The 82715-nt window shown below is 71.8% G+C and carries 79 protein-coding genes and 1 riboswitch (1 of these 80 only partly in view); of the genes, 41 read left to right on the top strand and 38 right to left on the bottom strand.

Annotated elements, in window-relative coordinates; all coding sequences use genetic code 11:
• The 3 genes from cobJ to cobM all read right to left on the bottom strand — a co-directional run.
• A protein-coding gene (cobJ, locus tag ACFYW8_RS34930) for a precorrin-3B C(17)-methyltransferase (protein ID WP_389087627.1) crosses the window boundary here: on the bottom strand, positions 1 to 266 show its start. The gene continues 1441 nt to the left of window position 1, outside the view; only the first 266 of its 1707 coding nucleotides appear in the window; the start codon lies at positions 264 to 266; its stop codon lies beyond the left edge, outside the window.
• Positions 263 to 1522, bottom strand: coding sequence for a precorrin-6y C5,15-methyltransferase (decarboxylating) subunit CbiE (gene cbiE, locus ACFYW8_RS34935; RefSeq protein WP_389087948.1), 1260 nt, complete (start codon positions 1520 to 1522; stop codon positions 263 to 265). Before cbiE ends, cobJ begins: the two co-directional genes overlap by 4 nt.
• 98 nt (positions 1523 to 1620) lie before the next feature.
• Positions 1621 to 2457 (bottom strand): precorrin-4 C(11)-methyltransferase, encoded by an 837-nt coding sequence (cobM, locus tag ACFYW8_RS34940; protein ID WP_389087632.1) that lies wholly within the window; start codon positions 2455 to 2457, stop codon positions 1621 to 1623.
• 109 nt (positions 2458 to 2566) lie between these two features.
• On the opposite strand from cobM, the gene ACFYW8_RS34945 reads away from it, so the two are divergent.
• Positions 2567 to 3295 (top strand): ZIP family metal transporter, encoded by a 729-nt coding sequence (locus ACFYW8_RS34945; protein WP_365877637.1) that lies wholly within the window; start codon positions 2567 to 2569, stop codon positions 3293 to 3295.
• 110 nt (positions 3296 to 3405) lie between these two features.
• Here the strand turns inward: ACFYW8_RS34945 and cobI are convergent, their stop codons facing one another.
• The 9 genes from cobI to ACFYW8_RS34990 all read right to left on the bottom strand — a co-directional run bounded on the left by cobI (position 3406) and on the right by ACFYW8_RS34990 (position 16483).
• On the bottom strand, positions 3406 to 4155 hold the full coding sequence (gene cobI, locus ACFYW8_RS34950; protein WP_365877635.1) for a precorrin-2 C(20)-methyltransferase: 750 nt from the start codon (positions 4153 to 4155) through the stop codon (positions 3406 to 3408).
• Positions 4152 to 5612, bottom strand: a complete 1461-nt coding sequence (locus ACFYW8_RS34955) for a cobyrinate a,c-diamide synthase (protein ID WP_389087643.1) — start codon at positions 5610 to 5612, stop codon at positions 4152 to 4154. The genes cobI and ACFYW8_RS34955 overlap by 4 nt, the downstream gene beginning before the upstream one ends.
• Positions 5606 to 6205, bottom strand: coding sequence for a cob(I)yrinic acid a,c-diamide adenosyltransferase (cobO, locus tag ACFYW8_RS34960; protein WP_365877631.1), 600 nt, complete (start codon positions 6203 to 6205; stop codon positions 5606 to 5608). Before cobO ends, ACFYW8_RS34955 begins: the two co-directional genes overlap by 7 nt.
• Entirely contained in the window at positions 6205 to 8235 is a 2031-nt protein-coding gene (locus ACFYW8_RS34965) for a putative cobaltochelatase (protein ID WP_389087654.1), read from the bottom strand. The genes cobO and ACFYW8_RS34965 overlap by 1 nt, the downstream gene beginning before the upstream one ends.
• 169 nt (positions 8236 to 8404) lie before the next feature.
• The gene (gene cobN / locus ACFYW8_RS34970; protein ID WP_389087659.1) at positions 8405 to 12070 is read right to left on the bottom strand and encodes a cobaltochelatase subunit CobN; all 3666 of its coding nucleotides are present in this window, start codon (positions 12068 to 12070) and stop codon (positions 8405 to 8407) included.
• Positions 12067 to 13662 carry a cobyric acid synthase gene (locus tag ACFYW8_RS34975; RefSeq protein ID WP_389087665.1) on the bottom strand — a complete coding sequence of 532 codons (1596 nt, stop codon included), beginning with the start codon at positions 13660 to 13662 and terminating at the stop codon, positions 12067 to 12069. Before ACFYW8_RS34975 ends, cobN begins: the two co-directional genes overlap by 4 nt.
• Positions 13659 to 14618, bottom strand: coding sequence for a cobalamin biosynthesis protein (locus tag ACFYW8_RS34980; RefSeq protein ID WP_389087671.1), 960 nt, complete (start codon positions 14616 to 14618; stop codon positions 13659 to 13661). Before ACFYW8_RS34980 ends, ACFYW8_RS34975 begins: the two co-directional genes overlap by 4 nt.
• A gap of 105 nt (positions 14619 to 14723) precedes the next feature.
• Positions 14724 to 14867, bottom strand: a riboswitch (cobalamin riboswitch).
• 135 nt (positions 14868 to 15002) lie between these two features.
• Positions 15003 to 15221, bottom strand: coding sequence for a hypothetical protein (locus tag ACFYW8_RS34985; protein WP_365877621.1), 219 nt, complete (start codon positions 15219 to 15221; stop codon positions 15003 to 15005).
• Between the two features lie 20 nt (positions 15222 to 15241).
• Positions 15242 to 16483 (bottom strand): inorganic phosphate transporter, encoded by a 1242-nt coding sequence (locus ACFYW8_RS34990; protein ID WP_365877619.1) that lies wholly within the window; start codon positions 16481 to 16483, stop codon positions 15242 to 15244.
• A 681-nt stretch (positions 16484 to 17164) separates the two neighbouring features.
• Between ACFYW8_RS34990 and ACFYW8_RS34995 the strand changes: the two genes are divergently transcribed.
• From ACFYW8_RS34995 to ACFYW8_RS35005, 3 genes are all read left to right on the top strand, one after another.
• Positions 17165 to 17902, top strand: coding sequence for a class II aldolase/adducin family protein (locus ACFYW8_RS34995; RefSeq protein ID WP_389087681.1), 738 nt, complete (start codon positions 17165 to 17167; stop codon positions 17900 to 17902).
• A 465-nt stretch (positions 17903 to 18367) separates the two neighbouring features.
• Entirely contained in the window at positions 18368 to 19495 is a 1128-nt protein-coding gene (locus tag ACFYW8_RS35000) for an alpha/beta hydrolase family protein (RefSeq protein WP_389087685.1), read from the top strand.
• Positions 19496 to 20029: 534 nt separating this feature from the next.
• On the top strand, positions 20030 to 21433 hold the full coding sequence (locus ACFYW8_RS35005; protein WP_389087690.1) for a hypothetical protein: 1404 nt from the start codon (positions 20030 to 20032) through the stop codon (positions 21431 to 21433).
• Positions 21434 to 21475: 42 nt separating this feature from the next.
• On the opposite strand, the gene ACFYW8_RS35010 is transcribed toward ACFYW8_RS35005, so the two are convergent.
• Positions 21476 to 21889 carry a VOC family protein gene (locus ACFYW8_RS35010; RefSeq protein ID WP_365877610.1) on the bottom strand — a complete coding sequence of 138 codons (414 nt, stop codon included), beginning with the start codon at positions 21887 to 21889 and terminating at the stop codon, positions 21476 to 21478.
• Positions 21890 to 22061: 172 nt separating this feature from the next.
• Positions 22062 to 22952, bottom strand: coding sequence for a neutral zinc metallopeptidase (locus tag ACFYW8_RS35015; RefSeq protein WP_389087697.1), 891 nt, complete (start codon positions 22950 to 22952; stop codon positions 22062 to 22064).
• Positions 22953 to 23429: 477 nt separating this feature from the next.
• Between ACFYW8_RS35015 and ACFYW8_RS35020 the strand changes: the two genes are divergently transcribed.
• The 3 genes from ACFYW8_RS35020 to ACFYW8_RS35030 all read left to right on the top strand — a co-directional run bounded on the left by ACFYW8_RS35020 (position 23430) and on the right by ACFYW8_RS35030 (position 26573).
• Entirely contained in the window at positions 23430 to 25028 is a 1599-nt protein-coding gene (locus ACFYW8_RS35020; protein ID WP_389087702.1) for an ABC-F family ATP-binding cassette domain-containing protein, read from the top strand.
• Between the two features lie 374 nt (positions 25029 to 25402).
• A complete protein-coding gene (locus ACFYW8_RS35025) occupies positions 25403 to 25624 on the top strand; it encodes a helix-turn-helix domain-containing protein (RefSeq protein ID WP_006123601.1) in 222 nt (73 codons plus the stop codon).
• A gap of 145 nt (positions 25625 to 25769) precedes the next feature.
• Positions 25770 to 26573 (top strand): enoyl-CoA hydratase/isomerase family protein, encoded by an 804-nt coding sequence (locus ACFYW8_RS35030; protein WP_389087707.1) that lies wholly within the window; start codon positions 25770 to 25772, stop codon positions 26571 to 26573.
• Positions 26574 to 26742: 169 nt separating this feature from the next.
• Here ACFYW8_RS35030 and ACFYW8_RS35035 read toward each other — a convergent pair whose 3' ends face one another.
• On the bottom strand, positions 26743 to 27660 hold the full coding sequence (locus ACFYW8_RS35035) for a nucleopolyhedrovirus P10 family protein (RefSeq protein ID WP_389087712.1): 918 nt from the start codon (positions 27658 to 27660) through the stop codon (positions 26743 to 26745).
• 87 nt (positions 27661 to 27747) lie between these two features.
• Between ACFYW8_RS35035 and ACFYW8_RS35040 the strand changes: the two genes are divergently transcribed.
• The 5 genes from ACFYW8_RS35040 (at position 27748) to amaP (ending at position 30199) form a co-directional block, all read left to right on the top strand.
• Positions 27748 to 28230 carry an Asp23/Gls24 family envelope stress response protein gene (locus tag ACFYW8_RS35040; protein ID WP_389087717.1) on the top strand — a complete coding sequence of 161 codons (483 nt, stop codon included), beginning with the start codon at positions 27748 to 27750 and terminating at the stop codon, positions 28228 to 28230.
• 84 nt (positions 28231 to 28314) lie between these two features.
• The gene (locus ACFYW8_RS35045; RefSeq protein WP_261703263.1) at positions 28315 to 28500 is read left to right on the top strand and encodes a hypothetical protein; all 186 of its coding nucleotides are present in this window, start codon (positions 28315 to 28317) and stop codon (positions 28498 to 28500) included.
• Between the two features lie 3 nt (positions 28501 to 28503).
• The gene (locus ACFYW8_RS35050) at positions 28504 to 28923 is read left to right on the top strand and encodes an Asp23/Gls24 family envelope stress response protein (protein WP_389087726.1); all 420 of its coding nucleotides are present in this window, start codon (positions 28504 to 28506) and stop codon (positions 28921 to 28923) included.
• The gene (locus tag ACFYW8_RS35055) at positions 28920 to 29615 is read left to right on the top strand and encodes a DUF6286 domain-containing protein (protein ID WP_389087731.1); all 696 of its coding nucleotides are present in this window, start codon (positions 28920 to 28922) and stop codon (positions 29613 to 29615) included. Before ACFYW8_RS35050 ends, ACFYW8_RS35055 begins: the two co-directional genes overlap by 4 nt.
• 5 nt (positions 29616 to 29620) lie before the next feature.
• Entirely contained in the window at positions 29621 to 30199 is a 579-nt protein-coding gene (gene amaP, locus ACFYW8_RS35060; RefSeq protein ID WP_365877598.1) for an alkaline shock response membrane anchor protein AmaP, read from the top strand.
• A gap of 125 nt (positions 30200 to 30324) precedes the next feature.
• On the opposite strand, the gene ACFYW8_RS35065 is transcribed toward amaP, so the two are convergent.
• The 6 genes from ACFYW8_RS35065 to ACFYW8_RS35090 all read right to left on the bottom strand — a co-directional run bounded on the left by ACFYW8_RS35065 (position 30325) and on the right by ACFYW8_RS35090 (position 36315).
• The gene (locus ACFYW8_RS35065) at positions 30325 to 31080 is read right to left on the bottom strand and encodes an SDR family oxidoreductase (protein ID WP_389087739.1); all 756 of its coding nucleotides are present in this window, start codon (positions 31078 to 31080) and stop codon (positions 30325 to 30327) included.
• A 14-nt stretch (positions 31081 to 31094) separates the two neighbouring features.
• On the bottom strand, positions 31095 to 32909 hold the full coding sequence (locus tag ACFYW8_RS35070) for a glycoside hydrolase family 15 protein (RefSeq protein ID WP_389087743.1): 1815 nt from the start codon (positions 32907 to 32909) through the stop codon (positions 31095 to 31097).
• A gap of 102 nt (positions 32910 to 33011) precedes the next feature.
• Entirely contained in the window at positions 33012 to 33803 is a 792-nt protein-coding gene (locus ACFYW8_RS35075; RefSeq protein WP_365877746.1) for an SURF1 family protein, read from the bottom strand.
• An 89-nt stretch (positions 33804 to 33892) separates the two neighbouring features.
• Positions 33893 to 34126, bottom strand: coding sequence for a hypothetical protein (locus ACFYW8_RS35080; protein ID WP_365877592.1), 234 nt, complete (start codon positions 34124 to 34126; stop codon positions 33893 to 33895).
• 78 nt (positions 34127 to 34204) lie between these two features.
• Positions 34205 to 35209 carry a DEDDh family exonuclease gene (locus ACFYW8_RS35085; RefSeq protein ID WP_389087751.1) on the bottom strand — a complete coding sequence of 335 codons (1005 nt, stop codon included), beginning with the start codon at positions 35207 to 35209 and terminating at the stop codon, positions 34205 to 34207.
• Positions 35210 to 35211: 2 nt separating this feature from the next.
• On the bottom strand, positions 35212 to 36315 hold the full coding sequence (locus ACFYW8_RS35090) for a hypothetical protein (protein ID WP_389087756.1): 1104 nt from the start codon (positions 36313 to 36315) through the stop codon (positions 35212 to 35214).
• A gap of 439 nt (positions 36316 to 36754) precedes the next feature.
• Between ACFYW8_RS35090 and ACFYW8_RS35095 the strand changes: the two genes are divergently transcribed.
• From ACFYW8_RS35095 to ACFYW8_RS35130, 8 genes are all read left to right on the top strand, one after another.
• Entirely contained in the window at positions 36755 to 37552 is a 798-nt protein-coding gene (locus ACFYW8_RS35095; protein ID WP_365877586.1) for an acetoacetate decarboxylase family protein, read from the top strand.
• Complete coding sequence (locus tag ACFYW8_RS35100) at positions 37552 to 38436, top strand: SDR family NAD(P)-dependent oxidoreductase (RefSeq protein ID WP_389087764.1); 885 nt, start codon at positions 37552 to 37554, stop codon at positions 38434 to 38436. The genes ACFYW8_RS35095 and ACFYW8_RS35100 overlap by 1 nt, the downstream gene beginning before the upstream one ends.
• Positions 38437 to 38445: 9 nt before the next feature.
• The gene (locus ACFYW8_RS35105) at positions 38446 to 39729 is read left to right on the top strand and encodes an amidohydrolase family protein (RefSeq protein WP_389087770.1); all 1284 of its coding nucleotides are present in this window, start codon (positions 38446 to 38448) and stop codon (positions 39727 to 39729) included.
• A complete protein-coding gene (locus ACFYW8_RS35110; protein WP_389087775.1) occupies positions 39726 to 41003 on the top strand; it encodes an amidohydrolase family protein in 1278 nt (425 codons plus the stop codon). Before ACFYW8_RS35105 ends, ACFYW8_RS35110 begins: the two co-directional genes overlap by 4 nt.
• 97 nt (positions 41004 to 41100) lie before the next feature.
• Positions 41101 to 41811, top strand: coding sequence for a VIT family protein (locus ACFYW8_RS35115; RefSeq protein ID WP_389087780.1), 711 nt, complete (start codon positions 41101 to 41103; stop codon positions 41809 to 41811).
• Between the two features lie 140 nt (positions 41812 to 41951).
• A complete protein-coding gene (locus tag ACFYW8_RS35120) occupies positions 41952 to 42827 on the top strand; it encodes a sterol desaturase family protein (RefSeq protein WP_389087786.1) in 876 nt (291 codons plus the stop codon).
• Entirely contained in the window at positions 42824 to 43495 is a 672-nt protein-coding gene (locus ACFYW8_RS35125) for a lysoplasmalogenase (protein ID WP_389087791.1), read from the top strand. The genes ACFYW8_RS35120 and ACFYW8_RS35125 overlap by 4 nt, the downstream gene beginning before the upstream one ends.
• Before the next feature lie 40 nt (positions 43496 to 43535).
• Positions 43536 to 44582, top strand: coding sequence for a zinc-dependent alcohol dehydrogenase family protein (locus ACFYW8_RS35130; protein ID WP_389087796.1), 1047 nt, complete (start codon positions 43536 to 43538; stop codon positions 44580 to 44582).
• A 78-nt stretch (positions 44583 to 44660) separates the two neighbouring features.
• On the opposite strand, the gene ACFYW8_RS35135 is transcribed toward ACFYW8_RS35130, so the two are convergent.
• Together ACFYW8_RS35135 and ACFYW8_RS35140 are read right to left on the bottom strand one after the other, a co-directional pair.
• Complete coding sequence (locus tag ACFYW8_RS35135; RefSeq protein ID WP_389087801.1) at positions 44661 to 46055, bottom strand: CoA transferase; 1395 nt, start codon at positions 46053 to 46055, stop codon at positions 44661 to 44663.
• 106 nt (positions 46056 to 46161) lie between these two features.
• Positions 46162 to 47688: a S8 family serine peptidase gene (locus ACFYW8_RS35140; RefSeq protein ID WP_389087806.1), complete on the bottom strand. Its 1527-nt coding sequence runs from the start codon at positions 47686 to 47688 to the stop codon at positions 46162 to 46164.
• A 375-nt stretch (positions 47689 to 48063) separates the two neighbouring features.
• On the opposite strand from ACFYW8_RS35140, the gene ACFYW8_RS35145 reads away from it, so the two are divergent.
• From ACFYW8_RS35145 to moaA, 3 genes are all read left to right on the top strand, one after another.
• A complete protein-coding gene (locus ACFYW8_RS35145) occupies positions 48064 to 48420 on the top strand; it encodes a DUF485 domain-containing protein (protein WP_389087811.1) in 357 nt (118 codons plus the stop codon).
• A complete protein-coding gene (locus tag ACFYW8_RS35150; RefSeq protein WP_389087816.1) occupies positions 48417 to 50054 on the top strand; it encodes a cation acetate symporter in 1638 nt (545 codons plus the stop codon). The genes ACFYW8_RS35145 and ACFYW8_RS35150 overlap by 4 nt, the downstream gene beginning before the upstream one ends.
• A 182-nt stretch (positions 50055 to 50236) precedes the next feature.
• Entirely contained in the window at positions 50237 to 51226 is a 990-nt protein-coding gene (gene moaA / locus ACFYW8_RS35155) for a GTP 3',8-cyclase MoaA (protein ID WP_389087822.1), read from the top strand.
• A 64-nt stretch (positions 51227 to 51290) separates the two neighbouring features.
• Here moaA and ACFYW8_RS35160 read toward each other — a convergent pair whose 3' ends face one another.
• Positions 51291 to 51545, bottom strand: coding sequence for a hypothetical protein (locus tag ACFYW8_RS35160; protein ID WP_365877563.1), 255 nt, complete (start codon positions 51543 to 51545; stop codon positions 51291 to 51293).
• 337 nt (positions 51546 to 51882) lie between these two features.
• Complete coding sequence (locus tag ACFYW8_RS35165; RefSeq protein WP_389087955.1) at positions 51883 to 52269, bottom strand: DUF3099 domain-containing protein; 387 nt, start codon at positions 52267 to 52269, stop codon at positions 51883 to 51885.
• A gap of 245 nt (positions 52270 to 52514) precedes the next feature.
• On the opposite strand from ACFYW8_RS35165, the gene ACFYW8_RS35170 reads away from it, so the two are divergent.
• Entirely contained in the window at positions 52515 to 52790 is a 276-nt protein-coding gene (locus tag ACFYW8_RS35170) for a GlsB/YeaQ/YmgE family stress response membrane protein (RefSeq protein WP_261703242.1), read from the top strand.
• 108 nt (positions 52791 to 52898) lie between these two features.
• Here the strand turns inward: ACFYW8_RS35170 and tyrS are convergent, their stop codons facing one another.
• The 3 genes from tyrS to ACFYW8_RS35185 are packed head-to-tail and all read right to left on the bottom strand — an operon-like array spanning position 52899 to position 57126.
• Entirely contained in the window at positions 52899 to 54167 is a 1269-nt protein-coding gene (gene tyrS, locus ACFYW8_RS35175) for a tyrosine--tRNA ligase (protein ID WP_365877561.1), read from the bottom strand.
• A 44-nt stretch (positions 54168 to 54211) separates the two neighbouring features.
• Positions 54212 to 55606, bottom strand: coding sequence for a metallopeptidase TldD-related protein (locus ACFYW8_RS35180; protein WP_389087832.1), 1395 nt, complete (start codon positions 55604 to 55606; stop codon positions 54212 to 54214).
• A complete protein-coding gene (locus tag ACFYW8_RS35185; RefSeq protein WP_389087837.1) occupies positions 55603 to 57126 on the bottom strand; it encodes a TldD/PmbA family protein in 1524 nt (507 codons plus the stop codon). The genes ACFYW8_RS35180 and ACFYW8_RS35185 overlap by 4 nt, the downstream gene beginning before the upstream one ends.
• A 271-nt stretch (positions 57127 to 57397) precedes the next feature.
• Between ACFYW8_RS35185 and fabG the strand changes: the two genes are divergently transcribed.
• From fabG to ACFYW8_RS35200, 3 genes are all read left to right on the top strand, one after another.
• On the top strand, positions 57398 to 58117 hold the full coding sequence (gene fabG / locus ACFYW8_RS35190; RefSeq protein ID WP_365877555.1) for a 3-oxoacyl-[acyl-carrier-protein] reductase: 720 nt from the start codon (positions 57398 to 57400) through the stop codon (positions 58115 to 58117).
• 5 nt (positions 58118 to 58122) lie between these two features.
• A complete protein-coding gene (fabI, locus tag ACFYW8_RS35195) occupies positions 58123 to 58890 on the top strand; it encodes an enoyl-ACP reductase FabI (protein ID WP_365877553.1) in 768 nt (255 codons plus the stop codon).
• 180 nt (positions 58891 to 59070) lie between these two features.
• Positions 59071 to 59430, top strand: coding sequence for a hypothetical protein (locus ACFYW8_RS35200; protein WP_389087846.1), 360 nt, complete (start codon positions 59071 to 59073; stop codon positions 59428 to 59430).
• Positions 59431 to 59584: 154 nt separating this feature from the next.
• On the opposite strand, the gene ACFYW8_RS35205 is transcribed toward ACFYW8_RS35200, so the two are convergent.
• Complete coding sequence (locus ACFYW8_RS35205; protein WP_365877549.1) at positions 59585 to 60271, bottom strand: FadR/GntR family transcriptional regulator; 687 nt, start codon at positions 60269 to 60271, stop codon at positions 59585 to 59587.
• Positions 60272 to 60382: 111 nt separating this feature from the next.
• Between ACFYW8_RS35205 and ACFYW8_RS35210 the strand changes: the two genes are divergently transcribed.
• The 4 genes from ACFYW8_RS35210 (at position 60383) to ACFYW8_RS35225 (ending at position 63392) form a co-directional block, all read left to right on the top strand.
• The gene (locus tag ACFYW8_RS35210) at positions 60383 to 61831 is read left to right on the top strand and encodes a CynX/NimT family MFS transporter (RefSeq protein WP_389087853.1); all 1449 of its coding nucleotides are present in this window, start codon (positions 60383 to 60385) and stop codon (positions 61829 to 61831) included.
• Positions 61832 to 61893: 62 nt separating this feature from the next.
• On the top strand, positions 61894 to 62010 hold the full coding sequence (locus tag ACFYW8_RS35215; protein ID WP_365877545.1) for an SGM_5486 family transporter-associated protein: 117 nt from the start codon (positions 61894 to 61896) through the stop codon (positions 62008 to 62010).
• 277 nt (positions 62011 to 62287) lie between these two features.
• Positions 62288 to 62503: a hypothetical protein gene (locus ACFYW8_RS35220; protein WP_365877543.1), complete on the top strand. Its 216-nt coding sequence runs from the start codon at positions 62288 to 62290 to the stop codon at positions 62501 to 62503.
• 370 nt (positions 62504 to 62873) lie between these two features.
• A complete protein-coding gene (locus tag ACFYW8_RS35225) occupies positions 62874 to 63392 on the top strand; it encodes a histidine phosphatase family protein (protein ID WP_365877541.1) in 519 nt (172 codons plus the stop codon).
• Between the two features lie 67 nt (positions 63393 to 63459).
• Here ACFYW8_RS35225 and serB read toward each other — a convergent pair whose 3' ends face one another.
• On the bottom strand, positions 63460 to 64677 hold the full coding sequence (gene serB / locus ACFYW8_RS35230; protein ID WP_365877539.1) for a phosphoserine phosphatase SerB: 1218 nt from the start codon (positions 64675 to 64677) through the stop codon (positions 63460 to 63462).
• Between the two features lie 404 nt (positions 64678 to 65081).
• Positions 65082 to 66899: a streptophobe family protein gene (locus tag ACFYW8_RS35235; RefSeq protein ID WP_389087866.1), complete on the bottom strand. Its 1818-nt coding sequence runs from the start codon at positions 66897 to 66899 to the stop codon at positions 65082 to 65084.
• A 239-nt stretch (positions 66900 to 67138) separates the two neighbouring features.
• Between ACFYW8_RS35235 and ACFYW8_RS35240 the strand changes: the two genes are divergently transcribed.
• Positions 67139 to 69622: an FHA domain-containing protein gene (locus ACFYW8_RS35240; protein WP_389087869.1), complete on the top strand. Its 2484-nt coding sequence runs from the start codon at positions 67139 to 67141 to the stop codon at positions 69620 to 69622.
• A gap of 82 nt (positions 69623 to 69704) precedes the next feature.
• Here the strand turns inward: ACFYW8_RS35240 and ACFYW8_RS35245 are convergent, their stop codons facing one another.
• The 3 genes from ACFYW8_RS35245 to ACFYW8_RS35255 all read right to left on the bottom strand — a co-directional run bounded on the left by ACFYW8_RS35245 (position 69705) and on the right by ACFYW8_RS35255 (position 72662).
• Positions 69705 to 70550, bottom strand: coding sequence for a transglycosylase SLT domain-containing protein (locus ACFYW8_RS35245; RefSeq protein ID WP_389087873.1), 846 nt, complete (start codon positions 70548 to 70550; stop codon positions 69705 to 69707).
• Positions 70551 to 70872: 322 nt separating this feature from the next.
• Positions 70873 to 71958, bottom strand: coding sequence for an S-adenosylmethionine:tRNA ribosyltransferase-isomerase (locus ACFYW8_RS35250; RefSeq protein WP_389087878.1), 1086 nt, complete (start codon positions 71956 to 71958; stop codon positions 70873 to 70875).
• Positions 71959 to 71966: 8 nt separating this feature from the next.
• Positions 71967 to 72662: an SDR family NAD(P)-dependent oxidoreductase gene (locus ACFYW8_RS35255; protein WP_389087881.1), complete on the bottom strand. Its 696-nt coding sequence runs from the start codon at positions 72660 to 72662 to the stop codon at positions 71967 to 71969.
• 184 nt (positions 72663 to 72846) lie between these two features.
• Here ACFYW8_RS35255 and ACFYW8_RS35260 point away from each other — a divergent pair, with 184 nt between their 5' ends.
• The 4 genes from ACFYW8_RS35260 to ACFYW8_RS35275 all read left to right on the top strand — a co-directional run bounded on the left by ACFYW8_RS35260 (position 72847) and on the right by ACFYW8_RS35275 (position 75550).
• A complete protein-coding gene (locus ACFYW8_RS35260) occupies positions 72847 to 74013 on the top strand; it encodes a GAF domain-containing sensor histidine kinase (RefSeq protein WP_389087886.1) in 1167 nt (388 codons plus the stop codon).
• Complete coding sequence (locus tag ACFYW8_RS35265; protein WP_365877524.1) at positions 74006 to 74647, top strand: response regulator transcription factor; 642 nt, start codon at positions 74006 to 74008, stop codon at positions 74645 to 74647. The genes ACFYW8_RS35260 and ACFYW8_RS35265 overlap by 8 nt, the downstream gene beginning before the upstream one ends.
• 220 nt (positions 74648 to 74867) lie before the next feature.
• Positions 74868 to 75113: a chaplin gene (locus tag ACFYW8_RS35270; protein WP_389087892.1), complete on the top strand. Its 246-nt coding sequence runs from the start codon at positions 74868 to 74870 to the stop codon at positions 75111 to 75113.
• Positions 75114 to 75310: 197 nt separating this feature from the next.
• A complete protein-coding gene (locus ACFYW8_RS35275; RefSeq protein ID WP_389087896.1) occupies positions 75311 to 75550 on the top strand; it encodes a chaplin family protein in 240 nt (79 codons plus the stop codon).
• Positions 75551 to 76011: 461 nt separating this feature from the next.
• On the opposite strand, the gene ACFYW8_RS35280 is transcribed toward ACFYW8_RS35275, so the two are convergent.
• Positions 76012 to 76800, bottom strand: a complete 789-nt coding sequence (locus tag ACFYW8_RS35280; RefSeq protein ID WP_389087900.1) for a hypothetical protein — start codon at positions 76798 to 76800, stop codon at positions 76012 to 76014.
• A 121-nt stretch (positions 76801 to 76921) separates the two neighbouring features.
• On the opposite strand from ACFYW8_RS35280, the gene ACFYW8_RS35285 reads away from it, so the two are divergent.
• The 3 genes from ACFYW8_RS35285 to ACFYW8_RS35295 all read left to right on the top strand — a co-directional run bounded on the left by ACFYW8_RS35285 (position 76922) and on the right by ACFYW8_RS35295 (position 79339).
• Complete coding sequence (locus tag ACFYW8_RS35285) at positions 76922 to 77713, top strand: ABC transporter ATP-binding protein (protein ID WP_365877517.1); 792 nt, start codon at positions 76922 to 76924, stop codon at positions 77711 to 77713.
• A gap of 95 nt (positions 77714 to 77808) precedes the next feature.
• The gene (locus tag ACFYW8_RS35290) at positions 77809 to 78243 is read left to right on the top strand and encodes an NfeD family protein (protein ID WP_365877515.1); all 435 of its coding nucleotides are present in this window, start codon (positions 77809 to 77811) and stop codon (positions 78241 to 78243) included.
• Positions 78244 to 78373: 130 nt separating this feature from the next.
• Positions 78374 to 79339, top strand: coding sequence for an SPFH domain-containing protein (locus ACFYW8_RS35295; protein WP_365877513.1), 966 nt, complete (start codon positions 78374 to 78376; stop codon positions 79337 to 79339).
• An 83-nt stretch (positions 79340 to 79422) separates the two neighbouring features.
• Here ACFYW8_RS35295 and ACFYW8_RS35300 read toward each other — a convergent pair whose 3' ends face one another.
• The 3 genes from ACFYW8_RS35300 to ACFYW8_RS35310 form a co-directional block, all read right to left on the bottom strand.
• Positions 79423 to 79929, bottom strand: coding sequence for an HNH endonuclease (locus tag ACFYW8_RS35300; RefSeq protein WP_365877511.1), 507 nt, complete (start codon positions 79927 to 79929; stop codon positions 79423 to 79425).
• A gap of 144 nt (positions 79930 to 80073) precedes the next feature.
• Positions 80074 to 80613, bottom strand: a complete 540-nt coding sequence (locus ACFYW8_RS35305; protein ID WP_389087917.1) for a YbhB/YbcL family Raf kinase inhibitor-like protein — start codon at positions 80611 to 80613, stop codon at positions 80074 to 80076.
• An 88-nt stretch (positions 80614 to 80701) separates the two neighbouring features.
• Positions 80702 to 81487: a sporulation protein gene (locus ACFYW8_RS35310; RefSeq protein ID WP_365877506.1), complete on the bottom strand. Its 786-nt coding sequence runs from the start codon at positions 81485 to 81487 to the stop codon at positions 80702 to 80704.
• Positions 81488 to 81736: 249 nt separating this feature from the next.
• Here ACFYW8_RS35310 and ACFYW8_RS35315 point away from each other — a divergent pair, with 249 nt between their 5' ends.
• Both ACFYW8_RS35315 and ACFYW8_RS35320 read left to right on the top strand, forming a co-directional pair.
• Positions 81737 to 82378, top strand: coding sequence for a DNA-3-methyladenine glycosylase (locus ACFYW8_RS35315; protein ID WP_389087925.1), 642 nt, complete (start codon positions 81737 to 81739; stop codon positions 82376 to 82378).
• 129 nt (positions 82379 to 82507) lie between these two features.
• The coding region (locus tag ACFYW8_RS35320; protein WP_389087930.1) for a hypothetical protein at positions 82508 to 82715 on the top strand (208 nt) is incomplete at its 3' end.

Consider the following 82715-nt stretch of genomic DNA (forward strand, 5'->3'; position numbering starts at 1 on the left):
CCGCCGACCAGCGACACGGCGAACCGTCCCGCCTCGTCGACGCACACCACTCCGGGGTCCGACCCCTTGTCCGAGAGGAGAGGCGCGACGAGCCGTACGACCGCGCCCGTGGCGAGGAAGCACACCAGCTGGTCGCACTCCCCGAAGGCCCGCCGCACGGCGTCCGCCACCGGCCCGTCGTACACCCGGGCACGCGTGGACCAGGCCGCGGCGAGCCGGTCGCGGGCCGCCGCGCCCGCCGACGTGGCGGAAATCAGGCCGATCACTGGGGAACTCCTTCGGTACGGGCCGGAGGCCGGACGCCCCACAGCACGAAGACGGGATTGGTCGCCGCGAGCCGGGAGACGTCACCCGGCAGCGGGGCGAGCCGCGACGACTGCAACAGGACGCCGTCGCAGGCGAATCCGGCGGTGGTGAGCGCGTCCCGGGCGGCCGGCACCCGGTCGAGCGAGGCCATCGCGATCACGACGGCCCGCCGGGCCCGGCGCGCGCACTCCGTGACGATGGCGGGCAGTTCACGTCCGCCGCCGCCGATGAAGACCGCGTCCGGGTCGTCCAGTTCGGACAGCACCGTGGGCGCGGCCCCGTGCACGACCCGCACGTCCACGCCGTGCGCCGCCGCGTTGGCGCGGATACGGTCGCAGCCGTCGCGGGTCTTCTCGACGGCCGTCACCGCGGCGCCGAACCGCGCGCACTCCACGGCGACGGAACCCGAGCCCGCGCCGACGTCCCAGACCAGCTCGCCGAGCCGCGGTCCGATCCGGGCCAGCGCCAGCGCCCGTACCTCGAACTTGCTGATCATCGAGTCGCGGTGGGTGAACTCGCTCTCGTCCAGGGCCCATCGGTCGGGTCCGGCAGCCGGCCCCGCGACCGTCCGCACGGGATTCAGGGCCCGCGACTCGTCCAGGCACAGCACGACGTTGACCGCCGTACCCCAGTCGCGGGCGGCGGCCTCGGCGGGCGTGACCCGCTCGACGCGCTCGCGCTCCGGGTCGCCGAGGGCGCTCGCCACGACGAGGACCCGCTCCGTGCCGTGCCGGGCGAGGGCGGCGCCCAGCTCGGCGGGACCGGACCCCGGACCGGTCAGCACGGCCGCCTTGGGCCCCGACCGGCAGATCTGGACGGCCGTACGAAGATCACGCCCGTGCGCGCTGACCACCACCGCGTCGTCCCAGGGCAGCCCGAGCCGGGCGAAGGCGGTCGCCACCGACGAGACACCGGGGCGCACGTCCAGCCGCTCGGCCCCGAACCGCTCGGCCAGCGCCCGTACGATCCCGAAGAACCCGGGGTCGCCCGAAGCGAGCACCACGACCGGGCCACCGCGTGCCCCGTCGTCCGCGTACCGCTCGATGCGGTCCAGCGCGGGTGCCAGCGGCCCGAGCACCACCCGCTCCGCCCGCTCGGGCAGCCCGGCCGCCGCCAGATGCCGCCCGGCACCCACGACCAGCCCGGCCCCGGCGAGCGCGCCCGTGACGTCCGGGGACCGCGGCGCCCCCGTGCCCGTACCGACGACGGTGATCACCCGGGAGCGGTCCGCCGGTGCGGCGGACCCATCCGCCGCGCCGATCGGCTCGCCCTCCGCCGCGGTCGACTTCCCCTCCGGGCCGACGACGTCCACGTTCACGACGCGGGGCCCTGGGCACCGCTCCGGCGCGCGGCGCGCAGCTCGGCGCGCGCCTGCGGGTCGGCCTTGCGGAAGCCGTGGAAGTGACCGGGGTGGTAGAGGTGCGAGCGGGTGCCGCTCGCGTCGAGCGCCGGGCCGACCAGGAAGAGGGTGTGCTTCCAGAGCTTGTGCTCCTTGACGGTCTCCTCCAGCGTGCCGATCGTGCACTTCACGATCAGCTCCTCCGGCCAGGTCGCCTGGTAGGCGACCACGACCGGTGTGTTCGTCGGATAGCCGCCCTCCAGCAGCTCCCGCACCAGCTGGCCGCTGCGCGCCGCCGACAGGAACAGCGCCATCGTCGTGCCGTGCTTCGCGAACTCCCGTACCTCCTCGCCGGGCGGCATCGGCGTCTTGCCGCCGCCGAGCCGGGTGAGGATCACGGACTGCGCGACCTCGGGAATCGTCAGCTCGCGCCGCGCGATCGCGGCCACCGCGGAGAAGGACGAGACACCGGGCACGATCTCGGTCTCGACGCCGAGCTCGGCGCACCGGTCGACCTGCTCCTGCGTGCCGCCCCACAGGGCCGGGTCGCCGGAGTGGATCCGTGCCACCCGCAGTCCCTTCGCACGAGCACGCTCGTAGACGGCGACGACGTCCTCCAATGACATCGTGGCGGAGTCGAGGATCTCGGCGCCCTCGCGCGCGTGGTCGAGGACCTCCGCCTGCACCAGGCTCGCCGCCCAGATCACGACGTCGGCCTCGGCGATCGCGCGCGCGGCGCGGAACGTCAGCAGGTCGGCGGCGCCGGGGCCGGCACCGACGAAGGTCACTTTGCCGGTGGGGGCATCGGCCATGGGAATCGGTCCTCTCCTACGAGAAATCTGGGGTGCTGCGAAAGGTTCGGTGGGCGCGGGGCCGTCGCCCCGGGTGCGCGACCGGGGGTGGATCGGATAGCAAGGGCCTATGGCGGTCCTCGTCGCGCTCGGCGCGTTCCTGATGACGCTGGCCGGCGGCTGGACGGCGCAGCGCGTGACCGACCGCCGCCATCTGGTCCTCGGCCTGGCCGGAGGGCTGATGCTCGGCGTGGTCGGCCTCGACCTGCTGCCGGAGGCGCTGGCCGCGGCGGGCACGGAGGTGTTCGGCGTACCGGCCGCGCTGCTCCTCTTCGTGGCCGGCTTCCTGCTGGCCCATCTGGTCGAACGCCTGCTCGCCCACCGCCAGGCCGCGCACGGCGGGGACGAGAACGACGGACGGGCGCCCGAGGTGGGCCTCACGGCGGCCGCCGCGATGGTCGGGCACAGCGCGATGGACGGCGTCGCGATCGGCGCCGCCTTCCAGGTCGGCGGCGGCATGGGCCTCGCGGTCTCCCTGGCGGTGATCGCCCATGACTTCGCGGACGGCTTCAACACGTACACGATCACGAGCCTGTACGGGAACGCCCGCCGCAAGGCCCTGCTCATGCTGTACGCCGACGCGGCGGCCCCCATGATCGGCGCCGCCTCCACCCTCTTCTTCACCATCCCCGAGCCGCTGCTCGGCGGCTACCTCGGCCTCTTCGGCGGCGTGCTCCTCTACCTCGCCGCCGCCGAGATCCTGCCGGAGGCGCACCACGAGCACCCCGCCCGCTCGACCCTGCTGTGCACGGTCGCCGGCGTGGCCTTCATCTGGCTGGTGGTGGGCCTCGCGTCCTGAGCCCGCAGGGCCCGCCGCCCATGGCGAGTCCAGGGGGTCCGCCGCGTGTGCCGGGCGGGCCGGACGCGCGCCGTCCCGTGAGCGTGGCGCGTCCGCCGGGTGGGCGGGGGTCACAGCTTGCCCCCGCGTTTCCCGTCACGCGGCGCGGGCGCGATGAGCGTCGAGAGGTAGGGGAGCGGCTCACCGTCGAGTTCGCCCGCCGGCCGGATCGACTCGTCCTCGAGGCCGAGCGCCGACCCCCAGACGGCGTCGTCGATCCGTCCGCTGTCGCGCAGCGCCTCGGCGACCTCCCGGGCCTGCCGCCCGAACTTGTACGCGACCACGGTGCCGGGCCCGTTCAGCGCGTCCTTGAGCACGGCGGACCCCGCCGTCACCGGGACGAGCGTGAGCGGCTCGGTCCCCTCGGTGAGGACGGCCCCCGACCGCGCGGCGAGCTCCTGCATGGCGGTGATACCGGGGACGGTCTCCACGACCGTGCCGGGAACCAGCTCCGCGATGGTGTGGGCGAGGTAGGTGAAGGTCGAGTACACGTTCGGGTCGCCGATGGTGGCGAAGGCGACCGTGCCGTGCCGGCCGAGAAGGCCCGCGACCCGCTCACCGGCGGCGTCCCAGGCGGCCTCGCGCCGCCCCCGGTCGCTCCGCTCGTTGAGCGCGAACACCACCCGGACGACCTTCTCCTCGGGCACGTAGTGCAGGACGGTCGCCTCGGCCCGCCCCCGTTCGCCGCCGTCCTTCCCGTCCGGCGCGGCCATGACGGGCACGACGACGACCTCGGCGGCGCGCAGGGCGTTGACGCCCTTGACGGTCACCAGCTCCGGGTCGCCGGGGCCCACCCCGACCCCGATCAGCTTGCTGCTCATGACGTCAGGCACCTCTCGACGAACCGACGGGCCACACCGGGCTCGGACGCCCAGTGCGTGTGCAGATAACTCGCGTGCACGCCTTGCTGCACGAATCCTTCGACGCGCCGCTCGGGCGCGCGCATGCCCCAGGCGGGAGCCGGCCCGGCGCCGGGCTCCACGACGGTCCGGTGGAACTCGTGTCCGCGCATCCGGGTACCGGCCGCGGCCAGCACGCTGTCGCCGAGGGCCACGGCGTCCCGGTAGCCGAGGGTGAGCCGCTCGTCCATCCGGGCCACGGCGTCGAGCACCCCGCACATGGGCCGCCCGTCGAGCTCCCGCGCCAGATACAGCAGTCCGGCACACTCGGCCGCGACCGGCGCCCCGCCGAACGCCAGTTCCGCGACGGCCTTGCGCAGCGGCTCGTTGGCGGACAGCTCGGGCGCGTACATCTCGGGGAACCCGCCGCCGATGACCAACCCGCCGGTCCCGTCGGGCAGTTGCTCGTCCCGGAGCGGATCGAAGGTGACGACCTCGGCCCCGGCGGCGGTGAGCAGCTCGGCGTGTTCGGCGTAGGAGAAGGTGAAGGCGGGACCGCCGGCCACGGCAACTCGCCTCACCCCGGCCGGAGTTCGGTCCCGCGACGCGTCCGGTGTCCCGGCGGCGCGGGAGGTGTCCGCTTCCGAGGCGGAGAAGGCGGGGACGGCCGCCCCGGTGGCCGCCTCGGCCGACGAGCGAACCGCCTCGGCCGCGTCCCAGGCCGGACCCGGCACCGCACCCGCGCCGCGCGCCAGCGCGAAGAGCGCGTCCAGATCGCATCCGGCGCGCACCTGCCCGGCCATCGCGGCGACCGCCTCGACCGCTTCCGAACGCCGTTCGGCGACCGGTACCAGCCCCAGATGGCGCGACGGCGTATCGACCTGCGGGGCCCTCCGCAGGACGCCGAGCACCGGTACCCCGGACGCGTCCAGCGCTTCCCGGAGCATGGCCTCGTGCCGTTCGGACCCCACCTTGTTGAGGATCACCCCCGCGACCCGCACCTCGGGGTCCCAGGAGGCGAACCCGTGCACCAGCGCGGCCACGGACCGCGACTGCGAGGACGCGTCGACGACCAGCACCACCGGTGCCCGCAGCAGTTTCGCCACGTGCGCGGTGGACGCGAGTTCCCCCTCGCCCGCGGCCCCGTCGTACAGCCCCATCACGCCCTCGACGACCGCGAGATCGCATCCGCGCGCCCCGTGCGCGAACAGCGGTCCGATCAACTCGGCGCCGCACAGGTACGCGTCGAGATTCCGTCCCACCCGCCCGGTGGCCAGGGCGTGATACCCGGGGTCGATGTAGTCGGGCCCCACCTTGTGCGGGGACACGGCGAGGCCCCGCGAGGCGAAGGCCGCCATCAGCCCCGTGGCCACGGTGGTCTTGCCGCTGCCCGAGGAGGGCGCGGCGATGACCAGCCGGGGAACGGACGACGTCACCACTCGATGCCCCTCTGCCCCTTCTGGCCGGCGTCCATCGGATGCTTGACCTTGGACATGTCGGTCACGAGATCGGCCAGTTCGACCAGCTTCTCCGGGGCGTTGCGCCCGGTGATCACGACGTGCTGGGTGCCCGGACGGTCCCGCAGCACCGCGACGACCTCATCGGTGTCGATCCATCCCCAGTGCATCGGGTACGCGAACTCGTCGAGCACGTACAGCTTGTACGTCTCGGCGGCGAGGTCGCGCTTGACCTGCTCCCAGCCCTCGCGGGCCTTCTCCTCGTTGTCCATCTGGGCGTCGCGCTGGACCCAGGACCAGCCCTCGCCCATCTTGTGCCAGTCGACGGTCCCGCCCTCGCCGGAGGCGCCGAGCACGCGCAGCGCGTTCTCCTCGCCGACCTTCCACTTCGCCGACTTGACGAACTGGAACACCCCGATGGGCCACCCCTGGTTCCAGGCGCGCAGCGCGAGCCCGAACGCGGCCGTCGACTTGCCCTTGCCGATCCCCGTGTGCACGACGACCAGCGGCCGGTTACGGCGCTGACGGGTCGTCAGACCGTCCTCCGGTACGACACTCGGCTGTCCCTGCGGCACTAGGCGGCCCTCCTCGAAGTTCCCTGCACGTCCCGGACCAGCCCGGCGATCGAATCGGCGCGCAGCTCGTCCAGGGTCACCGGCGTGCCGCCCAGTTCCCCCGCGAGCTGCCCCGCGAGCCCGAGCCGCACCGCTCCCGTCTCGCAGTCGACGACCACGGAGGCGACGCCCTCGGCGGCGAACAGTCGGGCCGCACGCCCCGCCAGGGCAACCGGCTCCGGACCACCCGTGGCCCGCCCGTCGGTCACCACCACGACGAGCGCCCGCCGCGCCGGATCCCGCAGCCGTTCGACGCGCAGCACCTCGTGCGCCCGCAGCAGCCCGGCCGCGAGCGGCGTCCGGCCGCCCGTCGGCAGCGACTCCAGCCGGGTCGCCGCCGCGTCCACGGACGAGGTCGGCGGCAGCGCGACCTCGGCCGCCGAGCCCCGGAAGGTCACCAGACCCACCTTGTCCCGCCGCTGGTAGGCGTCGAGCAGCAGCGACAGCACGGCGCCCTTGACGGCGCCCATCCGCTGCCGCGCGGCCATCGACCCGGAAGCGTCGACCACGAAGAGGACGAGGTTCCCCTCGCGCCCCTCTGTCAGTGCCTGCCGCAGATCGTCCCGGCGCACCACCAGCCCTGGCCCGGAGCGACCCCGCGCCCGCTGATGGGGTGCCGCAGCCTGGACGGTGGCCGCCAGATGCAGCTTGGACAGCTTCCCCTGCGGTCGCCGGGCCCCCGTCGTCCGCCCGTGCTCGGTCCGCGCCCGCGAACGCCGCCCGGCGGCACCCTGGCCGATCCCGGGCACGCTCAGCGTCTTCGTACGAAAGGGCTCGGCGGCCCGTACGGGCGCCTGCTCGCCGGCGCCCTGCCCGGCCGGCGCCTGCCCGTCGTCCGACGGCTCGCCCTGCGCCGGGACGTCACCGGCGGGGGAGCCGTCGTCCGGCCCGTCCTGGGGCGGCTGCCCGCCCCCGCCGGGCCCGTCCGGATCCGGGTCCGGATCGTCGTCGGAAGGACCCTCGCCGGAAGTTTCGTCCGATCCCGCGAACTCCTCCAGCGTCTCGTCGAGTTTGGCCTCGTCGATCCCCGGCGCGTCGAACGGGTTGCGCCGCCGCCGGTGCGGCAGCGCGAGCAGCGCCGCCTGCCGTACGTCCTCGGCGATCACCTCGGTGCGTCCCGCCCACGCGGCGAGCGCGGTCGCGGTCCGTGCCATCACGATGTCGGCGCGCATGCCGTCCACCTCGAAGGCCGCGCAAGTCGCCGCGATCTGCAGCAGCGGCCCGTCTCCGAGGCGCACGGAGGGCAGCAGCGCGCGGGCCGCCACGATCCGCGCCCGCACAGCGGCCTCCTCGTCGGCCCAGCGCGCGGCGAAGCCGGCCGGGTCGTCGTCGTACGCGAGGCGCCGCCGTACGACCTCCACCCGCTGATCGGGCTCGCGCGAGGCGGCGACCTCTACGGTCAGACCGAAACGGTCCAACAATTGGGGTCGCAGTTCGCCCTCTTCGGGGTTCATGGTGCCGACGAGCAGGAAGCGTGCCGCATGCCGTACGGAGACACCCTCGCGTTCCACGTACGAGGCACCCATCGCGGCGGCGTCCAACAAGAGGTCCACGAGATGGTCGTGGAGGAGATTGACCTCGTCGACGTAGAGGATCCCGCGGTGCGCATCAGCGAGTAGGCCTGGTTCGAACGACTTCACACCTTCGGCCAGGGCGCGCTCGATGTCCAGGGACCCGACGAGCCGGTCCTCGGAGGCCCCGACGGGCAGTTCGACCATGCGGGCCGGGCGTTGCGTGCCGGTCGCCGCCTCGTGCGGCCCGTCCGGGCACGCCGGATCGGGAGCGGTGGGGTCACACGAGAAGCGGCACCCGGGAACGACGGCCACTTCCGGCAACAGCGCCGAAAGGGCGCGCACCGCCGTCGACTTGGCGGTGCCCTTCTCGCCGCGGACCAGTACACCGCCCACGGCGGGCGACACGGCGTTCAGCAGCAGCGCGAGCCGCAGGTCGTCCTGACCGACGACAGCGGTGAACGGATAGGGCGTGCTCACGCGGCGATCACTCCTTCGGGTGCTTCGTGTCGCACTTGCATGTGCCGTGACGGCCCGGCTGGCACGCTCACAGGATGTTCCCCGCCGATGCGGGGGTGGTCCGGCGCCGTTGTATCCGTGACGGCGGATGGCAGCTTGCTCCCCGCTGACGCGGGGATCTCGGGGAGGCTCACGCGTCTCCCTCCAGATCTCCCTCAAGTTCGAGGTAGGTCGCCCGGAGCCGGTCCAGGGTCTCCTGGTCCGGCTCCGCCCACAGCCCCCGGTCCGCCGCCTCCAGCAGCCGCTCCGTGATGCCGCGCAGCGCCCAGGGGTTGGACTTGCGCATGAACTCCTGGTTCTCCGGCGCGAACACGTACTCGGACGCCAATTTCTCGTACATCCAGTCATCGACAACGCCCGCCGTGGCGTCGTACCCGAACAAGTAGTCCACTGTGGCTGCCATTTCGAACGCACCCTTGTACCCGTGCCTTCTCATCGCGCTCATCCAGCGAGGATTGACCACCCGTGCGCGGAAAACCCTGTGTGTCTCCTCGCCCAGCGTGCGCGTCTTCACCTGGTCCGGTACGGCCGAGTCGCCCACGTACGCCTCGGGGGAGGCCCCCGTCAGATGCCGCACCATGGCGACCATGCCGCCGTGGTACTGGAAATAGTCGTCCGCGTCGACGAGGTCGTGCTCACGGGTGTCGACATTTTTGGCAGCGACCGCGATCCGCTTGAACGCCGTCTCCATGTCCCCCCGTGCCGCCCGCCCGTCCAGCCCGCGCCCGTAGGCGTACCCGCCCCACACCGCGTACACCTCGGCGAGGTCGGCGTCGCTCCTCCAGTTCCGCGCGTCGATCAGAGGCAGCAGACCCGCGCCGTACGCGCCCGGCTTGGAGCCGAAGATACGGGCGGTCGCGCGCCGTCGGTCACCGTGCTCGGCGGTGTCCTCGTCGGCGTGCTTGCGCACGTAGTTCCGGTCGGCGGGCTCGTCCAGTTCGGCGACCGCGCGCACCGCGTCGTCGAGCAGACCGACGACGTGCGGGAACGCGTCCCGGAAGAAGCCCGAGATGCGGACCGTGACGTCGATGCGCGGGCGTCCTAGCTCGTCGAGCGGGACGACCTCGAAACCGGTGACGCGCCGCGACGCGTCGTCCCACACCGGTCGGCAGCCCAGCAGCGCGAGGATCTCCGCGATGTCGTCGCCCTGGGTGCGCATGGCGGACGTGCCCCACACCGTCAGCCCGACGGACGTCGGGTAGGCGCCCGTGTCCTGCAGATAGCGCTGGACGAGGGAGTCCGCCAGCGACTGGCCGACCTCCCAACTGAGCCTGGACGGAATGGCCTTGGGATCGACCGAGTAGAAGTTGCGGCCGGTCGGCAGGACGTTGACGAGCCCGCGCGTCGGTGAACCGGACGGGCCCGCCGGGACGAAACCGCCGTTCAGCGCCTTGAGGATGTGCCCGATCTCGTCCGTCGTACGGGCGAGCCGCGGGACGACCTCGCGGCAGGCGAACTCCAGCACCGCGACGGCGTCGGGGAGTTCGACGCCCAGCACCTCGCGCACGAGCGCCGGGACGGTGGCCGCGTCCCAGCCGCGCTCCTCCATGCCAAGGGCCGCCCGGCGGCAGAGCTGCTCCAGCAGGTCGATCGCGTCGGCCGCCGTGCGGGCCGGGCCCTCGACCAGGTCCGTCAGTTCGACGGACACCTTCGCCGGAGCGCCCGGCTCGGCGAGCAACTCCTTCTCCACCAGGCCGAAGTGCTCGGCGAGGCAGGCGCGCAGACCGGGCAGCGCGTTCGCCGCGCCGCCCCACACCTGCGAGGCGCGCAGCACGGCGAGCACGAGGTTCACCCGCGGCTCGGCCTCCGGACCGCCGCCCAGGATGTGCAGGCCGTCGCGGATCTGTACGTCCTTGATCTCGCACAGATAGCCGTCGATGTGCATCACGAACGAGTCGAAGTCGCCGTCGTCCGGCTGCTCGTCGACGTGCAGGTCGTGATGCAGCTCGGCCGCCTTGACCAGCGTCCAGATCTGCGCCCGGACCGCCGGGGCCTTCGTCGGGTCCAGGTCGGAGACGAGCGCGTACTCGTCGAGGAGCTGCTCCAGTTTGGCCAGGTCCCCGTAGGTGTCCGCGCGGGCCATCGGCGGTACGAGGTGGTCGACGACGGTGGCGTGCCCGCGGCGCTTGGCCTGCGTGCCCTCGCCGGGGTCGTTGACGATGAACGGGTAGACCAGGGGGAGTTCGCCGAGAACGGCGTCGGGGGCGCAGCCGCCGCTGAGCCCGAGGCCCTTGCCCGGCAGCCACTCCATCGTGCCGTGCTTGCCCATGTGCACGACGGCGTCCGCGCCGAAGCCGCCTTGAGAAGATGCTGCCTCCAGCCAGCGGTAGGCCGCCATGTAGTGGTGCGACGGTGGCATGTCGGGGTCGTGGTAGATGGCGATCGGGTTCTCGCCGAAGCCGCGCGGCGGCTGGATCATCACGACGACGTTCCCGAACTCCAGGCACGCCAGCACGATGTCGTCGCCGTCGACGTAGAGGGAGCCCGGCGGCTCGCCCCAGGCCTCCAGCATGCCCTCGCGCAGCGCGGGGTCGAGCGTGTCGAACCAGGCCCGGTAGTCGGCGAGCGGCACGCGCGCGGGAGCGGCGGCGAGCTGCTCCTCGGTCAGCCACTCCACGTCGTGGCCGCCGGCCGCGATGAGCCGGTGGATCAACTCGTCGCCGTTGTCGGGGTATTCGGTGAGGGCGTAGCCCGCGTCCCGGAGCGCGTCGAGCACCCGTACGGCCGAGGCGGGGGTGTCGAGGCCGACCGCGTTACCGACCCGGGAGTGCTTGGTCGGGTAGGCGGTGAAGACGATCCCGAGCTTTTTCTCCGAGTTCGGCTTGTGCTTCAACAGGGCGTGCCGCAGGGCGATTCCGGCGACCCGGGCGGCCCGCTCGGGGTCGGCGACGTACACCGGGACGTCGTCCGGTCCCTGTTCCTTGAAGGAGAACGGCACGGTGACGATCCGGCCGTCGAACTCCGGGATCGCGACCTGCATCGCCGCGTCCATGGGGGACAGGGCCGCGTCCGACGCCTCCCAGGCGCTCTTCGACGAGGTCAGGCAGAGCCCCTGGAGCACCGGGATGTCGAGGTCGGCGAGCGCCCCGATGTCCCAGGCCTCCTCGTCGCCGCCCGCGGACGCCTCCGCGGCGTGCGTGCCGCCCGCCGCGAGGACCGTGGCGACGAGCGTGTCGGCCCGGCCGAGGATCTCGTACAGGCCAGGGTCGGCGCCACGCAGCGAACCGCAGTACACGGGAAGGGCGTTGGCGCCGCGCGCCTCGATCGCGTCGCACAGCGTGTCCACGAACGCGGTGTTCCCGGACAGTTCGTGGGCCCGGTAGAACAGCACACCGACGGTCGGGCGGCCCTCGACGAACTCACGCTCGCCGTGGACGCCGAACTCCGCGCTCTTGTGCGGCTCCTCGAAACCCTCGCCCGTCAGCAGCACGGTGTCCGAGAGGAACCGGGCGAGCTCGGCGAGGTTGGCCGGGCCGCCCTCGACGAGATAGCGCAGCGCCTCGGCCACCACACCCGCGGGCACCGACGACTCGGCCATCAGCTCTGCGTCGGGGACGGACTCGCCGCCGAGCAGCACGGTCGGGATGCCCGACGCCTTCAGGAAGGCCAGCCCGTCCTCCCAGGCCCGCTTGCCGCCGAGCAGCCGTACGACGGCGACGTCCGCGCCCTCGACGAGCGCGGGGAGTTCGCCCGCGACGTCCACCCGGGTCGGATTGCCGATCCGGTAGGCGGTTCCACCGGCGCGGGCGGCCAGCAGATCCGTGTCGGCGGTCGACAACAACAACACTGTGCTCATGCGGGTGCTCCCGGTGGGATGAAGGGCAGTCCTTGCGGCGCGCCGGACTCGATGAGCCGCCACAGCGCGTCCGTGTCCGCGTGTTCCTCGATCAGGTCGCCGAGCCGGTCCAGCTGCTCCTCGCGCAGCGCCGCGAACGACGTGTCGGGCGCCGGCACGAAGCGGCGGCCCGCGGCGGCGGCCACCTCGCGAAGGAAGGCCCGCCGGAATCCGTCCGACTCCAGTGATCCGTGCCAGTGCGTGCCCCAGACGGCGCCTACCCGGCACCCGTCCAGGCTGTTTCCCCCGGCATCGCACATGAACGTGTCGCCGCCGCTGACCTCGGCGACGCCGTGATGGATCTCGTACCCCTCGACGTGTTCGCCGAGGGCCTCGCCGACCGGCCGCGTCAGCGTCTTCTCCCGCGCGAACCGCACGCGGACGGGCAGCAGGCCGAGTCCGTCGACGTGACCGGCGCGCGACTCGACCTCGTCCTCGATGTGCCGTCCGAGGATCTGGTAGCCACCGCAGATGCCGAGCACGGGACGCCCCTCGGCGGCGCGCCGCGCGATCGCGTCCGCGAGGCCGCGCTCACGCAGCCACTCCAGTGCCTTCACCGTGCCCCGGGTCCCGGGCACGACGACCAGGTCCGCGTCGGCCAGTTCCTCGGCCCGGTCCACGAACCGCACCACGACGCCGGGTTCGGCGGCCAGCGCGTCCACGTCGGTGAAGTTGGACATCAGCGGGATCGCGCAGACGGCCACCCGCAGGATGTCCGCGCCGACGGGGGAGGAGACGGACGACTCGCGGACGGCCCCGCGCAGCGAGACACGCAGCCCGTCCTCCTCGTCTATGCCCAGGCCGTGCTGGAAGGGCAGGACGCCGTAGGTGCGCCGGCCGGTGAGGCCGTGCAGCATGTCGAGGCCGGGCTCCAGCAGGCCGACGTCGCCCCGGAACTTGTTGACGAGGAACCCGGCGACGAGCGCCTGGTCCTCGGGGGACAGCAGCGCGACCGTCCCGAAGAACGAGGCGAACACACCGCCCCGGTCGATGTCTCCGACGATGAGCACGGGAAGCCCCGCGTTGCGCGCCACTCCCATGTTCACGATGTCGGTGCGCCGCAGATTGATCTCGGCCGGACTGCCGGCGCCTTCACAGATCACCGCGTCATACGTGCCCCGCAACTGAGCCAGACAGTCGAGGACGGTCCCGAGGAGTGCCTCCTGACGCCCTCCGCGCAGCCGTTCCCCGCTCGGCCCGGCGCCCGGCAGCGGCTCCCCGGCGGGCCCGGACGCCCCGAAGAACCCGCGCGCGCTCATCTCGCCGACCGGCCTGCCCATCAGGACGACCTGGCTGGTGCGGTCGCTGCCCGGCTTGAGCAGCACGGGATTCATCAGCGCGGTCGGCTCCACGCGGGCGGCCTGTGCCTGCATGGCCTGCGCCCGCCCGATCTCGGCTCCCTCGCGCGTCACGAACGAGTTCAGGGACATGTTCTGCGCCTTGAAGGGCGCGACCTTGACGCCCTGGCGCACCAGCCACCGGCAGATCCCGGCGGTCACCACGCTCTTGCCGGCGTCGGAGGTGGTCCCGGCGATCAGCAGCCCGCCGCTCATGCGGTGCGCCCCTTCCTGGTGAGCCGAGCCGTGAGCAGCACCCGTCCGGCGGCGCTCACGCCGAGCGCGAGCCAGCCGACGCGCCGGGAGAGCCGTACGGCCCGTTCGATGTCGTGGACCTGGACGGCGCGCCCCGCGCCGTTGAGCACGGGCCGGTGCTCGACCCGTCCCCCGTAGGAGAGGGTGCCGCCGAGGCGCACGCCGAGCGCGCCCGCGAAAGAAGCCTCCACGGGCCCGGCGTTGGGGCTCGGATGCTTGCGGGCGTCCGCGCGCCAGGCGCGCACGGCCCCGCGCGGGTCGCAACCGGCCACGGCCGCGAGGACGGCGGTCAGCCGGGCTCCCGGCCAGCCGGCGACGTCGTCGAGCCGGGCCGAGGCCCAGCCGTAGCGCCGGTGCCTGGGGGACTTGTGCCCGACCATGGCGTCGAGCGTGTTCACGGCGCGGAAGGCGACGAGTCCGGGCACACCGGCGGCGGCGCCCCAGACCAGGGCGCCGACGACGGCGTCGGAGGTGTTCTCGGCGACGGACTCGACGACGGCCCGCGCGATCCCGTCGGCGTCGAGCGCCTGCGGATCGCGGCCGCACAGATGCGGCAGCCGCTCCCGGGCCGCGTCGAGGTCACCGGCCGCGAGCGCGCCACCGATCGCCCGCGCCTCACGGCCCAGGGAGGTCCCTCCGACGACGGCCCAGGTGGCGGCGGCCGTCAGCGCGACGGAAGCGGTACGGGAGGTGCGTACGGTACGGCTCGTGAGCGCGGCGAGTCCGGTGGCACCGCCCACGCAGACGGCGGTGTGCAGTGCGCCCCACCCGCGGTGGTCGCGCCACAGTGTCCGCTCCACGGCCGCGGCGGCCCGCCCGAACGCGGCGACCGGATGCCCCCGGCGGGGATCGCCGAGCAGCAGGTCGCCCAGGAGGCCGGCGGCGGCGCCGTACGCGAAGACGCGATCGGCACGCACGGGGTCAGCCCGCGGTCGGGTGGAGTGGAACCCTCGTACTCAGCGGATCGGGAAACGGGCAGCCGCGCATGGCGATATGTCCTCACTCAGGGTGTCCACGCCCTGGTTCGACGAGACCGGCGGTGAGAGTTCCTGGCTCCCGGGGAGTTTCTTCCCCGATGACAGTGGCGGGACCGCGCCGGATTCGCACCGGCTTCCTCTCATGCCGCCGTACTTGGCTCCGGCAGTCCACCACGGGGTGAGAACGGCCGTCAACTGGCTGTTGACCTGCGGGGGGACAGTGTGCGCAGGCCCACATACGCGTGGGGTGCGGGACGGTGATCCGTCCCGCACCCCACGCGCGGTACCGCTCGGCGCAACCCTGTTTCGGGCCGCTCCGCCGGGTTACTTGGTGATGATCAGGGAGATGCCGTACGCCACCGCCGCGGCGCAGGCCGCGAAGCAGACGTACGCGCCGGTGGCCGCCGCGACCGCGGAACCGCCCTGGGCCGACTCCTTCTTGGAGAGGCCGGCGACACCGAGGGTGAAGAGGGTGACGAGGGCCACGGTCACTCCGAGGCTGACCCCGAAGACGGACCCGAGGGCTGACCAGTCGATGTTCATGCTGTTTCTTCCTTCGGTTCTCAGGCCACGGGGGACGGCGCGGACGGGCTCGCCGTGGGCTCGGCGGGAGCCGGGATGGTGGCCGTGAGCTCCTCGGCCACGATGCCGGCCGGGGGCGGGGTGACGGCGGCGATGGCGGTGGTCACCACACCGGCGGGCTCTTCGGCGTCGTTCACGTTGTTGTGGTCGATCACCTCGCGGCGCGAGCGGCGCCAGATCGCGAGGCTGGATCCGACCAGGAAGACGGCGACGAGCGCGGTGCCCCAGGCACCGAATCCGGTCACCCACTCGGCGAGCGCGCCGACCACGGCGGCGGCGGGCAGCGTGAGGACCCAGGCGACGACCATCCGCTTGGCGGTGGACCAGCGGACCACACCGCCCTTGCGGCCGAGGCCGGCGCCCATCACGGAACCGGAGACCGAGTGCGTGGTGGAGAGGGAGAAGCCGATGTGCGAGGAGGCCAGGATGACCGTGGCCGCGCTGGTCTGGGCGGCGAAGCCCTGCTGCGGCCGGAGGTCGGTCAGACCCTTGCCCATCGTGCGGATGATGCGCCAGCCGCCCAGGTAGGTGCCGAGCGCGATGGCGAGACCGGCGGACAGGATGACCCAGACCGGCGGGTTGGAGTCCGGAGCGACGGCGCCACCGGCGACCAGGGCCAGGGTGATGATGCCCATCGTCTTCTGCGCGTCGTTGGTGCCGTGGGCCAGCGAGACCAGGCCCGCGGAGGCTATCTGGCCGGCGCGGTAGCCCTTCTTGGTGGCCTTGGTCTCGGCGTCACCACTGAGCTTGTACGACAGCCGGGTCGCGAACATCGCGGCGAGGCCGGCGACGATCGGGGCCGCGACGGCGGGCAGGAGCACCTTGCCGACCAGGACGTCCCCGTGCACGGCGCCGGTACCGGCGGAGGCGATGGTGGCGCCGACCAGGCCGCCCATGAGGGCGTGCGAGGAACTGGACGGGAGTCCGACGAGCCACGTCACGAGGTTCCAGAGGATCGCGCCGACGAGCGCGGCGAAGATCACCTCCGGCTTGATGCCGGATTCATCGACGAGGCCTTTGGAGATCGTGTTGGCGACCTCCACCGAGAGGAAGGCGCCGACAAGGTTGAGCGCGGCGGACATGGCCACCGCGACCTTGGGCTTGAGCGCGCCGGTCGAGATGGTGGTGGCCATCGCGTTGGCGGTGTCGTGGAAACCGTTCGTGAAATCGAACACGAGAGCGGTGACGATCACGATTCCGAGGAGGAGCGTGATGTGTTCCATTTACCCAGGCTTCTGTTGGACGTCAGTGGCAGGTGGACCGTAGGCAACCTGGATGAACGGAAGGTGAACTGGGGCGGGCATCGTGGTGTCTGGAACGGTGAATCGCTCCTCCGGTTGAACCGGAGGGGTGGCGCCGCGGGTTCGAACGGATGTGGAATTCCAAGCTCCGCTTGGGTCGTCGCCCCGGGGTGGGACGTCTGGGGTGAGCCGGGGATTCGGGGAAGAGATTCCGGTCACCCGGCAGTTGCCGCTGTTGTCGTGCCGCCGGAAGGTCCACGTGGACCTTCCGGCGGGCGGCGCTCCGGTGCCGTCGACCGTAGCGGGCCGGTCGCAGCGTGTGATCTGCGGCAAATGTCCGGCCGGGGTCGACGGGAATGTTCCATGGGTGTGTTGTGGTGCAGATCACACGCCGATGGCCGGTCTCCCGCCGGATCCCGTGGCGGCTCGTGGCGGTAGGCCTTGATCCCGTGCGGCGTTCCGGCGTTGCTGGGGCCGTGCCACCTGCTCCGGCCCTGGGTTGCACTCGATGTCCGGCGCGAGCGCCGGCGACCGGCCGCCCGTGCGCCCCGCCTCGCCGTACTGTCGGACAGTCGGACGAAATAGGGATTGCGGCAGGATCGCGTCGTGGCCGAGCGGCACGGGGGCGCACGGGAAGCACGGGACGGGCGGGAGGGCCCACGGATGACGGACAAACACGACAAGCGCGACAAGCGCGGCGAAGGGGGCGAGGGGGGCCGGCGCGGCGAGGGGGACGAGCCGTCCGCGCGCGACGAGCGGGACGCTCTTCGGCGGGCTTGGGACGAGCTCGTCGCGACGGCCCGCCGGACGGTCGCCGACGGGCTGGTCGTCGGCACGTCGGGCAACGTCTCGGTCCGCGTCGGCGACACGGTCCTGGTCACGCCCACGGGCGTGCCCTATGACCGGCTGACGCGCGACGACATCGTCGGCGTCGGCCTCGACGGCCGCCAGGTGCTCGGTTCGTTGCGGCCCACCAGCGAACTGCCGATGCACCTCGCGGTGTACCGCCTCACCGACGCACGGGCCGTCGTCCACACCCACGCCGCGCACGCGACAGCCGTCTCGGTCCTCGTCCCCGAGCTCCCGCTCATCCACTACATGGCCGCGGACCTCGGAGGCCCGGTCCGCGTCGCCCCCTACGCGACCTACGGCACGCCGGAGTTGGCCGAGAACATGATCAGAGCCTTGTCCGACCGCACCGCCTGCCTCCTCCAGAACCACGGCACCATCGCCTTCGGAGCCTCGCTGGACCAGGCGTACGACCGCACGGCCCAGCTGGAATGGATGTGCCGCGTCTGGCTCCTGTCCTCCTCGGTCCCGGGCCTCGCGCCAGCCCTGCTCTCACCGGACCAGCTCGAGGAGGTGGCGGAGCGGCTGCAGGGGTACGGCCAGAAGCGGTAGGGCCGGTAAGGGGGCGAGGCGGGACGGTCAAGGCGGAAGAGGTAAGGCGGAAGAGGTAAGGCGTAGGGGCGCGGCAGAATTAGAAGAGGTAGGGCGCAAGGTCTGGCTGCCGTCCGCCGTCCGCGGTCTGCCGTCCGCGGTCTGCCGTTTGCGGCCCGTCGTCTGCGATGCGCCGTCTGCCGTCCGCGGTGCCCGGTTTGTGGTCCGCCGTCCGCGGTCCACCGCTTGTGGTCCGTGGTCCGCGGTCCGTCGTCCGTCGTCCGTCGTCCGCGGTCAGCGGTCGGCTGTCCGTCGTGCGCGTCCGTCGTCCGTCGTCCGCGGTCGGCGGTCCGCGGTCCGCCGTGCGCGTCCGTCGTGCCCCGGCCCCGGACCAGCCCCGGTGGGCGGGGGGCCGGGGGGAACCGGCCGTCACCCCTGGAGGCCCTCCCGCTGGCCGATGGCGGGGTCCGCCGGGAGACTGGTCGAGTGCGCATCCTAAGAGCCACGGCAGCGGCCGTCACCGTAGCCATTGCCGCGGGCGCGGCCTCCGTGGCGGCAGGCAGGTTCGCCAGCGACGCCGCCCTGAAGGCGAGGCCCGGCAAGCCCCTGCCCACCGAGCCCCGGCTCACCGTGCACGCCACGACGGCGGGCGGAGTCACCCTCACCCGGGCCCTCGCCTCCCGGCGCCCGGGAACCTACGGCCTCGCGGGCGACGGCTCCCACGCGGTCGTCGGCCCCCTCCAGAACTCCGTCCCCCACACCGCCGACACGGTCGTGCGCCGGCTGGAACGCGTCACGCACGGCGCCCTGGAACCCGGCGACAAGGTGTGGCTCACCCCGAACCTGTACGTCGGCGACCCCGGGTCCGCCCTCGGACTCGAACACGCCGACATCGACGTGCCCGGCGAACTCGGCGCCCTGCCCGCCTGGTTCGTGCCGGCCGTCCGCGACACCTGGATCATCACCGTGCACGGCCTGGGCGCCACCCGGGAACACCCCATGAACGTGATGGAATTCCTGAACGACCGGCACTTCCCCGTGCTCGACCTCGCCTACCGGGGCGACCTCGGGGCACCCCGCCCGCCGGACGGCCTGAACCACCTCGGCGAGACCGAGTGGCGCGACCTCGACGCGGCCATCCGCTACGCGGTGCGGTACGGCGCCGAGCGGATCGTCCTGTACGGCTGGTCCACCGGCGCCACGATGGCGCTGCGCGCCGCCGCCCACTCCGCGCTGCGCGAGCGGATCTCCGGGCTCGTCCTGGACTCGCCGGTCCTCGACTGGGAGACCACGCTGCGCGCCCTCGCCGGCGCCCGCCACACTCCGGGCTTCCTGCTGCCGCTCGCGGTGCGCGCCGCCCAGGGCCGCACCGGCGTACGCGGAGACCGCATCGCGTACGCCGCGCATCCCGCACAGGTCAAGGTGCCGACCCTGCTGGTGCACGGCCCGGACGACACCATCGCTCCCTGGAGCCCCTCCCGCCGCCTCGCCGCGAGCCGCCCCGACCTGGTCACCCTGCACACCGTCCCGAACGCACCGCACGGCGCCATGTGGAACGCCGACCCGGCAACCTATGAAGAAGCCCTGCGCCGGTTCCTCACCCCTCTGATGTAAGCCGTCCCAGACCTGAGCCGTCCCAGACCTGAGCCGTCCCAGACCTGAGCCGTCCCCGACGCGAGCCGACGGCGCCCCGCCGATCCACAACAGCGTTCGGTCGATCCGCCCTGGCTCTGCGCCGAGGCGGATCGGCACGGAGCCCCCGCCTCGACGGCGCCCCTACGGCCAAGCCACCGGGCGTCCGCAGCCAAGCCACCGCGCCCCCGTGGCCAAGCCACCGGGCGCATGGAGAGAAGCCATCGCGCGCCCGGAGCGAAACCGCCGCGCGCCCCCCAGAGTGAAGCCGCCACGCGCCCCCGGAGTGAAGCCCGCGCGCGCCCCTGGCGCGGGTGGGCCGCAGGGTGGGCCGAAGCTCTGCGCGAGGCCCCTTGGGAGACGCGAAGGCGCACTTCCGGTTCGGTCCCGAACAACTCGGCGCGACGGTCTTTCCCGCGTGTCGGACGCCCCGAGAAGGCCCCGCTCCCGTCGCCCCCGCGGCCTGCGAGGGCATTCCGTTTGGGTTTTCGGACTGTCAACCGCAAGACTGCACCCGTGACGTCCCGTAACCCGCGCGACTCCAGGCTCCGACTCGTCAGCCCGCGGTCCCTCGCGGCCGCTCCCCGAGCGGTGACCCAGCGCCGCACGCGCCGCCCCGCACCGCGACCGCCGGAAGGCACACCGCCGCCCGCGGAACTCGCCCGTATGGCGCGCACCGGCCTGTCCGACGCGGCGCGCGTCGCGCGCTGGGCCGATGCCGCCCTGCGCCCGGGGCGCGACGGCGCGAACCCCGGCGGCAAGGGCGCCCTCTCGGACGCCACCGCCGAACGGGCCGCCGCCGATCTCGGACTGACCCCGGTTCAGGTCCGCGCCGACTGGGACACCGCCCGTCTGTCCGGTCTCATCGAGGTGCACGGCGACACCGCCCGCCCGGGATGGCGGCTGCGCGCCTGGAGCCGCGACGACAGCGCCGTGCTGCGCGGTTGGGTCGCCCTTTTCGACGCCTGGTCCCTCGCATATCCCGAGCCGACGGACCGTGAGCCCGCGGCCGTCGCCGAGGTGGTCTCCGCGATGCCCCAGGTGCTCTCCTTCCTTCAGCTCTCCGCCGGGCCCGTCCCCGTGGACCAGCTCCTCGACCTCCTCGGGCAGCGCGTCACGGAACTGCGCACCGAGCGCTGCGAAATCCCCTACGGCACCGAGCCCGAGCCCGCCCCGGAGCCCGCCGAGGTCCCGGACGCCCCCCTCGCCCCCCTCCTCGACTGGGCCCTGCACGCCCTCGCCTCCGTCGGCGCGCTGACCTACGGCGAAGGACAGGCCACGCTCACCCCGCTCGGCAGCTGGGCGGTCTGGGTCAAGCTGGAGCAGATCTGCGTCGCCGCGCAGAGCCCGGCCGGGAACATCGAGCAGTCCGCCGAGGACATGCTCCGCGGCTGTGCCCAGCTCCGTCCCAACGCCGCCCGCGCCGAGTACCGCGCCTGGCTCGCCGCCCGCCCGGTCGGCGGCGCCGTCACCGAACTCATCGACGCCGCCCGCGGCGAGGACGCCCTCAGCCGCGGGCTCGCCTTCGAGGCGCTGCGCGTGGTCGGCGCTCCCGCCGAGCCCGATGTGCGCGCCGTCGTCGATGAGACCCCGCTGCGCCCCTACGCCCTGCTGTGGCTCGCCGAGCACGACGGCTACGACCCCGAGGACGCCCACGAGGTCCTCACCCGCGCCGAGTCCACCTGGCTGTGGGTCGACACCGCGGCCGCCGTCGCCGACCACGGCGAGGCCCCGCTCCTCGTCCGCCACCTGGAGTCCGCGGTGCAGCCCACCGTGCCCGCGCTGCTCGACGAGGTGCGCGCGGTCGGGCACCCGCGCACGGTGCAGGTGCTGGTCGCGCTCGCCGCCGCCCACCCGGACCCGGCCCTCGCCAAGGCCGTACGCCGGGCCGCCTTCCAGGTGCACACCGGGGGGAGCTGACCGGGGGAGCCGGCCGGAGCGAGGGCGGGCCCCGGCGGGGTCCTACGCGCCTATCTCCGGGGCGTAGGTGCCGAAGCTCCAGATGTTGCCCTCGATGTCGCGGGCCATGTAGTCGCGCGAGCCGTAGTCCTGGTCCGTCGGAGCCATCAGGATCTCCGCGCCGTGGTCCACGGCCCGCTGGTGGTGTGCGTCGACGTCGTCCACGACGATGTACACCCCGCACGGTCCCGCGCTCTTCATCGCCTCGTCGAAGCGGCCGCCGCGGCCCTTGGAGCCGAGCATCACCGCTCCGTTGCCCTGCACCAGCTCGGCGTGCATCACCGAGCCGTCCTCCCCCTCGTAGACGGACAGCTCGGTGAAGCCGAAGGCCTCCGTGAGCTGTCTGATCGCCGCCTTCGCGTCGGCGTACAACATCGAGGGGTAGATGCTCGGGCGCGCGCCGTTCATGCCAGCCATGCCGATCACTCCGTCTCGTCACACACTGCCGGATTCCGATCCGCCGCCCAGTCTGGCACCGGCCACTGACAACGCCCCGCGGCCCGGAGCCGGGTCACCGCCGCATGACCGGGGCGCCACCCTGGTACCCCGGCACGGCAATTCGCCCCGACGTCCGAGGCCCGACGCCCGCTCAGCGGAACGTGTTGCACTGCGCCATGTCGCCGCTCGTGAAGCCGTGGTAGAACCACTGCTGCCGCTGCTGGGCGGAACCGTGCGTCCAGGTCTCCGGGGTCACCCGGCCCTGGTACCTCGACTGGATCCGGTCGTCGCCGACGGCCGCCGCCGCGTCCAGGCCGTCTCGGATGTCGGTGTCCGTCAGAGAGGTCAGCAACGGTTTGCCCGTCGACGAGGAGGGCGTGGTGGTCGCGTGCCGCGCCCACACCCCCGCGTAGCAGTCGGCCTGGAGCTCCACCTTCACCGAGTTGCTGTTCGCGCCGGTCACACCGTCCTGCGACCGGGCCGGCGTGCCCATCAGGTTCTGCACGTGATGTCCGTACTCGTGCGCCACCACATACGCCTGCGCGAAGGGTCCGCCGCTGGAGCCGAACTTCGTACGAAGATCGTCGAAGAAGCCGAGGTCCAGGTAGACCTTGCGGTCGCGGGGACAGTAGAAGGGCCCGACGGACGACGTCGCGGTGCCGCACGCGGTGTCGACCCGGCCGCTGAAGAACACCGTCGGGGCGCGGGTGTAGGTGCCGCCCATGCGCGCGAACTCCCGGTTCCAGTAGGCCTGGACGCTGTTGACCACCGCCACGATCCGGCAGTCCTCCTGGGCGTTCGCGTCCCGGCCCGTCCGGCAGGTCTGCTGCACCTGGGCGAGAGAGGAGGCGGTCGCCCCGGGCTGGTCGCCGCCCGAGGAGAGCCCGAGCTGGTCGGGACCCACCCCGACGAGCAGTCCGATGACCAGGGCGATCAGACCGGCGAGGCCGCCGCCGACGGTCGCCCTGCCGCCGGGGATTCGGCCGCCGCGCACATCCTGCACCTCGGAGGTGTCCAGATCGGCGTCGTCGTCGAACTGCATCGATCACCACTTCCTGCCGTACGTCACTCGGTGGCGCCATCCTCGTACGGTCCCGGACCCCCGGCCCCGGACCGGGGTCCGAACGGGCGACGCCCGGACCGGGCCGCCGTTCCCCGGGCGATGCGCCGCCCGCCGATCGCGAGACCCGCGCGGCCGCCGGCCGGACCGGCCGGGAATCGGCACAGCCCGACGGCGGGAATCAGCAAAGCCCGACGGCGAGAATCGTCACAGCCGGACCGGCGAGATCGTCGCCGTGGACGACCACCCGATCACCCGCGCCGCGCCCCTCAGCACCGCAAAGGCGCCGGGCGGGCACCGGGCGGCGGGGCGAGTGTCACGGTGCGCGACGCCCGCACACCGGAAAGACGCTTGCACCGCCCCGTTAGACTTGCCCCATGGCCTTTCTCCTCGCGCATTAGACGGCGGGAACGTCCTCAGCCGTCCACCCCGCCAACGACCCTGCCCTGGAGTCTGTCCGTGATTTCCGCCTCCGGTATCGAGCTGCGCGCCGGCGCCCGCATCCTCATCGAGTCCGCCACCTTCCGCATCACGAAGGGCGACCGCATCGGCCTGGTCGGCCGAAACGGCGCGGGCAAGACGACCCTCACCAAGGTCCTCGCGGGTGAGGGCCAGCCCGCCGCGGGCACCGTCGCCCGCTCCGGCGAGGTCGGCTACCTGCCGCAGGACCCGCGCACCGGCGACCTCGACGTCCTCGCCCGCGACCGCGTCCTTTCCGCCCGCGGCCTGGACGTCCTGATCCGCAAGATGCGCGAGAACGAGCAGCGCATCGCCAACGGCTCGGGCGCCACCCGCGAGAAGGCCATGCGGCAGTACGAGCGCCAGGAGACCGAGTTCCTCACCAAGGGCGGTTACTCCGCCGAGGCCGAGGCCGCCACCATCGCCGCCGCGCTCAACCTTCCGGACCGCGTGCTCGGCCAGCCCCTGCACACGCTCTCCGGCGGTCAGCGCCGCCGTATCGAGCTGGCCCGCATCCTCTTCTCGGACGCCGACACCCTGCTGCTCGACGAGCCGACGAACCACCTCGACGCCGACTCCGTCGTCTGGCTGCGCGACTACCTGAAGTCCTACCGCGGCGGCTTCATCGTGATCTCCCACGATGTCGACCTCGTCGAGACGGTCGTCAACAAGGTGTTCTACCTGGACGCCAACCGCGCCCAGATCGACGTCTACAACATGGGCTGGAAGCTCTACCAGCAGCAGCGCGAGGCCGACGAGAAGCGCCGCAAGCGCGAGCGCCAGAACGCCGAGAAGAAGGCCGCCGCGCTGAACTCGCAGGCCGACAAGATGCGCGCCAAGGCCACCAAGACCGTGGCCGCGCAGAACATGGCCAAGCGCGCCGACAAACTGCTCGCCGGCCTGGAGGCGGTCCGCGTCTCCGACAAGGTCGCCAAGCTGCGCTTCCCGGAGCCCGCGCCCTGCGGCAGGACCCCGCTCATGGCCGAGGGCCTCTCGAAGTCGTACGGCTCGCTGGAGATCTTCACCGACGTCGACCTGGCCATCGACAAGGGCTCCCGGGTCGTCATCCTCGGTCTGAACGGCGCCGGCAAGACGACCCTCCTGCGTCTGCTCGGCGGCGCCGAGAAGCCCGACACCGGAGAGGTCATCGAAGGCCACGGCCTCAAGCTCGGCTACTACGCGCAGGAGCACGAGACCCTCGACCCCGAGCGCACGGTTCTGGAGAACATGCGCTCCGCCGCACCGGACCTGGACCTGGTCGAGGTCCGCAAGACGCTCGGCTCGTTCCTCTTCTCCGGCGACGACGTCGACAAGCCGGCCGGCGTGCTGTCCGGCGGCGAGAAGACCCGGCTCGCGCTCGCGACCCTCGTCGTCTCGGCCGCGAACGTCCTGCTCCTCGACGAGCCGACGAACAACCTCGACCCGGCCAGCCGCGAGGAGATCCTCGGCGCGCTGCGCACCTACAAGGGCGCCGTCGTCCTCGTCACCCACGACGAGGGCGCCGTCGAGGCGCTCCAGCCGGAGCGGATCATCCTGCTGCCGGACGGCGTCGAGGACCTGTGGGGCTCCGACTACGCCGACCTGGTGGCCCTCGCCTGATCCCGTGCGCGGCCTCCGCGAGGGGGTTCGCACCACTTGATCGAATGACTGATCCACTGCGTATGGATCATTCGGCCGATCCGTGATCCATCATCTGTGTGAGATCTCCTCGTACCGAGGTGTGTCGTACATCGATTTCACGGCCGAGTCCTTTGTTCCCAAGGGCTCGGCCGTTCTGCGTCGCTGACCAGGCACTTCGTGGGGGAACTCGTTCGGCTGTACGGACGACGCCCGCCGGAACAATGAGTTCCATTTGTGGGGACGGGCTCCTGTCGTCAAAACCTTGTCTTACGGACCTTGCCGAATGGGTGGCCATGAAGCCCGGAAGGGGTGATCATGAGAGTCCAGAGCGCACTTCCCATGAGGAGGACCGGGTGGCCGAGACTCTGAAGAAGGGCAGCCGGGTTACCGGCGCCGCGCGCGACAAGCTCGCGGCAGACCTGAAGAAGAAGTACGACTCCGGTGCGAGCATTCGAGCGCTGGCCGAAGAGACCGGCCGTTCGTATGGCTTTGTGCACCGGATGCTCAGCGAGTCGGGTGTCACGCTCCGAGGGCGTGGCGGAGCGACGCGGGGCAAGAAGGCCGCCTCGGCCTGAGGCCGGGCGTCCCCATCGGCTTCGGTGGTGACCACCCGGTCGGTCGGGTGACCGACCGGGTGGTTACTGTGCAGTCACTTAGGTGCGTTCCTCATGTCTTCGCGGGGTGCGTATCCGATCCGACCGCACCCATCGGAGGCACCCCATGGCTTCGCTCGACAAGGACCTCGACCCGGCATTCGACAAGGACGGCGTACGGCTCACCGTCGACGGCGCGATCGCCACGGTGACGCTGACCAATCCGGCCAAGCGCAACGCCCAGAGTCCTGCTCTCTGGCGGGCCTTGACGCAGGCCGGCCGGTCACTGCCGGGCTCCGTCCGGGTGGTCGTCCTGCGTGCCGAGGGCCAGTCCTTCTCCGCGGGGCTCGACCGGCAGGCGTTCACGCCCGAGGGCTTCGACGGGGAACCGTCGTTCATCGACCTCGCGCGCGGCTCCGACGCCGAACTCGACGCGACCATCGCCGAGTACCAGGAGGCGTTCACCTGGTGGCGGCGCAGCGACCTCGTGTCCATCGCCGCCGTGCAGGGGCACGCCATCGGTGCGGGGTTCCAGCTCGCGCTCGCCTGTGACCTGCGCGTCGTCGCCGACGACGTGCAGTTCGCCATGCGCGAGACCAGCCTCGGTCTGGTGCCCGACCTCACGGGGACGCACCCGCTGGTCGGCCTCGTGGGATACGCCCGTGCGCTGGAGATCTGCGCCACGGGCCGCTTCGTCCTGGCCGAGGAGGCCGAGCGCACCGGGCTCGCCAACCTGGCCGTGCCCGGCGAGCAGCTCGACGCCGCGGTCCGCGACCTGACCGCGGCACTGCTGGCCGCGCCGCGGGACGCCGTGATTGAGACGAAGGCACTGCTTCGCGGGGCACAGGAGCGGTCGTACGAGGAGCAGCGCACCGCCGAGCGAGCCTCCCAGGCGCGTCGGCTCCGCGACCTCGCGGGCGTGGGGGAGTAGCTCCCTCCGACCCGGGGCCGTAGGCGGTGGAGCACCGCCGTGAGGGCTGGGCGTCCCGCTGCGCGCGCTGACCGCCGAACGGGCGGGGGCGCCCGTTCGGCGGCTGCACGGGGGACGTTCTCCGGAGCCGGTGCTCCCGGCGTACGGCGGTCGTGGGCGGGCGCCCGGTTCAGTGTGGCCCCGGATGGGCGCGCCGGGTCACCGCCGTCACCAGTACCGCCACGGACGGGGTGTCCCGGGCTGCCCCGGTGATCGCGGTTCTGGCCGCCCGTGCCACGTCCGCCGCCCGCTCGTCCCCGGAGACCTCCAGCTCGACCCGGATGTGGCGGCGCGGCAGGGCCGGGTCCGTGGCGGGCGTGCTCTCGACGTGGACCGGTCGGCCCAGTACGTCCGTCAGACGGGTGACACCCGGGACCGCCAGCGCGGCCGCCGCGATCCGAGCCTCCTCGGGATCCTTCGGCACGGCGGCCGACCGCCTGCCGCCCACCGCCTCCGCGCTTGCCGGCGCCACGGCCCCGCCCGCCCCGGTTCCGTCCGTCCGGCCGTCGGCCGCCCGGGTGTCGGCCGGCGGGGTGTCCGTCGGCCCGGTTCCAGGGCGTTGCGAACCGGCGTCCGCGGGGATCGCCGTGGGTGTCCCAGGTACGCCGGCAGGCGGGTGGGGCGCGTCCGCGTCCGCCTCCAGCAGATCCGTCACCCGTAGGTCCACCTCGCTGACGTCGAGGCCCAGGAGCCGCGTCGCTGCGGACACCACGGTCAGGCGCAGCCGGGCCGCGACGGCAGGGAGGGGTTCGGTGCCCGGGGCCGTGGGATCCGCCGAGGCCCCGAACTCCGCGGTGACGCGCAGCGGACCGGGCGGCAGGGCGCTGGGCGGCGGCGGTACGGACGGAGTGCCGGCCCCCTGCGGATCGGCCGACGCGATCCGCAGCGACCCGAGCCGTACCCCCGCCACGACCGCGGTCTCACGCCGCAGCACCGACGCGGCCGCCTCCTCCGTGATCCACGTGCCGTCCAGCGCGAGACCCAGCGGCAGGAACCTGCCGAGCCCGAGCTGATGCCGTACCACTTGCGTCCACCGGTCCGCCGTCATTGCTCCAGCGTGCCCCATCCACGACGCGCGATCGCGCGACCCGACCTACTGTGAGCAGAGGAGGACGACCGAAAGGGACGTACGGCGATGACCGACATGACCGAGCGGAACCGGACGGACAGCCCCGACGTCGAGAAGGAGAGCCAGCAGACCCGCAAGCCCACCAAACGCGGCGGTGGGGATCCCGCCACGCGGGGTCGGACCACGATCGCCGACGGAGTCGTGGAGAAGATCGCCGGGCTCGCCGCCCGCGACGTGGTCGGTGTCCACACGATGGGCAGCGGGCTGAGCCGGACCTTCGGAGCGGTACGCGACCGGGTGCCGGGCGGTTCCAAATCCGTGACACGGGGTGTGAAGGCCGAGGTCGGCGAGCTGCAGACGGCGCTCGACCTGGAGATCGTCGTCGACTACGGCGTCTCGATCGCCGACGTGGCGCGGGACGTGCGCGAGAACGTCGTCGCGGCCGTCGAGCGCATGACAGGCCTCGAAGTGGTGGAAGTCAACATCGCGGTGAGTGATGTGAAGCTTCCCGAGGAAGAAGACGAGGAGCCGGAGACCCGGCTCCAGTGACCCTCGGGCCACCGGAACGCCCTGGAAACCCCGGCAACCGCACCACGAGTGATCACGCGGCCACCGACTGCTGAGGAGCGCATCATGAGCTTGGCCGTGATCGGCATGATCGCCGGAATGGCGCTGGCCTTCGCCGGGTACTTCGGCGGTTTCGGCGCCTTCCTCCTGGTGGCCGCCCTGGGGGCCGTCGGGTTCGTCGTCGGACGGCTCCTGGAGGGGGACCTGGACATCGGCGACTTCTTCCGCGCCCGTGACGACCGGCGGCGGTGACGCGTGCCAGGTCATGTCGACCGGCTCGGTGAGAGACGGCCGGGTCTCGCGACGGTCGCGGCCGCCGAGCGGGGCGCCACCCGGATCGCCGACCGGGTCGTCGCGAAGATCGCGTCGCAGGCGGCGCGCGAGGCGCTGCCCCCGCTGCCCTCCGACGCGGTGCCCCCGCACGCGACGGTCGTCGTGCGGCGGCAGTCGGCCGGCGGCGGAGCGGACGGTACACCCACGCACAGTGCCCAGGTCCGGGTCAGCCTCGAACTCGGTTATCCGACCGACATCGGTGCCCAGTGCGCCGAGGTGCGTCGTCATGTCACCGAGCGGGTAAGGGCGTTGGCGGGAATGGAAGTGCCGGAGGTGGCCGTCCAGGTGGAGCGGCTGCACCTGGCGCACGGGCTCGGCACGGCACAGGGGAGGACGCAATGAGCGAGCCCCAGGGCTCCGAGAACACCCGGAAGATGCCCGTACTGGAGAAGCCGGAGGAGCCGGAGAAGGGGGACCACGCGGGCGCGCTCGGACAGTCCGCCTCCGCGGCGGCCTACGAACCGCTGGACACCCTCGGCGACGAGGACGGCCGGCAGGGCCGGTTCTGGTCCGCGCGCCGCGTCCCGGCGGGCATCCTCGCGTTCGTGCTCCTCGTCGCCGCGGGAGCCTTCCTGTACGACGTCGTGGCCGTGCGCGCCGGGCGGTCCGCCCTGCGCTGGCGCACCTGGCTGGCCGAGCAGCTCGCCGAGCGGCCGCTCGACGACACCGCGGTCCTCGTCGGCGCCGGGCTCGCCGCCGCGGTGGGACTCTGGCTGATCGTCATCGCGGCCACGCCCGGACTGCGGGACGTGCTGCCGATGCGGCGCACCCACGCCGATGTCCGGGCCGGACTGCACAGGGGTGCCGCCGCGATGGCGCTGCGCGACCGGGCCATGGAGGTCGCCGGTGTGCAGTCGGTCCGGGTGCGCGTGAAGCGCCGCAAGGTCGACGTCCGCGCCGTGTCCCACTTCCGGGAGCTCGACGACGTACGCGCCGACCTCGACACCACGCTCACCGAGGGCGTGAAGGGGCTGGGACTGGCCCGCTCGCCCGCCCTGTCGGTGCGTGTCGCGCGTCCCGGACGGAAGGGGTGAGGTCCGTGCTCCGGATCGTCAACCGCGTACTGATCGGTTTCGTCGGGCTCGTGCTGCTCGTCCTCGGCGGCTCCGTGCTCGCCGTCGGGCTCGGCGTACGGCCGCCGTCGTGGTGGATCCACGACGGGCGGCACGACGTGCTGCTCAGCACCGACGAACGGACCAAGTGGCGGGACCAGGGCTGGTGGTGGCCCGCCGTCATCGCCGCGCTCGCGGTGCTCCTGCTGCTCGCCCTGTGGTGGCTGGTCGCCGTCGTGCGGCGCCGGCGCCTCGCCGACGTGCTGGTCGACACCGGCGACGGAGCGGGCGCGCTGCTGCGCGGGCGGGCCCTGGAGGGCGTGCTGGCCGGCGAATCGGCCCGGCTGGGCGGGGTCGACCAGGCGCACGTGCACCTGACCGGCCGGCGCAGTCTGCCCGAGGCGCGCGTGCGGCTCCTGCTGGAACCCCACGTGGACCCCGGGCACGCGCTGCATCTGCTGACCGTGGAAGCACTCGCGCACGCACGTGACTCGGCCGGCCTCGCCGCGCTCCCCGCCGAGGTCCGCCTCCGCGGGGTCAAGCACCGCGCGGAGCGGGTGACCTGAGGGGCCCGCTCTCGGCCGGGCGGTGACGGCGGCGGGTTTCGGGTGGGCGGCCTCGGTGGGCCGCCCGCCTTCGCTGCGGACCCGCTGGGCTCGCCCGTCTGCGGGGGCGGGCCCGGCAACCGGGTCTAGAACCCGCTTCGCATCCCGCCGTCCACCGGCACCATGATGCCGGTGAGGTACGACGCCGCGGGGGAGAGCAGGAACGCGGCAGTGCGGCCGAACTCCTCCGGGGTGCCGTAGCGGCGCAGCGGGATTCGGGACTCACCGGCAGCGCGGGTGGCCTCGGGATCGGCGGACAGCCCGTCCAGTTCGCGGACGCGGTCGGTGTCGATGCGGGACGGCAGCAGTCCGACGACGCGGATGCCGCGCGGACCCACCTCGTTCGCGAGGGACTTGGCGAAGCCCGCGAGGCCCGGACGCAGACCGTTGGAGATGGTCAGCCCCGGGATCGGCTCGTACACCGAGCCGGAGAGCACGAAACCGACGACACCGCCGTCGCCGAGCTCGGCGGCCGCCGTGCGGGCCAGCCGCACCGCACCGAGGAACACCGACTCGAACGCGACCATCCACTGCTCGTCGGTGTTGTCCGTGGCGAACCCGGGCGGCGGTCCGCCGACACTGATCAGGATGCCGTCGAAGCCGCCGAAGTGGTCACGGGCGGCCGCGATCAGCCGGGCCGGGGTCTCGGCGGCGCCGTTGTCGGCCGCGACCCCGACCGCGTTCGCGCCGAGCGCGGAGGCGGCGTCGGCCGCGCTCTTCGCGTCGCGCCCGGTGACGACCACCTTCGCGCCGTCGGCGACGAGTTCACGCGCGGCGGCGTTGCCCAGGCCCCGGGTGGCTCCCGTGACGACGTACACACGATCCTTCAGTCCAAGATCCATGACTCCATCCTCCCCTATCCCGGTGGTGCGACCCCTCCCGTTTCCCCCGCCTTCTCGACGCCGAACAGGCTCAGGGCGGACACCACCAGACCGATGTGGCTGAAGGCCTGCGGGAAGTTGCCGAGCTGGCGGCCCGCGACCGGGTCGTACTCCTCGGACAGCAGTCCCAGGTCGTTGGTGAGGCCGACCAGCCGTTCGAACAGCTCGCGCGCCTCCCGCGTACGGCCCGTCAGATGCAGCGCGTCCGCGAGCCAGAACGAGCAGACGACGAACGCGCCCTCGCCGCCCGGGAGTCCGTCGACTCCGGTCGTCGCCGCGCTGTAGCGGCGCACCAGGAAGTCGTCGGGGGCGAGTTCGGCGCGGACCGCGTCGACCGTGCCGACCACCCGGGGATCGTCGGGGGGCAGGAAACCGACCCGGGGGATGAGCAGAAGGGAGGCGTCCAGGTCGGGTGAACCGTACGACTGCGTGAAGGTGTTCCGGCCGGGGTCGAAGCCGTGTTCGAGCACCTCCCGGTGCACGGCGTCGCGCATCTCCCGCCAGCCCTCCAGATCGCCGTCGAGCGTCGGGTCGTCCTCCATGGTGCGCACCGCGCGGTCGGCGGCCACCCAGGCCATCACCTTCGAGTGCACGAAGTGCCGGCGAGGCCCGCGCACCTCCCAGATCCCCTCGTCCGGCTGCCGCCAGGCGACCCGCAGGAACTCCATCATGGCGCACTGCACCCGCCACATGTGGGGCCGTGACGGCAGGCCCGAACGCCGGGCGAGCGACAGCGAGTCGATGACCTCGCCGTACACGTCGAGCTGCAACTGCTCCACGGCGCTGTTGCCGACCCGGACGGGCGCGGAGCCGGCGAAGCCGGACAGCCACGGAATCTCGTACTCCGGCAGTCTGCGCTCTCCGGAGAGGCCGTACATGATCTGGAGGTCCGACGGGTCGCCCGCGACCGCGCGCAGCAGCCAGTCGCGCCACGCCTCGGCCTCCTCGTGGTAACCGGCCGCGAGGAGCGCGCCGAGGGTGAGCGTGGAGTCGCGCAGCCAGCAGTAGCGGTAGTCCCAGTTGCGGACGCCGCCGAGTTCCTCGGGCAGCGAGGTGGTGGGGGCGGCCACGATGCCGCCGGTCGGGGCGTAGGTGAGGGCCTTGAGCGTGATCAGGGAGCGTACGACGGCGTCCCGGTGCGGCCCGTCGTAACGGCAGTGCGCCGCCCACGCCCGCCAGTCCTGGACGCTGGTCTCCAGCGCCTCGAAGGGATCGCACAGGGGCGGCCGGGGCCGGTGCGAGGGGTGCCAGGTCAGGACGAAGGCCACCTTCTCGCCCGCCGCCACGGTGAACTCCGAGTGCGTGCGGAAGTCCTTGCCCCAGGTGTGCACGGGCGGCTCGCTGCGCAGCCACACCGAGTCCGGCCCCGCGACCGCCACCCGGTGGCCGTCCGCGCGGCGCATCCAGGGCACGACCGAGCCGTAGTCGAACCGAAGCCGGAGCAGACTGCGCATCCGGACCGTGCCGCTGAGACCTTCGATGATGCGTACGACATCGGGGGCGTGCTCGCGCTGCGGCATCAGGTCGGTCACCCGGACCGAGCCCCCGGCGGTGTCCCACTCGGTGTCGAGCACCAGTGTGTCCGGGCGGTACGCGCGCCGTGTGCATGCCTCCGCCCCCTCGGGCGCGATCCGCCAGTGACCGTTGTCCTCGTCGCCCAGCAGGGCCGCGAAGCAGGCCGCGGAGTCGAAGCGCGGCAGGCACAGCCAGTCGACGGAGCCGTCGCGGCCCACCAGGGCGGCGGTCTGTTCGTCCCCGATGAGCGCGTAGTCCTCGATGCGTCGGTGCACGGAGGACCGGTTCCCGAACGGGGTGACGGTCAATCGGGCCGCCGGAGTGGCGTGAGCGCTCCGGGCGCATCCAGGATGGCGGTCCGGGGTGCGTCCCGGGCGCTACACGGTCGCCGGTTCCGCCTCCGGCGCGGCCTGCGCGGCGGCTGCCTCCGCCCGGTCGCGGCGCTCGCGGCGGACCAGGACCACGAAGCCGACGGGGACGCCCGCGGAGAAGAGCCACCACTGGATCGCGTACGCCATGTGCGGGCCGATGTCGCTGTGCTCGGGGTCCGGGATCAGCTCGGGGGAGCCGCCCCTGGGCTCCGGCGCGGTCTGCTCGATGTAGCCGCCGAGGACCTGCCTGCCGAGCCGCCGTGACTCCTGCCCGCTGCTGATCAGCATGACCTGACGGGCGGGCAGGCCCCGGACGTTCCTGATGCCGCTGTCGGCGGTCGTCTGGTCGGCCATCAGCCGCCCGGTGACGGTGATCTCGCCGCGGGCGGGGGCCGGGATCTTCGGGAATGCGGTCTGCGCGCCGTCCGCCGGGACCCAGCCCCTGTTGACCAGGAGGACACGGCCGTCGGCCAGGACGAACGGGGTCAGGACGTGGTAGCCGACCTCGCCGTCGGCGTTGGTGCGGCGGCGGACGACCTCTTCGCGCGCGGTGTCGAAGTGCCCCTTCGCGGTCACCCGGCGGAACAGGTCGCCGTTCCGGATCTCCTGTCCCGGCGCGGTGACCGTCTCCGCGGGCACCGGCTTCGCGGTGAGCGAGTCGGAGATCACCGTGTTCAGGGCGACCTTGTGCTCATGCCGGTGGAGCTGCCAGAAGCCCAGCTTGATCATCGTCGGGATGAGCGCGAGGGCCACGAGGGTGAGGATCACCCACTGGCGGGTCAACAGGAAGCGGTACACCCCATTGACGGTACTCGGCATGATTCGGCCCTCGGCGGGAGGGTCCCGCCGAGGGCCGTGCGCTGCCCTGTCAGGGGCCGGGCCGGGACTCACACCTTGTCGACGATCCCCGCCCTGCCCTCCGCGCGGGCGCAGTGCGCGCCGCAGTACCAGTGGCCCTCGACCTCCACGCCCTGGCCGATGACCTGGACGCGACAGTGCTCGCAGATCGGGGCCATCCGGTGGATCGCGCAGGAGAAGCAGTCGAAGACGTGCACCGCGCCCTGCGCGTGCACCTCGAAGGTCATTCCGTAGTCATTGCCGCATACTTCGCATCTCGCCATGGGCCACAGGGTGGGGTGCCGGGGCGGTGCGGGCGAGCGGATGCGGGGCGAGTCGCCCGTCAATCACCCGTACGTCGGTCACCCTTCCGACGCGGGTTCGACGTCGCGCAGCAGTTGTCCGAACGCCGCCTCGTCGATCACCGGTGTCCCGAACTGTCTCGCTTTGACCACTTTCGACGTGCTGGAATCCGGGTCGTTCGTCACCAGCAGGCTGGTGAGCCGGGACAGGCTCGTCGCGACATGCAGCCCGGCCTCCACCGCCCGGTCCTCCAGCAGTTCGCGGTCGACGGACGTGTCCCCGGAGAACGCGACCCGCATGCCCTGCTTGAGCGGTTTGTCCGACTCGTAACGGCCGGGGTTCGGATGGGGGCATGCGGGGCGCTTGCGGGAGGGGCGCCAACTCCCGGACGGGTAACCGCCGGACCCGTAGCCCCCGCTCCCGGACTGCCGTCCGATCCGCGGCGCCGCGGCACTGTCCGACCACTCCTTGAGCGGCAGGCACTCCAGGAGCGGCAGGCGCACCCCGTCGCGCGCGGCGGCCCGCAGGCTCGGCCGGAACGCCTCGGCCAGTACGCGCGCGTCGTCCAGCGCGTGGTGCGCCCGCTGCTGCACGACCCCGAAGTGCGCGGCCAGCGACTCCAGCTTGTGGTTGGGCAGCGGCAGGCCCAGTTCCTTGGAGAGCGCGATCGTGCACAGGCGCTGGCGCACCGGCGCCTCGCGCTCCGCGCGCGCGTACTCCCGCGCGATCATCGACCAGTCGAAGACCGCGTTGTGCGCGACCAGCACCCGGCCGTCGAGCCGGGCGGCGAACTCCTCGGCGACGTCCTGGAAGAGCGGTGCGCCTTCGAGCATGTCGCTCGTCAGACCGTGGATCCACACCGGGCCCGGGTCCCGCTCCGGATTGACCATCGTGTACCAGTGGTCCTCGACCTCGCCGCGCGCGTCCAGCCGGTAGACGGCGGCGGAGATTATCCGGTCGTCGCGGGCCAGTCCGGTGGTCTCCACGTCAACGACCGCGTATCCCTGCGGATACGCGGCCGGCCAGGAGGCTGGGGACGCTGCGGTCGTGAGGTCTTCGAGCATGGTCAATGAGGATACGGGCCCCGACTGACACTCCGGCCCGCGGCTTCCCCGATCCGGCGCCCCCGGGAACCCGTCACCGGGCCACCCCGGCACGGACCCCGCGACCGGGTGCGGCGGGCCCGGCGTTGACGTGGTCGGCCCAGGGCTGCCCGGCGTCGACGCGCTCGGCCCGGCGCCCTCACCAGGTCCCCGCCGGCCGTCAGGGCGGTCAGCCCGCAGCCGTCGACCGGGCCGGGCGGCAGCCGGTACACGGATCCGCTCGCGCCCTGCGGGGCGACACCGTGCACCAGGGCGAGCGGCACGTACCTCTTCGCGCCGCCTCGGCGGCGAGTCCGTCCGGGTCCTCGGCCGGCCGCCGCCGCTCCGGAGGGTCCGCAGCGCGTACCCGGGCGGCGAAGGCCACGTCCGTCTTCCTCCCCGCGCACGTAGTGCCACAGTCCGTCGCCTGACTTCGCCTGACTTCGCCGGCCGGACCACCGCGACCTCGTCCGTGCGGGCCGCCGCGTGCAGTCGCACACGCCCACGAACGTCCGGCCCTCGTCGTACGGCGCGACGGAGAGGCCGAGCTCGACGCGGACCTTGGCGGGCTGTGTCGAGCGCGGGAACAGGCGCAGGACCTCCCCCTCGGGGAGCGGCCGGCTGCTGCCGCGCGGCACCGGGACCAGCACCTTCGCGGGCGCGCGCTCGACGGACGGGATCGCCGGGCCCGCGAGACCCGTGTCGAGGGCGGCGAGGTCGAAGCGCGGGGCGGACGACACCCGGCGCACGGCCTCCGCCCCCAGGAGCGCGCGGACGCCGTCGGTGACCGCCTCGGCCGGCGGGGCGCCCCGGGTGTCGTCGAGGGTGGAGGGGCGGGTGACCCGGCCGCGTGGGAAGAACACCCGCCGCTCGCCGGGGAGATGACGGACGCGCAGCCGTCCGAGCGCCGCGAGAAGGGGGCCGGGACCGGCCTGGGGCAGGACCCGCCGCAGGGTGCAGGCGAACCCGTCGGGCAGTTCCTCCAGCTCACGCGGTCGCAGCACGTCGGTCGCCGTGGTGGGGTGCGCGGCGAGCAGGGGGCGCACGGCCGCGCGCGTGCGCCGGTCCAGCGGGAGACTCCCGAGCACCAGGGCCTTCGTCTCGCGGACCGGGATGTCCGCCGGCAGTCAGTCCGGGGTGGCGGGCGCCAGCAGGAGCTTCACATCGTCCCGGTCCTGCGGAGGCGGCGGTGCCCGCCGGGCCGGCAGCTTGAGCGGCGCCCGCACCCAGTCCGCCCGCCCGTCGGCCGGTGCCGCCCGTCCGCCGGTGCCGCCCGCCGGCCGGTGCCGAGTGCTGGCCGGTCCTAGTGCCGGCAACTTCAGTGATTCGACGGGCAGTTCGTGCCGGATCCGGGGTGCGGAGGGCTTCAGGAACGGTCGGCGCGGTCGATCCGGCGGTGGCAGGGTGCAGACGGTCCCGTCGCCGGGTCCGGGCGTCCGGCCGGCGCATGGCTATGGACCTTTCGCCCGTGCGGTGCAAGCGTGCTGCGCGCCCCAGCAGGTAGCGCCTACGAAGGGCGGTACGGACATGGCACGAGTGAGGTACGGCGCACGGACCGAGGCGGAGATCGCCGCCGCGCGCACCGCGAGTTCCAAGCTCCCCGACATCTGGTCCACCGGTGTGGTGGCCGTCTGGGAGAGCGACCCCGACGCGGTCGCGGCGGTCCTGCCGCCCCCGCTGAAGCCCACCGCCCGGCCTCTGGTGCGGGTGAACATCAGCAAGGTCGATCTGCCCGGATATCCGCTGGGCGCGGGCTCGTTCGCCGTCGCCGCCGCGCACCAGGACGTCGAGGGCTGGTATCCGCTGGTCATGCCGATGACCCACGAGAGGGCGCTGATCGGCGGCCGCGAGGTCTTCGGGGAGCCCAAGAAGCTCGGCGAGGTGACGGTCGAGCGCGACGGACTCGTCGTGCGCGGCGTGCTCGCCCGCCACGGCATCGCCTTCGTCGAGGTACGCGGCGCGGTGAGCGGGTCCCTGCCGCTGCCGGAACCGGCGCGGAAGACCGACTTCTACTTCAAGTTCCTTCCCGCGGTGGACGGTTCGGGCTTCGACGCCGACCCGGTCCTCGTGCACTGCGTGCGCAACGAGAAGGTCCGCAAGCTGGAGCGGGTCACCGGGGACGTCGTCCTGCGCGAGTCGATGTACGACCCGGTCGCCGATCTGCCCGTGCGCCGGCTGGTGGGGATCACCATCGGCGAGAAGACCAGCGACCAGACGGGCCGGGTCGCCGAACGCGTCAGCGGCCGGGCCCTGTTGCCCTACATCCACCAGCGCTACGACGATCCGCGGCAGATCCTCGACGGTCCGCCCGAGGGGAGCCTCTGATGGAACTGCGCGCGGGGCAGGTCGCCGTCGTCACCGGGGCGGCGAGCGGCATCGGGCTCGCGATGGCGCGGCGGTTCGCGGCGGACGGTCTCAAGGTGGTCCTCGCCGACGTCGAGGAGGGTGCTCTGGAGAAGGCCGCAGGGGAGCTGCGCGAGGACGGCGCCGACGTCCTCGCGCGCGTGGTGGACGTCGGGGAGCGCTCCGAGGTCGTCGCGCTCGCCGAGGACGTGTACGGCACGTACGGCGCGGTGCACGTCCTGTGCAACAACGCCGGTGTCGGCTCCGGCGCCGAGGGCCGGATGTGGGAGCACGACCCGAACGACTGGAAGTGGGCCTTCGCCGTCAACGTGTGGGGCGTCTTCCACGGCATCCAGGCCTTCGTGCCCCGGATGATCGCCGCGGGCGAACCGGGCCACGTCGTCAACACGTCGTCCGGCGACGGCGGGATCGCCCCGCTGCCCACCGCCTCCGTGTACGCCGTCACCAAGGCGGCCGTGGTGACGATGACCGAGTCGCTGTACGCGCATCTGAAGGCGGAGCACGCGCGCGTGGGCGCCTCCGTACTGTTCCCGGGACCCCACATGCTCCGCACGGGCCTGTGGGAGTCGCACCGCAACCGGCCCGAGCGGTACGCGAAGGAGCGGCCCCGCAGGACTCCGTACCGCAGCCTCGGACAGTGGGAGGCCGCGATGAAGGAGGCGGGCCACGACGTGCGGTTCACCCCCGTCGAACAGGTCGCCGACCTGGTCGCCGAGGGCATCCGCGCGGACCGCTTCTGGCTGCTGCCCGAGAGCGAGCACAGCGACCGGCAGATCCGGGCCCGGTCGCAGTCGATGCTCGACAGGGCCGATCCGTCGTACCTGGAAAGTTTCATCCTCGACTGAGGGGGCGCGGTGACCGAACAGGACCCGTATCTGATCATCTCCTCCGACTGCCACGCCGGACTCCCCACCGAGGAGTACCGGCCCTATCTGGACCCCCGTTTCCACCGGGACTTCGACGAGTTCCTCGCGGGCCGTGACCGGCGCCGCGAGGAGATGACGCGTCTGGGCGTCCGCAACGAGGCGTTCGCGGACAAGTGGTTCCACGACAACGAGGAGGGCCTGCGCGGCGGTTGGGAAACCGCGCAGCGCCTCAAGGAGCTGGACGGCGACGGGGTCGCGGCCGAGGTCGTCTTCCCCGACGCGGACGCAGTGGACAGCCGGACCGCGGCGCCCTTCGGCGTCGGCCTCGGCCTCTCCGGCGACCAGGACCCGGAACTCGGCATGGCGGGCGCGCGGGCCCACAACCGCTGGCTCGCCGACTTCGTCTCCGAGCACCCCGAACGGCACTGCGGGGTCGCCCTGTTGCCGGTCACCGGTGAGACCGGGCGGGTCGTCGCCGAGGTGTACCGCGCCAAGGAGTCGGGCCTCGGGGCCCTGATGATCCCCTCCATGTGGGTCGACAAGGAGCCCTACCACGACCGCCGTTACGACCCCGTGTGGGCGGCGGCCGCCGAGTGCGCGATGCCCGTGCTCACCCACTCCGGCGCGGCACCGCGCCACGAGTACGGCGACCACCTCGGGATCTACGTCTCCGAAGTCACCTGGTGGCCCGCGCGCCCGCTCTGGTTCCTGCTCTGGTCGGGTGTCTTCGAGCGGCACCCCGGACTCCGGTTCGGCGTCGCGGAGTCGGGCTGCTGGTGGCTGCCCAACCTGCTGTGGTTCATGGACCGTCTCTATCTCGGCGCGCACGGCGGCAAGAAGCTGTCGCCCTTCGCCGAACTGAAACGGCCCCCGCACGAATACCTGGACCGGCAGGTCTTCATCTGCGCGACCAACACCAAGCGCCGCGAACTCGCCCAGCGCTACGAGATCGGCGTCGACAACATCCTCTGGGGCAGCGACTTCCCGCACCCCGAGGGCACCTGGCCCGACACCCGGACGTGGCTGGCGAAGACCTTCCACGACATCCCGGTGACGGAGACCCGCCGCATGCTCGGCCTCGCGGCGGCCGAGGTGTTCGGCTTCGACATCGGTCGACTGGCCCCGCTCGCCCGGCGGATCGGCCCCACCCCGGCCGAACTGGGCCAGCCGGAGGACCAGTCGGCGGTCGAGGCGTCCTGGGCGCGCTCGCGCGAGGTGGGCCGACACTGGCTGACGGACCACGACTTCCCCGTACTGGGGGTGAACCCATGACCGCCGGGGACCGTGCCGGTGCCGAGGACCGCTACACCGTCATCTCCGCCGACTGCCACGCGGGCGCCGATCTCCTCGACTACAAGCCGTACTTGGAGCGCCGGTACCACGAGGACTTCGACGCATGGGCGGCCGGCTACGTCAACCCGTACGCGGACCTGCTCGCCGACACCGCCGACCGGAACTGGAACTCCGGGCGGCGCGTCGCGGAGCTGGAGGAGGACGGCATCGTCGCGGAGGTGGTCTTCCCGAACACCATCCCGCCGTTCTTCCCGTCGGCCTCCCTGATGGCACCGGCCCCGACGGCAGGGGAGTTCGAGATGCGGTGGGCCGGTCTGCGGGCCCACAACCGCTGGCTCGCCGACTTCTGCGCGGCGGCGCCCGGACGGCGCGCGGGCGTCTTCCAGATCCTCCTGAACGACGTCGACGCGGCGGTCGAGGAGGTGTGCCGGGCAGCGGGCGCGGGCCTCAGGGGCGGTCTGCTGCTGCCCGGCACACCCCCCGGCTCGGGCCTGCCCGAGCTGTACTCGTCGGCGTACGACCCGATCTGGGCGGCCTGCGCCGAACTGGGCGTCCCGGTGAACCACCACGCGGGCTCCGCCTCGCCGCCGCTCGGGGACGAACCGGCGGCCCGCGCGGTCTACATGGTGGAGACGACCTGGTTCTCGCACCGGGCGCTGTGGCACCTGGTGTTCGGCGGCGCGTTCCGCCGGAACCCCGGCCTGAGACTGGTGCTGACCGAGCAGGGCTCCGGCTGGATACCCGGGGTGCTCGACATGCTGGACTACTACCACGGGCGGCTGGTCGCGGCGGCCGGCAAGGCGTCGACCGCGCCGAAGGCGTCGAAGGCGTCGACGGCCGAGTCGAAGTTCGGCGCGGGGCTGGCCGCGACGATGGGCGAGCGCCCCTCCGAGGTCTGGCGCGACAACTGCTTCGTCGGGGCCAGTTTCATGCGTCCCCACGAGGTGCCGCTGCGCGACCGCATCGGCCTCGACAAGATCATGTGGGGCAGCGACTACCCGCATGACGAAGGCACCCATCCCTACACCCGCGAGGGCCTGCGCATCGCCTACGCGGGCCTGCCCCGGGCCGAGATCGCCGCCATGGTCGGCGGCAACGCGGCCCGCGTCTACGGCTTCGACCTGGCGTATCTCGACGAGATCGCCGCGAAGGTCGGCCCCACGGTGGCCGAGATCGCCGAACCGCTCGGCACTCCGCCCGCCGACGCGACGAGCCCGGTCTTCGCGAGAGGAGGCTCGGTGCGCGTGTGGTGAGCGCCGCCGTCACCCCGCGGCTCCCCGGCCCGTACGGACCGGGGCACCACCGGGTCGGTACGGCACGCCCCGGCCCCCGGGGTGCGATGCTCGCCGTGTGACGGAACCGACGCACGACGAGGCCCACGGCGGAACCCTCGGCTCGCGGCTGAACTGGCTGCGGGCCGCCGTCCTGGGCGCCAACGACGGCATCGTCTCCACGGCGGGCCTCGTCGTCGGCGTGGCCGGCGCGACGAGCGACCGCGCGGCGCTGTTCACAGCGGGCCTCGCGGGGCTGCTCGCCGGGTCGATGTCCATGGCGGCGGGCGAGTACGTCTCCGTCTCCACCCAGCGGGACTCGGAACTGGCGGCCCTGGCCATGGAGAAGCGGGAGCTCAAGGAACAGCCGGAGGCCGAACTGGAGGAGCTGACAGAACTCCTGGAGCAGCGCGGCCTGTCGAGGGAGGTGGCCCGCGAGGCTGCCGGACAGCTCACCGAGCGGGACGCCCTGCGGGCCCACGCGTCCGAGGAGCTCGGCATCGACCCCGATGATCTGACCAACCCGTGGCACGCGGCATGGGCGAGCTTCCTCGCGTTCACCGCCGGAGCCCTGCTGCCGCTGCTGGCGATCGTGCTGCCGCCGGCGGCCTGGCGGCTCGGCGTCACCGTGGTCTCCGTGCTGGTCGCGCTCACTTTCACCGGCTGGAGCAGCGCACGGCTGGGCTCGGCGGACCCAGGGCGCGCGGTACTGCGGAACACGGCCGGGGGAGCGATCGCCATGGCGGTGACGTACGCGGCCGGGGCCCTGCTCGGAGCGGCGGGCGTATGAACGTACCGACGGTGTGGCCGTCCGGCCCAGTGCGGGAAACGGTCTTGGCGGAGATCACCAAGAAGTAAGCGCGTACCGGCGGTAATACTTATCGGTAACAGCCTCTGTACGCAGCCGACCAGCGCATCTACGGTTCACCCATGCCGAACCTGCCCGATGTCGTGCTCCTGTCGATACCCGCCTTCGTCCTGCTCGCGGTGATCGAGATGGTGAGCGTCCGGATCCATCCGGACGACGACGCCGCGGGATACGAGAAGAAGGACGCCGCGACCAGTCTCGGCATGGGGCTCGGCAGCCTGTTCTTCGACTTCCTGTGGAAGACCCCGATCGTCGCGGTCTACACGGCGGTCTACGCGTTGACCCCGCTGCGGGTACCGGTCCTGTGGTGGACGATCCCGCCGATGCTGCTCGCGCAGGACTTCTTCTACTACTGGTCCCACCGTGGCCACCATGTGATCCGCGTCCTGTGGGCCTGTCACGTCGTGCACCACTCCAGCAGGAAGTTCAACCTCACCACCGCGCTGCGGCAGCCCTGGACCGGCCTCACGTCGTGGCCCTTCTACCTCCCGATGATCGCCCTCGGCGTGCACCCGGCCGCGCTCGCCTTCTGCTCGTCGGTGAGCCTCGTCTACCAGTTCTGGATCCATACCGAGCGCATCGACAAGATGCCCCGATGGTTCGAGTCCGCCTTCAACACGCCCTCCCACCACCGCGTCCACCACGCCTCCCAGGGCGGCTACCTGGACCGCAACTTCGGCGGCATCCTCATCGTCTGGGACCGGCTCTTCGGATCCTGGGTCGCGGAGACCGAACGGCCCGTCTACGGGCTCACCAAGAACATCTCCACCTACAACCCGCTGCGCGTGGCCACCCACGAGTACACCGCCATCGCCAGGGACGTACGGGCTGCGGCGAACTGGCGCGAGCGCGCCGGGCGGCTCCTCGGCGGCCCCGGCTGGCAGCCCGCGCCCCCGGCCGCCGCCGGGCAGAGCCCGGTCACGGAGCCCGTCGCGTGAGGCCGCGCCCCGCGCGCTTCCTGCTCGTCTGCTTCGCGCTGGTGACAGCCGTGGACCTCCTCTCGCTGCTCGCCGGATCCGACCCCGGACACCTGATCGCCAAGCCGCTCCTGATGCCGCTGCTCGCCGTGTACGCGGCGGTACGCGGCGGACCCCGGCTCCTCGTCGCGGCCCTGCTCCTGGGCTGGTGCGGCGACCTGGCGCTCATGTCCGACGCCGGCCCCGCCTTCCTCGCCGGCATGGCCTCCTTCGCGGCGGGGCACGTGTGCTACCTCGTGCTCTTCCGCAGAACGGCACGCGTGCGCGGCGCACTGCTTGCCGGCGTGTACGCCGCCGTGCTCGTCGTGCTCGTCGTCCTCCTGTGGCCCGGTCTGCCGGGAGGCCTGCGTGTCCCCGTCGCGGGATACAGCCTGCTGCTGACCGCGATGGCGTACGGGGCCACGCGGCTCGGGCCCGTCGCGGCGCTCGGCGGCGCCCTCTTCATGCTCTCGGACACGCTCATCGCCACCGGCGTGGCCGACTGGCCGCAGCTGCCGCGGGCCGCCTTCTGGATCATGCTCACGTACGTCGTGGCCCAGTTCCTGCTGGTCCGAGGCGTGCTGAGCCCCCTCGCCGCGCGACGCGCGCCCGCGGCGGCGTACGGTGAGATGCGCTCAACCACCCCCTGAGCGCATCTCACCCACGCCCCGCACGAGAGGGATCCTCGCCATGCGCGCCACCACCATCCACGCCCCGTTCGACATGCGCGTGGAGGACGTGCCCGAGCCCATGGTGCAACTGCCCACCGACGCGATCGTGCGGGTGCTTCGCTCCTGCATCTGCGGCAGCGACCTGTGGGCGTACCGCGGTGAGGCTGCCCGGCAGCCGGGCCAGCGGATCGGGCACGAGTTCCTCGGCGTCGTCGAGGAGACGGGCTCCGCCGTGACGGGCGTCCGGCGCGGCGACCTGGTCGTGGCGCCCTTCATGTGGTCCGACGGCGTGTGCGACTACTGCCGCGACGGACTCACCACCTCGTGCCGGCACGGCGGCTTCTGGGGCGCGGTCGGCTATGACGGCGGCCAGGGCGAGGCAGTCCGCGTTCCCTTCGCCGACGGCACCCTCGTACAGCTGCCCAAGGAGGCGGCCTCCGACGACCACCTGCTGTCCGCCCTGCTGACGCTCTCCGACGTCCTCGGCACCGGCCATCACGCGGCCCTCGGCGCCGGCGTCCGCAAGGGTTCGACCGTCGCCGTCGTCGGGGACGGGGCCGTCGGACTGTGCGCCGTCCTCGCCGCCCAGCGGCTCGGCGCGGAGCGGATCATCGCGCTCGGCCGTCACCAGGCGCGCACCGACATCGCGCGCCGCTTCGGTGCCACGGACGTCGTCGCCGAGCGCGGCGAAGCGGCCGTCGAGGCCGTGCGCGAGCTGACCGGGGGCCAGGGCGCGCACTGCGTCGTCGAGGCCGTCGGCACCGAGCAGTCCATGAGCACGGCAGTGAACATCACCCGCGACGGCGGCGCCATCGGCTTCGTCGGAGTGCCCCACGGCAGCGGTACGGGCCTCGACCTGGGCGTCATGTTCGACCGGAACATCGCCCTGCGCGGCGGCGTCGCCCCGGTCCGCGCCTACATCCCCGAGCTGCTGCCCGACGTCCTCGACGGCACCATCGACCCGTCGCCGGTCTTCGACATGACCATCGGCCTGGAGAGCGTGCCCGAGGGCTACAAGGCGATGGACGAGCGGACCGCGCTGAAGGTCCTCGTCACCAACGGCTGACGAGGATTCGACGGGGTGCCGCTCACGAGCGGTGGTTCGGCGGTCCCTCCGTAGGTACGTTTCCGGTCGACCCGTCGGTCACGTCCACTCGGCCGGATCCGTACCCCAAGGTCCCGGCGGCCGTGCCCAGTCGGCGGGACCACCGGCGAAGGACACGGGCGACCTGGCATACCGGAGCCGGCCCAGGTCGCTGTCGGTCTCGGCGAGCCAGGCGGCCGGTTCGTACGAGGCGTCGGCGGGCTCCTCGTCCCGGCGCGCCAACCCGTCCACCAGCCACGCGGCCGTCTGCGCCAGTGCCAGCCGGACGAGCCGCGTCCCGCCCTGCCGGGTCTGCTCGGTGAGCGACCGGAGCACCGCGGCGGCCAGCAGATACCCCGTGCCGTGGTCGAGGGCCTGCGCGGGCAGGGCACCCGGCCGCTCCGCCGCCCCCTCGATCGCCGCGATCCCGGTGGCGACCTGCACCAGGCTGTCGAAGCCCCGCCGCCCGGACCACGGCCCGTACCCACCCCACGCCGACAACTGGGCCACGACCAGGCCGGGCCGGCGCACGGCCAGTGCCTCCGGCGTGAGCGCGAAGCGGTCGAGGGCGCCGGGCCGGTACCCGGTGACCAGGACGTCGGCCCCGGCGAGCAGTTCCTCGAAGGTGCCGCGGTCCGCGCGCACGCCCAGGTCGAGCTTCGTGGAACGCTTCCCGAGGCCCGTGTCGGCGTGCGCGTCGGGGTCCTCGGGCAGCCGCGGTGTGTCCACGCGCAGGACGTCCGCGCCCAGCAGGGCGAGGGTGCGGGTCGCGACCGGGCCCGCGATGACCCGGGTGAGGTCCAGGACGCGCACGCCGGCCGCGGGCCGCAGCGGATCACCGGAGAGCTGCGACCACGCGCGTCGCGCGGACCCGTCCAGTTCGGCGACGGGCTCCCGGGTGAGCAGAGGCCGGCGCGCGACGGCCGCCCCCTGCTCGTGCTCCGCCCACTGCTCGGCCGTACGCAGGGCGACGGCGAGGCCGCCGGCCGCGTACACGGTGTCCTCCACGTTCTCGGCGGACCGTTCGGCGAGGCAGGCGGCGACCGTCTCCACGGACGCGTCCGCGCCCAGCCCCAGCGCGTCCAACAGCCTCGCCCGGTGATGCGGATAGTTCGCGTGCGTCCGCACCCAGCCGTCCGCGGTCCGCCAGAACCGGGACAGCGGCGCGAAGCCGACCGGTGCGCGCCCGTCGATCCGCAGATGCCGTTCGCTGACGAAGGCCGTGGCGACGGCGCCGTCGTCCACGCACACCCGCGGCACCCGCGCGAGCCCGGCCCGCCGGGCCCCCAGCTCGGCGGCCGCCAGCGCACAGACGCCCACGCAGGCGCGCGCCAAGTCACGGACGGGCAGGCGGGCTTCCAGCACGCCCGCGCTCCCCACGGTCGAAACCCCGGGGAGCAGTGCCGGGTCGCCGCCCAGCTGCTGCCATGCAACGGCCATAGGTGAGTGCGTCATACCGACACTATGCCGCGTGGACGCGATCAACACGGAAGGCGGCCGCCGACGGCGTGGCCCCGGTCGCCGCACAGGACGACCGGGGCCACGGGGCTTTCGGCAGGCGCTACTTGACCGCCCGCAGGGCGTTGACGATCCCGAACCCGTAGAAGCCGTTCGCTCGCTTGCCGCCCACGCAGGTCGCGTCGACGACGCCGTCGCCGTTCCCGTCGTAGGGGGCGGTCGGGCAACCCGGGTTGTCCGCCTGGGCCTTGAGGAGGATCTGGAGCTGAGCCGGCGTCGCCCAGGGGTACTTGGACTTCAGCAGCGCGGCCACGCCTGCGACGTGCGGCGTCGCCATCGAGGTGCCCTGGAGCCAGCCGTACGTGTTGTTCGGCAGCGTCGAGAGGATGCGGCCGTTCTGCGACGGGGTGTCCGGGATCTGGTACCGGTCGCCGCCGGGCGCCGCGACGTCGATGACGCCGTCGCCGTAGCTGGAGAAGTAGGACTTGGCGCCCTTGACGCCGGTCGAGGCGACCGTGACGACACCGGGCAACTGGGTGGGGACGTCAAAGCACTTGTGCGGGTCGACCGTGCGCGTCGTGGCGGTCGAGTCGTCGGGGCTGGACGCGTCGGTCAGCGCGTTCGAGTCGAGGTCGTCGTTGGAGTTGCCCGCCGCCGCGACGTTCAGCGTGCCCTTCCGCTGTGCGTACAGCTGGGCCCGGTTGACCGCGTCTACGATGGCCTTCTGGTCGGGGTCGTCGACGCAGTTGTACAGCCACGGGTCCACGTAGTAGCTGTTGTTGGTGATCTCGACGCCGTGGTCGGCGGCGAACACGAAGGCGCACACGACGCTCTCCGGGTAGAACAGCTGCGTGGAGTCGGGCTCGGCCACGGTGATGCCCGAGACCTTCACGCCGGGCGCGACCCCCGCTACGCCGATGCCGTTGCGGGCCGCCGCGATCTCACCAGCGACATGCGTGCCGTGGTAGTGGTCGGCGTCCACCGGCCGCCAGGCGCCGTACGTCGTGTCCGGCTTGCCGCCCACACAGTTCGCGGACTGCGAGGGGGAGAAGTTCGGCGCGATGTCCGGGTGGGTGTCGTCGACGCCGACGTCGATCACGGCGACGGTCACCTTCTTGCTGCCCGGGTCGATCGCGGCCGCCTTGTCGGCGCCTATCGCGCGCAGATCCCACTGGTCGGCCTCCAGGGGTTCCTCGCCCGCACCGGCGGTCTTCGCGACCTTGGCGGCCTCGGCGGCCGACAGCACCTGCGCCGCGCCCTCGTCCGTCGTCCCCGCCGCGGTCAGCGCGGAGGTGCGCGTGGCACCCGCCGACTGCACCCCGCGTACCGTCCGGATCTGCCGCCCGAAGTCCGGGTTCGCGGAGTGGACGACGATCACGCCGATCTGCTCGTACGCGATGACGACGCTGCCGCCGGCCGCGCCGATCGCCTTCTTCACCGACTCGATCGTGCGGTGGTCCGTCGTCGTATTGACCACGTACGCGAGGTTCGGCCCGTCCGCGGTCGTGGCGGCGGGCGCGGTCAGAGGTGTGGCCGACGCGGCGCCCGGCAGGAAGCCGAGCGATGCGGTGAGCGACAGAACGACCGGCACGGCGAGGGCAAGACGGCGTCTGGAACGCAGATGAGCCATGGGATCTCCACATCATCCGGAAAACGGAGCTGCCCGAACACAGATGGTGCTCGGGCAGGTACATGACGGAATGTTGCAGGCTGAAGCTATCCTCCCGCCGACCGGGCCAGCAATGACTTGCGGCGACGACTTCCGAAAGAAGTCGGGGGAGTTGAACCGGTCCACGCGTGGCGCCGTGACCTTGGGCAGGGAGCCCGTGGACGATCGAGCCCCCCGTTTGGATCACGGAACGGATGGGCATCGTCGCAATCCGTCACGTGACGCGCGCCGCTGCGAGGTCGAAGTCCCATGCCCGTACCCGAACAGTCCCCGTCCGCCGACCCAGACCTGCCCCCGTCCACCGTCGCAACCGCACCCGCAACGCGAGGAGACACCGTGGCCACCGACGCACCACCACCCGCGAAAACCGGAGCCCCGCTCCCGTCCACCGAGGCGTTCGTCGAGATGCAGGAGAGCGCCGAATTCGGTGAACTCCGCAGCTCCCAACGCTCCTTCGCCTTTCCGCTGACCGTCGGATTCATCCTCTGGTACCTGCTGTACGTGCTGCTCTCGAACTACGCGGACGGCTTCATGGGCACCAAGCTGTTCGGCAACATCAACGTCGCCCTGGTGCTCGGTCTCGCGCAGTTCCTCACCACGTTCCTCATCGCCTGGTGGTACTCGCGGCACGCGGCCACCCAGCTCGACCCCAAGGCCGACGCCATCAAGTCCCGGATGGAGGGCGGCGCATGAGCCCCGTACGGACGACCGCGCACACCACGCTGCTGGCCGCGGGCGAGGCGAGCCAGCACCGGCCGCTGATCATCACCCTGTTCGCCGTGTTCGTCGCCGCGACCCTCGTCATCACCGTCTGGGCCGGCCGCCAGACCAAGGACGCCGCCGACTTCTACGCGGGCGGCCGCCAGTTCACCGGCTTCCAGAACGGGCTCGCCGTCTCCGGCGACTACATGTCCGCCGCGTCCTTCCTCGGCATCGCCGGCGCGATCGCCCTCTTCGGCTACGACGGCTTCCTCTACTCCATCGGCTTCCTGGTCGCCTGGCTGGTGGCCCTGCTCCTCGTCGCCGAACCGCTGCGCAACTCCGGCCGGTACACGATGGGCGACGTCCTCGCGTACCGCATGCGCCAGCGACCGGTCCGTACCGCCGCGGGCACCTCCACCATCGTCGTGTCGATCTTCTACCTGCTGGCCCAGATGGCGGGCGCGGGCGTCCTCGTCTCGCTGCTCCTCGGCATCACCAGCGACGGCGGCAAGATCGGCATCGTCGCGCTCGTCGGCGTCCTGATGATCGTGTACGTCACCATCGGCGGCATGAAGGGCACCACCTGGGTGCAGATGGTCAAGGCGGTCCTGCTGATCGTCGGCGCCCTGCTGCTCACCTTCCTGGTGCTGCTCAAGTTCCACTTCAACATCTCCGACCTGCTCGGCAAGGCGGCGGAGAACAGCGGGAAGGGCTCCCCCTTCCTGGAACCCGGCCTCAAGTACGGCGCCACGTCCACCACCAAACTGGACTTCATCTCCCTCGGCATGGCGCTGGTCCTCGGCACCGCGGGCCTGCCGCACATCCTGATCCGGTTCTACACCGTGCCCACCGCCAGGACCGCGCGGAAGTCCGTCAACTGGGCGATCGGCCTCATCGGCACCTTCTACCTGATGACCCTCGCCCTCGGCTTCGGCGCCGCCGCGCTGATCAAACCGGACGAGATCATCGCCTCGAACAAGGCGGGCAACACGGCGGCACCCCTGCTCGCCCTGCACCTCGGCGGCGTCGACTCCACCTGGGGCGCGATCCTGCTCGCCACGATCTCCGCAGTCGCCTTCGCCACGATCCTCGCGGTCGTCGCGGGACTGACGCTCGCCTCGTCCTCCTCCTTCGCGCACGACATCTACGCGAACGTGATCAAGAAGGGGCAGGCGTCGGAGAAACAGGAGATGGCGGCCGCCCGGTACGCGACGATCGGAATCGGTGCCGTGTCCATCCTGCTGGGCGCCCTCTCCCGTGACCTCAACGTCGCCGGTCTGGTCGCGCTCGCCTTCGCGGTCGCCGCCTCCGCCAACCTGCCGACCATCCTCTACAGCCTGTTCTGGAAGAGGTTCACCACCCCGGGCGCGCTCTGGTCGATCTACGGCGGTCTGGTCACCGCGGTCGGCCTGGTGCTGTTCTCCCCGGTGGTCTCGGGCAAGCCGGCCTCGATGTTCCCCGACGTCGACTTCCACTGGTTCCCGCTGGAGAACCCGGGCCTCATCTCCATCCCGGTCGGCTTCCTGCTGGGCTGGCTGGGGACCGTCCTGTCCAAGGAGGAGCCGGACGCCGGCAAGTACGCCGAACTGGAGGTCCGCTCCCTGACGGGCACCGGAGCGCACTAGGGACCGGCCCGGACACGGCACGCCGCGGGCCCGCCGCAGGGCTACCGGTGATCACCACTGGTAGATCCCTACGACGGGCCCGCGCCGCGTCTCGTGGGATCGGGCCCCTGTTCTTGTCCGTCCCGTCACGTAGGCTCACAGGTGTCCGGAAAAAGAGATCGGCAACGAGGGAGGGGGCCCGCGTGCTCATCGACACCTACGGCCGGGTCGCCACCGACCTGCGTGTCTCACTGACGGACCGGTGCAATCTCCGGTGCACGTACTGCATGCCCGAAGAGGGCCTGCAGTGGCTCGCCAAGCCCGACCTGCTCACGGACGACGAGATCGTCCGCCTGATAGAGATCGCGGTCACCCGCCTCGGCATCGAGGAAGTCCGTTTCACCGGAGGCGAGCCCCTGCTGCGCCCCGGCCTCGTCGGCATCGTCGAGCGGGTCGCGGCCCTCAGCCCCCGCCCCCAGATGTCCCTCACGACCAACGGCATCGGCCTCAAGCGCACCGCGGCCGCGCTGAAGGCCGCGGGCCTGGACCGGGTGAACGTCTCGCTGGACACCCTGCGCCCCGACGTCTTCAAGACCCTCACCCGCCGTGACCGCCACAAGGACGTCATCGAAGGTCTCGAAGCCGCCCGCGACGCCGGTCTGACCCCCGTCAAGGTCAACTCGGTCCTGATGCCGGGCCTGAACGCCGACGAAGCCCCGGACCTGCTGGCCTGGGCCGTGGCGCACGACTACGAACTCCGCTTCATCGAGCAGATGCCCCTGGACGCCCAGCACGGCTGGAAGCGCGACGGCATGGTCACCGCCGGCGACATCCTGGCCTCGCTGCGCACCCGCTTCGAGCTCACCGAGGAAGGCGCCGCCGAGCGCGGTTCCGCACCCGCCGAGCGCTGGCTCGTCGACGGCGGCCCGCATCGCGTCGGCGTGATCGCCTCGGTCACCCGCCCCTTCTGCGCGGCCTGCGACCGCACCCGCCTCACCGCGGACGGCCAGGTGCGCACCTGTCTCTTCGCCACCGAGGAGACCGACCTGCGGGCCGCACTGCGCTCGGGCGCGCCCGACGAGGAGATCGCCCGCACATGGCGCGTCGCGATGTGGGGCAAGAAGGCGGGGGCGGGCCTGGACGACCCGTCGTTCGTCCAGCCCGACCGCCCGATGTCGGCGATCGGCGGCTGACGAGGACCGGCGCTCCGATCAGGCCCGTCGGTCCGGCGGCTGACGGGGACCGGCGGTCCGCCGGCTATCCCTCGCCGGGCTCGGCCGGCCGGGAAGCCTCCCACTCGTCGAGCGGCACGACATCCTTCAGGAACCCGCGCACACCGAGGAACTGCGACAGGTGCTCGCGGTGCTCATCACACGCGAGCCAGGTCTTACGGCGCTCGGGCGTGTGCAGCTTCGGGTTGTTCCAGGCGAGCACCCACACGGCGTCCGCGCGGCAGGCCTTGGCCGAGCAGACGGGGGACGCGGGATCGGAGCCGGGGGCGTTCAGAATCACCCTGCCGACCCTAGCCGAGGCCTCGCGTCGCGCGTTCCGCGCGGTGGGCCGGCGTTCGTGGATGGGGGCTCCGACAGCACATAAAGGCGACGCCGAGCAGCCACGGGGGGAGCTGCCCGGCGTCGGTCCGTCGCTCCGACGGGGGATGCGGAGCGCGTACGAAGTATGTCACGGGTAACCCGCCGCCCGGCACCGGAACAACATGATTGATCTGAGCTTTTCTTGAGCTTGTCTGCGCGGCGATATTCCGTTTTCGGATATTCCTCCGACATCCGTCCGGGGCTGAATCGGCTTTGCCCCGCGGCGAGTTCGGGCGCGGTTCGAGTCCGGTCCGTACTCAGCCCGAGTCGTGCGGCTCGGCCACCGGTGGCGCCCCCGGATCGCCCGTGGCGTCCTTGGGGGACGCATCCCCGGAGCCGTCCTGCCGGGGCGGCGTGATCATCGGACGCAGCGGCGCGGTGACGAACGTCGAGGGAAGCGAGGGCGTGTTCTCGCGTCCGGCGTTGGCGATGACCACGGCGACGTACGGGAGGAGAATTCCGAGGACCAGCGCGACGAGAGCGACGGGCCGTTCGACGTTCCACAGGGTGGCCGCCAGGATCACGGACACCGTGCGGACGGACATCGAGATGACATAGCGCCGCTGCCGGCCGCGTACGTCGTCGTCCAGGCTCTGTCTGGCTCCGGTGATCCGGAAGACCTGGACGTTGCTCTGCTTCCTGATCACACTCCACCACCCGCCTGCGTCGGACGCTCCCCGGTCCGTACCCGGCACGAACCCGTCGAGGAAGCGGGCCCGGACTCCCTCCACGTTACGCCGCGACTGCGCCGCCTTCGAGACCGGGGCATGTCCGGACCGGGTGGACACGGTGCGTCGTAGCGCGTACGGCTCCGTCCGACATGCGCCGTATGGCGGACGGCAAGAGACTGACGGTACTGCTCACGGGGAGCGGGCACGAGGAGGCGGACATGGGCTGGTTGTGGGCGATCATCGTCGGGTTCGTGCTGGGCCTGATCGCCAAGGCGATCATTCCGGGGAAGCAGCACAGCCCGCTCTGGCTGACGACCATCTTCGGCATCCTCGGAGCGATCGTCGGCAACGCGATCGCCCGCGGCATCGGCATCGCCGAGACCAGAGGCATCGACTGGGGACGGCACGCGCTGCAACTGGCCGCCGCGATCGTCCTCGTCTTCCTCGGCGACATGCTCTACATGGCCGTACGGGGCGACAAGGTGAAGACCTGAGACGACGGCCTGCCGCCCGGCCTCCCCGGGAACGGCGGTACGACGAAGGGGGCGGCTCCGTCAGGGAGCCGCCCCCTTCGTCCGCGCGGGTCGAAGCCGGGGGAGGCCTCAGCCGCCCGTGACCTCGACCGCGGCCAGGCTCTTCTTGCCCCGGCGCAGCACCAGCCACCGCCCGTGCAGCAGGTCCGTCTTGTCCGGGACGGCGTCCTCGGCGGCGACCTTCACGTTGTTCACGTACGCCCCGCCCTCCTTGACCGTGCGGCGCGCGGCGGACTTGCTGGCCACCAGGCCGACCTCCGCGAAGAGGTCCACCACGAGACCAGCCTCGGCGACCTGGATGTGCGGTACCTCGGACAGGGCGGCGGCGAGCGTCCGCTCGTCGAGGTCGGTCAGCTCGCCCTGCCCGAAGAGGGCCTTGGACGCGGCGATCACGGCGGCCGTCTGGTCGGCGCCGTGCACCAGCGTCGTCAGCTCCTCGGCCAGCGCGCGCTGGGCGGCACGGGCCTGCGGACGCTCCTCGGTCTGCTTCTCCAGCTCCTCCAGCTCTTCGGGTGACCTGAAGGACAGGATGCGCATGTACGTCGAGATGTCACGGTCGTCCACGTTCAGCCAGAACTGGTAGAACGCGTACGGCGTCGTCATCTCCGGGTCGAGCCAGACGGCACCGCCCTCGGTCTTGCCGAACTTGGTGCCGTCCGCCTTGACCATCAGCGGCGTCGCCAGCGCGTGCACATGGGCCCCGGGCTCCAGGCGGTGGATCAGGTCCAGGCCCGCCGTGAGGTTGCCCCACTGGTCGCTGCCGCCCTGCTGCAACGTGCAGCCGTACCGTCGGTACAGCTCCAGGAAGTCCATGCCCTGCAGCAGCTGGTAGCTGAACTCCGTGTAGCTGATGCCCTCCTCGGACTCCAGGCGGCGGGCCACCGAGTCCTTGGTCAGCATCTTGTTGACGCGGAAGTGCTTGCCGATGTCCCGCAGGAACTCGATCGCCGACAGACCGGCCGTCCAGTCGAGGTTGTTCACCATGACCGCGGCGTTCTCGCCCTCGAAGGACAGGAACGGCTCGATCTGCGAACGCAGCCGCGTCACCCAGTTCGCTACCGTCTCCGGGTCGTTCAGCGTGCGCTCGGCCGTCGGGCGGGGGTCACCGATCTGGCCCGTCGCCCCGCCCACCAGGGGCAGCGGCCGCAGTCCCGCCTGCTGGAGCCGGCGCATGGTGAGCACCTGCACCAGGTGACCGACGTGCAGGCTGGGCGCGGTCGGGTCGAAGCCGCAATAGAACGTGACGGGACCGTCCGCGAGCGCCTTGCGCAAAGCATCTTCGTCGGTGGACAGGGAGAACAGGCCCCGCCACTTCAGCTCGTCGACGATGTCCGTCACTGTTCTCGTATCTCCTTGAGTGGTCTCGTGAATCAGGTACGAGGTTATACGCCCTGGCTGACAGAGCTCATATTGAAGTCCGGCACCCGCAGGGCGGGCATCGCGGCCCTGGTGAACCAGTCGCTCCACTCACGGGGCAGCGTCTTCTCCGTCCGCCCGGCCTCCGTGGCCCGCCCCAGCAGCCCCACCGGCGACTCGTTGAACCGGAAGTTGTTCACCTCTCCCACGACCTCGCCGTTCTCGACGAGGTAGACGCCGTCCCGGGTGAGCCCGGTCAGCAGCAGCGTCGCCGGGTCGACCTCGCGGATGTACCAGAGGCAGGTCAGCAGCAGACCGCGCTCGGTCGCGGCGACCATCTCCTCCAGAGAACGGTCCTCGCCGCCGTCGAGGACGAGGTTCCCGATCGTCGGTGTCACCGGCAGCCCGGTCAGCCCGGCGCTGTGCCGGGTGGTGGACAGATGCCGCAGCTCGCCCCGGTGGATCCAGTCGGTGGCCTTGAGCGGCAGCCCGTTGTCGAACACGGAGGCGTCGTCGCCCGAGGAATGCGTGAGGACGAAGGGAGCGGACTCCAGGCCCGGCTCGTTCGGGTCGCTGCGCAGCGTCAGCGGCAGCTCGGTGAGCCGCTCGCCGATCCGGGTGCCGCCGCCGGGCTTGCTGAAGACGGTCCGGCCCTCGGCCGCGTCCCGGGCGGCGGCCGACCACATCTGGTAGATCAGCAGGTCCGCGACCGCGGTCGGCGGCAGCAGCGTCTCGTAGCGCCCGGCCGGCAGCTCGACGCGCCGCTCGGCCCAGCCGAGCCGTACGGCCAGTTCCGCGTCCAGCGCCGCCGGGTCGACGTCCTTGAAGTCCCGCGTCGAGCGCCCCGCCCATGCCGAACGCGTACGGTCCGGGGACTTGGCGTTGAGCTCCAGCGTGCCGTTCGGCTGGTCGTGCCGCAGCCGCAGACCCGTCGACGTACCGAGGTAGCTGGAGACGAGCTCGTGATTGGCGAAGCCGTACAGCTCACGGCCGCCCGCACGCGCGCGTGCGAACGATTCCCCGAGCGCCGGCGCGAAGTCGGCGAAGACGGTGGACGAGGTCTCGGCGGGCGCGTCCGTGAAGTCGGGGGACTCCGGTACGCCCGTCACCAGCGGCCGGCCGTCCTCGGCGGGACCGGCGCCCCGCGCCGCGGCCTCGGCCGCCCGCACCAGGGGCTCCAGCTCGTCGGCGGTCACGGCCGAGCGCGAGACCACACCGGACGAGGTGCCCTCGCGGCCGTCGACGGTGGCGATCACGGTGAGCGTGCGCCCGCGCGTGACCCCGTTCGTGGTGAGCGCGTTGCCCGCCCAGCGCAGGTTGGCGGTGGACTGCTCGTCGGCGATCACCACACAGCCGTCGGCCCGGGACAGTTCGAGGGCGCGCTCGACGACCTCGTGCGGCTTGCTCGTACGAGCGCTCATCGACCCGCCTCCTGCGTGGTGTTGAGGATGTTGACACCCTTGAAGAGGGCGGACGGGCAGCCGTGCGACACGGCGGCGACCTGGCCCGGCTGGGCCTTGCCGCAGTTGAAGGCACCGCCCAGGACGTACGTCTGCGGGCCGCCCACCGCGGCCATCGAACCCCAGAAGTCGGTGGTGGTCGCCTGGTACGCGACATCACGCAGCTGACCCGTGATCCGGCCGTTCTCGATCTTGAAGAACCGCTGTCCGGTGAACTGGAAGTTGTAGCGCTGCATGTCGATGGACCAGGACCGGTCGCCGACGACGTAGATGCCGCGGTCGACGCCCCCGATCAGATCCTCGGTGGACAACCCGCCGGGGTCCGGCCGGAGAGACACGTTGGCCATCCGCTGCACGGGCACATGCGCGGGCGAGTCGGCGTACGCGCATCCGTTGGACCGCTCGAAGCCCGTCAGCCTCGCGATCCGCCGGTCCAGCTGGTAGCCGACGAGCGTGCCCTCCTTCACGAGGTCCCAGGACTGGCCCTCGACGCCCTCGTCGTCGTACCCGATGGTCGCGAGGCCGTGCTCGGCGGTGCGGTCACCGGTCACGTTCATCAGATCGGAGCCGTACCTGAGCTTGCCGAGCTGGTCGAAGGTGGCGAAGGACGTCCCGGCGTACGCGGCCTCGTAGCCGAGCGCGCGGTCCAGTTCGGTGGCGTGGCCGATGGACTCGTGGATGGTCAGCCACAGGTTGGACGGGTCGACGACGAGGTCGTACAGCCCCGCCTCGACGCTCGGTGCCCGCATCTTCTCCGCGAGCAGTCCGGGAATCCGCTCCAGTTCGGACTCCCAGTCCCAGCCGGTGCCCAGCAGGTACTCCCAGCCGCGACCGACCGGCGGCGCGATCGTCCGCATCGAGTCGAACTCGCCGCTGGAGTCGTCGACGGCCACCGCGGTGAGCTGCGGGTGCAGCCGCACCCGCTGCTGCGTGGTCACCGTCCCGGCGGTGTCGGCGTAGAACTTGTTCTCGTGCACGGTCAGCAGCGACGCGTCGACATGGTTGACGCCGTCGGCCGCCAGCAGCCGCGCGCTCCAGTCCGTGAGCAGCCCCGCCTTCTCCTCGTCCGGGACGGAGAAGGGATCGATCTCGTACGACGAGATCCACGTCTTCTCGGCGTGCACGGGCTCCTGGGCCAGCTCCACGCGCTCGTCGGAACCGGCCGCCTTGATCACCTGGGCCGACAGCTTCGCCATCGCCACCGCCTGCGAGGCGACTTTCGCGGCCGCGTCCATCGTCAGATCCACGCCCGAGGCGAAACCCCAGGTCCCGCCGTGCACGACCCGCACCGCGTACCCCAGGTCGGTGGTGTCCGACGACCCGGCCGGCTTGGCGTCGCGCAGCCGCCAGGACGCGCTGCGCACCCGCTCGAACCGGAAGTCCGCGTGATCGGCGCCCAGCGCCCGCGCCCGCGCGAGCGCGGCGTCGGCGAGTGCGCGCAGCGGTAGCGCCGTGAAGGCTTCGTCGATGGAATGAGGCACCGAGGTCTCCCTGCTGTCGTGGCCCGTCGGGTCCGATCATGTCGCGCGGGCGGGTCCGGCGGCCACGCCTTTGCGGTGACCGGGCGAGTCTTTCGGCCTTGCCGCTTCCGCCTTACGGCCGTACAGCCGCCGTTTTCTGTAGGGATCCGACAGCAGTCACCCGAACCCACTGTCGGTGCCCGATTCTCTGGGAGGCCTGGCGGACCGATAGGTTTTCGGGGAAGGCGCCTGTATTGCAGGGGTTTCAGTCCGCTAACGAAAGGGTGATCCGTTGAGCCGCTCGGTTCTCGTCACCGGAGGCAACCGGGGCATCGGCCTCGCCATCGCCCGCGCATTCGCCGACGCAGGCGACAAGGTCGCGATCACGTACCGGTCCGGTGAGCCGCCGGCCGCCCTGGCGGAATTGGGGTGCCTGGCGGTCAAGTGCGACATCACCGACAGCGAGCAGGTGGAGCAGGCCTACAAGGAGATCGAGGCCGAGCACGGCCCGGTCGAGGTCCTGATCGCCAACGCCGGTGTCACCAAGGACCAGCTGCTCATGCGGATGTCCGAGGAGGATTTCACCTCGGTCATCGACACGAACCTCACCGGCGCCTTCCGCGTGGTCAAGCGCGCCAACCGCGGCATGCTGCGCGCCAAGAAGGGCCGCGTCGTGCTGATCTCGTCGGTCGTCGGGCTGCTCGGCTCGGCGGGACAGGCGAACTACGCCGCGTCGAAGGCCGCCCTGGTCGGCTTCGCTCGTTCGCTCGCCCGGGAGCTCGGCTCGCGCAACCTCACCTTCAACGTCGTCGCGCCCGGCTTCGTCGACACCGACATGACGAAGTCGCTCACCGAGGAGCAGCGCGCGAACATCGTGTCGCAGGTGCCGCTCGGCCGTTACGCGCAGCCCGAGGAGATCGCCGCGACGGTGCGGTTCCTCGCCTCGGACGACGCCTCGTACATCACTGGAGCCGTCATCCCGGTTGACGGCGGACTGGGAATGGGTCACTGATCACCATGAGCGGAATTCTCGAGGGCAAGCGCGTCCTGATCACCGGTGTGCTGATGGAGTCCTCCATCGCCTTCCACACCGCCAAGCTGGCCCAGGAGCAGGGGGCCGAGATCATCCTGACCGCCTTCCCGCGGCCCACGCTGACCGAGCGCATCGCCAGGAAACTGCCGAAGCCCACCAAGGTCATCGAGCTCGACGTCACCAACGAGGAGCACCTCGGACGTCTCGCCGACATCGTCGGCGAGGAGCTGGGCGGCCTCGACGGCGTCGTGCACTCCATCGGCTTCGCGCCGCAGGACGCCCTCGGCGGCAACTTCCTGAACACGCCGTTCGAGTCGGTCGCCACGGCCATGCACGTCTCGGCGTTCTCCCTGAAGTCGCTGACCATGGCCTGCCTGCCGCTGATGCAGAGCGGCGGCTCCGTCGTCGGCCTCACCTTCGACGCGCAGTACGCCTGGCCGCAGTACGACTGGATGGGCCCGGCCAAGGCCGCCCTGGAGGCCACCAGCCGCTACATGGCGCGCGACCTGGGCAAGCAGAACATCCGCTGCAACCTCATCTCGGCGGGTCCGATCGGCTCCATGGCCGCCAAGTCCATTCCGGGCTTCGGCGAGCTCGCCTCGGTGTGGGACACCCGCGCGCCCCTGGAGTGGGACCTCAAGGACCCGGAGCCGGCCGGCAAGGGCGTCGTCGCCCTGCTGAGCGACTGGTTCCCGAAGACCACGGGCGAGATCATCCACGTGGACGGCGGTCTGCACGCCATCGGCGCGTAAACGCTTACGCCCCGTATCGACGCCCCGTATCGACGCCCCGTATCGACGCCCCGTTTCCCGCAACGCGCGGGGAGCGGGGCGTCGCCCGTTCGGCCCATTCGGCCGGGCGGCCCGGAGCCCCTGCCCCGCACGCTGGGAGAACGCACCGCCCCGCAGCCGTACGGCCGAGGAGGTCCCCTTGTGCGCCTGTCCCGCCGCTTTGCCCCGGTGTTCGCCGCTGTCGCTCTGGTGATGGCCGTACCGTACGAAGCGATGCCCCAGCCGCGCTCGGAGGGTGCGAACGCGGGGCCCCGGACGCCCGCCGCGCCCCAGCCGTTCGGCGCCGAGTGCCGGACCACCGTCACCGGTTCCCATGTCGTCGCGTACTGCCACAACCCCTATGTGGGCACCGACCGCGTCAGTCTGCACGTCGAGTGCGCCCGCTGGTGGGACATCGACAGCGACAGCGCCCCGGTCGACGTCGGACCCGCGATGACGGTCCGGCTCACCGGCCGCTGCTGGAAGGAGATCCGCACGGTCTGGATCACCCACGGGACATGATGTCCGGCGCGCTCGGCCGCCGGTGCCCGCGCCTACGGGCCGTGACGTCCGGCCGCCCGGGTCCGGCGCCCGCGCCTGCGAGCCGCCCCGGTCCGTGACCGCGCCTGACGGTCGTGCCGTCCGGCCCTCCCGGCGGCCGGGTGGGTGCCCGCGCCTACCCCTGGCCCCCCGGCCGTCCGGGCCTGCACTGGAACGGATAGCTCGCGGCCTCCGCGGCCGCCGCCTCGGCGTCGCCCGTCCGGATCGCGTCGACGAGCCGGGCGTGGTCCATGTACGTCTCCGGCGTCAGCTCCTTGCCGACGTCCTCGCGCAGCCAGTCGCGCAGAACCTCGCCCAGATCCGCGTACATCGCCGTCATGACGTCGTTGCGGGACGCGGCCACCACCGCCAGATGGAAGGTCGCGTCGGCGGCCACGAAGGCCTCCGCGTCGCCCGACTCCCAGGCCTCCTCCCGGCGTACCAGGAGAGCGTCCAGCTGCTTGAGATCGCGCTCGGTGCGCCGCTCGGCGGCCAGCCGGGCGGCGCTCGACTCCAGCGTGGAACGCAGTTCCGCGATGTGCCGAGGGTCGGCGTCCGCGAACCGCCGGTGCATCACGCCCGCCAGCTCGCTGGTCGCCACGACATAGGTTCCCGAGCCCTGCCGGATGTCCAGCAGCCCGTTGTGGGCGAGCGCCCGGACGGCCTCGCGCACGGTGTTGCGGGCGACGCCGAGCTGGTCGACGAGCTCCGGCTCGGTCGGGATACGCGAGCCCACCGGCCACTCGCCCGAGGTGATCTGGTTCCGCAGCTCGGCGATGACCTGCTCGGACAGGGCCGAACGGCGGGGATGGCTCAGCGGCATGACGGTCCTTCGTACGGGCCCGGGTGTGATCGTTCGCGCGGGGCCGGAGGCTCCGGAGATTAACGCAGCGGGATTGGACAGCCAATCATCCCATGATTCTATGATGAGGGCATGGCCACCGAGGAGACCCGGACGACTACGACGTCCCCAGCGATACGCCGCTCCACCGAGAGCACGGCACCCGAAACGCCCGCCACGCGCGCGTGGACGACGCGGCTCGTGGTCGCCGGCATCGTCCTCGCCGCACTCAACCTGCGCCCGGCCATCACCAGCCTCGGCGCCCTCCTCGAAGAGGTACGCGGCGGCCTCGGGATGAGCGGCGGCGTCGCCGGACTGCTCACCTCCGTACCGCCCCTGTGCTTCGCCGTCTTCGGCGTGACGGCACCACGGCTCGCCCGCCGCTTCGGGCCCGCCGCCGTCGTCTGCGCGGGCATGGTCGCCATCACGACGGGCCTGGCCGTGCGCCCCTACATCGGGGGCACGGCCGGCTTCCTGGCCGCCAGCGCGCTGGCGCTCATGGGCATCGCCGTCAGCAACGTCCTGATGCCGGTGATCGTCAAGCGCTGGTTCCCCGACAGGGTCGGCTCCATGACGGGCCTGTACTCGATGGCCCTCGCGCTCGGCACCTCGGCCGCCGCCGCTGTGACCGTCCCCATGACCGACGCCCTGGGAGGCGACTGGCGGTCCGGGCTCGTGGTGTGGGCGGGCCTCGCTGCGGCGGCCGTCGTCCCGTGGATTCTGCTGGCACGCGCGCGGGGCGCCGATTCTCCGGCCGGTGACCGTGGGCCTGCCGGCGCGGCCCGTGCCGGTGATCGTGAGTCGGCCGCGTCCGACGCGGCCCGCACAGGTGCCCGTGGGTCCGTGGCGTCCGGCACCGGTCGTATCCGCGATCCGGCGCCTGCCGCGGCCACCGCGGCCCGCACCGGTGATCTCGGGCCCGCCGGTCCCGTCGTCACCCGGCACGAGCCCGGCGGGCCGCGCATCACCCGCAGCCGTACGGCCTGGGCGCTCGCGGTCTTCTTCGGCCTCCAGGCCACCGCCGCCTACATCACGATGGGCTGGATGCCACAGATCTTCCGCGACGCGGGCGTCGCCGCGGGCACCGCCGGACTGCTCCTCGCCGTCACCATGGTGATGGGCGTGCCGCTGGCCTTCGTCATCCCGCGCCTCGCCACCCGTCTGCCCCACCAGGGGCCGATCGTGGTCGCCCTCGGCCTCTGCGGCCTCGCCGGTTACGCGGGCCTCTATCTGGCCCCGGCGGCGGGTGCCTGGGCCTGGGCCCTGCTGCTCGGCATCTCCAACTGCGCCTTTCCGCTGGCCCTCACCATGGTCGGCCTGCGGGCCCGGACCGGCGCCGGTGTCGCCCAGCTGTCGGCGTTCGCCCAGAGCACCGGCTATCTGCTCTCGATCCCGGGCCCGCTGCTCGTGGGCGTGCTCTACCAGCACAGCGGCGGCTGGGGCCTGCCGCTCGCGATGATGGCCGGGCTGATGGTCCCGCAGATCGGCGTCGGCATCCTGGCAGGCCGCAACCGCACGGTGGAGGACGAGGCCGCCGCCTGACCCGGTTCCGGGAGACGGGCCCCGGCGGCGGCGGAGCGGACCAGGAGTGCGAGACTGGCGCCATGCCTGTGCTCGACCCGAACCCCCAGAACGGCCAGAAGAAGCTGCTGCTCGTGCTCGGCGCGATGCTGGCCATCACCGTGATCATCGGCGTCATCGCGTCCGTCGCGTCACGCTGAACGACAGAGCCCCCGGCCGCGGTGCCCGCCGGCCGCCGCCGCACCGGTGCCGTGGTGCCGGTGACGCCGCCCCTCGCACGCCTCCGGGTGACGGGCGCTCCCCGACGCCGACCCGCCTGCGGGTCCGGGGGTAGGGGTAACCCCCCGTCCCCTAGGGGGTGGGTGTCAGGGTCAAGTGGGTGGATCACCGGATGGGCCGAGGACCGCGGAGTCCGTAACTTCGAGTTGTGACCGCGAGACGCGGCCCAGGGAACACCCGAAGACCCACGGAGGCGGCATGTCGGCCCATACGCACACCCGGCCCCACCCGGCGACCACGGGCCGCGTGGACATCCGACTGCCCTGGTGGGCCCTCGCCCTGCCCACGCTCGCCTTCGTCACCCTGCTGCTCATGATCCTCAACCCGGCGGACGCGCACGCCGCGGGCAGCGACCCGGCGATCACCCACATGTTCGAGCGCTTCCAGCAGACGGTCCTGCACAACGCTCCGTGACACGCGGAAGCGTCGCCCGCCGCCGCGGACCCGGGTGTCCCTCACCCCACCGTTCGACCGTCGGCGACCCACTCCACGGCGGCACCCTGGCAACCCGTGCCACCCCGGCAGGCAATGCCCTCCGAAAGCCTCTCTGCCGCAGCTCCCGCCCTCGCCACAGCCCCGCCGCCGATCAGGGCCGGCCCGTTCCGACCGCCTTGATCGAGCCATCCCGCATCCCGCACAGGCGGACGCCGTCCGCAACCCGGGGAGACCGTTCGCCCCTTCAAAGGGCACGGCATCACCCCTGACGGGGCAGGGCATCACCCCCGTCGGAGGACCGCATCAACTCCCTGCGCCCCATGGCATGTTTCGTGCGAAGCTGGGACGCATGAGCGTCGCAGAACCCCGCAGGATCGTCCTCTTCCGGCATGCGAAAGCCGACTGGCCGCAGATGTCCGACCACGAGCGGCCGCTCGCCGACCGGGGCCGCATGGACGCCGCCGTCGCCGGACGCAGGCTGGCCGACACCGGCATCCCCCTGGACCTGGCCCTGTGCTCCACCGCGATCCGGACCCGCGAGACGTGGAAGCATGCCGTCCAGGAGCTCCCGCACCGGCCGAAAACGGTCTATGAGGAGCGGCTCTACGAAGCCTCACCGGGCGAGCTGATCGCCGTGCTCAACGAAACCCCGGACGACGCGCACAACGTGATCCTCATCGGTCACAACCCGGGCGTGCACGGCCTCGCCGAGGTCCTGGCGGGCCGGGCCGAGGGTGACACCCGTACGCGTATGGATGCCCACGGTTTCCACACCGCCGCCTTCGCGGTCATCTCCTTCGACGGCCCCTGGAAGTCCCTGGAGCCCGGATCGGGCGCCCTGACCGACTACTGGGCTCCGACGGAGTGAACCCGCCCCTGCGACGGACGGGGCCCGGCACCGCGACGGTGCCGGGACCCGCGTCGTAGGACCTCACTCAGTGAGCGTTGTCGTCCTCGTGCATGTCCGCGGCCTCGACCTCTTCGCGGGTGACGCCCAGCAGATACAGGACCGTGTCGAGGAACGGGAAGTTCACCGCGGTGTGCGCGGCCTGGCGTACGACGGGCTTGGCGTTGAACGCGACCCCGAGGCCGGCGGCGTTGAGCATGTCGAGGTCGTTGGCGCCGTCGCCGATCGCCACGGTCTGGGCCAGCGGAACCCCGGCCTCGGAGGCGAACCGGCGCAGCAGCCGCGCCTTGCCCGCCCGGTCCACGATCTCCCCGGTGACCCGGCCGGTCAGTTTCCCGTCGACGATCTCCAGCGTGTTGGCCTGGGCGAAGTCGAGCCCGAGCCGCTCCTTCAGGTCGTCGGTCACCTGCGTGAACCCGCCTGAGACGACACCGACTTGGAAGCCGAGCCGCTTCAGCGTACGGATCAGGGTGCGCGCGCCCGGCGTCAGCCGAACCTCCTCGCGCACCTTCTGCACGACCGACGCGTCCAGCCCCTTGAGGAGCGCCACGCGCGCGTGCAGGGACTCCTCGAAGTCCAGCTCGCCCCGCATCGCGGCCGCGGTGACCCCGGCGACCTCGTCCTCGCACCCGGCGTGCGCGGCGAAGAGCTCGATCACCTCGTCCTGGATGAGGGTGGAGTCCACATCCATCACGACAAGACGCTGGGCCCGGCGGTGCAGGCCCGCGGCCACCACGGCGATGTCCACCCCGAGTGCCGAGGCCTCGGTCACCAGCGCGGTGCGCAGTGCCTCGGTCTCCGTACCGGACACGGCGAACTCGACCGCCGTCACCGGGTACTTGGCCAGCCGGAAGATACGGTCGATGTTGCCGCCGGTCTTCGTGATGCGCGCGGCGATGGCGGCGGTCGACTCCGCGGTGAGGGGGTGCCCGAGCACCGTGACCAGCGAACGTCCGGATCCGCGCGGGCGGTTGTCACCGAGGCCGGAGATGATCTCCGCCTGCATCTTCATCGATTCCGCCCAGCTGTGGACGGTGGCCCGCAGATCACCTTCGAGGCCGGCGGGCGGCTCGGTCACGAGCGCGCACAGCACGATCCGCCCCCGGGTGACGACCTGCTCGATGTCGACCACGTCGACGGAGTAGGCGGCGAGGGTGTCGAAGAGTCCGGCGGTGATGCCCGGCCGGTCCTTGCCGAAGATCTTGACAAGAAGAGTGGGCACATCAGAGGTCTGCGAAGCGCTCATGGTGTTCCCACCGTATCCGGCACCCAGTGCCTTCCGCCCGCCCGGTCCGCCCAGCGGACACGGAACACTGGGTGACACCCGAACGGCGCACGGGTGACGAACGGGCCACCCCCGCCGCGCGCGTGCGTCCACCACTTCCCACGACAAGTCCCCGCACCCACCGGATTGCCCGCATCCCGGGTGCTGCGGGCCCGCAACCCGGCATTTCGCCCCTCCGCCCTTGCCCTTCCCGCCCCGGGGCTCCGCCCGGACCCCGGCTCCTCAAGCGCCGGAGGGGCTGAAATTCTCCCTGGGCTCCGCCCCGGACCTCGCTTCTCGAAGCGCCGGAGGGGCTGAATCTCGACGCCGCGGCCGAAGAACGCGCGGAACGGGCGACGCCCCATGCCCCCACGCACCCGCGCTCCTCAACGCCGGGGCCTGCGCGGAGGAGGCGGCGGTCCCTCGTCCGGCTTGGGCGGAACGGGCGGCGGAGGCGGCGGCGGTGGTGGCCCGTCCTGCCTACGCCTCGGTGGGCGCCCGATCGGCCCCACCACGGTGGGCGCCCCGTACATGTCACCAGGCGCCGCCCGTGAACCCCTCGGCGCCGGCGCCCGATCCTCCGGCTCCCGCAATTCGTCCGGCACCTTCAGGTACGGATTGGTGTCGGGGTTGGGCGCCCGGTACGACCCCCGGGGCCGGTACGGTCCCGCACTCCCGCCGTCACCGGCACCCGCACCCGCGCCAACGCTGCCAAGCTCCCCAGGCCGCCCAGGAACCCCGGACCCCCCACTCCCCAAGTCACCCCGTGCCAGCTCCGAAGCCCTCCGCCCCGCGGCCCCGCTCGCACAGGCCAGCAACGCCCCCACGGCACCGGCGCCCGCCCCCCAGAGGGCGCCCAGCAGCAACGCCGGTCCCAGTCGCCCGTGCAATTCGATCCCCGCCCCGAAGGCGTCGAATCCGAGCACGGACAGGGAGGCGTCCACCGACACCTCCGTCAGCCACGCGAGCAGCGGCAGCGCCAGCGCCGTCACGACCCCGAGCCGAAGTGCGCAGTGCCCGGCGAACCGCAGGGCACTGTCGCCTCGTACATCCGAGGCACCCCCCGCTCGCGCGACGGCGCCATGCCCCGCCCGTACAAATGGCGTACGCGCAGCCGTCAGGACACCCGCGTACAGCGTCATGAGGACGACAGCGACCCCCAACAGCCATACACGTCCGTCGAGTTCGGCGAGCCGCCCGAGTGTGAGGGGCCGGGACGCGTCGACGGTCAGCAGCCTGTCGAGGGGGTCGGGGAGCAGTTTGGCGAGTTCGCCGGTGGCCTTGCCGTCCCAGGGGACGAAGAGCCCGAGGGGGATCCCGAGCCACACGCCGTTGGGCGCGCCGAGCAGTGCCGCTCCCGCGATCCGCTTCGGGTGGGCGTCGCCGATCGCCGCGTACGCCGCCGCCGCGAGCCCGGCCAGTACGGCGACGAGCAGGACGGCGACGAGCGAGGAGGCGGCCGGCCGCACCACGCGGTGCACGGCGTCCCAGCCGCGCGGCAACGGCGTACGCCGGGAGGCCAGCAGAGCGATCAGCAGGACACCGGCGGCCCACGCGGCCCCGCCGAGCAGCGTCGGCGCGGTGTCGACGGAGAAGCCCACGGCCGCCTTCGCCTTCACGAGGTCACCGACCCTGCCGGGCAGCAGGCCGCCCAGGTCTCCGAGTCCGCCCGGGAGTTTGTCGGTGATGTCGCCGAGCCCGCCGCCACCGCCCGTGACCTTGTCCAGCCCGAGCTTGCCGCCGTCGATCGTGATGACGTCGTGGCCGGCCCAGGCGAGCCCGCCCAGTGTCGCCACGAACAGGACGATCACCGAGCCCGCCCGCGCCAGGAGTTCGGCGGGAGCGATGACAACTCCGGCCCCGCGCAAGGACCGTAGGAAGAACCACGACATCAGCAGGGCGCCGACCAGCCCGACGCCCAGCGGGGTGATCTGGATGGCGGACTGCGCCTCCGCTCCCTTCAGCCCGAAGGCTGAGACGTTGCCGGACGGCGTCACCGCACCGCCCGCCCCGAGCGCCACCACCGCGGCGGTCATGGGGCCGAGCGAGGCGGCCGCGTCCGCCCCGAGCAGGTGCAGACCGAGCGCGGCTGTGCCCGCCATGCCGATCAACGCCCAGCTCACGGAGGCGATCGCGGACAACAGCACATCCCCCCACGGCACGCTCCTGGTGTTCCCGCCGTGGTGCATGGTCCCGATGCTCATCGCCAGACCCCCCGATCCGCGCCGCGGTGATCCCCGCGAATGTCCCCCTCGCGTGGGATTACCACTCTCCGGGCCGGTTTCAACCCCGTCAACGGAAACGGGCAACCCGCCCGTAGCCATCCTTCACAAGGCCCGACTTTCGGTCAGGGGGCCTGTACTGAAATAGTTCCCCACGATGTTCGACATCCCTAGACTCCCTGTGATGGGGGTAGCTCGGGGGACAACTCAGTGGGGCTGGAGTGCCGGAACTCGTACTGGAATTGAATGGACGGACCTGGACGCTCGACGCGTCCAGGCCGCACACCCTCGGACGTGATCCGCAGGGGGACATCGTGCTCGATGACGCCAGGGTCTCCTGGCGTCACGCCACGATCAGCTGGAACGGCCGTAGTTGGGTCATCGACGACCACGGGAGCACCAACGGCACGTTCGTACAGGGGCAGCGGATCCACCAGTTGGAGATCGGGCCCGGTTCGGCCGTTCACCTCGGCAACGCGACCGACGGACCGCGGCTGAGCGTGTCCGGTGCCGCGGCCCCGGTGGCGCAGCCGTTCGCGGCGCAGGGCGCGGGCCCCGGCTGGGCCCAGCAGCCGACGCCGCAGGCGCCGGAGCCGGCCTCGCAGCAACCGCAGCAGGCGGCGGGCATTCCGCAGCAGCAGGGACCCGGTGGTGGCGCGGGGGCGCCGCCGGTCTACGGCGACCGCAGCCCGACGACGTTCCACCAGTTCTCGCTCGGCCGCGTGATGCGCATAGGCCGTGCGCTGGAGAACGAACTGGTGGTCTCCGACCTCCAGGTCTCGCGCCACCACGCCGAGTTCCACGCGACGCCCGACGGCCGCTTCGAGATCCGCGATCTCGGCTCGCACAACGGCACGTACGTCAACGGTATGCCGATCACCAAGGGCGGCTCCGCGCTGCTCGGCCCGAACGACATCGTCGGTGTCGGCCACTCGACGTTCCGTCTGGTCGGAGACCGGCTCGAGGAGTTCGTCGACACCGGTGAGGTCTCCTTCTCGGCCCGCCACCTGACCGTCACGGTCGACGGCGGCAAGCAGATCCTCAAGGACGTCTCCTTCGGCGTACCCGAGAAGTCGCTCGTCGCGGTCATCGGCCCGTCGGGATCCGGCAAGTCGACGCTCCTGAAGGCGCTCACGGGCTACCGCCCCGCCAACCAGGGTGACGTCCTCTACGACAACCGGAACCTGTACAAGCAGTTCGCCGAGCTGCGTCAGCGCATCGGTCTGGTTCCGCAGGACGACATCCTGCACAAGGAGCTGACCGTCAAGAAGGCTCTCAAGTACGCGGCCAAGCTGCGCTTCCCCGCCGACACCACGGGCGAGGAGCGCGAGGCGCGCATCGACGAGGTGCTGCGCGAGCTGAAGCTGGACATCCACAAGGAGAAGAAGGTCACCTCCCTCTCCGGTGGCCAGCGCAAGCGCGTCTCGGTGGCTCTGGAGCTGCTCACCAAGCCGTCGCTGATCTTCCTGGACGAGCCGACCTCCGGTCTCGACCCGGGCATGGACCGCGATGTCATGCAGCTGTTGCGCGGCCTCGCCGACGACGGCCGTACGGTCCTCGTCGTCACGCACTCGGTGGCGGAGCTCGCGATCTGCGACAAGCTCCTCGTCATGGCGCCCGGCGGCTCCGTCGCCTACTTCGGTCCGCCGGAGGAGGCGCTGAACTTCTTCGGCTACGAGACCTGGGCCGACGTCTTCTCCTCGTTCGAGAACTACCGCGACTACGACTGGGCGGGCCGCTGGAAGGGCTCGCAGCACTACCAGATGTACGCCGCCGACATCGACGCGGTGGCCCCGCAGTCGACGCAGATGCCGCCCGCGCAGGCGATGAAGCCGCCGAAGCCGCAGAGCTGGGGCTCCCAGCTGATGACGCTGATCCGCCGCTACACCTCGGTGATCGCGTCGGACAAGGGCTTCCTGGCACTGACGGTGATCCTGCCGGCGGTCCTCGGCTCGGTCAGCCTGCTCATCGACAACGGCAAGACGCTGCTGGTCAACGACAAGGTGCTGCCCTCGGGGGCCCATGTCGCCAACGGCACGGCCACGACCGTGCTCCTGATCCTCGCGGTCGGCGCGTGTTTCGCGGGCGCCGCCAACTCGGTCCGTGAGCTGATCAAGGAACGGGTGATCTACGAGCGGGAGCGTGCGACGGGCCTGTCGCGTTCGGCGTACCTGATGTCCAAGGTGATCGTCCTCGGGGTGATCACCCTGCTGCAGGGCGCTCTGGTCGGTGCCATCGGCTTCGGCAGCCGTGAGGTGCCGGCGAAGGGGCTGATCCTCAAGAGCCTGCCCAAGGTCGAGCTCACGCTGCCGATCATGGCTCTGGGCTTCGTGTCGATGATGTTCGGCCTGATCATCTCCTCGCTGGTGAAGACCGCCGAGAAGACCATGCCGCTCCTGGTCATGTTCGCGATCGTCCAGGTCGTCTTCACCGGCTGTCTGTTCATCCTGAACGGCACGGTGGGTGTCAACCAGTTCTCGTACCTGATGCCGGCCCGCTGGGCGGTGGCGGCCTCCGGGGCCACGCTGGACCTGAACAACATCTTCCCGAACCAGGACGACCCGACGAGCACGGACCCGCTGTGGAACCACACGGCCGGGGCCTGGACCCTGGACATGATCGCGCTGATCGTCCTCGGTGCCGTCTGCGGCTTCTTCGTGGCCCGCTTCCTGCGCCGCCACGAGCCCGAGGTCATGCGCAAGTAGACGCCCGGGAACGACGCGAGGGCGGCACCCCGGACCGGGGTGCCGCCCTTCGGCGTCTGTGTGGGAACTCCGCGCTGAGTCCTCAGTACGCGCTGTTCACGTTGTCCATGGAACCGTACTTGTCGGCCGCGTAGTTGGCGGCGGCGGTGATGTTGGCGACCGGGTTGTAGATGTCCCACGAGGTGCCGGCCACGTGGTACGCCTTGAACGTCGGCGGGATGACCTGCAGCAGGCCCTTCGACGGGATGCCGTTGATGGCGTTGATGTCCCAGTCGTTGATGGCCATCGGGTTGCCCGAGGACTCACGCATGATGTTCTTGTGCAGCCCGTGGTAGGTGCCGGGGATGCCCTTGGCCTTCATGATGTCGAGGGACTCGCGGATCCAGCCGTCGAGGTTGTTCGCGTACGTCTTCGCGGCGACCGTCTCGAGCTTGATGCGCTGCGTGGAGCGGCTCGCGACGGCGGCCTCGGTGCGCGCCGCGGCGGCCTGCTTCTTCGCGGCGTTCTTCTTCGCGGCGGCCTGCTTCTTCGCGGCGTTCTTCTTCGCGGCGGCCTGCTCGGCGGCCTTCTTCTTGGCGGCCACCGCGTGGGCGGCGTTCTTCTTGGCGGCCACCGCGTGGGCGGCCTTCTTCTTCGCCGCGGCCGCGGAGTCGGTCGCGGCCTTCTGCTTCGCCGCGATGGCCTGCGCCTTCAGGTCGGCGCCGGCCAGCGGGCCGGTGACGACGGCCTTGACGTCCTTGATCTGGTGCTCGCTGTAGGCGACCTGTGCCGTGGGGGCGGCGGCGTCGTCCGTGGTGGTGTGGGAGTTGTCCGGCACCAGGGAGAACGCGAGGGCGGCGGCACCGAGGGTGGCCACACCGGCGATCGAAAGCTTGTGGAGCTTGGTCAGCGTCGGACGATGACCAGGAGTGTTGATGTTCTTGGGCATGACTGATGGACCTCTTCGAATAGCGCGGAGGTCGCTCTTCGTCCCGGCGGGGGACTGTGTTTTTCCGGAACAAACGCCGTGGTGCGAAACCCGCGGCGCTGAGCGACAACGCAATTCTTAGCGGTCGCAAAATGCTGTGGCAAAGGTGTGACCTACGAAGTCGGATAGTGGACACAGAAGGAGCAAATCGGGGCAGACTGGCACGTCTCCGCTGGTCATCTTGTCCCTTTTATCTCCTATGCTCCTTCGTACGTGACCTGGACCCTATGCGCGGGCTCACATGGGCCCCAGGTCATTCTGACCGGCAGTTGCGGGAGCAATGCTAAGAGTGAGGGCCCTCCTCCGGGAGGATCAGGTGCACGTCCCCGAACTCGTGCCAGAGGTAGCGCATACGCAGCGCCTCGTCGTACCCGCGGCCGATCGCCGCTCTCCCCGCGATCGCCTCCAGCATCAGCAGATGCGAGGCCTGTGGCTCGTGCAGCCCGGTCAGCAGCCCGTCGACGGCCCGCACCCCGCGTTCCGGCGTCACCACGAGGCCGGTCCAGCCCCTCGCCGCCCGGACCAGCCCGTCCGCGCCGGTCGCGGACTCGACGGCCCGTACGGCCGTCGTACCGACCGCGACGATCCGGCCCCCGCCGGCCCGCGCCGAGTTGATCAGCCGCGCCGACACCGCCGACACCTCGTAGCGCTCCGGATAGGGCGGCTCGTGCGCCTCCGCCGACGCGACCCCCGTGTGCAGCGTGACCGGTGCGAACTGCACGCCCCGGCTCACCAGCTCCGCCACCAGCCGCGCGGTGAAGGGGCGCGCGGCGCTCGGCATCTCCGCACTCCCCGCGCCGTCGCCGGACGGCAGCGCGAACACCGTCTGGTACACGGACAGCGGCTGGTCCCGTGCCGTATAGGAGTAGCGAATGGGCCGCCCGTGCCGCCGCAGCAGTCCCCATACGTCCGTGTCGGGCACCCGCCCCCACCACAGCCGCTCACCGCGCGCGCTCAGCGGCTCCTCCAGGTGGAGGCGTACGTCCCCGGGCAGGCACACCACCGTTCCCGCGGGGCCGCCCGCACGCGCACGCGTGGTCCCCCTTCCGTCGGGATCCCGCAGTTCGACCGCCCACCGCCCGTCATCGCCGCGCGTGGAGAAGTGCACCACCACGCGCGCGTGGCCGATCCGTCCGTCCACGGCCGCCGCCAGGGTGGCCGAGGTGTTGACGATCAGCAGGTCCCCGGCCCGCAGCTGCCGGGGCAGCTCCGCGAACGCGTGATGCGACACCTCGGTACCGCGGGACACCAGCAGCCGTACGGAATCCCGGTCGCGGCCGGGACCCCGCTGCTCCGCGGGCACCCGCGCCGACAACTCCTCCGGAAGCCTTGCCCACTCCCGGCCGCGCCCGACCGGAGGAACCCCCATCGCCGTCGTCACCGCTCCTCCAGCAGGGCCGGAGCCGTGTAGCGCCCACTGGCGGGCCGCTCGTCGAGCAGGCGCAGAAAGGCCGGAACCACACTGTCCGGCGCCGGCCGCGGACCGTCGTCGTCCGGTACGGCCGCCGCATAGAGGTCCGTGCCCATGTCCCCGGGGTCCACCGCCCACACCCGCAGGCCGGGCTCCTCCTCCCCGAGGACCGCCGAGAGATGGTCGAGAGCGGCCTTCGAGGCTCCGTAACCGCCCCACGTCTCGTACGCCTCCGCCGCCGCGTCCGAGCTGACGGCGACGACCGCGCCCGCCCCGGCCGCCCTCAGCAGCGGCAGCGCCTCCTGGATCAGACCCAAGGCGGCCACCACATTGACTTCCAGAGCCTGCCGCAGCCCGTCCAGGCCCAGCTCCTCCAGACGCACCAGCGGCTCGGCGCCCAGCGCGCTCGCGTTGTTCACGAGCAGGTCGACACCGCCCAGCTTCCCCGCCGCCGCCACCAGCGCGGCGCGGTGACCGGCGTCCGTCACGTCCCCGGGCAGGGCCTCCACCCGCGTTCCGTACGCGGACAGCGCTCCCGCGGTCTCCTCCAGCACCCCGGCCGTCCTGGCGTCGAGCACCAGATCCCAGCCGCGTTCCGCCAGAGCCGCGCCGAGCGCCTTCCCCAGCCCCTTCGAGGCCCCCGTGATGATCGCTACCGGCATGACATCCGTCCCCTCGCTCCGACCGCCTTCCCGGCGGGTGCCCTCACCGTAGGAACCGGGGCCGCCCGGCCGCCTCGTGCGCGGGCCGCAATGATCAGGGGCCCTTCGTCCTAGGCCCAATGGCCCGGCGGGCGCCCGCACACGTCCGATACGCGCTGTCACACCGCGCCGGTAGTTTGGGGTCATGAGTCACGGACCCCGGTCGGGCCTGTACGCGGTGAGCTCCGCGCTGCTGGCCATGAGCAGGCACCTCGAAGTGCGCGACGTCCTCAAGACGATCGTCGCCTCGGCCCGCGAGCTGCTCGACGCGCAGTACGCGGCGCTCGGCGTGCCCGACGACCACGGCGGCTTCGCCCAGTTCGTCGTCGACGGGGTCAGCGACGCGCAGTGGAAAGCCATCGGACCGCTCCCGCGCCAGCACGGCATCCTCGCCGCGATGCTGCGCGAGGCCCGACCCGAGCGCCTCGCCGACGTCCGCAAGGACCCCCGCTTCGAGGGCTGGCCCGAGGCCCACCCCGACATGTCCGACTTCCTGGGCCTGCCCATCCGCGACGGCGACGAGATCATCGGCGCGCTCTTCCTCGCGAACAAGCTGCGCCCCGCGGGGGGACCACCGTGCCCCGAGCCGGACGGCCGCTGCGGCTTCACCGAGGACGACGAGGAACTCCTCACGATCCTCGCCCAGCACGCGGCGATCGCCCTGACCAACGCCCGGCTCTACGAACGCAGCCGCGAGCTCACGATCGCCGAGGAGCGCTCCCGGCTCGCGCACGAACTGCACGACGCCGTCAGCCAGAAGCTGTTCTCCCTGCGCCTGACCGCGCAGGCCGCCGCCGCCCTCGTCGACCGCGACCCCTCCCGCGCCAAGGGCGAACTGCAGCACGTGGCCGCGCTCGCCGCCGAGGCGACCGAGGAACTGCGCGCCGCCGTCATCGAACTGCGCCCCGCCGCCCTCGACGAGGACGGCCTGGTGGCCACCCTGCGCACCCAGATCCAGGTCCTCGACCGCGCCCACTCCGCGCGCGTGACCTTCGCCAGCCACGGTGTACGAGCGCTGCCCGCCTCCCAGGAGGAGGCCATGCTGAGGGTCTCCCAGGAGGCCCTGCACAACGCGTTGCGGCACTCCGGCGCCACCCGTGTCGACGTCACCCTGGACAGGCACGGCCCCGGCGCCGTCCTGCACGTCACCGACGACGGCAGCGGCTTCGACCCCACCGCGATACGCAGAGCCGGCCGCCATCTCGGCCTGGTGTCGATGCGGGACCGGGCCAGCGGGGTCGGCGGCACACTCACCGTGGAATCGGCGCCCGGAAAGGGCACCGTGATCGAAATGGAGGTCCCTGGTGGCTGACGCAATCAAGGTGCTGCTCGTCGACGACCACCAGGTCGTCCGCCGGGGACTGCGCACCTTCCTCGAAGTGCAGGACGACATCGAGGTCGTCGGAGAGGCGTCCGACGGGGCCGAAGGCGTCGACCGCGCCGAGGAGTTGAAGCCGGACGTCGTCCTGATGGACGTCAAGATGCCGGGGATGGACGGTGTCGACGCGCTGCGCAAGCTCCGCGAACTCGCCAACCCCGCGCGCGTGCTGATCGTCACCAGCTTCACCGAGCAGCGCACGGTGGTGCCGGCCCTGCGCGCGGGCGCCGCCGGCTACGTCTACAAGGACGTGGACCCCGACGCGCTGGCCGGAGCCATCCGCTCGGTCCACGCGGGGCACGTCGTCCTCCAAGCCGAGGTCGCGAGCGCCCTGTTGTCCCAGGAGGAGGTCAACTCAGGCCAGGGGAGAAGTGGTTCACTCACCGAGCGGGAGCGCGAGGTGCTCGGCCTGATCGCGGACGGCCGCTCCAACCGCGAGATCGCCCGCGCCCTCGTCCTCTCCGAGAAGACGGTGAAGACGCACGTTTCGAACATCCTGATGAAACTCGACCTCGCCGACCGCACCCAGGCCGCGCTCTGGGCCGTACGCCACGGGATCGCGGACTGATCGTCAGGGGCCGCTGACCAGAGGAACCGTGCCCCGGCGCACTCCCTCGGCACGCGGGCGGGACGGTGCCATCGCGTCCCAACTCGGAGGGTTCCGCTCCGGGATGAGATTCATACCGTCGTGTGTATGTCACCCGGATGGCGCATCCTCCGTGAGGCCCGGCCGTTCTCCAGTGCGCCGCGGTGGTCTGCCGCGGTGTTCGCGAGGAGGGGTTTCGCAAGTGAAGAACCTGAAGAAGTTCACGGCCGTCGCGATGGTGGCGGGCGGCCTGGTCGCCGCCGGTGCGGGCATGGCCTCGGCGACGGACGGCGCGTCGGCGGGCGGCAACGCCGTGGGCTCCCCGGGCATCGTCTCCGGCAACCTCGTCCAGGCCCCCGTCGACGTCCCGGTGAACGTGGTCGGCGACAGCGTGAACGTCGTCGGCGCACTGAACCCGGCCTTCGGCAACCTGGGCCTCAACCGCTGAGGTTCCCCACCGGAACCACCACGACCACCGGCCTTCCAGGGAGTCCCTGGGGGCCGGTCGGCTTGTCGGCTCATCGGCTGACTGAACCGGACGGGGCATTCGGTACGGCCGTCCCGTGTCGTCCCGGACTCCCCGGCGTTGCTCAGCGTACGACCCGCGGCAGGGTCGGATCCGTGAACGCAGGAGGAACGCTTCCCATGAACATCGCCAAGAAGGCCGCCCTGGCCGTCACCGTCGCCGGAATCGCCGCGGGCGCCTGTGCCGGTGCGGCTGTCGCCGACGCGGGCGCCGAGGGCGCTGCCGTGAAGTCGCCGGGCGTCGGCTCGGGCAACGTCGCCCAGGTCCCGGTCCACATCCCCGTGAACGTGGTCGGGAACAGCGTGAACGTCATCGGCGCGCTGAACCCGGCCTTCGGCAACGCGGGCGTCAACGGCTGAGCGACCACCGGCCACAAGGGCCCCGCGAACGGAAACGTTTCGCGGGGCCCTTCCCATGAACCACCGACCCGGGGCCCCGGGCGCACGCGGTCCGCCGGCAAGCACCACGCGAGCCGCCCGACCCTTCCGCCGCCGGCGGACGGAGCCCGCCCGGCACACAAACGGGGGCAGGGCGTCTGAGCCCCCAAGAGCCGAGGCCTCCCAAGAACCGAGGCGACCGGAAACCGAGGTCGCACGGAGTCCGCCACACCCCGCACCGAGATCCATGCAGGCCCCGGCGTGGCGAGCGGGCCGGGCAGCCCCGGTGCTCGTGCGTCCGGGGAACCGCCGATCCGCGCAGACCCCGAGCGAGCAGGGCACCCCAGGCTCGTGCGCGTGCACGTACGCGGGGCACTCCAAGTGCCTGTGCGCCTGGACGACCCCGGACACTCAAGGCACCCGGGTTCCGCGCCGAGCGGCGCTCAGCGCACCCCGCGCTCGCGTCCCTCCACGAAGGCGTTGTACGCGGCCACCTGCGCCCGCCGGGCCGTCCGCTCCACCGGCCGCAGGGCCTCGGCCCGAGCGGCGATCTCCGAGGCGCTCACCGCGCCGCCGTGCCCGCTCTCGTACGCCACGGAAATCAGCGTCCCGACCCGTTGCGCCAGTTCCAGGACGCGTACCGCGCGAGGCGGGTACCCGGGGGCCAGTACCTCCCGCCCCCGCTCGGCCCGCGCCCGGTACGCCTCGATCGCCGCCGCCGCGACCGGCCCAGACCCCGCCACGTCCAGCCGTGACAGCACCTCCGTCGCGTCGCGGAGCGCCTCCGCCAGCTCCCGCTCGGCCTCACCGAGCGAGGGCACATCGGCGGGCGGCGCCTCGCGTACGGGGAGGCAGCGCCAGACGACCTCGACATGCACATCACCGGCCGGCCCCGCCTCGGACACCTCGGGCACGAGTCCCAGCGCCGCGCCGTGACAGACCACGGCCTCCTCGGCGTCGAGGGCGCGCGCGTTGAACGCGGGCGGTCCGCTGAGTCCGAGCGGATGCCCCGGCGCGGGCAGCGCGACCCGCAGCCCGGCCACCCCGAGCGTGCGCAGCCGGCCGAGGCCGAGCGTGAGCCCGACGGGCCCCGACTCGCCGGGCAGCCCCTCGACCCGGTGCACGGCGTCGTCCCCGACGATGGCGAGCACGGCGTCGTCCGGTGAAACAAGTCCGGCCAATAGGGCATTTCCCCATGCCGCCAGTTGTCCTGAGCGTGGTTCCGAGAGCATGCCCCCACCCTAAGGACCGGCCGATGGATCGGTGCGGCCGACCGGTGGCGTAGGTTTTCCCTGGGGGCTTCGTCCACAGACGTAAGCGACGGCCGAGACTGCAATGGGAGACAACGCGCTCATGAGCGATGTACTGGAGCTGGTGGACGTATCCGTGGTCCGCGAGGGCCGGGCTCTGGTGGACCAGGTCTCCTGGTCGGTCAAGGAGGGGGAGCGCTGGGTCATCCTCGGCCCCAACGGCGCCGGGAAGACGACCCTCCTGAACGTCGCCTCCAGCTACCTCTTCCCCAGCGCGGGCACCGCCACGATCCTCGGTGAGACCCTCGGCCAGGTCGACGTCTTCGAGCTGCGCCCGCGCATCGGCATCGCCGGTATCGCGATGGCCGAGAAGCTCCCCAAGCGCCAGACCGTCCTGCAGACGGTCCTCACCGCCGCGTACGGCATGACCGCCGGGTGGCACGAGGACTACGAGGACATCGACGAGCGGCGCGCCCGCGCCTTCCTCGACCGCCTCGGCATGAGCGACTACCTGGAGCGCAGGTTCGGCACGCTCTCCGAGGGCGAGCGCAAGCGCACCCTGATCGCCCGCGCGCTGATGACCGACCCCGAGCTGCTGCTCCTCGACGAGCCCGCCGCCGGCCTCGACCTCGGCGGCCGCGAGGACCTCGTGCGCCGCCTCGGCCGGCTCGCCCGCGACCCGATCGCCCCCTCCATGATCATGGTCACGCACCACGTCGAGGAGATCGCCCCCGGCTTCACCCACGTCCTGATGATCCGTCAGGGCAAGGTGCTCGCCGCCGGCCCGCTGGAACTGGAACTCACCTCGCGCAACCTCTCCCTCTGCTTCGGCCTCCCGCTCGTCGTCGAACAGGTCGGCGAACGCTGGACCGCGCAAGGCCTTCCGATGGCCTGAACCGTCCCGGCGGGCGGACGCGCACCCGTCACCCGGCGTACCCGACTTGATCACGCGCTCTGTCCGCCGGGGGACCGCGGTCCTACCATGACGACGTGAACGACATCAACGCATGGGTGTGGTGGCTGGTCGGGGCGGCCGGACTCGGTATCCCGCTCGTGGTGACCGCCATGCCGGAGTTCGGCATGCTCTCCGTGGGCGCGGTCGCCGCGGCGGTCGCGGCGGGCCTCGGCGGCGGCGTCGTCCTCCAAGTGCTCGTCTTCGTGGCCGTGTCGGTCGCGCTCATCGCCGTCGTGCGCCCCATCGCCGCCCGGCACAGCGCCCAGCGCCCCCAACTCGCCACCGGCATAGAAGCGTTGAAGGGCAAGCAGGCCATCGTCCTGGAGCGCGTGGACAGTTCGGGTGGCGGCCGCATCAAGCTCGGCGGAGAGATCTGGTCGGCGCGCGCCCTCGACGCCGGACAGGCCTACGAGGTGGGCCAGGAAGTGGATGTCGTGGACATCGACGGAGCCACGGCGATCGTCATGTGACCTCGCACAACGCAAGTGAACCGAACGCCCCACGTGGCAGGCGACGTTCTGTCACACTCGTCCAGCAAGATCTTCAACACCCATGAGATCTTTCGGAATTACCGAGTGGAGAAGGGTACGGGGAGCATCGATGGAACCGATCATCATCGTCCTGATCATTCTGGTGGTGTTGGTCTTCATCGCCCTGATCAAGACCATCCAGGTCATCCCACAGGCCAGCGCCGCCATCGTCGAGCGCTTCGGCCGCTACACGCGGACACTGAACGCCGGACTGAACATCGTCGTCCCGTTCATAGACTCGATCCGCAACCGCATCGACCTGCGTGAACAGGTCGTCCCGTTCCCTCCGCAACCGGTGATCACCCAGGACAACCTGGTCGTCAACATCGACACCGTCATCTACTACCAGGTCACCGACGCGCGAGCCGCGACGTACGAGGTCGCCAGCTACATCCAGGCGATCGAGCAGCTCACCGTCACCACGCTCCGCAACATCATCGGCGGCATGGACCTGGAGCGGACCCTGACCTCCCGTGAGGAGATCAACGCGGCCCTGCGCGGCGTCCTCGACGAGGCCACCGGCAAGTGGGGCATCCGCGTCAACCGCGTCGAGCTGAAGGCGATCGAACCGCCCACCTCCATCCAGGACTCGATGGAGAAGCAGATGCGCGCCGACCGCGACAAGCGCGCCGCGATCCTCACCGCGGAAGGCATCCGGCAGTCGCAGATCCTCACCGCCGAGGGCGAGAAGCAGTCCGCGATCCTGCGCGCCGAGGGTGAGGCCAAGGCCGCGGCCCTGCGTGCCGAGGGTGAGGCCCAGGCCGTCCGCACGGTTTTCGAGGCCATCCACGCCGGAGACCCGGACCAGAAGCTCCTCTCCTACCAGTACCTCCAGATGCTCCCGAAGATCGCCGAGGGCGACGCCAACAAGCTCTGGATCGTGCCCAGCGAGATCGGCGACGCCCTCAAGGGCCTCAGCGGCGCCATGGGCAACTTCGGCAACCTGGGCGGGGGTTCGGGCTCGGGCAACCGGGGATCCTCCTCGGACTCCGGCGGCGGCCACGAACGCCGTGAGAAGCCGTCCATCACGGACTGATGCCGTACACGGACTGACGCTGTACGACGATGGGGCCACCTCCCGCGGGAGGTGGCCCCATCGTCGTACAGCCGTCGTACGGGCTACGCGGCCGGCTGAGCCAGCCACTCCGGCAGCGCGTCGAAGTCGTCCCGGCCGAGCGTCAGCAGCATGGCGTCCGCGGGTGTCGGCTCGAACGGCTGCCGCAGCAACGGCATCTGGGCCTGCTCCGGCGTACGGTCCGCCTTGCGCTGATTGTCCTCGGCGCAGGACGCCACCGTATTCAGCCACGAGTCCTGACCGCCCTGGGCACGCGGGACCACGTGGTCCACGGTCGTGGCCCGGCGGCCGCAGTAGGCGCACCTGTGCCGGTCGCGTACCAGCACACCCCGCCTCGACCACGGCGCTTGTCTTCGGAACGGCACCCGGACGTAGCGGCAGAGCCGGATCACCCGGGGCACGGGTATGTCCAACGCCGCTCCGCGCATGCGCAGTTCGGGGTGGGCCTGCTCGACGACGGCCTTGTCCTGCAGCACCAGAACGACGGCTCGGTTCAACGTCACCGTCGACAGCGGCTCAAAGCTCGCGTTCAGTACCAGCGTGTCCCGCATCCAGCCCACCTCCTCCTGCGCACCGGCCCACCTGCGGCGGGCTGGGATCAACTCTGGCCGGGCACGCCGAGATGGACAACGCAATAAAAAATGCCCGCCCCTGATCACTTCCATGACCAGAGGCGGGCAAACGTTCGGTGAACGTCAGTCTGCGGCGGGAGCGGCGTACTCACCGATCAACTGGGCGCGCGCCAGCGTGTGGAACCGCAGATTGAAGCCCACCACGGCGGGCGACACCTCCGCGTCGGGACCGAGCTTCTCCTGATCCACGGCGTACACCGTGAAGACGTACCGGTGCGCGGGATCCCCGGCCGGCGGCGCGGCGCCACCGAAGTCCCTGGAGCCGTAGTCGTTGCGCACCTGGACCGCGCCGTCGGGCAGACCCTCGAACTTGCCGCTGCCCGCGCCCGTCGGCAGCTCCGTCACCGAGGCGGGGATGTCGAACACCACCCAGTGCCAGAACCCGCTCCCCGTCGGGGCGTCCGGATCGAAGCACGTCACGGCGAAGCTCTTGGTCTCCGGCGGGAAGTACTCCCAGCTCAGCTGCGGCGAGGTGTTCCCTGCCGCGTAGACCTGCGCGTCCTTCAGCACCGCACCCGCCTCGAAATCCTCGCTGGCGACCGCGAACACCGGTACCGGCGGATGGAAGTCGTGGGGAAGCGGCGGCCTCTTGAGCTCGGTCACGTCAGTACCTCCTGAACGGCGGAATCTCTGCTCCGAGCGTATGACCTGTCCTGCCGATCACGACGGAGGACGGCGACGGTGCCCGGTCCTAGAACCAGCTGCGCTTGCTGCCGACCTCCGACAGCCAGTGGTTCAGGTATCCGGCCCAGTCCGTGCCCTGGAAGTCGTGCAGACCCACCTCGAAGGAGCGGAACGAGTCGCTGCCCTCGCTGAAGAGGCCCGGCTTCTTGTCCATCTCCAGGATGACGTCCATCGCGCGGTCGTCCGAGACGAAACTCAGCTCGACCTGGTTCAGCCCGCGGTACTGCGAGGGCGGGTAGAACTCGATCTCCTGGTAGAACGGCAGCCGCTGACGCGTGTTCCGGATGTGGCCGCGCTCCATGTCCGCGTTCTTGAAGCGGAAGCCCAGCTGGATGAAGGCGTCGAGAATCGCCTGCTGCGCCGGCATCGGGTGCACGTTGATCGGGTCGAGGTCACCCGAGTCGATGGCGCGGGCGATCTCCAGCTCGGTGGTCACACCGATGTGCATCCCGCGCAGGCTCTGTCCGTCGATCATGGTGATCGGCGTCTCCCACGGAATCTCCAGCCCGAACGGGACCGTGTGCACGGCACCAGCCTGCAGCTGGAAGGCCCCGCCGAGCCGCAGCTTGGTGAACTCGATGTCCTGCTTGTACTCCTGGTCGTCGTGGCCCTCGACCTCGACCTTGGCCTGCAGGCCGACCGACAGACCCTCGATCGACTGGTCGACCGAGCCACCCTGGATCCGCACCTCGCCCTGGACGACGCCGCCCGGAACGGTGTTGGCCTCGGTCAGCACCGTCTCGACCGAAGCCCCACCGGCCCCCAAGCTCGCAAGCAGCCGCTTGAACCCCATGTCGTCACTTCCTCCCCAGGCAACGCCTGTTTCGTCCTCTGCCTGTATGGATCCCTTGATCCCTACAAACGCGATCCGGCCCCGACCGGTTCCGCGCCCTCACCCTTACAAGGGAGAAGGCCTCTGACCACCCCGCCGACAAGCACCCGTCCGGACTGTTCCGAACACTGCGAGTCACTCCGAGCCCGTCCGGACTCCGCCTCGGCGGTCAGGACCGAGGGACTACGGGAGGGACTACGCTCGTACGCCATGATCGCGGCCCCTGACCGTACGCCCCTGACACGGGACTTCTTCGACCGCCCTGTACTGGACGTCGCCCCCGACCTGCTGGGACGCCTCCTCGTCCGCGTCACCCCGGACGGTCCGATCGAACTGCGCCTCACCGAGGTCGAGGCCTACGACGGTCCGAACGACCCCGGCTCGCACGCCTACCGCGGCCGCACGGCCCGTAACGGCGTGATGTTCGGCCCGCCCGGTCATGTGTACGTCTACTTCACCTACGGCATGTGGCACTGCATGAACCTGGTGTGCGGTCCGGAGGGCAGACCCAGTGGAGTCCTGCTCCGGGCCGGCGAAGTCGTCGAGGGCGCGGACCTCGCCCGTAAACGTCGACTCTCGGCCCGATACGACAAGGAACTGGCCAAAGGGCCGGCACGCCTCGCGACGGCACTGGGGGTGGACCGGTCACTCGACGGAGCGGACGCCTGCGGCCCCGAGGGCTCTCCCCTGACCCTGCTCAGTGGTAGCCCCGTCCGCTCCGACCTGGTGCGCAACGGTCCACGCACCGGAGTCTCCGGCGACGGAGGCGTTCACCCCTGGCGCTTTTGGGTCGCTGACGACCCGACGGTGAGCCCTTATCGCGCGCATGCGCCCCGCCGCCGCTCAACTTGACGCGCCCCTGGGGGATCCGTAATGTAGCCCGAGCCGCTTGAACCGGTTACGGCGTTCAGCCAGCAGCCGAGAGCGGCCAACCCACTACCTACGACTTCCCTCCAGCGGGGGCTTATTCGGCGTGCCTGCATGCCTGAATTCGAACTCGCGGAACTCGATTATGAGTCGCTGAGGGAATCGGCTAACGTAGTGAATGTCGAAAGGCCGCCAAACGCGAAAGCGCTGAAAGGCCGGAAGACAAGCCCGCTGACTGGGAGTCAGGTCCGAAAGGTTCTGATAGAGTCGGACTCGCCGGAAAGGGAAACGCGGAAGCGGGAACCTGGAAAGCACCGAGGAA

It is taken from the genome of Streptomyces sp. NPDC002742, assembly GCF_042888885.1.
Taxonomy (GTDB): Bacteria; Actinomycetota; Actinomycetes; order Streptomycetales; family Streptomycetaceae; genus Streptomyces.

What these genes read in the sequence shown, in the direction of transcription:
- ACFYW8_RS35045 (WP_261703263.1), top strand. Translation starts at nt 28,315, where the DNA reads ATGAGCTTGGCCGTGATCGGCATGATCGCCGGAATGGCGCTGGCCTTC.
- ACFYW8_RS34995 (WP_389087681.1), top strand. Translation starts at nt 17,165, where the DNA reads ATGACGGACAAACACGACAAGCGCGACAAGCGCGGCGAAGGGGGCGAG.
- ACFYW8_RS35120 (WP_389087786.1), top strand. Translation starts at nt 41,952, where the DNA reads ATGCCGAACCTGCCCGATGTCGTGCTCCTGTCGATACCCGCCTTCGTC.
- ACFYW8_RS35300 (WP_365877511.1), bottom strand. Translation starts at nt 79,929, where the DNA reads ATGCGGGACACGCTGGTACTGAACGCGAGCTTTGAGCCGCTGTCGACG.
- ACFYW8_RS35035 (WP_389087712.1), bottom strand. Translation starts at nt 27,660, where the DNA reads ATGACGGCGGACCGGTGGACGCAAGTGGTACGGCATCAGCTCGGGCTC.
- ACFYW8_RS35130 (WP_389087796.1), top strand. Translation starts at nt 43,536, where the DNA reads ATGCGCGCCACCACCATCCACGCCCCGTTCGACATGCGCGTGGAGGAC.
- ACFYW8_RS34945 (WP_365877637.1), top strand. Translation starts at nt 2,567, where the DNA reads ATGGCGGTCCTCGTCGCGCTCGGCGCGTTCCTGATGACGCTGGCCGGC.
- ACFYW8_RS35250 (WP_389087878.1), bottom strand. Translation starts at nt 71,958, where the DNA reads ATGGGGGTTCCTCCGGTCGGGCGCGGCCGGGAGTGGGCAAGGCTTCCG.
- ACFYW8_RS35055 (WP_389087731.1), top strand. Translation starts at nt 28,920, where the DNA reads ATGAGCGAGCCCCAGGGCTCCGAGAACACCCGGAAGATGCCCGTACTG.
- ACFYW8_RS35235 (WP_389087866.1), bottom strand. Translation starts at nt 66,899, where the DNA reads ATGAGCATCGGGACCATGCACCACGGCGGGAACACCAGGAGCGTGCCG.
- ACFYW8_RS35015 (WP_389087697.1), bottom strand. Translation starts at nt 22,952, where the DNA reads ATGCAGTTCGACGACGACGCCGATCTGGACACCTCCGAGGTGCAGGAT.
- ACFYW8_RS35225 (WP_365877541.1), top strand. Translation starts at nt 62,874, where the DNA reads ATGAGCGTCGCAGAACCCCGCAGGATCGTCCTCTTCCGGCATGCGAAA.
- ACFYW8_RS35080 (WP_365877592.1), bottom strand. Translation starts at nt 34,126, where the DNA reads ATGGCGAGATGCGAAGTATGCGGCAATGACTACGGAATGACCTTCGAG.
- ACFYW8_RS35215 (WP_365877545.1), top strand. Translation starts at nt 61,894, where the DNA reads ATGCCTGTGCTCGACCCGAACCCCCAGAACGGCCAGAAGAAGCTGCTG.
- ACFYW8_RS35255 (WP_389087881.1), bottom strand. Translation starts at nt 72,662, where the DNA reads ATGCCGGTAGCGATCATCACGGGGGCCTCGAAGGGGCTGGGGAAGGCG.
- ACFYW8_RS35110 (WP_389087775.1), top strand. Translation starts at nt 39,726, where the DNA reads ATGACCGCCGGGGACCGTGCCGGTGCCGAGGACCGCTACACCGTCATC.
- ACFYW8_RS35095 (WP_365877586.1), top strand. Translation starts at nt 36,755, where the DNA reads ATGGCACGAGTGAGGTACGGCGCACGGACCGAGGCGGAGATCGCCGCC.
- ACFYW8_RS35220 (WP_365877543.1), top strand. Translation starts at nt 62,288, where the DNA reads ATGTCGGCCCATACGCACACCCGGCCCCACCCGGCGACCACGGGCCGC.
- cobI (WP_365877635.1), bottom strand. Translation starts at nt 4,155, where the DNA reads ATGAGCAGCAAGCTGATCGGGGTCGGGGTGGGCCCCGGCGACCCGGAG.
- ACFYW8_RS35150 (WP_389087816.1), top strand. Translation starts at nt 48,417, where the DNA reads ATGAGCCCCGTACGGACGACCGCGCACACCACGCTGCTGGCCGCGGGC.
- ACFYW8_RS34985 (WP_365877621.1), bottom strand. Translation starts at nt 15,221, where the DNA reads ATGAACATCGACTGGTCAGCCCTCGGGTCCGTCTTCGGGGTCAGCCTC.
- ACFYW8_RS35180 (WP_389087832.1), bottom strand. Translation starts at nt 55,606, where the DNA reads ATGAGCGCTCGTACGAGCAAGCCGCACGAGGTCGTCGAGCGCGCCCTC.
- ACFYW8_RS35210 (WP_389087853.1), top strand. Translation starts at nt 60,383, where the DNA reads ATGGCCACCGAGGAGACCCGGACGACTACGACGTCCCCAGCGATACGC.
- ACFYW8_RS35030 (WP_389087707.1), top strand. Translation starts at nt 25,770, where the DNA reads ATGGCTTCGCTCGACAAGGACCTCGACCCGGCATTCGACAAGGACGGC.
- ACFYW8_RS35100 (WP_389087764.1), top strand. Translation starts at nt 37,552, where the DNA reads ATGGAACTGCGCGCGGGGCAGGTCGCCGTCGTCACCGGGGCGGCGAGC.
- ACFYW8_RS35040 (WP_389087717.1), top strand. Translation starts at nt 27,748, where the DNA reads ATGACCGACATGACCGAGCGGAACCGGACGGACAGCCCCGACGTCGAG.
- ACFYW8_RS35205 (WP_365877549.1), bottom strand. Translation starts at nt 60,271, where the DNA reads ATGCCGCTGAGCCATCCCCGCCGTTCGGCCCTGTCCGAGCAGGTCATC.
- ACFYW8_RS35285 (WP_365877517.1), top strand. Translation starts at nt 76,922, where the DNA reads ATGAGCGATGTACTGGAGCTGGTGGACGTATCCGTGGTCCGCGAGGGC.
- ACFYW8_RS34990 (WP_365877619.1), bottom strand. Translation starts at nt 16,483, where the DNA reads ATGGAACACATCACGCTCCTCCTCGGAATCGTGATCGTCACCGCTCTC.
- serB (WP_365877539.1), bottom strand. Translation starts at nt 64,677, where the DNA reads ATGAGCGCTTCGCAGACCTCTGATGTGCCCACTCTTCTTGTCAAGATC.
- ACFYW8_RS35310 (WP_365877506.1), bottom strand. Translation starts at nt 81,487, where the DNA reads ATGGGGTTCAAGCGGCTGCTTGCGAGCTTGGGGGCCGGTGGGGCTTCG.
- ACFYW8_RS34975 (WP_389087665.1), bottom strand. Translation starts at nt 13,662, where the DNA reads ATGAGCGGCGGGCTGCTGATCGCCGGGACCACCTCCGACGCCGGCAAG.
- ACFYW8_RS35315 (WP_389087925.1), top strand. Translation starts at nt 81,737, where the DNA reads ATGATCGCGGCCCCTGACCGTACGCCCCTGACACGGGACTTCTTCGAC.
- ACFYW8_RS35275 (WP_389087896.1), top strand. Translation starts at nt 75,311, where the DNA reads ATGAACATCGCCAAGAAGGCCGCCCTGGCCGTCACCGTCGCCGGAATC.
- ACFYW8_RS35085 (WP_389087751.1), bottom strand. Translation starts at nt 35,209, where the DNA reads ATGCTCGAAGACCTCACGACCGCAGCGTCCCCAGCCTCCTGGCCGGCC.
- ACFYW8_RS35295 (WP_365877513.1), top strand. Translation starts at nt 78,374, where the DNA reads ATGGAACCGATCATCATCGTCCTGATCATTCTGGTGGTGTTGGTCTTC.
- ACFYW8_RS35140 (WP_389087806.1), bottom strand. Translation starts at nt 47,688, where the DNA reads ATGGCTCATCTGCGTTCCAGACGCCGTCTTGCCCTCGCCGTGCCGGTC.
- fabI (WP_365877553.1), top strand. Translation starts at nt 58,123, where the DNA reads ATGAGCGGAATTCTCGAGGGCAAGCGCGTCCTGATCACCGGTGTGCTG.
- cobM (WP_389087632.1), bottom strand. Translation starts at nt 2,457, where the DNA reads ATGGCCGATGCCCCCACCGGCAAAGTGACCTTCGTCGGTGCCGGCCCC.
- ACFYW8_RS35245 (WP_389087873.1), bottom strand. Translation starts at nt 70,550, where the DNA reads ATGCCCAAGAACATCAACACTCCTGGTCATCGTCCGACGCTGACCAAG.
- ACFYW8_RS35065 (WP_389087739.1), bottom strand. Translation starts at nt 31,080, where the DNA reads ATGGATCTTGGACTGAAGGATCGTGTGTACGTCGTCACGGGAGCCACC.
- ACFYW8_RS35170 (WP_261703242.1), top strand. Translation starts at nt 52,515, where the DNA reads ATGGGCTGGTTGTGGGCGATCATCGTCGGGTTCGTGCTGGGCCTGATC.
- ACFYW8_RS35280 (WP_389087900.1), bottom strand. Translation starts at nt 76,800, where the DNA reads ATGCTCTCGGAACCACGCTCAGGACAACTGGCGGCATGGGGAAATGCC.
- cobN (WP_389087659.1), bottom strand. Translation starts at nt 12,070, where the DNA reads ATGAGCACAGTGTTGTTGTTGTCGACCGCCGACACGGATCTGCTGGCC.
- ACFYW8_RS35135 (WP_389087801.1), bottom strand. Translation starts at nt 46,055, where the DNA reads ATGACGCACTCACCTATGGCCGTTGCATGGCAGCAGCTGGGCGGCGAC.
- ACFYW8_RS35260 (WP_389087886.1), top strand. Translation starts at nt 72,847, where the DNA reads ATGAGTCACGGACCCCGGTCGGGCCTGTACGCGGTGAGCTCCGCGCTG.
- ACFYW8_RS35010 (WP_365877610.1), bottom strand. Translation starts at nt 21,889, where the DNA reads ATGGCTGGCATGAACGGCGCGCGCCCGAGCATCTACCCCTCGATGTTG.